Below are 112,936 nucleotides of genomic sequence, written 5' to 3' on the forward strand. Positions count from 1 at the left end.
AGCGTTTGAAGATCGCATTCCAATCGCCAAAGCCTTCCGGAAGATCACGCCAGGGGCTGTTCGTGCGCGCCTTCCACAGTACGGCTTCGACGAACAGCCGGTTATCCTTGCCGCTACGCCCTGCGTCCGTCACCTTGCCAAGGCAATGCGGAGCCATCTTCTCCCATTGCTCGTCCGTCAGAACCGTTCGAATCATCAAAGCCTCCAAAATGAGGCTTGAATCACTCAAAGGGCGAAAGTGGAATCCTGATTCTCAACAACCCCAAGACCGATTCACAAAAAACTTGGTCGATCCGCGACAGAAAATTACGTGAAAATAACAAAAAACGTAAGCTTCAGTCGCAGGGCGCGGCCCGCCAGCTTGGCTGGCGTTAATGGTTTTCCAGCACCTGGCTCTTGCGGCCGGCGCGCGAAATTGGTCAACTTTGTACCGATTTCCCTAAACATAGGCAGGTGCATGTTCTTTGCTTCCGACAATTGGGCAGGCGCCCATCCCAATATCGCCGCAGGCCTGTCGGCCGCGGCCGGCGGCTTTTCCACCGCCTATGGCGACAGTGCGCTCGACCAGGCCGTCTATCGGCGCTTCAGCGAGATTTTCGAACGCGAGGTCGCGGTGTTCTTCGTGGCGACCGGCACCGCCGCCAATTCGCTGTCGCTGACCACCTTCAACAAACCCGGCGGCATTTCCTTCGCCCACCGCGAATCGCATGTCATCGAGGACGAATGCGGTGCGCCGGAGTATTTTTCCGGCGGCTCGCGGCTGCATGCCGTCGACGGCGCGCTGGGCAAGATCGACCCGCACACTCTGGAAAGGACGATCGGCCGTTTCGCTGGCGAGGTGGTTCATTGGGGCCGCCCGATGGCCGTTTCGATCACACAGTCGACGGAGGTTGGCACCGTCTACGGCCTGAACGACATCGACGCGATCTCGGCCATCGCCAAACAGCATTCCGTGCCGCTGCATATGGACGGCGCCCGCTTTGCCAACGCTCTGGTCGCGCTCGATACGACGCCGGCGGAGATGACCTGGAAGCGCGGTGTCGACATCCTCTCTTTCGGCGGCACCAAGAATGGCTGCTGGTGCGCCGAGGCGATCGTGCTGTTCGATCTCGACCGCGCCAGGGAATTGTCCTTCCTGCGCAAGCGCGCCGCGCAGCTGTTTTCGAAATCGCGCTTCGTCGCCGCTCAGTTCGAAGCCTATTTCAAGGACGGGCTATGGCTCGACACGGCCAGGCAGGCCAACGCCATGGCCGCTCGCCTTGCGGCGGCAATCGAGGATTCGGAGACGGCCAAGCTGGCCTGGCTGCCGCAGGCCAACGAGGTTTTCGCGGTGATCAAGAAAGCCGAAGCCGAAAGGCTGCAGGCGGCGGGTGCCGCCTTCTACGACTGGCACAAGCCGCATGGCTTCGACGGCCATTTGGGCGAGGATGAGTTACTCTATCGCTTCGTCACCAGCTTTGCGACGACGGCCGAGGAGGTCGACCGCTTTGGCCAGTTGATCGCCGGATAGCCAGCATTCTCGATAATAAAAAAGCGGCGCCTCTCGGCGCCGCTTCCGTCTCGGGAGGAGACTTATGGGAGTTAGGCGGCGGTCTTGGCCTCGATCTGCTTGGTCTTGGCGGGAGCCGAGGTGATCGCGATCTTGCGCGGCTTCAGTTCCTCGGGAATGTTGCGCTTGAGGTCGACGAAGAGCAGGCCGTTCTTCAGCGCGGCGCCGACGACTTCGACATGGTCGGCAAGCTGGAAGCGGCGCTCGAAAGCCCTCGAGGCAATGCCGCGATAGAGCAGCTCGGAACCTTCACCGGTGTCCTCGTCCTTGCGCTCGCCTTTGACGGTCAGCACGTTGCGGTGGGCTTCGATCGAGATTTCCTCGTCCGAGAAGCCGGCAACCGCCATCGAGATCCGGTAGGAATCCTCGCCGGTGCGCTCGATGTTGTAGGGCGGGTAGGTCTGCGCGCCATCCGGCTGCGCAAGCGAATCGAGCATGGTGAACAGACGGTCGAAACCGACGGTCGAACGATAGAGCGGGGAAAAATCAACGTGACGCATGAGGTGTTCTCCTGTTGAGCAACATGGTTTGCGTGTGGTCGGTGCGAAACCCGTGATCGGCGTTTCGGATAGACCAGCGGCCCCGACATTGGCGGCCACGCCAGACATTTGGGGAGCGCCCGAATTGATTTCAAGATTTCGCCCGATGCCCAAAAGACGGGCGCCTCGTCCTTGATGAACGGCAGATGAACCGGGATTTCGGCGCGCGTTCAGACAGCCGCCGCTAAAGTGCTCCCCAGGATCAAGGACTGCGGCGCCGGATGGGATTGGAGGCGCCGCGACGAGGCCGAACCGGGTGTTAACGTCCCTTCCTCCCGGATCGACAGAGGCCGGAAGCCGCTTTCAAGCGGCTTCCGGCTTTCCCCGTCTTCCCTTGCAGGCCTTGCAGGCCTTGCAGATCTCTCGTCACCGGGAATTCCTTTGCTTTTGACGCCTTGGCGTCTATCACCTTGGCGAGGCCGGCCATGCCAGGCTGGCACACGAAGACGAAGCGCCGAATGACGGATACATTGCACGACACTCCCCTTTTTCACGAAATTGATGGCAATCCGCGACCGGAAAACGCCACCGGTGGCTTCTTCACCACGCGCGACGGCAAGAAGATCCGTTATGGTCTGTTCGGCGCGGTCGCACGTCCTTTGAAGGGCACCGTGGTCGTGCTCACCGGCCGCAACGAGTGCATCGAGAAATATTTCGAAACCATCCGCGACCTTGCCTCCCGGGGTCTTGGCGTCGCCACGCTCGACTGGCGCGGCCAAGGCGATTCCGACCGGCTGATCCGTGATCGCCAGCGCGGCTATGTCCGCTCCTTCCGCGACTATACGGCCGACCTCGAACAGTTCTTCGAGGAAATCGTGCTGCCCGACTGCCGCGGGCCGTATTACATCCTGGCGCATTCGGCCGGCGCCGTGATCGCGCTGCTGGCCGCGCCGTCGATGGTGAACCGCGTGCGGCGCATGGTGCTGATCGCGCCGTTCCTGACGCTGCCCGATCTGCCGGTCTCGATAGGGACGCTCCACCGGGTCTGTTCGCTGTTCTGTCTGTTCGGTCTTGGCCGGCTCTATGCCGCCTGGGGACCGCGGCCGAAAGTGACGCCGCCTTTCGACACCAACAAGGTGACGACGGACCCGCAACGCTACCGGCGCAACACGCGGATCTACGAGGAGTACCCGCAACTGGCGCTTGGCGGACCGACGATTCGCTGGCTGCTGGCCGCCGCGAAGGCATCGATAGCCATCAGCGACCCTGATTTCATGGCCAGGATCCAGGTCCCGTTGCTCGTGATCGCCGCCGGAGCCGACCAGGTCGTCTCGACCAAGGCGGTGGAAACCTACGCCCGGCATCTGCGGCTCGGCTCGGTGCTGATGATCGATGGCGCCCGCCACGAAATCCTGCAGGAGGCCGACATCTACCGAGAGCAATTTTTCGCCGCCTTCGACGCCTTCATTCCCGGCAGCGACGATCCGACGGCCTGAGCGCGCCGACAGCCGGCTCATGCCTGGCGGGCAAACTCCATGATCCAGTTGGTCTCCCAGCTCTCGCCGCCATCGCCTGAAAAGGCCTGCTCCCAGCGCGCCTTGTTTTGCGTCATTCCTGACCAGAGGAAGCGGACCCGGATCGGCCGGCCCTCGAAGACATCCTCGCAAACGAACGTGCCGACGCCACCGACGAAGGCGCCGCGCATCGGCACGTCGATGGTCAGCGGATTGCGGCCGTCGATCCACCAGATCGACCATTGCCGCGTTGCAGGATCGAAGGTCCGCAGCGTGGCGGCGCGGTAGGTGCCATCAGGCAGCTCGATCACATTGTCATCGACATTGCCGAGCCCGCCGAGCAGCGGCCGCACCGCGCACGTACCACCGAAAATATCCCAGTTGCCGTCGCCCGCCAGGCGTTTTTGCAATCTTCTATGGCTGACGTTCCATTCGCCGAAGAAGAAATCGAAATCGCTACGGCCGTCCTGCGCGACGTCGTCGGCATGGACGGCTGTTGATTGCGTCGGCATGTCTGGTCCTCCCTTTGACGACATCTCCATAGTCGACGGCAGCTGACACCCTCCTGTCAGGAGGGTCGCCCGGCAGCACCTACGGCAGACGGAATGCTAAAGATTCTGACAGCCGGTGCTGCCTCGGAAATGATCATCTGCCCGCGTCGAACTGAACGCCAAGGAGATGATATCATGATTGAGAAAACCTGCGCGGCCTGCGATTGCCAGTTGGATGCCAACCCGATCCGCGTCAAGGTCGACGGCAAGACCGTCGAGGTCTGCTGCGAAGAATGCGCACAGGCGTTGAACGAAGCCGGTGCCTCGGCAACCGGCGTCAGCGAGGACTGAGCGATGCGCCCCGATCAAGCGGCGGCGCAGTATCTGGCCGGCCACGTCCCGGCACAGGCACCACCGGTCCGCACCGCCACCACCCGGCAGTCCTTGCATGCCCAATTCCTTGCCGTCGCCGGCTGGATCGGCCGGCAATTGGAGAAGCGACGGAGCCGCCGCGCTCTGCTCGAAATGACCGACGAACAGCTCAAGGACATAGGCCTGTCGCGTGGCGAAGCCTACTGCGAATTCAGGCGCCGCTTGTGGGACTGAGAGGTCACTGCCGAGCAGTCTCCTGACAGGAATGGGCAGGCCGATCGCGTAGGGTGCCGTCTGCAATGCTGGAATCATTTTCCGGTGCGAGGGAAGAACGCAACGGCCATGTCGCAATTCACGGTCCAGCCGCTTCTGGATACAGGTACCGTCAGGGTGAGGGACGTCGTTTGCGGCGGCCAATGCCGGCACAGGAGCGACGAAGAATGCACCTCGGCCACGCATCTCGTGTTTCCCTATCGTGGCGTCTTTGTGCGCCACGTCGGGCGCAGCGACGCCGTCGCCGAAGCCAATCAGCTGCTGTTCTTCAATGAGGCGGAAGCCTATCAAATCAGTCACCCCGTAGCGGGTGGCGACGCCTGTCTCGATCTCGTCATCGAGGATGCGCCGGCGCCGCCGTGGCGTTCCGCCGCCTTCGCCGGCGCATCGATCCGCGCGCGCAGGCCTTGGTGGCGTTGCTGCGCCACAGCCTGAGCCGCAAGATCGCGGAGACACTTGAAGCCGAAACGCTGGCGCTGACGCTGGTGCGGCGCTCCCTCGGCGAACGGACCTCGCATGCCGCCGGCGCCACGCCCGGCCGCCAGAAGCTGGTCGACCGCGCCAAGCTGGTTCTATCCTCGGACCTGTCGCGGCGCTGGACGCTGGCCGACATCGCCGCCGAGGTCGGCGTCTCGCCGGTCTACCTGACGCAAATGTTCCATCAGGTCGAGGCCATGCCGCTCTATCGCTATCATCTGCGCCTGCGGCTGGCGCGTGCACTCGATCTGCTTGGCCGCTATGACAATCTGACCACGCTCGGCATGGACCTTGGCTTCTCCAGCCACAGCCATTTCAGTTCCGCGTTCAGGCAGCTCTACGGACGCACCCCGGCGGAATTCCAGCGCTCGATCAAGCCACGCTGAAGCACTTCCAGGAAAAGTGTGAAGCGGTTTTCCAAAACGCGGGAGATATCAGCCGCGCAAGGCTTCCATCGCGGCCGCGTGAAGCTCCGGCGTCGCCGCCGCCACAATGTCGCCGCCGTTTTCCGCCGGCCCGCCGTCGAAAGTGGTGACGACGCCGCCGGCCTTCTCGATGATCGGGATCAGCGCCACGATATCGTAGGGCTTCAATCCGGGATCGGCGACGATGTCGACGCTTCCCGACGCGATCATGGCGAAGGCGTAGCAATCGGCGCCGTAACGGGCGAGCCGGATCTGCTTCTCGAACAGATCGTAGCGATTGCGCGCCTCGTCCTTGAACAGCGCCGGGGTCGTGGTGAAAAGCGTCGCTTCGTCGAGCTTTGTCGTCTTGCGGGTGGTCAGTTTTCGTGGGCCTCCCGGCCCCTCATAGTAGGAGCCCGAGGCATTGGCGTAGAACAGCTCGCCCGTGAAGGGCTGCGCCATCATGCCGGCAACGGCGTCGCCGTCGACGGTCAGCCCGACCAGCGTTCCCCACACCGGCAGGCCGGAGATGAAGGCGCGCGTGCCGTCGATCGGATCGATCACCCAGACATGCCTGCTGGAGATGTTCTCGCTGCCATGCTCCTCTCCGAGAATACCGTGGTCGGGATACTCAGCCGAGATCAGCGCCCGGATGGCGCGCTCGGCCTCGCGGTCGGCCTCGGTGACCGGGTCGAAACTGCCCTTTTCCTTGTTGGCGACGGCACCTTGGCTGCGAAAGCGCGGCAAGGTTTCTGCCGCCGCTGCCTGCGCGATGCGGCGCATGAAATCGATGCTGATGTCCAACTGATTCTCCCGCGTTGCAGCATGCCCAAACCGTCGTTTGCTGCCAATTTCCCGCTAAAACAAGGGTATTCGACAACTTTTCGGTCGCGAGATCTGTTGCCCAAATGTCACGCCGGCATCGTCGAAACGCAATTTCCACATCACAATGAATTAAAAAGGCCTGAAGGTCGTTGACATTTGTGCAGCGCACCATACCCTCGACCTCGGACAGGGTTTCCTGTCCATGCCCTCCTTGGGCGTTTCCTCCCTAGACTTCGACCGTGTCGTGAAAACGATGCGGTCTTTTTTTACGCCGCAATCCCCAATTCCGCCTCGGATGCGCGGCGATTTTGGCCCGGCGGCGCGCAAAACAAGCGCGATTTCACTCCGCCGCCAGCGGCAGGTCGACGAAGTGATGGTCCGGCATCGCCATCAGGTCGGCCGAAAACCGCGTCAGATCGTCGGCCAATGCGTCGAAGCCGGCGGCTTTCTCGAATGTCCGCTCGTTCATGTAGAGTCCGCGATTGACCTCGATCTGCAGCGCATGCAGATGGCGCGCCGGACGGCCGTAATGTTCGGTGATGAAACCGCCGGCATAGGGTTTGTTGTGGGCGACGGTGTAGCCCATGGCGGTGAGCAGGCCGATGGCGGTCTCGGTCAAGGCCGCGGTGGCCGAGATGCCGAAACGGTCGCCAACGATGAAGTCGGGCCGCAAACCATTGTCACCGACACGGATGCTTGCCGGCATCGAATGACAATCGATCAGCACGGCAAAGCCGAAGCGCGCATGGGTTCTGGTCAAAAGCCGTTTCAGCGTCTCGTGATAGGGCTTGTAGACGGCTTCGATGCGGGCGACCGCCTCGGCCAGCGGCAGGCGCCCGGAATAGATGTCGAGCCCCTCGCCGACCAGCTTCGGCACGGTGCCGAGCCCGCCGGCCACCCGGGCCGAACGGATGTTGCAGAAGGATGGCACCGGCTCGGCGAACATACGCGGATCGAGTTCCCAGGGCTCGCGGTTGACGTCGAGATAGGCGCGCGGAAAATTCGCCGCCAGCATCGGCGCGCCAAGCGCGACGGCGCCGCCGAACAGTTCGTCCACGTAACAGTCTTCCGAGCGGCGGATGGCGTTGCGGTCCAGCCTGGCCATGGCGAGGAACCGCTCCGGGTAGTAGCGGCCGCTATGCGGAGAGTTGAAGAGAAAGGGAACGCGCTGCTCGGCGCCCGACCGGATTTCGAAGGGTGGAAAGACCGAAAAATCCTCGGCTGCCGTCTTCAATTTGAACGAACCCGAAAACACCAGTGCATCATGAAATGAAAGTGCCACCTTGGCGGCCGCGTGTCCAGCATTTCAGCGTCCATCGCGCTCGGCGAATATGGTTCATCATCGTGCGCGTTCACTTGATGTTTACCCTCGCCGTCTCATATACAGGATGGTTAACGGGGCCGCCCAACGGCGGTCTCGGGCGGGTGATTCGGACGGGATATCATGGCACGCATTCTTCTGGCGGAAGACGACGACGATATGCGTCGCTTCCTGGTCAAGGCGCTGGAGCGCGCCGGCTATCAGGTCAGCGATTTCGACAACGGTGCCAGTGCCTATGAACGGCTGCGCGAGGAACCGTTCTCGCTGCTCCTGACCGACATCGTGATGCCGGAGATGGACGGTATAGAGCTCGCACGCCGCGCCACCGAGATCGATCCTGACTTGAAGGTCATGTTCATCACAGGTTTCGCCGCCGTCGCGCTCAACCCCGACTCCAAGGCGCCGAAAGACGCCAAGGTGCTGTCGAAGCCATTCCATCTGCGCGATCTCGTCAACGAGGTCGAAAAGATGCTGCAGGCGGCCTGAGCCGCCTTCTGCGACGCACGGCCGCCCCTCCGCGGCTGCGGCGATTCTTTCCTTTTTCCTGCTATTGACGCGCTGGATCAAAAATGGTGTATGCGCGGCTTCGGATGGGCGTGTAGCTCAGCGGGAGAGCACTGCATTGACATTGCAGGGGTCACAGGTTCAATCCCTGTCACGCCCACCATCCAACAGATTGAAAACACAAAGAATTTCGATCTGTCCGCTTTCCTGATGTTTGTTCGAATTCGCTGCTGTCACAACTCTGTCACAGCGGGTGCGAAGCAATGGCCACAATTCGAAAGCGTGGAGACAAATGGCAAGTCCAGATTCGCCGCCAGGGCTTTCCCACTATTTCAAGATCATTCCTAAAGAAGGTGGACGCCACAGAATGGGGCAGATTTTGGGAGGGCAAGGCAGACCGGAATGAACTCCCGACAAACACAAAGGTTCTGCATTCGATTTCGCTTGGGGAACTCGTAGAGCGCTACCGCGATGAGGTCGTTCCTGCAAAACGGGGAGCTGCTGATGAGACCATCGTACTCAACGCGTTTCTCCGTGACCCTATATGCAGGAAGAAGCTGTCGGTTCTTACAACAGCAGATTTTGCGGCCTATCGAGATAGACGCCTAACGTGCGTTTCGGCCACCACTTTGGCGCGGCAATTGGCTCCTCTTTCCCACATGTTCAACATTGCCAAAAGAGAGTGGGAGCTTCCTTTAAGGAACAATCCACTTTCCGACCTGAGAACAGGCGCAGAAGGCAATCGAAGAGAGAGGCGCCTTCGAATCGGCGAGCTGGAACGACTTGTCTCAGAATCAAAGGCAACGAGGAATCGGCTGATCCTTCCCATCATGCTGTTTGCGTTAGAGACAGCCATGAGACGGGGGGAGCTTCTTTCCATGCTTTGGAACTCTGTAGACCTAACCTGCTGCTCAGTGGTCATCCCAAAGGCAAAGAATGGTGATTCAAGGTCGATCCCTTTGACCGTGAGCGCGAAGGAAATCCTAGCGAACCTTCAGAGGAGCGGATCCAATGTGTTCCCAATAACACCCATCGCACTGCGGTTGGCATGGGATCGTTTGGTTGCACGAGCTGGCCTTCTTGACCTTCATTTCCACGATTTAAGGCACGAAGCCATCAGCAGGCTTTTTGAGAAGGGTTTAACGATACCCGAAGTGGCGTCCATCAGCGGGCATCGGGATATTAGAATGCTGCTTCGGTATGCTCATGCTGACAAGACAAAGCTTGCGAAAAAGCTAGACGGCAATCCCTCGTGAACTAGGACCCACAGGACGGCTTCACGGAAGGTCAAGCTGCATCTTCACCATCAGGGCGAACAAGGTCAACGTGGCTGACGCCAATCGCCTGGGCCAATTCATAGAGGGTGATCACAGTTGGGTTGCGCTTACCGCGCTCAAGGTCGCTGAGATACTGCTGGCTGAAACCCGAACGTGCCTCCACGTCCTCTTGGGTTAGACCGCTTTCACGACGCAGCCGGGCGAAGTTCCGTCCAACCAATTTCCGCATATCCATGCACGGACGGATTGCAGCTTACGCACTTTGAGTTTATCTACTTTATTATGTATTCGACTGTTGGGGGATAGATTGATGAGCGACGACAAAACCAAACCGCGCCGATCATTTTTTCCCATTCGCATATACCTACGCGTTGGCAATGGACGTTCGAAGAAGGCCGAGGAAGAAGAGCTGTTCTATCCACCCGGATTGAATTTTCCATTGACTCGCGAAGAAATGTTGCAATGGCGGCTGGCCGGTTTTATCGCTTGGGTTGTGGGTATCGGCGCGTGCGTCGCTGCCACATTAGCTGCGGCGTATGGTGCGGCTGCACTAGTTGTATATCTCGTACCTTTCTTCCTGCCGCAACCGTAATAGAACGCTCATATCTCTCGTCTTAGAGCGGCCCCAGAGAGCGACAACCTACTCTTCGTATCCGATTAGCCGCGAATGCCCCAAGGCAACTGTGAGACCGGTCCACGACCGTGCAGGGACGTTTTGAATTTCGCCGGCAGACGCTTCCCGTTAGCCAACAAACTGGAACAACCGCTTACAGGGCACGGCTTAAAATTTTGTAGTTCTTACCTCTTGCGTAGAGCTATCTCCTTTCCCATCTCTCGATCGAATTCTGTAGCGACGAAGGCCAGAAAGCCAGAAGCGGGATGAACTACAGGATGCGGTGAAGCCGCTTTAGCTGAATTTTCTCAGCGTTTCCGTGCCGTCAGCACGTGATTTTTGCACTCAATTCAAGTTTAAGCAACGATGAGCGCCCAGCGTACGCTTGTCAATATTCCAATTTCACATCCAAAATAGAGTAATACCATGCTTCACTACGTCCTATACCAATTAATCGGGTTATCAAAACCTGCTCCTATCGCGGCAACGGCCAGGGATCCTGGCACAGTTCCAGAAGTGGCAAGCAAAGATGTCTTCAGTACGATAACACAAAAACACCGCGAATCTACAGGATCGACACTCGCCACAGACAACAGGGAGCGAAGCGATACATATGCCAAGTTCGTATTTCGAATAAATAATAATTGGAGAGTTATTGCTTGCAAGGACAACATACAATGGATTCTTCAGGTCCGAAAAGGTAATCTAGACGGAAGGCCAGCATGGAATGCCGAAAGCTTTTGCCGATCAAAGGCAGGACTAACTCGCGCGCTCAAGCAAAAATTAGGAGGCATCTCTGGCGACCTTGAGATCTTGCTAGCTCAACTACCTGATTGGATAGAGTCATGATCTACAATGGCAACTCCCCATGGCTCGATCGCTCCCAGAAGCTGTCTTCGCGGTTTGATCAATTCCTGACGCCTATTGCAGAGAATATTGTAAAAAAAGCGGGGAAGCGGCGAAAGGAGGATGCCGTCCAGAATGTCAAAACGGCTCTCAGTGTTATATTGGCCAATGTCCTTCGATCGCACGCTTTGCATCCGACTTATGGCGTTAGAATTGACCTTAGCAACGATGGCTATCCGGAAGGCCCATTCAATCCCCGCCGTCTAGGCATCCGATCTGTTCGGAAAGTGGTGAACTATCTTGCCAACTCCAATCCACAACTGATCCATAAAAAAGGAGGAAATCGCGACAAGGTAAGGGGCTTTCAATATCCAACAGAAATATGGATATCAGATTTTCTTAAGGATGCTATCTTAACCCACATGGCACAAGAGAAATCTACATCGATTAATCCTAGTAATTCATATTCACTACCCATTACTAGGAACACATTTGGAATAGACGATTATACATCTAGATACTATATGATTTTCGAGAGAATGGATTTACCATCAATACGCCTCAGGAAGGGTTCATCAAAGAGTGACGGTCGCTTCATGGACTTCGAACACAACGAAGAAACCCGATCTATGGAGACCCGCTTAGCTAGATACAATTCATTCATGTCATCCAACGCTAAAACGAATCTGTTTCTCGACGACAAAAGTATGGTCGAACTGCAAAAATCACGTGATCACAATTATGAGGAATTTGGCCGCTCAGACTCTGAACCCCCATCAGCCGATCTGGCTGCTCCGACGAGGCTCTATCGCGTCTTCAACCAAGGGAGATTCGATCATGGTGGCCGATTCTACGGTGGGTGGTGGCAGAGCATCCCCGGGAGGTACCGTCGATTTATAACCATCAATGGCACGCCCACTGTGGAGGTGGATTTTTCGGGCATTCAAGTGGCAATGCTCTATGCAATGATCGGCCAGCAGCTGGAAGGCGACGCTTACGCTATTGAGGGTTTTGGACCAGAGTTTCGTCGCGTTGTGAAAACCGCCACTCTTGCGATGATCAACGCCAAGGGACGGATTGAACCTCCTCATAAATCAGACCTGCCGCCAAGCGTAACATGGAACGACCTCCGAGAAGCGATCATGGCGAAACACAAACCGATTGCAAAATTCTTCGGCTCTGGAGAAGGCATCCGGCTTCAAAGGCTGGATTCTGACATTGCAGCGGACGTGATGATCAGGATGATCGAAAAAGGAATTCCTGTCCTCCCAATCCATGACAGCTTCATCGTGGCCGAGGGCCATGACAACGAACTGTCCGAAATAATGCTGAGCGCCTATCGGCAGAGAATGGCAGGAAGGACGATATCCCTAAAGCGCTCCCCTGCTCTCCTTGACGATCTGCTAACAGGCTATCCAAATCTCATTCCCTCCAAGCGCCACAGCCTGGGTATGAAGCTTTTCCTAGCGAGAAAGGAATCACCAGATTACATCGGGTATAGACGTCGAGAAGAGTTACTAGCAGAGTCTCTCGGGGATAGACTTCTAACGATAAAGGCGACTAGGCCACAGCGAGACGCGCCAAAAGGGCAGATTACAGGGACCGGTCCCATGGCAGCGTTCCTGCAATTTGCTAGCAAAGGTATACCCCAACCCCTAAGTCGTCTATGGGACTGGTGTCTGAGAACATGACAAGGCATATAACGGCTACGGAATTACCATGGAGTCTCGCAGATTGCGTTGAACACAAAAGCGAAGGCAACTTCTAAGTTTACAGCTTCCGACCCGAAAAATTGGTCGAGGCTATATACGCAATAGGTACCCCCCGGCCTGTCACCTGGTAGTCTCGTAGGCGGATCCGACGAAACAAGTTCGCCAAGCAAGACAACGAATATGTTCGACGAGCTTTAAAACCGGGCTCACAGTCGTCAGGCATGAACAAAAAGTTGCTATTACAACTTTCTTGGCTCTGAAGCTGCCATCACGATTAAATCCTCCGAACACTGCGCTCTATCCCATAGACAGCCGATTGACCGGCACAGATCATTCCGAACGCCTCAGTTTACGGAATCTCAGGGGACAAATCTCCCCACCTAGTGTGTATACAAATAGGAGCATCTCCGATGGAAACCTGCGTTCAAAAAACCCCATTGGAAAACGGCGTCAGAAGCCCTTGATTTCCATGGCCTTCAAAGAGTCAAAATCTGCGTTCACAAAAGGAGTGTTTTTTGAACAGACGGAGAGGTCGGTGAAGCGAGCAGCAGTGTATCTTCGAGTGAGCACCAAGGAGCAGACAACAGAAAACCAGATGCTTGAGCTGCAAAGAGTCGCTCAGTCGAAAGGATGGCCTATTTCAGCGGTCTATGAGGACGAAGGCATCAGTGGTACCAAGGGGCGAGACAAGCGCTCCGCATATGACCAAATGCTCAAGGATGCAGCCAGAGCGAAATTCGACGTTCTGATGTCCTGGGACGTGTCTCGCTTAGGTAGAAGCCTAGCTGGACTTGTGAGCGCCCTAGACGAACTCCACGCACATAAGGTGGACCTCTACCTCCATCAACAAGCGATCGATACGACGACACCGTCTGGGAAAGCCATGTTTCAAATGACCGGGGTCTTTGCCGAATTTGAACGAGCAATGATACGGGAACGGGTTATCGCTGGTCTCACTAGGGCTGTCTCAAATGGCAAAAGGCTTGGACGACCCCGAATCGTCACAGATGACGCAAAAGTCACAGCCGATCACAAGGCAGGCTTATCATTGCGACAAATTGCGACAAACCACAACATTTCACTTGGAACGGCCCATCGGATTGTGTCGACTAATATGAAGTTGCCGGCAGAGACAAATAAATAGCCTTCGCCTCGGTTGGCGTGATCGTTGCTGAATATCTTTCCTTAAAAATAGTCAATTTGTCATAACACTTACGATATCCAGTATTGTAGAACGACCTCAGGATAAAATCCATAAACAAGCTTGGTGATGTTGGAGCAGAGACGGGAATACGACAATTTTTATACTGACCAATTGTCAGGTGCGACATTGGATGAGCTAAATCAACAGCAGACCTTCTGTCGAAATCAAAGCGTATAGGGGCCGGATAGATACTTTTGAGCAAAATGTCGGCGTATAACTCGTCAGTTTCGTATACATCTGGATTATTTTGATACTCTTCAAGGTTTGGCGATGGGAAAAAAGCCAACCTATGCTTGTCTATCTCTCCACCCCGATAGTAATATTGCATCTGAACGATAGCACCGTCTATCAATAGCAAATTATATATCTCTTTCGACAACACCTCAATGTACATGTCTCCATATTCGATGTCCTTCAAAAATATGGTCATGTCATCGTATTTTTCGGTTGTTATCTCCGTTATGCCTCCTGAATAATCGCGCCTTATCGCGAAGTTTTGTCGGCTACACAACCCAACCTCAATAAGATCGCCAGTGAGAGCATCTATCTGCTTCTTGACTTGATCTGGAGACAGCATTCACTTTTTCGCCAATAAAATTTGTCTCAGCTTTTCAAGCTGCTCTGACGGCAAATCGTCCACCATTATCGCACCCGAACTGATATCCTCGATCAGTTTGTCAATGCCCTTAGAGACAGTCTTGACGCTCTTCTTCTCGGTCTCAGTCATATCTCTGTTCACTATGTTGATATGTCTCCGCGTCTCGTCGTCAGGAATTGTAAAGTCCAGCTCAAAGTGCTCATTTTTCACCTTGTTAAATTCTTGAATGAGCAGAGGCATTTTATCCCCAACCCCCAACACCCTCACCCACGCCTTACTCCGCGTTATCGCTGTAAATATTTGATTTCTCACTCGCGCCAAGCCCCCGAATGAGGAGTAGCAGTCTTGGGCGTTGATTATGTAAACCATCCCCGCCTCGTTTCCTTTCGCGCGAAAAATTCCCGTAAAAGCAACAGATTTGTTTTCTACATCAAAGAATACATCCGGAGACGTATCCACCCCGGCCAGATGCGAGTTGATGTTTCTATCAAAAAGCAATCTTCTAGTTTTCCCAACCGCAGTTTTTGTAGAAAGTGGATCGGGATTTATGACTACGATGTCATCGTAGCCCAACTCGTCGTGCTCAAGATTGCGTTGTATTTGATCGGCAAGCCATTCTGCCTGGCCATTCGGCGTGTCAAACGAATGGAACTGGATAAGCTCGTCGATTGGAGAGTGCTTTTCAAGGAAAATCGGACTTGTTTCTGGCGTACGAGCCAGGCGTACAGGGCTGTTGTCTTCAAGCGCTCCAGACACAACACGATACCCGACATCTTGCCAGAGTTGATTGTTTTGAAACATTTGAATCAGCCCGGTGCCGGTTTTTGGATCGGGAGTTCTATAAATGCCGAAACCTAAAGCATGGGCTGTCGCGAGAACAGGACGGGAGTTGCGATAGCATTTCTCAAGCGTGATGTCTTGTTGTGGCTGGCCTGGTTCGGGCTCTTGAAACACAACACGTGGCCGCCCATTCTCATCATTTCCGAAAATAAGGTCCGGGGCAGGCAGCGACCTGTCAGTCAGAGATTGAAGTTCGTCATAGGCGTAGACCAGCCGTTTTGCATCGGTAAGGGAAGCATAGCAGAGCTGAAGAAAGGAGATCTCAAAATCTTGCGCCTCATCAACTAGGATAACGTCGTACATTGCGATCTCAGAAGTCGCATTGGCCAAAGCGGTCTTACACACCCCGTCAAAAGCATCCCCCGACCCAAACATTCGACGCGCGGTCTGGAAGTCGTGAAAGGTAACGTTATGTGCCTTGCAGTAGCTATAATAAACTCCATTTTTTTCTGGGTGACCAGGCGCACCCCATGCATTGATTATTGATAAATTGTCCCAATCCGGCTCTTCTCCAGACTGCTCAATCACAAAGGTTGTGATCAGTCGCCTGAATTGCTCTTTTAGGGAGCGGGTATTGAAGGTTACTGCGATCTTCCATTCTGGATGCTGTGAGTGCAAGTACGCTGCCTTAAGCGCCAAAATGATTGTCTTGCCTGATCCGGCCAAACCACGAATCCGCTGCACGCCCTGCACAGTCTCAATCACGGCCCGACCTTGAAACACGTCGAGGTTGGCAATCGAGTCCTCCAGCCCCTTCAACCTCGCGCCCAGAGAGTCAGGGTTCACAGCTGAGCGACTGCGCTTGCCCCTTCGAATCGTTGAGATTGCCTGGATGACTGCAATCACAGAGTTATATGCAGTCGAAGGCTGCCACTGATATCCAATAAGTTGATCGAGAGTCTCTTGAAGATTCTCGTCGTTGCAAAGCGGAAAATTGTCAACTGCAAGATCGCTTATAGAAGCCGCAGGAGCATATGTGATCACCCTTGGCTCGACTATTAATCGTCGTCCTGCCATTAAAGGTTTGTGTGAGCGGAATTTCGTCTCAAGCGTGTTAACACAGTCATCTTGTCGGTTCGTATAGTCTCCAACCACTTTTCCTTCAACTAAATCAAAGATGACTACCCCGCGGGACGGGCTAATTAGGAGCGCGTCAATAGAAAATGCGCCTTCTGGTGTAGCGAGGACTGGATATCCGACAAACAAGTCTCCCTCATCATGGACGTATCCCTCAAAGAAGCGAGCAAGTTGCTGGCTAGATATGGGCTTCTTTGTTGCCCCCCATATAACATTGACCATATTCTACCACTGTGCTGGAAAATGACGTTTTGCAGTCGCACATGGGAGCCTATCGGAACCCGTGCCGTTGGTCTATCAGGCCGAGGACTCTTCTGTTAGCTGTCACACTCCTGTCACAGCTACGGCTCGAAAACCATCATTTCAGTTGAGGATTGCGTGTAGCCAGGAAAGATCGTAGACTGCGTTAAGCAGCTGAATTTATTCAGTCTTTCGATAGGAGCGAAAGCGACGCTCAGCGGGAGAGCACTGCATTGACATTGCAGGGGTCACAGGTTCAATCCCTGTCACGCCCACCATTCGAACCAAAATCCGGTTTCCCCCCACACGGTGCGGTCGTGGAAATAAGCGCACACCTTTTGCAATGTCTGTCGTGCTCGCGCCGGACCGATCTCGCCTGCTGACATCTCACCATCATATCCAGCGGCTCAGATGCCCGCGACAGCGCACAGGCTCTTCATTCTGGAGACGGCCAACTCCGGATCGGCCAGCAAACCTGCCTGGTCGGCAAGCCGAAAGACATCCGCATAGTGGCGGATGCCGCGCGCCGATTGCATGCCGCCGATCATCGCGAAATGATCCTGGTGGCCGTTCAGCCAGGCCATGAAGACGATGCCGGCCTTGTAGTACTCGGTCGGCGCCTCGAAGATTTTTCGCGACAACGGCACCGTCGGCGCCATCAGCACGTCATAGCCCGCGCGGTCGCCGTCCGCCAATCTCGCCAGCGCCGCGTTGGCAACCGGCGCGATGGCATCGAAAATGCCGAGCAGCGCATGCGAATGTTTCTGGCCGTCGCCGGCGATCAGTTCGGGATAGTTGAAGTCGTCGCCGGTGAACATGGCGACGCCATCCGGCAGGCGGTTCCTGAGCGCCACCTCCTTGCCAGCGTCGAGCAACGATATCTTTATCCCCTCGATCTTGATCGCATGGCGCTCGATGATCGCCACGACGGTATCCAGCGCCGCGTCGAAATCGTGGGCGCCCCAGTACCCTTTCAGCGCCGGGTCGAACATGTCGCCCAGCCAGTGCAGGATGACCTTGCCGGACGCCTGGCTCAGAATGCGGTCGTAGACGCTGGCATAGTCGTCCGGGCCCTTAGCAACCGCCGACAGCGCGCGACTGGCCATCATGATCGTCTTGCCGCCCTGCCCTTCAATGAAGGAGAACTGCTCCTCATAGGCCGCGATTACATCATGAAGCGTCCTGGCCGACGCCGGCGCCAGATGATCGGTGCCGGCGCCCGACGCCAGATCGGCGCCTTCGACGGTTTTCGCCTCGGCGATCGAGCGACGGATCAACTCCCGTGCGCTCGCCCAGTCGAAACCCATGCCCCGCTGCGAAGTGTCCATCGCTTCGGCGATGCGGAAGCCGAGCCGCCACAGATGGTGACGGAACGCCATCGTCTTCTCCCAGTCGACCACCGGTCGCGACCACGGGTCGGTCATGTTGAGGGGATCGGCAACGACGTGCGCGGCGGCATAGGCGATGCGCGAAAACCGCGCGCCAGGCACCGGCAGAACCGGCTGGCCGACAAGCGCGTAGCGGGTGCCGCGGCCACCCTCACCAGGCAAGCTAATGTCCATCGCTCTCTCCCTTCGCCGCGCCCTATAAATGGAACGTTCCAATAAATCAAGGAGCTTTAAAATTCTGGATCTACTCCTGGGAAATGCTGCATCGCAACACGACGACGCCGGCCAAACGGCGGTTTCCGACGCCAGACGATCAACTTTTTGGACGCGGAAAAATCTCGATTGACTCGGGATTGAAGCGGTGATTAGAACGTTCCAATAGATTGAGTTAAAAGTGGGGAGGATTATCAGGATGGCCAGCCGGGCCAAGGCGACGATATTCGACATTGCCCGCGAGGCGGGGGTGTCCAAGTCGACGGTATCGCTGGTTCTTCAGGGAAGCGGGCTGATCCGACCCGAGACCGCGGTCAAGGTGCGCAAGGCGATCGAGGATGTCGGCTACGTCTACAACCGCGGCGCCGCCAATCTGCGCAAGGCCCATTCCAACGTCATCGGCATGGTCATCAACGATCTCACCAATCCCTTCTTCGCCGAACTGGCGGTCGGGATGGAGCGCGTCTTCCAGTCTGCCGGCATCGTGCCTTTCATGGCCAACACGGCCGAGAATCCTGTGCGCCAGGAAGAGGTGCTGAAATCGCTGATGGAACAAGGCGTCGCCGGGCTCATCGTGTCGCCGGCGCGCGGCACTACGCCGGGCGCCTTCCGGCGGCTGGAAATGGCCGGCGTGCCGATCGTCTTCGCCATGCGCCGGTTGCCCGAAAGCCGCATCCCGGTGATCGCGCCGGACAATCACCGCGGCGCCTATTTTGCCACCGCTCATCTGATCGGCAAAGGACACCGCCGGCTGGCCTTCTTCGGCGGCTCATCCGACCTTGTGGTCTATCACGAGCGGGTGGGTGGTTTTCGCGAGGCCTGCGAAACGCTCGGCATCGACACGCGCGACATGCTGGTCATCGAGGGCGAGACCAGCCGTAAGGGCGGCATCGCTTGCCTGGAAACCGCTCTTGCCATGGCTGAACCGCCGACCGCCGCGCTCTGCTTCAACGATGCCGTCGCCTTTGGCGTCATGCTGGCGCTGCGCAAGCGAGGCCTCGAGCCGGGGCCGGACTTCGCCGTCGTCGGCTTCGATGACGTGATCGAAGCCGAGCACTACATGCCGGCGCTGACCAGTGTCGCGGTCGATAGCCCGGGTCTCGGCGAGCGCGCCGCCCATGTCATGCTCAAGATGATCCAGTCGGGCACCACCCGTGCTGAGGACCATATCGGGGCCGTCAATCTCGTGATCAGGGAAAGCTGCGGCCCGGACCGCCGCACCCGCAATAGGGCAGCGGTCGTCGGAGGCGCGGCATGAGCGTCAGATGGGGGCTGATCGGCGCCAGCACGATCGCCAGGCAATTCATGATCAATGCCATCCGCGCGCAAGATGGCGCCGAGATTTCGGTGGTGATGAGTTCCAGCCCGGAACGCGCCACGGCCTATGCCGGGGAAAATGGCATACCATCCGCTGTGTCGACGCTCGATGCGCTTCTCAAATCCGGTATCGACGCCGTCTACATCTCGACCACCAACGAGTTGCACCTCGAACAGGCGCTCGCCGCGATCAGGGCGGGAAAGCATGTGCTGTGCGAAAAGCCGCTGGCCCTGACCAGCGCGGATGCACGCACAATGGTCGCCGCCGCCAAGGCCGCCGGCGTCGTGCTCGGCACCAACCACCATCTGCGCAATGCCGGCGCGCACCGCGCCATGCGTGAGGCGATTGCCGCCGGCCGCATCGGCAGGCCGATCGCCGCGCGCGTTTTCCATTCCGTCTATCTGCCGGAGAATCTGCAGGGATGGCGCATCACCAGGCCCGAAGCGGGCGGCGGCGTGGTGCTCGACATCACCGTGCACGATGCAGACACGCTGCGCTTCGTGCTCGGCGACGATCCGGTGGAAGTTTCGGCCTTTACGCAGTCGGCCGGCATGGCCGGCGGCGGGCTGGAAGACGGCGCCATGTGCATCTGGCGCTTCCAGTCGGGTGTCATCGCCCAGTCGCATGAAGGCTTCACCACCAGATTCGCCGGCACCGGCTTCGAAGTGCACGGCTCGGAGGGTTCGCTGGTCGCCAGGGATGTGATGACGCAGCAGCCGGTCGGCTCGGTTCTGCTGCGCACCGCCAAGGGCGAAGAGGAATTGAGCTTCGACCGCGAGGACCTCTATGTCAGGTCGCTGCGCCAATTCCATGGCGCGATCCGCGGCGACGGCCAGCCCGCCGCCACCGGAGAGGACGGCATCTGGTCGCTTGCATCGGCCGAAGCCGCGCTTCAATCGGCCAGTGCTGGCAAGGCCATAAAGATCGACCCGAAACTCGGGAGCATGAATTGAGCAAGGTCGTTTCCGCCGGGCAGGCAGCGAGCCTGATCAGGGATGGCATGGTCGTCTCCGTGTCGTCGTCGAGCGGTCTTGGCTGCCCGGACGCCGTGCTGGCCGCCATCGGCGAGCGCTTCGACGCCGAGGGCCACCCAAAGAATATCACCACGCTGCATCCGATCGCCGCCGGCGACATGTACGGCATCAGGGGTATCGACCATCTGGCCAAGCCCGGCCTGCTGAAGCGCACTTTGTGCGGCTCCTATCCATCGGGCCCCTCTTCGTCCGAGCCGCCGCAGATCTGGAAGATGATCGGCGACAATTCGGTCGCCGCCTACAACGTGCCGTCCGGCATCCTGTTCGACATGCACCGCGAGGCCGCCGCCAAGCGGCCGGGCGTGCTGACCAAGGTCGGGCTCGACACCTTCGCCGACCCGCGCCACCAGGGCTGCGCCATGAACGACGCCGCCAGCGAGCCGATCGTTTCGGTGCAGCAATTCGACGGCGAGGAATGGCTCTATTTCCGCTCTATCGTGCCTGATGTCTCGATCATCCGCGCCACCACGGCCGACGAGCGCGGCAACCTCACCTATGAGCATGAGGGCGCCTATCTCGGCGGGCTCGAACAGGCGCTCGCCGCCCGCAACAATGGCGGCGTCGTCATCGCGCAGGTCAAGCGTGTGGTCGAGAACGGCACGCTGAAGCCGCACGACGTGCGCGTGCCAGGCGTACTGGTCGACCATATCGTGGTGGCCCCCGACCAGTTGCAGACGACGCTGACGCCTTATGATCCGGCCATCTCCGGCGAGATATTCCGGCCGCTGTCGAGCTTCCGCAACGCCGAGATGAATGTCCAGAAAGTCATCGCGCGGCGCGTTGCCATGGAGTTGCGTGATGGCATGGCGGTCAATATCGGCTTCGGCATCTCGGCCAATGTGCCGCGCATCCTGCTTGAGGAAGGCCAGCACGGCAAGGTCACCTGGGTGATCGAACAGGGCGCGGTCGGCGGTGTGCCCCTGCTCGACTTCAAGTTCGGCTGCGCCTCGAATGCCGAGGCGATCATGCCCTCGCCGCACCAGTTCATCTATTTCCAGGCCGGGGGTTTCGACGCCTCGCTGCTGTCCTTCCTGCAGATCGACCGCCACGGCTCGGTCAATGTCTCGAAGCTTTCGGCGCGGCCGCATGTCACCGCTGGCGCCGGCGGCTTCGTCGACATCACCGCGCGGGCGAAAAAGATCGTCTTCTCCGGCTTCTTCAATGCCGGAGCAAAACTCTCATTGGCCGACGGCGGCATCCGCATCGACCAGGAGGGCAAGGTCAAGAAGGTGGTCGCGGAGGTCGAGCATATCTCCTTCTCCGGCAAGCGCGCGGTCGCTCAAGGGCAGGACATTACTTACGTCACCGAACGCTGCGTGATGAAGCTGACGCCGGACGGGTTGATGGTGACGGAACTGGCGCCGGGCATCGATCTCAAGCGCGACGTGCTTGATCAGGCCGAGATTCCACTCGGCATCGCCAACGACCTCAAGGTGATGCCGACGGCCCTCTACCAGGACCGGCCGATCGGCCTGTCGCTCAACGACGGCGCTTCGCTGGGAGGCGCGCATGGCTGAGCCTCTCGTCAGCTTCGAGCAGGATGGCGCCATCGGCATCGTCACCTTGCGCCGGCCGGAAAAGTTCAACGCGCTTGATATTCCGATGCTGCGGGCACTGGAAAGCGCGCTCGACGCAGCGGAGGCGGCTGACGGCGTCCGCGTCGTGCTGCTCCGCGGCGAAGGCAAGGGCTTTTGCGCCGGTGGCGACGTCGAGGCATGGGCGCGATTAAGCGCCGCCGATTTCCAGGTGCAATGGGTGCGCTACGGCCACCGCGTCTTCGATCGGCTGGCGCGGCTCAGGCAGCCCACCATTGCCGTGCTGGCCGGCCACGCGCTGGGCGGCGGGCTGGAACTGGCGGTCGCCTGCGACTTCCGTGTCGCGGAAACACAGGTCAAGCTCGGCTTTCCCGAAACGTCGATCGGCGTCGTGCCCGGCTGGTCCGGCACGCAGCGCGCCGTGCGCCGGTTCGGCGCGCAGACGGTGCGCCGCATGGTTCTCGGCGGCGAGATCCTCCTCGCCCCCGAAGCGCTCGCCTTGGGCATGGTCGACAAGGTAGTCGAAACTGGCAAGTCGCTCGCCGAGGCACAAGCCTGGGCCGAAAAGATCGCCGGGCGCGGTCCGCTGGCCACTGAAGCCGCAAAACTGATGATCGCGGTGGCCGAAGGCGAGGAAAGTGCGGCCGCGACCGAAGCGCTGGCCAGCGGCTTCATCGCACTGACCAGCGACCTCAAGGCCGGCGTCGGTGCGTTCAAGGCCAAGCAAAAACCAGCATTTTCAAGATCCTGAGGATTCCGAACGCAGATGAACGCGCCTCTCAACATCGCAATGCCCGCCGAAGCGTCCACGGCGCCGAAAGCCTATCGGCTGCTGATCGACGGCAGACATGTCGATGCCCGCGACGGCCGCACGCTGGACCGCAAAAGCCCTGGCCACGGCTTCACCGTCTCGCGCTATGCACAGGCCGGCGAGGCAGACGTCGAGGCCGCTATGCTGGCCGCGCACAAGGCGTTCGAAACCGGCCCCTGGCCCCGCATGAAGGCTTCCGAGCGCGCCGCGATACTGCTCAAGGTGGCCGACCTGATCGAGGCGCGACTGGAGGGCATCGCCCGGCTCGATGCGCTGGAATCCGGCAAGCCGATCGCCCAGGCGCGCGGCGAGATCGGCGGCGCCGTCGACATCTGGCGCTATGCCGCTTCGCTTGCCCGGACGCTGCATGGCGAGAGCTACGCCAATCTCGGCGACGCCATGCTGGGCGTCGTGCTGCGCGAGCCGATCGGCGTCGTCTCGATCATCACGCCGTGGAATTTCCCCTTCCTGATCGTCAGCCAGAAACTGCCCTTCGCGCTCGCCGCCGGCTGCACGGCGGTGGTCAAGCCGAGCGAAATGACGTCCGCCTCCACCTTCGTCCTCGGCGACATCCTGATCGAGGCCGAGCTGCCCGCCGGTGTGGTCAATGTCCTCGCCGGCCTGGGCGCCGATGTCGGCGCGCCGATGGTCAGCCATCCGCTGGTCGAGATGGTCTCGTTCACCGGTTCCACCCGCGTCGGGAAGATGACGATGGCCTCCGCCGCGCAATCGCTGAAGAAAGTCTCGATGGAACTCGGCGGCAAGAACGGGCAGATCGTGTTCCCCGATGCCGACCTCGAGGCCGCCGCCGATGCGGCTGTCTTCGGCGGCTTCTTCAATGCCGGCGAATGCTGCAATGCCGGCAGCCGGCTGATCGTGCATGAGGCGATCGCCGACGATTTTCTGAGCGCGGTCAAGGCGCTCACCGCCAGGGTGACGGTCGGCGATCCGCTCGATAGCGGAACCAAGGTCGGCGCGATGATCTCGTCGGACCACCTGGCCAAGGTAACGGGTTACATCAAGGCAGCCGAGAACGAGGGCAGCAGCATCTATAGCGGGGGCACGCGGCTGGCCTCCAATGCTGGCCAGTATCTCGACCCGACGATCATCCGCGGCGTGGCCGGGGACATGGCCATCGCCCGCGAGGAAGTGTTCGGCCCAGTACTGTCAGTGCTGACTTTTGAATCGATTGAAAAGGCGTTGCACATCGCCAACGACACGCCCTATGGTTTGTCGGCGGGCGTGTGGAGCGCCAGCATCGACACCTGCATGTCGGTGGCGCGTGGAGTGCGTTCGGGGACCGTTTGGGTGAATACGTTCATGGAAGGTTATCCCGAACTGCCTTTCGGCGGCTACAAACAGTCCGGCCTCGGACGCGAACTCGGCAAACGCGCCGTAGAGGATTATACCGAGGAAAAGACAATCCAGTTTCATCGCGGCCAGCGCACCGGATGGTGGGTCGGCTGAGTTGGGAAGAACCCGGCGGGCTTTCGCCGGTCGTGTAATGCAACAAGGGAGGAAGTACATGTTGCGCAAACTGCTTATCGGAACGGCTCTCGCATCCGGCCTGGCTTTCGCGGCCCATGCCGAGGACGTCAAGGAAGTCCAGATGCTGCATTGGTGGACGTCGGGCGGCGAAGCGGCTGCTCTGAACGTCCTCAAGGGCGATCTCGCCAAGGAAGGCTATGCCTGGAAGGACGTGCCGGTGGCCGGTGGTGGCGGCGACGCCGCCATGACCGCGCTGAAGGCGATGGTCGCGGCCGGCAACTACCCGACCGCCTCGCAGATGCTCGGCTACACCGTGCTCGACTATGCCGCGGCCGGCGTCATGGGCGACCTGACCGAAACGGCCAAGAAGGAAGGTTGGGACAAATCCGTTCCGGCGGCCCTGCAGAAATTCTCCGTCTACGAAGGCAAATGGGTCGCGGCTCCGGTCAACGTCCACTCGGTCAACTGGCTGTGGATCAACAAGGCCGTCATGGACAAGATCGGCGGCATCGAGCCGAAGACCTTCGACGACTTCGTCGCCTTGCTCGACAAGGCCAAGGCGGCAGGCGTGACCCCGCTCGCCCTCGGCGGCCAGAACTGGCAGGAAGCCACCATGTTCGACTCGGTCGTGCTGTCGACCGGCGGACCCGAGTTCTACAAGAAGGCCTTCAACGACCTCGATGACGAGTCTCTCAAGTCGGACACGATGAAGAAGTCGTTCGACAACCTTGCCAAGCTGGTCACCTATGTCGACCCGAATTTCTCCGGCCGCGACTGGAATCTCGCCACCGCCATGGTCATCAAGGGCGATGCGCTGGTGCAGGTCATGGGCGACTGGGCAAAGGGTGAGTTTCACGCCGCCAAGAAGACCCCCGGCACCGACTTCCTGTGCTATCGCTTCCCGGGCACCGACGGCTCCGTGATCTACAACTCCGACATGTTCGGCATGTTCAACGTTCCGGACGACCGCAAGGCCGCCCAGATCGCGTTGGCCACCGCCACCCTGTCCAAGAGCTTCCAGTCGGCGTTCAATGTCGTCAAGGGATCGGTTCCGGCCCGCACCGACGTTCCGGACACTGATTTCGACGCTTGCGGCAAGAAGGGCATGGCCGACCTGAAGCACGCCAACGAAGGCGGCACGCTGTTCGGTTCGCTCGCCCAGGGCTATGGCGCGCCTCCGGCTGTCGCCAACGCCTACAAGGATGTCGTCTCGAAGTTCGTCCATGGCCAGATCAAGACCTCGGACGAGGCTGTGACCGAATTGGTCAAGGCAATCGACGACGCCAAGTAAGCGCCGCGCAGCAAAACACCTTCCCCGCTTCGGCGGGGAAGGTTTCGGTCCGCGAACCTGGTGGGCCGCGCGTCGACGGGAGGAGCCCTATGAGTACGGTTGCGACAAGCCAGATCAAGCTGACGCCGGAGCATGACGCCCATCCGCGCGCCTCGGTGCGTTCGCGCCTGCAGGATGCGCTGCCGAAGATCGTGCTGGCGCCGAGCTTCGCCATCACCATCGTCTTCGTCTACGGCTTCATCCTGTGGACGATCTATCTGTCCTTCACCAATTCCAAGACCTTCCCGTCCTACGCCATCACGGGCGCGCGCGCCTATCAGCGGCTATGGGGCTGGACCTTCGACACCGACCCGCCATCGAGCTGGTACACGTCGATCACCAATATGGGCATTTTCGGCTTTCTCTACATCCTGATCTGCCTGGCGCTCGGCCTGTTCCTGGCCATCCTGCTCGATCAGAAGATCCGCGGCGAAGGCGTGCTGCGTCCGATCTATCTCTACCCGATGGCGCTGTCCTTCATCGTCACCGGCGTTGCCTGGAAATGGTTTCTCGATCCCGGCCTCGGCCTCGAACAGACGCTGCATCAATGGGGTTGGACGAGCTTCCATTTCGACTGGATCAAGAACAAGGATTTCGTCATCTACACGGTGGTTATCGCCGGCGTCTGGCAGGCCTCCGGCTTCATCATGGCGATGTTCCTGGCCGGCCTGCGCGGCATCGACGGCGAGATCATGAAGGCGGCGCAGATCGATGGTGCCACCACCTTCCAGCTCTACCGCCGCATCGTCATTCCGCTGCTGCGGCCGATCTTCCTGTCGGCTTTCATCGTGCTCGCCCACCTCGCCATCAAATCCTATGACCTGGTCGTGGCGCTGACCAGCGGCGGCCCCGGCGGCTCGGCCTGGCTGCCGTCCAACTTCATGTACGAGTACACGTTCAAGCGCAACGAAATGGCCGTCGGTTCGGCCAGCGCCGTGATCATGCTCATGACCATCGTTGCCATCATCGTGCCCTATCTCTATTCGGAACTGAGGGAGAAGCCGCGATGAGTTCTGTCGCCACTCCCGCCCGCCAGGCCACCGGCGGCCTCAACGTCAAGGTCGTCAACCGCATCGTCATCTACGGGCTGCTGACGCTATTCGCGCTGTTCTACCTGATGCCGCTGTTCGTCATGCTGGTCACCTCGTTCAAGACCATGGACGAGATCCAGAACGGCAACATGCTGGCGCTACCCCAGGCGCCGACGTTCGATCCGTGGCTGAAGGCCTGGGGCGAGACCTGCGTCGGGCTCACCTGCGCCGGCATCAAGGGCTATTTCTGGAACTCCATCAAGATGGTGGTTCCGGCCGTGTTGATCTCGACCATGCTCGGCGCGCTCAACGGTTACGTGCTGACCAAATGGCGTTTTCGCGGCGCGACGCTGGTGTTCGGGCTGATGCTGTTCGCCTGCTTCATCCCGTTCCAGTCCGTGCTGCTGCCGATGGCGACGATCCTCGGCAGCCTTGGCCGTTTCGGCGTGTCGCTGCAGAACACGGTCGGAACCAGCTTTGGCCTCGGCAACCCGACCGTCAATCTCGTCTTCGTCCACGTCGTCTACGGCATCGGTTTCACCACGCTGTTCTTCCGCAACTATTACGAGGCGTTCCCGACGGAACTGGTCAAGGCGGCGCAGGTCGACGGCGCCTCCTTCTTCCAGATCTTTCGCCGCATCATGCTGCCGAACTCGATGCCGATCTTCGTCGTCACGGTCATTTATCAGTTCACCAATATCTGGAACGACTTCCTCTTCGCTTCCGCCTACGCCGGCACCGGTGACTCCATGCCGATGACGGTGGCGCTCAACAACGTCGTCAACACCTCGACCGGCGTCGTCGAATACAACGTCAACATGGCGGCCGCGATGATCGCTGCGTTGCCCACCCTTCTCGTTTATGTGCTCGCCGGCCGCTACTTCGTACGCGGTCTCATGGCTGGCGCCGTCAAAGGATAATCCGATGGCTTTTCTGGAAATTGATGGTTTGAGAAAGCGCTTCGGCCACGTCGAGATCCTCAAGGGGATCGACCTGGAGCTGGAAAAAGGCGGCTTCCTGGTGCTGGTCGGTCCCTCCGGCTGCGGCAAGTCCACGCTGCTCAACACCATTGCCGGGCTGGAGACGATCACGTCGGGCGAAATACGCGTCGACGGCCGCACCATCAACGATCTGCATCCGTCCAAGCGCGACATCGCCATGGTGTTCCAGAGCTATGCGCTCTACCCGAACATGACCGTGGCCGGCAACATCGCCTTCGGCATGGAGATGCGCGGCGTACCGGCGGCAGAGCGCCAAAAGGCGATCGACAAGGTGGCCAAGGTCTTGCAGATCGGCCATCTCCTGCAACGCAAGCCGAGCCAGTTGTCCGGAGGCCAGCGCCAGCGCGTCGCCATGGGCCGGGCACTGGTGCGCGACCCGAAACTGTTCCTGTTCGACGAGCCGCTGTCCAACCTCGACGCCAAGCTGCGCGTCGACATGCGTATCGAGATCAAGCGCCTGCATGCGACCACCGGCACGACGATCGTCTACGTCACCCACGACCAGATCGAAGCGATGACGCTGGCGACCAAGATCGCCGTCATGCGCGACGGCGAGGTGCAGCAGTTCGGCACGCCGGCCGAGATCTACAACAACCCGGCCAATATCTTCGTTGCCGATTTCATGGGCTCACCGGCGATGAACCTGATTCCAGCGACGATCGGCGACAATGGCGGCGGGCTGGCTGTCGTGCTCGACCGCGAGGCGCGGCAGCCGATATCGCTGCCGATGGCCAATGCGCCGGCCGGGCTGGCGGCGTTCAAGGGCAAGCCGATCATCTTCGGCGTCCGCCCGGAAGCATTGACCGATCCGGAAGGTGCCGAGCGCAACGCCTCGCACATCGCCACCGCCGATTGCCATATCGAGGTCGTCGAGCCGGCCGGCTCCGATACCTTTGCCGTCACCAATCTCGGCGGCAAAGGCGTGGTGGCGCGGTTGCGCGCCGACGCCAACATCCAGCCCGGCACCAGCACGCCGCTCGCCTTCAACCTGACCAAGGCGGTGTTCTTCGATCCGGCGACCGAGAACCGCATTCTCTAGGCCATGACCAGCCCCGACATCGTCATCATCGGCTCCGGCATTGGCGGCGCAACGATCGCTTCCGGCCTCGCCGGCAGCGGCGCCTCGATCCTGATGCTGGAACGCGGCGAGTCGTTGCCTGCAACGCCGCACGCACGCGACACGCGGTCAATCTTCGTCGACGGCCATTATCGACCGAAGGAGATGTGGCGCGAAGCCGGCGGGGCGGCCTTCAATCCCGGTAATTATTACTATGTCGGCGGCAATTCGAAATTCTACGGCGCGGTGCTGATCCGCTACCGCAAAGAAGACTTTTCCGCCATGGAGCACTTTGGCGGCGTCTCGCCGGCCTGGCCGTTTTCGTATGAGGAGTTCGAGCCCTGGTATTCCAGGGCCGAGCAGCTGTTTCGCGTGCGCGGCACGCTCGGCGAAGATCCGACCGAGCCGTTCCACTCTATCCCCTATGCCTTCGAGCCGGTGCCCGACGAGGCACCGATCGCGCGCGCCCGCGCCGAACTCAAGGGCCTCGGCCTGCATCCGGCCTCCCTGCCGCTCGGCGTCGACATCGACACTTGGCTGAAGGAGGGCAAGACCGGTTGGGATGCTTTCCCCAACACCGGCCACGGCAAGATCGACGCGCAATCGGGGCCGCTGACGGCAGCCCTGGCAGACGCCAACATCCGGCTCGACACCGGCGCCCATGTCGAGTACCTCGAAGCCTCGCCCGACGGCAAAACCATAGCGGCCATCCACTATCGGCAGAATGGCGCGCTGAAGAAAGTGTCGCCTAGGCTGGTCATCCTCGCCGCCGGCGCGGTCAATTCCGCCGTCATCCTGCTGCGCTCGCCCTCTGCTGACGGCAAAGGCCTTGCCAACCGCTCCGACCAGGTCGGCCGCAATTTCATGAATCACAATTCCAGCGCCATGCTGGCCATCGATCCGCGCCGCCGCAACGACGCCGTCTACCAGAAGACGCTGATGCTCAACGACTATTATCTGTCCGACGGCAAGGGCGGCAAGCCGCTCGGCAACGTCCAGCTGCTCGGCAAGATCGATGGCAACATGCTGAGGGCCAATATAAAGTTCGCGCCGAAATTCGCGCTCGATTTCATGGCCGGCCACGCCATCGATTGGTACCTGATGTGCGAGGACCTGCCTGATCCAGAGAGCCGCATCATGGTCGACGGCAAGGACACCGTCATGCAGTGGCGGCGCTCCAACATGCAGTCGCTCGACGGGCTGACCAAGGTGATGCGCGAAAACTTCCGTGCCTGCGGCTACCCGATCGTGCTGTCGCGCCCCTTCGACAAGCGCACGCCGTCGCACCAGTGCGGCACGGTGAGGATGGGCGATGACCCGGCCACCGCGCCGCTCGACCCGTTCTGCCGTGCCTTCGACCACCCGAACCTGTTCGTCGTCGACGGCAGTTTTTTGCCGAACTCGGCTGCGGTCAACCCGGCGCTGTCGATCGCCGCCCAGGCATTGAGGGTGGCCGAGCATATTCGCAAGAGCGCGCTATGACAGGCTTGCGCGGCCCCTCATCCGCCTACCGGCACCTTCTCCCCGTAAACGGGGAGAAGAAAGAAGGCATCCTTCTCCCCGTCACTATACGGGGAGAAGTGCCCGGCAGGGCGATGAGGGGCGGCGCCGACATCCGCAAGGCTGCGCTCCAATGACCCGCCCCGCTGCTATCGTCACCGGAGGCGCGCGCGGCATTGGGCTCGCCTGTGCCGAGGCGCTTGCCGATGCCGGCTTCGACATTCTGGTCGCCGACCTCGCTGAAAACCCCGATGACAAACTTGCTGCCGACATCGCCGCCCGCGACGCAAAATTCGCCTATGTCAGCTGCGACATCGCCGATCTCGCAAGCCACACTCCACTCGTCGAAGCCGCGATCAGCGCCTTCGGACGCATCGACTGCCTGGTCAACAATGCCGGCGTCGGCGCCGTGGTGCGTGGCGACCTGCTGGAGCTCAAGCCTGAAAATTTCGACCGCATACTGGGCATCAACCTGCGCGGCACGGTCTTCCTCAGCCAGGCCGTCGCCAAGGCGATGCTGGCTCTACCGGTCGATCATCCCCGGTCGATCATCACCATCACCTCCGTCAGCGCCGAAATGGCCTCGCCGGAGCGGCCGGATTACTGCATCTCGAAAGCCGGGCTTTCGATGTGGGTGAAAAACCTGGCGCTCAGGCTCGCCCCCGAAAATATCGGCGTGTTCGAGCTGCGGCCCGGCATCATCCGCACCGACATGACGGCGGGCGTGACCGCCAAATACGATGCGCTCATCGATGGTGGCCTGGTGCCGGCAAAACGCTGGGGCGAAGCGTCAGACATCGGCGCTGTGGTGGCGACGCTTGCCGCCGGCAGGCTCGGCTTTTCGACCGGATCGATCATCAATGTCGACGGCGCGCTCTCCGTGCCGCGGCTGTAAGTGGATAGTGTCATGACCGACTACGTCATCGTGGGCGCCGGCCCGGCCGGCTGCGTTCTGGCCAACCGGCTGAGCGAGGATCCGATGAATTCCGTGTTGCTGCTGGAAGCCGGCGGCAAGGACTGGCATCCTTATATCCATATGCCGGCGGGCTTCGCCAAGATGACCAAGGGCATTGCGTCCTGGGGCTGGTCGACGGTGCCGCAGAGGCACATGAGGGATCGTGTCTTCTGGTACACGCAGGCCAAGGTGGTCGGCGGCGGCTCCTCCATCAACGCCCAGATCTATACGCGCGGCAATGCCCGCGACTACGACGCCTGGGAGAAGGAAGAAGGCCTGACCGGCTGGGGCTATCGCGACGTGCTGCCCTATTTCAAGCGCGCCGAGAACAACCAGCGCTACGCCAACGACTTTCATGGCGACCAGGGGCCGCTCGGCGTGTCGAACCCGATTTCGCCGCTGCCGATCTGCGAGGCCTATTTCCGCGCCGGCCAGGAGATGGGCATTCCCTTCAACCCGGATTTCAACGGCGCTGCCCAAGAAGGCGTCGGCTATTACCAACTGACCCAGAAGGATGCCCGGCGTTCCTCCGCCTCGGTCGCCTACCTCAACCCGATCCGCGCCCGCAGGAATCTCACTGTCCGGACCGACGTGCTGGTGACCCGTATCGTCGTCGAGAAAGGCCGCGCCGTCGGCGTCGAAATCGTCGACAGACCGGGCGGCGAGAAGACAATCCTGCGCGCCGAACGCGAGGTGATCGTCTCGTCCGGCGCCATCGGCTCGCCGAAGCTGCTGATGCAGTCGGGCATCGGCCCGGCCGACCATCTGAAATCGGTCGGCGTTACGCCGGTTCACGACCTGCCCGGCGTCGGCTCCAACATGCAGGACCATCTCGATCTGTTCGTCATCGCCGAATGCACCGGCGACCACACCTATGACAACTACGCCAAGCTGCACCGCACGGCCTGGGCGGGGCTACAATATCTGCTTTTCAAGAACGGACCGGTCGCCTCGAGCCTGTTCGAGACCGGCGGCTTCTGGTACGCCGACCCCACAGCCGCCTCGCCCGACATCCAGTTCCATCTCGGCTTGGGATCCGGCATCGAGGCCGGCGTCGAGAAGCTGAAAAATCCCGGCGTCACCTTGAATTCAGCCTTCCTGCGGCCGCGCTCGCGCGGCACGGTGCGGCTGAAGAGCGGCGATCCGGCCGACCATCCGCTGATCGATCCGAACTACTGGTCCGATCCCTATGACCGCGCCATGTCGATCAAGGGACTGCGGCTGGCGCGCGAGATCATGCGACAGAAGGCGCTTGCCCCCTACGTGCTGCGCGAAGTGCTGCCCGGCCCGTCGCTCGCCAGCGACGACGAGCTGTTCGACTATGCCTGCCGAAGCTCCAAGACCGACCATCATCCCGTCGGCACCTGCCGCATGGGCCATGACGACATGGCGGTCGTGACACCGGACCTCAGGCTGCGCGGCATTGAGGGCCTGCGCGTCTGCGACGCCTCGGTGATGCCGCGCGTCCCCTCCTCCAACACCAATGCACCGACCATCATGGTCGGCGAAAAAGGCGCCGATTTGGTGCTCGGCCGCGACCCGCTGCCGCCGGCGGTGTTTTCCGGCAACCGCGCGGCTTGAAGGAACGAGAAGATGATCAGGCACTGTGTATTCGTCAAATTCCGCAATGATGCCAGCATCGCCGAGCGTGCGGCGATCCACGCCGATCTCGAGGCGCTGCGGCAGGTGATCGACGGCATGGACACAGTCGAGTTCAGCGTCAATGCTAGCCCGGAGCCGTTCGCGCGCGGCTTTACGCACGGCTTCACCATCGACTTCCGCGATGCCGCCGCTCGTGACGCCTATCTGGTGCATGAAGCGCACCAGCGCGCTGGCGCCAGGCTGGTTGCCGCACTCGAAGGCGGCACCGATGGACTGATGGTTTTCGATCTCGACCTTACGAAAAAGTGACCGCCGGTTTTTCGAAAGCCGGCTGATCGCTGTTCTCTTTTGCCAGCTGGGCGGCATATCGTCGTTTGGGGGTCGCAAGGGAGGACTGTCTTGACCCTCAATACCCAGCAAAAGAAAACTGTCCTCGCCTCATTTCTTGGCTGGACGCTCGACGCTTTTGATTTCTTCCTTCTGACATTCCTGCTCACGGACATTGCAACTGAATTCCAGACGGACGTCCCGGCAGTTTCCAAGGCGCTGTTCCTGACTTTGGCGATGCGGTTCATCGGCGCGTTCTTCTTCGGCATGCTCGCCGACAAATATGGGCGCAAGCCCATCCTCATGCTCAACATCGTCAGCTACTCGGTGATCGGGGCGCTGGCTGCGTTCTCACCCAATCTCGGGATCTTCCTGGCGCCTACGCGCCTTGTTCGGCATCGCCATGGGCGGCGAATGGGGGCTTGGCAGTTCGCTGGCCATGGAATCCATCCCGCCCAACGCGCGTGGCATGGTGTCTGGCATCCTGCAATGTGGCTATCCGGCCGGTTACCTCCTGGCGGCGGTGGTTTACGGCTTGCTCTACCAGCAGACGATCTACGGCTACACGATCGGCTGGCGCGCCATGTTCCTGCTCAGCTTCGTTCCGGCGCTGATCGTGCTGTTCATCCGCTCGCATGTGCCGGAATCGCCGGCCTTCGTCGAGGCGCGGAAGACGGCCAGACCGGGCCTGCTGGAGACACTGCAAAAACACTGGCGCGTCGCGCTCTACGCCGTCGTGCTGATGATGTTCTTCAATTTCTTCAGCCATGGCACGCAGGACCTCTACCCGACCTTCCTGAAGAAGCAGCATGGCTTCGATCCGCAGACGGTGAGCTGGATCACGATCGTCGCCAATATCGGTGCCATCGTCGGCGGCCTGGCGTTCGGCGTGTTGTCCGAGAAGATCGGCCGCGTCAACGCCATTACGCTCGCGTGTCTGATCGCGCTGCCTTCGATCCCGCTATGGGCCTACAGCTCGACGCCCTTCATGCTCGCCATCGGCGCCTTCGTCATGCAGGTGGCCGTCCAGGGTGCCTGGGGCGTTATCCCGGTGCACCTCAACGAGCTCTCACCCGGATCCGTGCGCGCGACCTTGCCCGGCTTTATCTACCAGGCCGGCAATCTCGCCGCGTCCTATGGCGGCCCATACCAGGCCGGCATCGCCGAAGCCGCTGGGGGCAGCTATGGCTACGCGCTGGCGCTTTTTGCCGGCGTGGTCGCAATCTGCATCATCGTCGTCATCCGCTTCAGTCCGGAACGGCGCGGCCAGGTGATGACGGTACTCGGGTGACGGCAGCTAACCCAGCCGGAGCGCCACGACACCGGCGACGATGCTGAGCGCGGCAGCGCCGCGCCAGCCTGTCATCTTCTCGCCGAGCGCGAAGACCGAGATCACCATGGCGAACAGGATCGAGGTTTCGCGCAGCGAGGCCACCGAGGCGATCGGTGCCTTGGTCATCGCCCACATCACGATCCAGTAGGCGGCACCGCTGAGCACGCCGGTGAACAGCCCGGCTTTCCAGTCCCGCGCCAGCACCGGCAGCGCTTTGGGCCCACGGAAGACGAGGCACACCGCCAGGGCCCCAAAAGCATCGCAGATGAACAGCCAGGCGGCATAGCTCTGCGCGGTTGCGGCCAGCCGCGCGCCGCTGCCGTCGGACAGCGTGTAGCTGGCAATGAAGATCGAGGTGCACAACGCGAAGCCGACAGCGCGCAGATTCAGCCTTTCCAGATGCGCACCGCCGCGAAACGACATCACCAGTGTTCCGGCCGACAACAGGAAAATACCCAGAATGGCAAGCGGCGCCGGAACCTCGGCGACGACGAACATGCCGCCAAGGGCTGCCAGCAGCGGCGCCGTGCCGCGCGCCAGCGGATAGGTCTGGGCGAAATCGCCGGCCCGGTAGGCGCCGATCAGGAACGTGCGGTAACCCATGTGAAAGAACACCGAGGCGATTATGTAGGGCCAGACCTCGGCCCGCGGCACCTCGACGAAGGGCAGCACCATGAGTGCGGCGGTGCCCATGCCGAGCGTCATCAGCGTGATCGACAGGAAGCGGTCGAGATGGACCTTGACCAGCGCGTTCCAGATCGCGTGCATAGCGGCGGCGGCAAGCACCGCGAAGAAGACGAAGAGCGTCATGTGCGGCTCATCGGCCTCCGGGAATGGTGCTGATGCCCGGCGTTTCCAGGTCGATATCGACCCGCAACGGGAAATGATCCGACGCGACCTCGCCGATGTCGGCGCTGATCGAGCGAACGCGCCCGGCGAACATGCCGCCGACGAAGCAATGGTCGAGCCGACGCTTTGCGAGCTGGCCGTCGATGGTCTTTACATGGGTATGGAAATCGCCGCTCGGCTCGCTGGCAACAGCAGCAGCATCGACGAAACCGTCGAGATAGGCCGCTCCGCGATGATAGGGCGTGTTGCCGACGATGCGGCGGTATTCGGCGCTGCCTGGCTCCATGTTGAAATCGCCCAGCCAGATCGCCGCCAGCGGATTTTCCGGTTCTGGCTCGCCGTGTGTCCAGTTGCGCGACGGCTCGTCATCGGCGCCGCTCCACGGCCCGCCATCGAACGGCGCCCGGCTGTGCTGCGCCAAGAGATAGTCTATCTGCTCCAGCCGTTCCTCGGCCGCGATATGGGCGAGATGCAGCGACAGCACCCGCACCGGGCCGGCCGGCGTGCGGATCATGCACTCGAGCGCCGCGTTGCGGGTATTGAGCGGCCGCAGCGTGCGGCGCATCGGCAGCGAATGCAGCCGCGACCAGACGATCGGCAGCTTCGACAGCACCATGGTGCCGAACTGCCGGCGACGGTTGACCAGGCGGCCGTCGCGCCACTCGCTGGCATCCATGTCGAAGGCTGGCCCGTAGACCCAGTGGTAGTCCGGCAAGAGCCGCGAAAGCAGTTCTGGCTGGTCGTCATGATTGCTGCGCTGCCAGTGCCGCTCGACTTCCTGCAGCGCAACGATGTCGGCGCCGTCAACGATGCGCGCGGCGCGCGAAAGATCGTAGCGGCCGTCGCTGCCGAACCCGTACTGGATGTTGTAGCTGACCAGCTTCATTGCTTATCCGGCTCAATTTCGACGAAGGCAGTAGCGGTTCGGCGGATCGGTTGCAATGTGCCGGGCGAATGGCGGAGCTAGGCCAGCGGCTAGGTCGTCAGCGGTTGGAACCGGCCGGCCGGCGAAGCCGCCAGTTCCGTCCAGTCGATCTCCTCCTCCAGGCGGTGATAGGCCTCGTCGCCGATCGTGCCGTTTCGGCGCAGCTCCTCCAGCTGATCGCGCTGGCTCTTGATGGCATAGAGGCGCAGCCTGTCATACTCGGTCGCTGCCTGGGCATCCTCGGGATTTTCGGCGATGGTGCGCTGGGCGGCATATTGCTCCCGCACCGCGGCCGCCGCATCCGACGTCTTGCGGCTCAACACATTGAGCGCGGCCTGCATGATGGCGACACGCGCCTGCGCAACCTCCCGGTCGACCGTCTCGTCCGGCTCAAGATCGAGGATGTGCAGCAGCGGCTTGAGGCTCACGCCTTGCAGCACCAGTGTGCCGAGGACGACGGTGAATGCGGCGAGCACGATCGGGTCGCGCCCGGGAAAGTCCTGCGGCAAGGCAAACGCCGCCGCCAGCGTCACCAGTCCGCGCATGCCGCACCAGCTGATCAGCACGCCGCCACGGACCGAGGGCGCATCCCTCTGCCGGTCCGCGTTCCCGGATCGGGCAAGCCGCCGGATGATCACGCCGCAGCCCATCACCCAGACGAAACGCGAAACGATGACGACGGCCAGAACCGCCGCGGCAAACAGGAATGCGCTGGTCTGCCCGGCGCCGGTCAGCCGCTCCACGATCGACCGCGCCTGCAGGCCCATCAGCACGAAAGCCAGCACGTTGAGCACGAAGACGGCGGTTTCCCAGACCGAGTAGGAGCTGATGCGCTTTCTTGCCGACATACGGCGCGGCGCCGTCTGCGCGATGGTCATGGCGTAGACGACTATGGTGATGATGGCGGAAAGTCCGAGCTTGTCGGCCAGGATCCAGACGCCGAAAGTGCCTGCGAACTGCACCACCGTCCCGCTCGCGGCGTCTTCGATGCGGCTGAGCGTGGCAAGCGACAAGCGGCCGAGCACGTAGCCCGCGACAAGGCTTCCAACCGTCGACAGCGCAATCATGGGCGCCGCACTGCTCAGCAGGACCGGGCCGAGTGCCGCGCCCACCGCGATGCGGTAGATCAGCAGCGCGGTCGCGTCGTTGAGCAGGCTTTCGCCTTGCAGGATAGCGGTGATGCGGTGCGGCACCTTGAACTGGCCGAGCACGGCCGAGGCTGCGACGGCGTCGGGTGGCGCAACGATGGCGCCGAGCGCAATGGCGGCCGCGACCGGCAGGCCTGCCATCTTCCACCCGACCAGCGCCACTGCCATCGTCGTGAAGAGGACGGCTCCGAGCGCCAGCAGCACGAGCGGTACGCGATAACGATTGAGGTCACGCAAGGATGTGTCATAGGCGGCATCGAGCAGAACCGGCGCGATGAACAATGCAAGCGCCAGTTCCGGGTCGATCTCTATAATCGGCACGCCAGGTACGAAGGCGATGCCCGCGCCCGCCAGTGCCAGCAAGGACGGATAGGGAACCTGCACGCGACGCGACAATGCCGTCAGCGCGACGGCGATCAACAGCAGAACCAGCGTCAGTTCGAACAGGGCCATGGCCTGTTATAGCCGTGAAGCGGCGCTGGCGGCAGTGGCAAGCCGGCTGTAAGCTGTTGATTTAGCCACTCCGCCCGACGGGCCTGTCAGCTCCGCCCCCGGACACTGCCGTATGCCCTTCGTCGCGCCGGGCTGATCCTTCATGTGCCAGTTGTGTTGAGATTCAGATCAGGCCGGCCTCATCTGAATATCGGCACGGCTCAGTGCAAAACCAGCATGTCGCCCGACGAGAACGAAATCTCCGCTTTTTCCCCAACCGCCGGCGGCGGCGTTGCCGGACTGTTGAACGTGTCGAGCGAAACCGTGTTGCCGCCGATGCCGACGCGAACCCGGATCACCGAGCCGAGGAAATGCACCTCTGATATTTCGCCTGAAAGACTGGAGTCACGGCCGGGCTGGCGGCCGAGCGAAATGGCTTCCGGCCGCAGCGCCAGCGACAGCGTGTCGCCGGCCTTCGAGCCGTTGAGCTTGCCCTTCAGCGAGACCTGTTCGGAATTGACGCGCACCGTGCCTGCCGCGGCATCGGTGACGGTGCCTTCGAGCACGTTCAGCGTGCCGACGAAATTGGCGACGAATTTGGTCGCCGGCCGGTTGTAGATCTCGAACGGCGTGCCGACCTGTTCGGCCTTGCCGCCATACATCACGGCAATGCGGTCCGAGATCGACAGCGCCTCTTCCTGGTCATGGGTGACGAAGATGGTGGTGATGCCGAGCTTCTTCTGGATCGAGCGGATTTCCTCGCGCAGCGACACGCGCACCTTGGCGTCGAGCGCCGACAGCGGCTCGTCCAGCAAGAGCAGTTTCGGCTTCGGCGCGATGGCGCGGGCCAGCGCGATGCGCTGCTGCTGTCCGCCGGAGAGCTGGTAAGGATAGCGGTCGCCCATCTGCGGCAGCTTGATGATATCGAGCATCTCGGCGACGCGTTTGTCGGCATCGGCCCTGGGCATGCCTGCCACCTTCAATCCGAAGGCGATATTCTGCGCCACCGTCAGGTTGGGGAACAGCGCGTAAGCCTGGAACACCATGCCAATATTGCGCTGGTTCGGCTTCAGCCTGGTGATGTCCTTGCCCGCGACGACGATCTTGCCTGCCGATGGCTCTTCGAAGCCGGCGACCATGCGCAGGACGGTGGTCTTGCCGCAACCCGACGGCCCCAGGAAAGAGACGAACTCGCCCGGTTCCACGTCGAGGTTGAAATCCTGCACCACGGTGGTGGCGCCGAAGGACTTTCGCACATGCTGGATGGAGAGGAATGGCTCGGCCATGTTCTTTCTTTCGATCAGTGCTTTGCGATCAGTTTGGGCGGTTAGCAGATTTCGGCGCGAACCGCGACAGCACCTGGATGAGCGACATGCAACCCCAGGTGATCACGAAGGCGATGATGGACAGCGCCGCCGGCTCGTAGGCTCGGTTGGCAACCAGATTCTGGAGATACGGCCCGAAGGCAGGCCGGTTGAGCAGGCTCGCCATGGTAAACTCGCCAATGACGATAGCGAAGGTGAGGAAGGCACCCGACAGCACCGCAATCAGCACGTTCGGCAGTATCACGCGGGTGACGATCGTGCCCCAGCCGGCGCCGAGGATCTGTGCCGCTTCGGTCAGCGTGCGCACGTCGATGGTGCGCAGCCCGGTATCGACGGCCCTGTACATGTAGGGCAGCGCCAGCGCCGCGTAGCCGATGACCAGCAGCGCGTTGGTGGCGGTATTGTTCGACAGGAACGGCAGCGGCGAATTAGAGCCGTACATCCTAATATAGCCGAAAACGATGACGATTGCCGGTATGACCAGCGGCAACAAGGTGATGAACTCGACCACCGGCCGAAGCTGAGGCAGACGCAGCCGGATCCAGTAAGCGGTAGGCACAACGATCAGCACGCCGAGCAGGATGGTGAAAACCGCCACTATCACCGAATACATGAAGGTCGTCTGGAACTGGCTGTCGCCGAGCACGACCTTGTAGGCATCGAAGGAATAGACGCCGCGGCGCATGCGCAGCGAAAATTCGATCGTCGCGATCAGCGGGATGAAGAAATAAGCCGCACCGAGGAGGAAGACGACCCACGCCCAGAATCTGCCGGCCTTCATTTGAGCCACCTCTCCGAACGTGTCCGGAACCAGATGTAGAAGATGTTGGCCAGCCCGGTGATGAAGATCATGCCGAAGGCGATGGCATAGCCGAGATGGGCGTTGTGCAGCACATCGCCGCGTATCTGCGCATAGAGCAGTATCGGCACGATGTTGAGCGAGGAGCCGGTCAGCGCATAGGCGGTGGCGATGGCGCCGAAGGCGTTGGCGAAAAGCAGGATGACGGTGCCGAGAAAACTCGGCCACAGCACGGGTATGACGACCATGCGCCAGTACTGCGCCTGGGTGGCGCCGAGCGTCGCCGCCGCCTCGCCCCATTCTCTCTTCAGCCCGTCGATCGCCGGCACGATGATGACCACCATGAGCGGGATCTGGAAATAGACATAGGTGAGCGTCAGTCCCCAGAATGACAGCAGGTTGAAGCCATGGGCATAGATGTTGAAGCTGACCAGCGTATTGAGCAGGACGGTAACCAGTCCGAGCCGGCCAAGCGTGGCGATGAAGGCGAAGGCCAGCGGCACGCCAGCGAAATTTGAAGCAACCCCCGAAAAGGTCAGCGTTCCCGAGCGTATCCATTCGGGCAAACCGCCGCGCACGATGGCGATCGCGATGGCCAGTCCCGCGAAGGCGCCGATCAGCGACGAAGCCAGACTGACCTTGATCGATATCCAATAGGCGGCGACGATATTTGCCTGCGACAGCGCGGCTATGTTTTCCAGCGTGAATTCGCCGGCATCGTTCTGGAATGCGCCCAGCATCAGGTAGAGCGTGGGCAGGATCAGGAACATGATGGCGAAGATGAAGAACGGCGCAACGCCGAGCCATTGCGTCGGCAGCCTGATACTGCGCGCTTCGGCGGGAGGCGCGGCTTTCCCCGCGATGGTCTGATTGGAAAGCGAGAGATCGGTCATGCGCCGGCTACCGTCTTCGAGGACATCCGGGCGACCTTGCGGCCGCCCGGATCGATTTCACAGCTTACTTGACGTTGGCGCCGACGACGGCGTCCCAGTTCTTGGTGATGGTTTCCTTGGCCTTGCCCTGCTCGTCGAGCGTCGGGAACACCGCGGCCGCATAGGACTCGGCTGGCGGCAGCTTGGCCAGCACGTCCGCCGGGACGTTGCCGTTCTTGGCGAGATCGTTGAAGCGGATCGGGTGGCAATAGCCCTTCAGCCAGCCGATCTGGCCCTCGTCGGAATAGAGATATTCCATCCACAGCTTGGCCGCGTTCGGATGCGGCGCGAAAGCACTGATCGCCTGCACATAGACGCCGGCGACGACACCGGTCTTCGGCACGATCACGTCGACCGGCGGGTTGCCCTTCAGCGTATCGCGGCCGGAGAGCGCGTTGTAGTCCCAGGTGACGAGGATCGGCGTCTGGCCCTGGGCAAGCGTTGCGGTCTTGCCGATGACCGGAACGAAATTGCCGGCGGCGTTGAGCTTCTTGAAGAAGTCGAGGCCGGCGGTGCCGGCGGCTTCGCCAGCGGCGGCACCACCGGAAAGGCCGGCGGCGTAGACCGCCTGGATTGCTTGGTTCGAGGCGCGCGGATCGCCGGCGAGAGCGACCGAGTTGGCGAATTCCGGCTTCAGCAGATCGGCCCAGTCGGTGGGTGCTTGCTTGACCAGATCCTTGTTAACCTCGAAGGCGAGCACGCCGTAATAGTCGCCGTACCAGGCGCCGTCGGCATCCTTGGCGCTGTCGGGGATCGAGTCCCAGGTCGACACCTTGTAAGGCATCAACAGGCCGTCGGCCTTGGCGGTCGGACCGAAGGACAGGCCGACGTCGATGACGTCGGGCGCCTGCGGGCCCTTATTGTCCTTGTTGGCCTTGATTGCCTCGACCTCGTCGCCGGAGCCGGCGTCGGGGTTGAGTTCGTTGACGGTGATTTCCGGATATTTCGCCTTGAAGCCGGCGATGACGTCGCCGTAGCCACACCAGTCATGCGGCAAAGCGATGGTGGTGAGCTGGCCTTCGGCCTTTGCGGCCTTGACGAGATCGTCCAGCGGTGCCGCGGACGAAATCACCGTCGACGCGAAAAGCGCCGCGGCCGAAAGGGAAAGCACTTTCCCCGTGAATTTGAACATGTGTTCTCTCCATTGAACTGACGCCGTTGGACGCCTGCGATGCGGTATCGTTTTCGTGTGACAGCCAGATGAAAGCTTTGTGAAACCGGCTGCTCGCAGTGCGAAAAGTAAACTCTTTTTAACCTGACGTAGCAATCGCTTCGCGATTGTTTTTCCGGCTAATTAGTTTGTGCCTTGCCCTTCATCCCCTCCCCTTGTTTTTGTACCCCTTTTTCAGATCAACTTTCAGCCCCGAAAATCGCCTCACACGGTGCCGGCGATGGCGTTTTCGAGCAGGCTGAGCGCCGCCTTCTTGGTCAGCTTGACCGGGTTGCCGCCGGCTGTCGGATCGACCACCGCCATGTCGGCGATCAGCGCCTTGCGCTTCTTGTCCATGTCGAGCCCCTTGATCAGGCCCGGCAGAGCATGCGGCACTTTCAATTCCTTGCGCAGCTTGATGATCGCCTTGGCGAAACCATCGAAACCGCCCTTGATGCCGCAATAGGCGGCGAGCCGCGCGATGCGGTCCTCGATTGCCTCGCGGTTGAAAGCCAGCACATAGGGCATGAACACCGCATTGGTCATGCCGTGATGGGTGTCGTAGAGCGCGCCGACCGGGTGCGACAGCGAATGGATGGCGCCGAGCCCTTTCTGGAATGCCGCAGCGCCCATCGCCGCCGCGCTCATCATGTGGGCGCGCGCGATAAGATCCCTGCCATTGGCATAGGCCTTCGGCAGGTTCTCGAAGACGAGCCGGATACCTTCCACCGCAATGCCGTCGGCCATCGGGTGATATCCCGGCGCACAATAGGCCTCGAGGCAGTGAGCGAGTGCGTCCATGCCGGTGCCGGCGGTGATGAAGCCCGGCATGCCGACCGACAGTTCCGGATCGGCAATGACGATCGCCGGCAGGAGCTTCGGATGGAAGATGACCTTCTTGGTGTGCGTCGCTTCATTGGTGATGACGCCGGCGCGGCCGACTTCGGATCCGGTTCCAGCCGTGGTCGGCACCGCGATGATAGGCGCGATCGCATCCGAATCGGCACGCGTCCACCAATCGCCGACATCCTCGAAATCCCACACCGGCCGCGTCTGTCCAGCCTGGAAGGCGATCAGCTTGCCGAGGTCGAGCGCCGAGCCGCCGCCGAAGGCGATGACGCCGTCATGCTTGCCTTTCTTGAACACCGCGATGCCGGCGGTAAGATTGGAGTCGACCGGGTTCGGCTTCACCTCGGAAAAAACGCCGTAGGACACTTTGGCATCGTCGAGGATCTTCAGCGTCGACGCGACGACCGGCAATTTCGCCAGTCCGGGATCGGTGACGAATAGCGGCCGCTTGATGCCGGTGGCATCAAGCACCTCGGGCAATTCCTTGATTCGTCCGGCGCCGAAGCGGACGGTGGTGGGGTAGTTCCATTTGGAGAACAGCTTGGACATTTCTTCTCGATTTCAGGACGTTGGGATGGAGACTATTGGGTGAAGGTATTTTGAACGCGCTGGGATTTCTTCATGTATAGAATCCAGATCACGGAATAAACGATAGCCCTTTGAACGCTCCTTGCCGTCTCTGCATCGAACAAAGCCACGCCTTGCGCCTCAGAGATATCGCCAATTTGGATTCTCGCGGCGGCAAGAGCGGCCAGGACAGAGACGGGACTGACGGCGGCCCAGACGATGTAAAGGCGTGGAAAGGCCCGCTTCTTGCCGAACAGCAAAACGAGCAAGCCCAGCGGGCAGGCGACCGCGATCGCCAGATATCCGAAAACCTCCGCCACGACGAAGACCTGCTGCGCGCCAGTTAGTAGGCTAAAATACTCGGACAGGCCGATATGGTGATCGAGCAGAACCAGACCACCCAGCGGCATGAAAATGAGGCCAAGCATTGGCACGATGAGGTAGCCGCCAATACCCTCTGGCCCCTGACGAGACGATGGTGTGGACGGCTGTATCTCGGACATTGCCCCTCCTCTGAGCGGCGTTCAGGCAGATCAGATCGCTTCGCGCAGATGGAATGATTTCGGCCTGGTCAGATTGTCATAGCCGATGGCGGACAAGCCCGCCCCCTTGCCGGTGTCCTTGACGCCGGTCCAGACAAGCGCCGGATCGAGATAGTCGCAGCGGTTCATGAACACCGTGCCGGTCTCGACGCGGTTGCCGATCGCCACCGCATGCTCGGTATCGCGCGTCCAGATCGAGGCTGTCAGCCCGTAGGGACTGTCGTTCATCAGCGTGATCGCCTCCTCGTCGTCGCGCACCTTCATGATGCCGACGATAGGGCCAAAACTTTCCTCGCGCATGACGCTCATCTGATGGTCGACTCCGGTCAGCACCTCCGGCGCCAGATAGGGCGAGCCGGCCTGATCGTTGGCCACCTTCATGTTGATGTGCGCGGCGGCGCCCTTGCGCAGCGCCTCGGCTTTCTGCTCGCGGATCAGGTCGGCGAAACGCGCCTGCGCCATCGGCCCCATCGTCGTCGCCTGGTCCAGCGGATTGCCGACGACATAGTTCCTGGTCTCCGCGATGAAGCCCTCGACGAACTCGTCATAGACCTTTTCATGCACATAGACGCGTTCGATGCCGCAGCAGCACTGGCCGGAATTGTAGAACGCGCCATCGACCAGATTGGCGACGGCGTGGTCCATTTTGGCGTCCGGCAGTACGTAGGCCGGATCCTTGCCGCCAAGCTCCAGGCCGAGCGTCATGAACGTGCCGGCCGCGGCCTTTTCTATGGCGCGGCCGCCGCCGACCGAACCGGTGAAGTTGACGTGATCGATCTTGCCGGAGCCAAGCAGCTTCTCGGTCTGGACATGGTTGAGCACGACGTTCTGGAACACGCCCTTAGGCAGTCCAGCCCTGTCGAAAGCCTGTTGAAAACGCTCGCCGACCAGCAGCGTCTGCGCCGCATGCTTGAGGATGACGGCATTGCCGGCCATCAGCGCCGGCACGATCGTGTTGACCGCGGTGAGATAGGGGTAATTCCACGGCGCGATCACCATGACCACGCCGAGTGGATCCTTCTTCACATAGCGTCGGAACCCGTCCTTCGGGTTGGAGGCCGGCACCGATCTGAGCGCCGCCTCGGCGATCTCGACCATGTAGTTGGTGCGCTCCTTGACGCCGCCGAACTCACCGCCGTAACGCACCGGACGCCCCATCTGCCAGGCGATTTCCGGCACGATCTCGTCGGTCATCGCGACCAGCGCTTCGAGCATCGCAAGCATGTACTTGCCGCGTTCGACGATCGGCGTCTGCGCCCACTTCTCTTGCGCCGCTTTGGCACGCTCTACCGCGGCATTGACCGCCTGGTCTGTCGCTATCGGCCGCTCGGCATAGATCGAGCCATCGACGGGGGATTTGAGTTTGACCGTTTCGGCCATCGTTTAAGTCCTCGCACTTCTGTACAATCGAAAAATCACATGGCTTGGCGCTGCCCCTCATCCGCCTGCCGGCACCTTCTTCCCGTATAGTGACGGGGAGAAGAGAAGCGCTCCAGCGCCGGCGAGCCCCTCTCCCCGTTCTTCACGGGGAGAGGGTAAGCGTGAGGGGCGGCGCCAACGCTCGCAAGTCAACTTAATACCGCTCGAACCCCCTGTGCAGTTCCCAATCCGTAATCCGGCGGTCGTATTCGAACTGCTCCCATTTTGCGGTGTGGACATAATGTTCGAGCACGTCTTCGCCGAGCGCCTGCTTCAGCATCTTCGACTTCGTCAGCGTCTCCGTCGCATCGCGCAACGTTTTTGGAATTTCCGGCAAACGGGAGGCCTGATAGGCATCGCCGACGAAGGGTTTCTGAAGCTCCAGCTTCTCGTCGATGCCGGCAAGACCGGCGGCGATCAGCGCCGCGAAAGCGAGATACGGATTCAAGTCGGCGCCGCCGATGCGGCATTCCATGCGGATGCCCTTGGTGCCCTCGCCGCACAGGCGGAAGCCGGCGGTGCGGTTATCCTCGCTCCACATGATCTTGGTCGGCGCGAAGGTGCCGGCCTGGAAACGCTTGTAGGAGTTGATGTACGGCGCCAGGAACCAGGTGAATTCCTTGGCGTATTTCAACTGTCCGGCCGCCCATTGCTGGCCGAGCGTCGACAGCGTCCATTCGGCATTCTTATCGAAGAACAGCGGCGTCTTGCCGTCGGCGCTCCACAGCGAATTATGGATGTGGCTGGAATTGCCGGCCAGCCCATAATTGTACTTGGACATGAAGGAAATCGACTTGCCTTCGGACTCGGCAATCTCCTTGGCGCCGTTCTTCAGGATGACGTGGCGGTCGGCCATATCGAGCGCCTCGGCATAGCGCACATTGATCTCTTCCTGGCCCGGGCCCCACTCGCCCTTGGAATTCTCGATCGGAATGCCTGCGGCTTCCATCTCGTTGCGAAGCCGGCGCATGACACCTTCTTCCTTGGTGGTGATCCCGATCTGATAGTCGCCAATATAGGGCGAGGCGGTGTCGAGGCCCTGCCAGTGCTTCTTGCGGGCGGAATCGTAGGTCTCGTTGAACAGGTAGAATTCGAGCTCGGACGCGAAATAGCCGATATAGCCGCGCTCGCTCAGCCGCTTGACCTGCTTCTTCAGGATGGCGCGCGGCGAGTGCGGCAGGTCGTCATGCGTGTGATGGTCGAGCACGTCGCAGATCACCAGCGCCGTCTTCTCCAGCCATGGAATGCGCCGCAGCGTCGCGAGATCCGGCTTCATGACGAAGTCGCCATAGCCTTTCGACCAGCTTGCCGCCTTGTAGCCCGGCACCGGCTCCATATCGATGTCGGCGGCCAGCAGGTAGTTGCAGCCATGCGTCTCGTCATGCGCGGAATCGACGAAGTACTGCGCCAGGAACCGTTTTCCCGCCAGCCGGCCCTGCATATCGACGATGCAAGCCAGCACCGTGTCGATCTCGCTGCTGGAGACCGCTTTCTTCAACTGATCGAACGAGAAATTCCCGGCCATTCCTTTGGCACTCCAGCGCTTGTCGATTGATAAGGGGGCAAACGAACCATGGCCGGCACAATGCCGGCCATGGTCATGAAGGTCGATGTCAGTGACCGGTCTCGCCGACCGCCAATTCGGCAGCCGCGATGGCAGCCTGGCGCTTGGCGATCTGATCGCCGATTGGCGGGCCACGGAAACGGCGGTTTTCGAAACCGAACCAGAGCACGGCTGTCAGCAGGATGAAGCCTAAGGTGATGTAAAGCACCTTATCGTTCGGCGGCTGGATGGCGATGTAGAAGATGATCACCATGCCGACGACCGAAAGGGCGCAGAACAGCTTGAACAGGCCCGCGCCGAGGTTCCATGGACCCGGCTTCGGCCATTTCGCCGTTCCGAAGGTCATCATGCCGAGGACGATCGGAATGATGAACGAAAGGAACAGGAAGACCAGCGTCGAGTTGACCACGATGGTATAGATGTTGGTGCCGCCGATGGAGACGAACTGGGCGAGAAAGACGTAGATGACCTCCAGGATCGCGGCGGTCCAGATTGCGTTGACTGGCGTGCGCCAGGTTGGGTTGACCTTGGCGAGCCCGGCCGATCCGACCGGCATGCCGCCGTCGCGGGAGAAGGCAAACAACATACGCGATGCCGATGTCACCGTGGCGAGACCACAGAGGAACTGCGAGAGCAGGATTGCCAGGTAAAGCAGCTCTTTCAGCCAGACCGGCAGGATTGCATCCATGGTCAAGAAGAAGACGCTCCAGCCCTGCTTGGCGCCGGCCGCCAGGTCCGGAATGGCCAGTACGATCGCGCACAGCATTACCCAGCCGATCAGCGAGGACCAGAGCACCGACGAAACGATCGCCCGCGGAACGGAATGCGCTGCCTTGACCGTTTCTTCCGACGTGTGCGCCGACGCGTCGTAGCCGGTGATGGTGTAGACCGGCAGAAGCAGGCAGAGCAGGAAGAGGTAGCTCATGGAATCGGTCTGCGGAAAAACGCCGCCGCCCGCATCGCCCGAATAGTTGGTGAACGTCCATAGCCGCGTGATGTCGATCGCGGGCGCGAACACCAGGCAAGCTACGATCAGAACCGCCGTGGCGCCCAGGATGAGGAAGCCCGAAGCGTCCGTCAGCATGGCCGTGAGCTTGATGCCGAAGTGATTGAGCAGTGCCTGGAGGACGGTGACGAAGGTGACGAAACCGACGATTTCACCCGGCGTCCCGGTGATTCCGAAAGCCGCGCCGAAAGTCCCGACGAAGAAGAAGGCGGTTCCGATGTTGATCGCGCCAAGCACGGTGATCAGACCGAGCAGATTGAGCCAGGCGGTAAGCCAGCCGGTGAAGCGGTTTCCGAGGATCGACGACCAGTGATAGAGACCACCGGCGGTTGGGAACGCCGAGGCGATCTGCGCCATGGCGAGAGCGAAAAATCCCGAAACGGCGCAGCCGACGATCCAGCCGATACCCGCGCCCGCGCCGCCGATCGACGACGTCGCCTGCGCGAAGGAATTGATGCCGCCCGATAGAATGCAGATGATCGAGAATGAGATCGCGAAATTCGAGAAGCGGCTCATGCTTCGCGACAGTTCCTGGGCATAGCCCATTCCGTGGAGAACCTTGAGGTCCTCCTTCTTGTCAACGTCTGTATAACCCGGTGCTGCCATTTTGGTGTCCCCTGTTGATTTTCAGCTGGCCGATTGGACTGACTTCCTGACCGAATGCGATCTGGGCCGCGTGGCCTCCTCTGGTTCCAGATCCGAAAAAATGCCCGTGAGCAGATCCGCCCATTTCCGCTGCCCGGCCTCGCCGGAGATTTCGTCGTTGCGGATTTCGATCATCGCACAGGGAAGCCCGCGCAAGCGCGCATGGCGTTCCAGCGTGAAATAGACGCGGTCGGCAGGCGAATAGGGCTCGTTGACGCCGACGGTGACGCCGGCAAGCCGCCTGAGCGCCGCTATCAGAGGCAATGCCAATCGGCGATCGTCGTCATGGATGATGCCGATGTGCCAGGGCCGGTTGCGGCCCTTGTAGACGGGCGTGAAGGAATGCACGGAAACCAGACGGGTCTCCTGTCCGCGCGCCAGCCTGTCGTCGACGATGCGCTCGACGGTGGCATGAAACGGCTGCCACGACAGCGCGACGCGCGCCGCCCGCTGCTCGTCCGACAGGCCGGTATTGCCCGGTATGACAGTGGTTTCGCTAACCGGCGGCACAAGGTCGGGTGCGTCGAGCGGCCGGTTGCAGTCGACGACGAGGCGCGAAATGCGGGTTTCGATCAGCGTCGCATCGAGCGCTTGCGCCATGCGCCGCGCGACCGGCAGCGCGCCGGGATCCCAGGCGATGTGGCGGGATAGGTCCTCGGCGGCAAGGCCGAGCGTGCCGAATTCGGCTGGCAGGAAATTGGAAGCGTGATCGCAAGTCAGCACGAACGGGCTCGATCCAACCGGGTTCGTTACCCCGACGGTATCCGACGCTGCATGGCTGGCGGGCCGCGCTGTCTCCATAGTCCTGTCGTCCCCTGGGAGCGCTGTATCGTATGTTACGTATTTTGTTTCATTGCGTCCCTGTGGATGATTTCATACAGTTTGTCAGGCTTTGTCAAATGCGATTTCGGAAAAGACCGTGGGCCAGGCCAGGGTGGGGATAAGATGATTTCCAGCATTGCGGAATTGATTGCCGACCGCATCGGCACGATGCCGGCCGGCGAGCGGCGCGCGGCCCAGACGCTCATCGCCTTCTATCCGATGATCGGCCTGAAGACGGTTGCCGAATTCTCGGCCGCGGCCGGCGTCTCCTCGCCGACCATCCTGCGCTTCGTTGCCCGGCTCGGCTTCCAGAACTATCCGGAATTCCAGTCGAGCCTGCAGGACGAACTGGCGGCGCAGTTGCAGTCGCCGGCGATAAGGACGCTGAACCCGCCCTCGCCCGGCGGCGGCACGGTGTCGCCGATGCTGGAAGCGACGCTCGCCAATATGCGCGAGACGTTCAGACACCTGTCCGACAAGCAGCTCGCCGACATCGCGGCCAGGCTCGCCGACCGGCGCGGCAAGACCTTCCTGATCGGCGGCCGTTTCACCGATCCGCTGGCGCGCTACATGGCCGCTCACCTCGCCGTCATCCAGCCCGATGTGTTTCACCTCGCCGGGCAGGAAAGCATGTGGCGCGACAGGCTGATCGACATGGGCAAGCGCGACGTGCTGGTGATCTTCGACATCAGGCGCTACCAGGACAGCCTCGTACGCTTTGCCGAGAAGGCGCATCAGCGCGGCGTCCAGATCGTGCTGTTCACGGACCAGTGGCTGTCGCCGATCGCCCGCTTTGCCCGCCATGTGATCGCCGGCCGGACCGCGGTGCCGTCGGCGTGGGATTCCTCGGCCGCGCTTTTCGTCGTCGCCGAAACGCTGATCGGCGCCGTGACCAGGCAACTGGAAGCAGAGGGCGCCCGCCGTATCCGCGAAATGGAAGACCTGCGCTAGGGGTCGAAAAATCGGTCGACGCGCTGCCGCCAAGAGCTGAGATGGGCGGAAAGTGGACCTCCTTGTTTCAAGAATGAAGGTTTGTTCAGGCGAGTTTAGTATCCGGACTCTAGCTGGGCTGGGTGTCAGGCCGCCGCGAAGGGCGAAGCTTCAACCTCGGCCATGCCTTAGGCTTTTTCGCCTTTGTGAACATCTTGTGCTAAGTTCAAAGCGGGTTGCATTGGACCTGCCCGAGAATGCCGAGCATCAGCCTACACCATCGATTGGCGACACGTGCCGATATGCCGGCGCTGGTTGTACTGATGAATGCAGCCATTGGCGACCTTCAAAAGCCGTTCCTCACGGAGGAGCAGATCGCTTCGAGCCGAGCAATCATGGGGCTCGATACGCAACTCGTTGATGATGGAACATATTTCATTGTGGAGCAAAATGGCATCTTGGCCGGTTGCGGCGGATGGAGTCGGCGCGCAACCCTCTACGGCGGCGACCGTTCCCCCGGGCGCGATGCAGCGCTGCTTGACCCGACGAAAGACGCTGCGCGCGTGCGTGCCATGTATACGCATCCCAGTTTCACCCGCCGAGGCGTGGGGCGTCTGATCCTCAGTCTGTGCGAGGACGCCGCCCGCGGCGAGGGCTTCACGAGTGTCGAGCTTATGGCGACCATGGCCGGCGAACCGCTCTATCGGGCCTGCGGCTTTGAAGCGGTTGAAGAAGTCGTCGACAACAGAGGCGGAGCGGGCGTGCCACTGTTGCGGATGAGGAAGGCGTTGTGAATGATCGGCGGGCTCGCACTCATGGCCGTCAGCTGGGATAGCAACACACAGGAACAAGCCGCGCCAAATCTCGAATGTTACGCAGATTTAATGTGCGCGGACACCTGAGACTCGTCATAAAGACGCGATATCGGCGCGGCTTCTTGCCTTACAATAGCCTCGCTTGCGTCTGCTTCATTTCGGGAAACCGGTGGACGGAAGGATCGTTTTAGCCAACCGGAGTGCCGATGGCCGCCTGGAAACAGATAGTTTTTGCGACTGTGGTGCTGGTGATGGCGGCAGCCGCCTGGCTGCGTTTTTTCCCCGGCGCTCCCGAAGTGCTGGCGCGCTGGGGCATAGACTGGGCTTATGCCGCGACGCCCCCGGTTGAAACCGGTGCCTCCAGCGCGAGGCAGGCCGGTAGCCGCAACGGCGCCCAGCGGGTGAATGTGGTCGCCCTCGCTGCCACTTCGGCGACCATCAACGACCGTCTCCAGGCGATCGGCACCGGCCGCGCCAACGCCTCTGTGACCGTCAATCCTTACAGTTCCGGCCGCCTTGCCGAACTGCTGGTCGAATCCGGCAGCCATGTCGACAAGGGGCAGATCATCGCGACACTCGATTCCGAGACCGAAATGATCGCCCAGGAACGGGCCAAGCTCGCCCTGGAGGATGCGCAAGCCAAGCTCGACCGCGTCAGGTCGCTGCGCGCTTCCAACGCCGCGACGCCGGTCGCCGTGGCCGACGCCGAAGTGGTGCTGGCAGGCGCCAGGCTGGCGCTCCAGGATGCAGAACTTGCGCTGCGGCGCCGGTCTATCCCGGCGCTGATCGCCGGCACCGTCGGCATCCTGCCGATCTCGGCCGGCAACTACGTGACCAATCAGTCCGCGGTCGCCACGCTCGACGACCGGTCCTCGATCCTGGTCGATTTCCTGGTGCCCGAGCGTTTCGCCGCCGCCGTCAAGATCGGTGCGCAGCTGACGGCGACGCCGATCGCCAATCCGAGCAACGCCTATACCGGCACCGTTTCGGCCATCGACAACCATATCGACGAGAAGAGCCGCACCTTGCTGGTCAAGGCCAAGATCGCCAACCCGGCCGATTCGCTGCGCGCCGGCATGTCGTTCGGCATTATGATGAAATTCCCCGGCGAGACCTATCCGGCCGTCAGCCCGCTGGCGATCCTGTGGGGTTCGGACGGCGCCTATGTCTGGGCCGTGGAAGACGGCAAGGCCAAACGGGTGCCGGTGCGCATCATCCAACGCAACACCGAGACCGTGCTGATCGACGCCGATCTCGACAGCGGCGACATGGTGGTCACCGAAGGCACACAGAGCGTCAGCGAAGGCGGCGACGTTCGCATCGCCGGCCAGGAGCAGCGCGCCGCGGACGCCGCCGCGGGCTCATGACCGGAACCGTCAATTCCGCCAGCGATACGGGTTTCACGGCGCTGTTCATCCGCAGGCCGGTAATGGCCTTCGTTCTGAATACGCTGATCGCCGTCGCCGGCCTCGCCGCCTTCTATGGCGTGGAAGTCCGCGAACTGCCCGACGTCGACCGTGCTGTCGTCACCGTCTCCACTACCTTCGAGGGGGCGGCCTCCGAAACCGTCGACCGCGAGCTGACCGACACAATCGAGGGCGCGGTCGCCCGCGTCTCCGGGGTCAAGTCGATTTCCTCTTCCTCGTCCTTCGGTTCGAGCCGCGTCACCATCGAGTTCAACGACGGCGTCGATCTCAACGTCGCCGCATCCGACGTGCGCGACGCCGTCGGCCGCGTCGCCAACCAGATGCCTGACACCGCCGATCCGCCGCGCATCGTCAAGGCCGACGCCAATTCCGATCCGGTGATGCGGCTTGCGGTGACGTCGGACAACATGTCGATCCAGGACATGACCGTGGTGGTCCAGGACCAGATCGAGGACGAACTGGCCGCCGTGCCCGGCGTCGCCGACGTCCAGGTCTATGGCGACCGCGACAAGATCTTCCGCATCGATGTCGATCAGAACAAGCTCGCCAGCCTCGGCTTCACGGTTGCAGACCTCCGTGCCGCCCTTGGCTCCGTCGCCTTCGATTCCCCGGCCGGCTCGATCACCACCACGAATCAAGACCTGATCGTCCGCACGACAGCCGATGTGACGACGCCCGCGGAATTCGAGAACATCATCATCGGCGGCGCCACGCGCATCCGCGACGTCGCCACAGTCACGCTTGGCCCCGATGTCGGCCAGACCACGCTGCGCTCCGATGGCAAGACCGGCATCGGCATCGGCATCATCCGCCAGGCGGAATCGAACACGCTCGACATTTCGACCGGCGTCCAGGCTGCCGTCGCCAAGCTGCAGGAGAACCTGCCCAAGGGCATGTCGATCAAGATCACCAGCGACGACGCCGTCTTCGTCAATGGCGCCGTTCACGAGGTCGAGATCGCGCTCGGCCTGTCGGTGACCATGGTGCTGATCGTCATCTACGTCTTCCTGCTCGACTGGCGCGCGACACTGATCCCGGGCCTGTCGATGCCGGTCGCCATGATCGGCACCATCGCCGCGATCTACCTCGCCGGTTTCTCCGTCAACACCCTGACGCTGCTTGCCCTGGTGCTGGCGACGGGACTCGTCGTCGACGACGCCATCGTCGTCCTGGAAAATATCGTGCGGCGACGCAATGAAGGCATGGGCCCCCGCGCGGCGGCCGTGCTCGGCGCGCAGGAAGTGTTCTTCGCCGTCGTTGCCACGACGCTGACGCTGGTCGCCGTCTTCGTGCCGATCTCGTTCCTGCCCGGCCAGACCGGCGGCCTGTTCCGCGAATTCGGCTTCGTGCTTGCCATGTCGGTGCTCTTGTCCTGCGTGGTGGCGCTGACGCTTTGTCCCATGCTCGCCTCGCGCATGCTGACCAGCGCATCGCTGCATCACGAAGGGGGCCATGGCATCGGCGGTCGCATCGGCGGCGCATTGAACGCCGGCTACAGGCGCGGCCTGCTCGCCTGCCTCGACGCTCCGTGGATCGTGGTTCTGGTCGCGGTGCTGTTTGCCGGCACGGCCTTTTCCCTGTTCGGCGCCATCCGCCAGGAACTGACGCCGACCGAGGACCGCGCGGCCGTGCTGTTGCGCATCAACGCGCCGCAAGGCGTCAGTCTCGACTACACGACGCAGCAGATGCAGAAGATCGAGAGACTGATCCAGCCGATGCGCGATTCCGGCGAGATCCGCAGCACTTTCGAGAATGCCGGCCAGAACGGCTCCTACAATTCGGGATTCATGGTGATGACGCTGGCGCCGTGGAATGAGCGCAGCCGTAGCCAGCAGGAGATCATGGCCGAGATCAGCCAGCTGACCCGGCAGGTGCCGAGCGTGCGCATTTTCCCGGTGCAGCCCAACAGTCTCGGCATCCGTGGCGCCGGCAACGGCCTGCAGTTCGCGCTGGTCGGCAACGACCGAAAGGCGCTCGGCGACGCGGCGGTGAAGATCATCGCCGAGATGCAGAAGGACCCACGCTTCCAGGCGCCGCGCCTGTCGATCGACCCGACGCAGCCGCAGCTGGCGGTGGCCATCGACCGCGAGCGCGCCTCCGACCTCGGCATCGACATCACCGGACTGGCAAACACATTGCAGGCCATGCTCGACGGCAACGACGTCGTCGACGTCTACATAGCCGATCGCAGCTATGGCGTGAAACTGGTCTCGACCACCAATCCGATCAACGATCCGACCGATCTGGAAAACATTTTCCTGAAGACGGCTGACGGCCGCTTCGTGCCCATGTCGACCATCGCCACGCTGACCGAGCGTGCCGTGCCGCCGTCGCTGTCGCGCGAACAGCAGCAGCCGTCGGTGGCGATCACCTCCAACCTCGGCGGCAATTTCGCGCTTGGCGATGCGCTGACCCGTGCCGAGGAAATCGCCACGCCGCTGCTGCCTCCAGGCAGCCGCATCCTGCCCTTGGCCGAGGCCGCGACGCTGGGCGAAACCAACAGCGCCATGGTCACCATCTTTGGCTTCGCGCTGGTCATCATCCTCCTGGTGCTGGCTGCCCAGTTCGAAAGTTTCGTCAGCGCCGTCATCATCATGGCGACGGTGCCGCTCGGCCTCGCCTGCGCCATCTTCGCACTGCTGCTCTCCGGCACCAGCTTAAACGCCTACAGCCAGATCGGCCTGGTGCTGCTGGTCGGCGTCATGGCCAAGAACGGCATCCTCATCGTCGAATTCGCCAACCAGCTGCGCGATCGCGGGCTTGGCGTGCGCGAGGCGATCGAGCAGGCCTCGACCATCCGCTTGCGGCCGGTGATGATGACGATGATCTGCACCATACTTGGCGGCGTGCCGCTGGTGCTGGCGGCGGGCGCCGGCGCCGAGGCGCGCGTGGCGCTCGGCTGGGTGATCGTCGGCGGATTGGGGCTCGCGACCATCTCGACGCTGTTCCTGACGCCGGTCGCCTATCTCCTGCTCGGCCGCTTCGTCACGCCGAAGACGCATGAGGAAGCACGGCTGAAGCGCGAACTCAAGCAAGCCGCCTACACCAATGTGGAACCGGCCGAGTAGGGAATTCCAGGAAAAATGTGTTGCGGTTTCCGTCCGGAAAATTCGTAGATAAAGATCGCCGCCCTATTTCAACAACCTGCCTTCGATCGACCAGCGCGCGGCGAGGAAATTCAGCACCGCCGCCACCACGACACCGCCGATCTTTGCCGGCCACACACCGGCTATGCCGGCGAATAGCGCGATCGACAGGCTGGAGACGCCGAGCGAAATCAGCGCCCCAAGCGAGGCGAAGCGAAGGAAGGCATCGCGCAGCCGGATGGCTGGGTCGCGCTCGAACGACCAGAAGCCGTTCGCCACGAAGGAGAAGATGACGGCGATGAACCAGGAGGTGACGTTGGCGGGCAGCGGCGGGACATGCAGCTTGAGCAGCACGTAAAAGCCGGCAAGGTCGATGGCCGTGTTCACCAGCCCGACAATGGCAAAGCGGACGATCTTGGTGCCGGTCGAACGCCGGGGGCGGCCGGTGCTGCTCATCCCTTGCCCTCCATGACCTCGGCACCGGCTTGGGCCAGGCTCGCGCCGAACGCGTCCGATGCGAGGACCGCGAATTCGGTCTCGCGCACGCTCTGCATCGGGTCGCGTGCACGCAGCGTCTCGTCGACATGGCCGGGGTGGCACATGAACAGCCCCTGTTCCGGCAGCGCCTCGATGGCGGCCTTGAGAGCCGGAGCAAATCGCTCGGGCTGCCGCCAGTCATAGATGCCGGCGAGCGGCTTGAAAACGCTGAAGCCGGCCCGCTGCATCGAGCGGTCGAAACCGGCCGCCAGGGCGGCGATCGCCGCAACTTTCGGCACCGCGGCGGCATTGCCGAACGCCGGAGCGCCGCGCAGTGCCGGCCTGCCCGCAGCTTCGGAAAAACGCATGCGCAGCCATGCCCGCACGACGGGCAGAAAATGCACGTGCTGGTGCCCGTCGATGAAGTCAGGTTGTTGACCGAGCGCCTCGACGAAGCGGCTGTACTGGGCGTCGAGCTCGGCATGGATATCGCCATCGCCGATGCGGTTGCGCAGGACAGGCAATGCCAGCGAGCGAAGCGGCGGCAACCGGCCTTCGGGCGCCAGGCTCGACCGGCCGGTGATCGCTGGCTGGTCCGTCAAGGTGAGGTGCAGCCCGACCGCGGCGCGGCCGCACAGCGGCTTTATGCGCGGAGCCTCCCCGGCCCATTCTGGAAAGCCGGTCATGCAGCTGGTGCCCGTCAGGCGGCCACGATGGAGCAGGTCCAGGATCGCGGCGGAGACGCCGGGCGCCAGGCCATAATCGTCGGCGATCAGGCGGATGCGCCGCGTCATCCGCGGGAGGCGCCTGGCCGCGGCCCGTCTGGACCGTCGCTGCGCACGACATCGCGCACGATATAGACCGGTCGGTCCTTGCTCTCGCTGAGCGACACCCAGACATATTCGCCGATCAGGCCAAGCAGGGTCAGGTTGAGGCCGCCGAGCAGCACGATGGCGACCAGGAGGCTGGGATAGCCGGGAACGGCAACGCCGTAGAACAGCACCTCGAAGAATACCTTGGCGCCGTAGGCGGCACCCGCCAATGCCGCAAGCAGTCCGCTGAGGCTGATGAGACGCAGCGGGATGACCGAGAAGGACGTAAACCCTTCCAGCGAAAAAGCGATCAGGTTGAGCCGGCTCCATTTCGACGTGCCGCTGGCGCGGCTCTCCGGCGAATAGGGTATGGCCTTCTGGCGAAACCCGGCCCAGGCGAACAGGCCCTTGTTGAAGCGCCGCTTGTCGCGCAAGCTGGTCAGCGCGCGCGCGACCGCGCCGCGCATGACGCGAAAATCGCCGGCATTTTCGGGAATGTCGAAACGCTGGCTGCTGTTGATCAGGCCGTAGAAAAGCCGCGCCAGCTGGCTGCGCCGCCAGCTCGCCTCGCGCCGGTCGTTCTGCGCGTAGACGACGTCGATATCAGGACTTTCCACCAGCTCTGCGACCATCTTCAGGCTGATATCCATCGAATGCTGGAGGTCGGCGTCCATGATCAGCACCATGTCGCCGCGCGACTGGTCGAGGCCGGCAAGCACTGCGACCTCCTTGCCGAAATTGCGGCTGAGGCGGACGATCTCCCAGGACCCGGACAGCGCCTGCGAAAACCGTTCGGCACCGTCGTCGCGGCTACCGTCATCGACCAGGATCTTGTGAACGGCCATGCCGAAGCGCTGCGCCACGGTCGCCTCGAGTTCGTCCAGCAGCCCGGCGAATGCCGATGCTAGTTGCGCCTCGTTGAGAAACGGCGCGACGATGTCGAGGGTGGGCCGCGATTCAGCCATTTGTGACAGATCCGGCATTCGCCACCTTTTCCCGTGCCTTGGCCCAGAACCACCATATCAGGGAACAGGCGATGAAAATGACCGCGATCGGCCGGAACCAGGGATAGAAGAAATCATGCATGTGGCGGTCGATGCCGGTCAGGCCGGTCAGGAACAGCGAAATGGACAGCACCGAGGCCAGGATGCCGCCTTGCTCCTCGCGCCACAACAGGGCGATGGCGAGGCCGGCGGGCACGGCGATCATGGCGTAGGTGTTGGGCTCGACGCGTGGGTTGAAGACGCACATGTAGAATGAAGCCGCCAGGAAGATGGCCAGCCCCGCCGTCCCGCTTTCGAGCTTGCGGTCGAACCAGATGACCGCGGAAAGCGTGAACATGGCGATGATGACGCGTATCGCCGTGGCGCCGGACTCCGGAATCGCCAATCCTATTCTGGTGAAGGGCGCGGTGAAATCGGTGGGGACAAAGTGGCTGGTGTTGTCGACCGCCATCGAAGTCAGCATGTGGGCGAAATCACGATATTGGTTGTCGAGATAGTCGGCGGGAGCGAACGCGTAAGGCAGCGCGAGAACGAACAGTATCGCCAGCACCAGCACTGGTATCAGCCGGGGCCGCAGTGCCCCCGCCAGGAGCAGCATGATGATCGCGGTGGGCTTGGCGATGACGGCGAGCGAGGCCCAGAAAAACGTCTCGGCGCGCCGCCCCTCGAGCGCCGATAAGGTGAGCAGCCAGCAGGCGCCGGTCAAGAGGATCGTCGCCTGGCCATTGCGGATCGCGCCGAGCGCCATCGGCAATGCGAGGAAAAGGCCGAAGGAGAGCAGCCAGGTCAATTCCCCGCCGCCGAGCTTGCGCACCTGCCGTATCGCGGCGAAGGTCAGCACCGCGAAGCCGAGGATATGCCATATCAGCCCGCCCAGATGAGGTCCCAGTTTCAACAGCGGGATATAGAGCGCGGCAAAGGCCGGCGCATAGAGATAACCCATCTCGGCCTGGACGTCGTAGAGCGGCCGGCCGGCCAGAAAATCCATGCTGCCATTTCGGTAGGCCTGCAACACGGTGCGCGTGTCGGGCGACCAGAGGACCAGCGCAAGAACGACCAGGAACGCTCCGACCCACAGGCTGAACCCCAAACGGTCGAAAACCGGCTTGGAAATCGTCATCAAGGCACCCCATACCACTCGGACCAGACCCTTGCCTGCGCCGTCCCGCATTTCGATGGCGGCGGCATATCACGGAAAGCGGCGTGGCATAGAGGCTGAAAACCGCGGATATCGTTCACACGGCCCAGGCGGGCCGCGTGGCACTCGCCTTTTTACCGACCATCAAGAGTTCTTGAAAGCCCCACGTTTCGAGCTTTTTCAAACGATGCTAGGGCCGAATGAACACCTTGCCGTTAGGCTTGGCCAGTTCCGCCGGCACCCGCGCCATCGCCTCGGCGAGCGGCACGACCGCCGTCACTTCGGTCGACCAGCGCCCATCGGAAAACCGCTTCTGCGCCTCCAGGATCGCCGGTCCGCGGCGGTCGCGGAACTGGCGCATCCACTCGCTCAGCCAGAACCCTTCGATAAGCTTGTGCTGAAAGATCAGCTGGCCCGGTTCGCGGATGATTGTCGTCCCGGGATCAAGCCGCCCGTAGATGATCCAGCGCGAACGCTTCGGCATGACGTCGAAGATCGCGGAGGCCAGCGGTCCGGTCACCGCGTCGAGGAAGATGCGCGGCTGTTCGGCCTTTATCACCTGGCGCAGCGCCGCCTTGAAATCCGGCGCCTTTTCATTGAGCACATGCGTCGCTCCAAGCGCCTTCAACGATGCGATCTGGTCGTCGCGGCGCACGGTGACGATCGGCCGAAAGCCAGCTTCGTTGGCGAGGCCGATAGTCAGCTTGCTGAGCTGGCTGGCGCCGGCAGTCATGATGAAGGCCTTCTGCCCCTCTTGCCTGACGATGTCGAACATGGCGATCGCGGTGAGCGGATTGACGATCATCGCCGCGCCGTCCTCGTCGCGCACGGTATCGAGCAGCGGGATACAGGCCGCGGCTTCGGCGACGGCATATTGCGCCCAAGAACCCCAGTTGGTGAGGCCGGTGGCGAAGGCGACGCGCTTGCCGGGCAGGCTTTTTGGAGAGGGCTCGTCGCCGCCGGCCACGACGGTGCCGACGCCCTCGAAGCCGGCCGGCTGGCCCTTGATCCGCGGCTGGCCGTAGTGGCCCTTGATGAAGGCGACGTCGGACGGATTGATCGAAGCCAGGCTGACCTTGATCAGCACCTGTGTCGGTCCAGGCGTCGGCACCGCGATGCTGCCCGGCTCGACATAGGGCTCCATCGCCTCCAGCACGCTGTCGCTCGGGGTCCTGGCATAGCCGTCGCCGACAACAAGCAGCGCCTTCATTTGGGAGGGGATCTTCATCAGGGGCTCCTTGCTTGCGGTCGGCAAGCCCGCAACGCGGCCGGCCAGCCGCTCAGACCTTTTCTTGCGTGTATTTCTTCAATTCCGTCCGTGCCACCTGCCGCCGGTGCACGGCATCCGGCCCGTCGGCAAGACGCAGCGTGCGAAGATGCGTCCATGAGCGGGCGAGCGGCGTGTCCTGGCTGATCCCCTGGGCGCCGAACATCTGCACCGCTTCGTCGGTCACCTTGAGGGCAACACGCGGCGCGATGACCTTGATCTGGCTGATCCATGGGGCAGCGGCGCGCGCATCGCCCTGGTCTATCATCCACGCCGCCTTAAGGCAGAGCAGCCGGGCCATCTCGATCTCCATGCGGCACTCGGCGATGATGTCGAAATTGGCGCCGAGCTTTGCCAGCTTCTGGCCGAAGGCCTCGCGGCGCAAGGAACGCTGGCACAGCATCTCCAGCGCGATCTCGGCCTGGCCGATGGCGCGCATGCAGTGATGAATGCGGCCGGGCCCGAGCCGCCCTTGCGCGATCTCGAACCCCCTGCCCTCGCCGAGAATCAGGTTCGATGCTGGGACACGTACATTGTCGAAGCGAAGGTGCATGTGGCCGTGCGGCGCGTCGTCGTCGCCATAGACCTGCATGGCCCGCAGCTTGGTCACGCCTGCTGTGTCCGACGGCACAAGGATCATCGAGTGGCGGCGATGCGGCGGCTCCTCGTCGCCGCCGGTCCGCACCATGACGATGTAGATTGCACAGCGCGGATCACCGGCACCGGACGCCCACCATTTCTCACCATTGAGCACATAGTCGCCACCCCGCTGCTCGCAGCGCATGGCAATATTGGTGGCGTCGGAGGAGGCGACATCCGGCTCGGTCATCAGATAGGCCGAGCGGATTTTTCCGTCGAGCAGCGGCTCCAGCCAGGCCTTCTTGTGCTCGGCCGAGCCGTAGCGCTCCAGCACCTCCATATTGCCGGTGTCGGGCGCCGAACAGTTGAAGGTTTCGGCGCCGAGATACGCCTTGCCCATCTCCTCGGCCAGATACGCGTATTCGACGGTGGACAGGCCGTAGCCGCGCTCCGAGCCGGTCAGCCAGAAATTCCACAGGCCGCGCTCCCGTGCGGTCTTTTTCAGCCCTTCGAGGATTTCGCTCTGGCGCGCCGTATGGACCCAGCGGTCGCCTTCTCTCCCCACCTCGCCCAAAAATTCCTTGTCGAGCGGCATGACCTCGTCGCGTACCATGGCGGCGACGCGCGCATGGATCGGCTTCAGCCGCTCGGTCATGCCGAGATTCAATTCCGTCATCGATCGCTAACCCTTCATGCAGGCCCGGCACTTTACCCGTGGCAAGGATGACCGTACTTCGGATAGCCTTGTCAACGCGAACCGTTTGCTGGCACGCCGGGGCAGACACGGAGGATTGCGATGGCCTATCTGGACGAGCTGTTTTCGGTGGCCGGCAAGACCGCGCTGGTGACGGGTGCGGCGACCGGCATCGGCCGCATGGCGGCAACCGCGCTGGTCAGGGCCGGCGCCGGCGTGATGATCGCCTCGCGCAAGGGCGACGACTGCACCAAGGTTGCCGGCGAACTGAACGCGCTTGGCGCCTCGGGCCGCGCCGAGGGCTTCGCCGGCGATGTCTCCAGCGAGGCCGGCATCGCCGCACTCGTCGCCGAAGTCACGGCCCGGACCGACAGACTGCATATCCTGATCAACAATGCCGGCGTGTCCTGGGGCGCGCCCCTGGAGAGCTTCCCCTACCATGCCTGGGCCAAGGTGTTCGGCGTCAACGTCACCGCGGTCTTCCATCTGACACGCGAATTGCTGCCGCTGCTCGAGGCCGCCGCCACCGATGCCGACCCGGCCCGGGTGATCAATCTGGGTTCGGTGATGGGGACGCAGCCGCTGGCCGACGACGCATATTCCTACACCGCCTCGAAGGCCGCGGTTCACCACCTGACCCGCACCTTGGCGCTGGAGTTCGCCGCCCGCCGCATCACCGTCAACGCCTTCGCGCCGGGTCCCTTCCAGAGCAGGATGACGGCGTTCGCCACCGGTACGGATGAGCAGGCCAGGCATGTCGGCGGCCATGTTCCGATCGGCCGTATCGGCGCGCCGGATGACATTGCCGGCGCAACGCTCTATTTGTGCAGCCGTGCGGGCAGCTATGTCACCGGCGCCATCCTGCCGATCGACGGCGGGCAGTCGGTGCAGCATGGATTGACCTTGTTCAAGGAATGACATTTTCCGGCCGCAGAAGCCCGGGTGAACTGGAGGACATGAGCGTGGAACCGATCAGTCTCGATGTGCTTCTGGCCAATGTCGGCAAGGAGGTTGGCGTGTCGCCGTGGCGTGTGGTCACGCAGCGCATGATCGATCAGTTCGCCGACGCCACCGACGACCACCAGTTCATCCACTGCGATCCCGAGCGGGCCAAGCGCGAAACCCCGTTCGGCGGCACCATCGCGCATGGCTTCCTGTCGTTGTCGCTGCTGTCGGCGATGACCTTCGAGACCATGCCGCCATTGGAAAACGGCAAGATGGGCGTCAATCACGGCTTCGATTCTCTACGCTTCCTGGCCCCGGTGAAGACCGGCGCGCGCATCCGCACCCGTTTCGTGCTGGCCGACGTCAAGGTCAGGCCGTCGGGTTGGGTACAGACCGCGCATGACGTGACGATCGAGATCGAGGGCTCGAAGAAGCCGGCGCTGACCGCACGCTGGCTCACCCTGACCCTGATCGAGCGCCAGCCCGAGACCGCATGAACGGCCCGAACGTTCTCGACCAGGCGGCACTCGCGCCTTACCTCGAGGCGAACATTCCCGGTTTCTCCGGACTTCTCTCCGTCGAAAAATTCAAGTCCGGTCAATCGAACCCGACCTATCTCATCCTGGCGGCGAGCGGCCGCTACGTGCTTCGCGCCAAGCCGCCCGGCCAGTTGCTGAAATCGGCGCATCAGGTCGACCGGGAGTTCAGGGTGATGAGCGCGCTTGCCGGCACCGCCGTGCCGGTGCCCGACATGCTGCATCTGTCGGCGGAGGCTTCGCCGATCGGCCGCATGTTCTATATCATGCGTTTCGTCGACGGCCGCATCTTCTGGGATCCGGCGCTGCCGGAAGCTTCCGGCAAGGATGAACGCGCCGCGATCTACGATGCCATGAATGCGACGCTCGCCGCCCTGCACGATGTCGATTTCGAGGCTATCGGTCTCGGCGATTTCGGCAGGACGGGCAATTATTTCGAGCGGCAGCTGGCGCGCTGGACCGGCCAGTATCGCGCCTCGGAAACCGGCACTGTCGCCGACATGGACCGGCTGATCGCCTGGCTGGAAACGCACATGCCCGCCGATGATATCAGCGTCTCGCTGGTGCATGGCGACTACCGGCTCGACAATCTGATCTTCGCACCGGACCGGCCAGAGGTGCTGGCGGTGCTCGACTGGGAGCTGTCGACGTCAGGCCATCCCTTCGCCGACATCGCCTATCAGTGCATGCAATGGCGCCTGCCGCACGCCTCACCTTTTCGCGGCCTGGGCGGCATCGACCGTTCCGCCCTCGGTCTCCCCTCCGAGGAGGCCTATGTCGCCGCCTATTGCCGTCGGCGCGGTCTGACCGGCATCGGCAACTGGACCTTCTTCCTCGCCTTCTCCTTCTTCCGGCTGGCGGCGATCTGCCAAGGCGTCTACAGGCGGGCGCTGGACGGCAATGCCTCCAATCCCGAAAAGGCCAGGACCTACGGCGAGGCGGTGAAGCTGCTTTCGCATCTCGGCGCGAAACTGATCGACCGAAACTGATTGACTCAAAGCGGATCGATAAGGAGACGGATTGTCGCTTTGACGGAGCAACGGTGCTGATCACGGATGCTGCCGGCGACCTCGGCGTCGCGCCGACCCAACCAGCTCCTTCATGCCGGCCACACGGTCACCTTGGATGGCAGCGTCGGCGTCATCCGGTGCCTGCCGCTTGGGAACCTGCCACGCTCTTGTCCGTTTCCGTACAGCGTATATAATTTAGCCAGGCACCAACCCGACGAAAGCACCAGATCTTGCCGCAGAGCGTCCAGAAACGCCGCGAAAAACAAAAGGCCGAACTGCGCTCCGAACTGGTCGAGGCCGCGCACAAGCTTGTCCAGGAAGAAGGCTATGAAGGCCTGACCATCCGCAAGCTGGCCAAGCGGGTCGGCTATGCGCCGATGTCGGTCTATTCCTACTTCGCCGACAAGCAGGACATTCTGTTCGCGCTGGCCGAGGATGCGTTCGAGACGCTTGCCCGCCGTATCGAGGAGCACCCGTCCGACGACCCAATCGAGGCGTTGCAGGCCGTCATGACCGAATATGCTGCCTTCGGGCTGGGCAATCCCAACGAATACCGCACCGTCTTCATGACTGAAAAGACCAAGCTGCCGGAAGGCCGGAGCTACGAGGACATGGAGGAGAGCAATCCGGCGATGAAAGTGCTGATCAGCAGGGTCGAGGCCTGCGTTGCCGCCGGCAAATTGCAGGGCGACCCGCGCGCCATCGCCACCATGCTGTGGGCTGTCGGCCACGGCACGATCTCGCTGCTGATCACCTTCCCATTCTACCCCTTCGGCGACCCGCAGGCGTTCGTGAAGCGCATGTGCGATTTCACGCTTGCCACGCTCAGCACGCAAAACGTGCCGCCGCTTACCGAGAATCCGGTCGACTGCTGAACGGTATTCGAGGACGCCGGCGGGACGGTGCAATGGTTGCGGCCCCTAGCACTACACGGGAGTGGAGCATCATGACCATTCAGGGTTGGCTGAAGCCTCCGCAACTTCGTCATCACTGGGTCAGGCAGGAGCGAAGCTCCGTACCTAGGACGATGGGAAGGGATGCTTCGGGTAATCTCGAAGGTACCGGATTGCCATTGATGCCAAAACTCCTCCGATGCCGAACTCCAACGCCTGCGATTGGCCTCGGGCCTTCCACACCGTCGTCATCCTAGGGCAAAGCAAGGAGCGCAGCGACGCGGCGCAGACCCTAGGATCCATGCCGCGACATTCGCGACGATCACGGCGATCCGGAACGGCGCACTACCACCCAGTCCCGCGAAAGAGTTCGAACCATTCCGGGTTGGTCTTCTCGATCAGTTCGATCTTCCACTGACGGGCCAACGCTTCAGCGATTTCTCGCGCTAAATAGCGTCGGTGATGTCAAAAATATTCCTCGTACCAGACCAATCGCTGCACGCCGTAGCGGCTGGTGAATGGGAGCCTTAGCCGGACTTGTGCTCAGGCATGCGGCGCCCGAGATCGTTGGTGACGCCGATATAGAGGGTGCCGCGTTTCTGACTCGCACTTATGTAGACATAGCCGATCATGCCTCAGCCATGGCGGGCAATCGGAGCGCCGACTATCCCTCATCCGCTGCATTTCTCGGCAGGCGTCGCGGCATGGATCCTAGGGTCTGCGCCGCGTCGCTTCGCTCCTTGCTCCGCCCAAGGATGACGAAGCGATGAACAGGCGCTAGTTGCTGAGGCATGCGGCCCATCAGCCATGCGATCCATAACCGCAAACGCCACTCACCGCCCGGCCCTCCACCTGTGTCAGTTCGCCGCAAAGTTAAATGTTCAATAAAATTTATCGTACATGTACGTTTTCTCACTTGAACGCCAGCATCTCCGGACGTATATGTACGGTGTATCGTACATGTACGAAGAAAAATTCACCCGTCGAAAACGGAGACTGACAATGAAAAAGACACTCCTCGCCCTTACCGCCGTGCTGGCACTTTCGGGCTCGGCCTTCGCCGCCAACACCGCCCATCCGGTCAAGCATGTGCCCGCTGCAACCTGTATCGACACCAGGACCAACGCGAAGCTCGATTGCGCTTCGACCGGCTCGGTCGAGAAGAAGGGCTCCACGGAAAACACCGCTGAAGGCAAGGGCCCGCGCCTCGGCATCAGCATCAATCCCTGGATCGTGCCGGGCGCATTCTGAGATTGCGGGAAATCACTTCCGGCAGGCACGGACCGGCCCGAGTTTCTGAGAGTCTTTCGTCCGGAATTGCGTAAAAACAAAGAGATAGAGCGGTTTGGCGCTTCCGCGAAACGGTGAACCGCGCTAGCCGATCGAGACCGGCAGCTTGGCCGCTGAACTCTCGAACGCCGCGTCGATCAGTTTCTGCATGTCGGCGGCGCGCCGAAAGGACGGATCGCCGTTTAGCCCAGCATCGAGCGCGTCGGCGAAACGCCGGGCGTTGCGCTTGACTTCCGGCGGCACCAGCGTGCGCCAGCGCTGCTGGTCGATGTCGGCGCCGACACAGGCGGAGAGGCTCGATGCCTTGCCGTCGGTTTCCACTTTGATGGCGCCCCCGGTGCCGTGCAGGGCGAGCGACAGATCGTTGGCATGACCGGTCGCGTAGCGGCTCGCCACGATCGTGGCGAGCGCGCCGGACCTTAGCCGCCCCGTCATCGCCACGCTGTCATTGGCGTCCAGAAAATAGTCGCCTATGCGTTCGCCCTCGGCCTTCGAAAACGTCACTAGATCGGCATTCAGGCTGACGACATCCTGGCCTGCGCCATAGGTAGCGAAGTCGAGGATGTGGATGCCCACGTCACCCAGCACGCCTGTCGAGCCATGCCGGCTAGAAAGGCGCCACAGCCATTTGTCCTCGACCCGCCAGTCTCCCCAGGATTTGCTGACCAGCCAGCTCTGCCGGTAGCTCGCCTCGACATGGCGCAGTTCGCCGATCTCGCCGGCCTGCACCATGCGCCGCGCTTCCTGGATCGCCGGCGAGTTGCGATAGGTCAGGTTGACCATGTTGACGACCCCGGCCGCCTCGGCGGCTTCGGTCATGTCGAGTGCATCGGCGTGGTTCGGCGCCAGCGGCTTTTCGCAGAAGACGTGCTTTCCCTGGGCAAGCAGCGCCAGCGTCGTTGCCTTGTGCACGCCGTCCGGCGTCGCGTTGATGGCGGCGTCGAACTGGCCCCAGGCGATCGCCGCCTCCAGGCTCTCGAAGAAATAGCCGATCCTGTTGGCGGCGGCGAATGTGGCCGCTCGGCCCGGCACCTGATCGACGCAGGCGACGATGCTACAGCCGGGGACCTCAGCGAATTCTTCCACGTGATGCCCGGCAATGCCACCCGTGCCGAGCAGAAGCAGGCGATGCGGCATCAACTAAGGCCCTTGTCGCCATCGGCATGCAGGCGCAGGCCTTTCTGCACGATCTTTTCCTTGGCCTTGTCCGTCGGCACGTTCGGCGCGTTGGTGATGCCGGACCAGGCAGGCGCCGGGTTGTGCGCCCAGTGGACGGCGTTGCGCAGCACCTGCTGCACGCCCTCATTGTGATAGATCGGGTAGGTCTCGTGGCCGGGCGAGAAGTAGAAGATCCTGCCGGCGCCGCGCTGATAAGTCAGCCCGGACCGGAACACTTCGCCGCCCTCGTACCAGGAGACGAACACCGTCTCCAGCGGCTCCGGCACCGCGAATGGCTCGCCATACATTTCGGTCTCGCCGATCTCAAGGCATTCGCCGATGCCTTGCGCGATGGGATGGCCGCGGTTGATCGCCCAGACCCGCTCGCGCTCGCCCGCCTCGCGCCATTTCAGCGAACAGGGCGTGCCCATCAGCCGCTTGAATATCTTCGAATAGTGGCCGGAGTGGAGCACGATCAGCCCCATGCCTTCCCAGACCCGCTTCTGCACGCGCTCGACGATCTCGTCCTTGACCTCGCCATGGGCAGCGTGCCCCCACCACAGAAGGACATCGGTCTCGGCCAGGCGCTTTTCGCTCAAGCCGTGCTCGGCCTCCTGCAAGGTGGCGGTGGTCGCCTCAATGCCCTTGTCCTGGTTCAGCGCGGCGGCAATGGTGCCGTGCATGCCCTTGGGATAGAGGTCGCGCACGGCGGCATTGGTCTGTTCATGAACGTTCTCGCCCCAGACGATGGCTTTTGTCGGCATTTTTCATCTCCCAAAGCGCTTTAAATAGCGCATCCCAGGCATCCTTGAGAAGATGCGGCTCAGCCGAAGCTTGGGGAAATCAGGGCTTTCGGCTCTTCCGGCCGGCGACGGACTTGGCCTTGCCGGGCCTGGCGGGCGCGCCGGGAATGGCCGTTCCGGTGATCGACACTGGATCGCTGGCCGGGAACGTATCCTCGAGACCTTCCTCGAGTTCCTCCTCGGCGTCGGCCTCGGGATGCCGCTCATGCTCGAACGAGCGGACAGCCGCGGTTTTCGCTGCCGTCTTCCGAGGCGGCTTCGGCGCTGACTTTGACGGCATCGAACATTCTCCCTCGACGTGCTGCCGCACAACGGACGCGGGCGGCAAACGTTCCGGGTTCAGACCGCCGCGTCGCGTGCCCCTTCGGACAGGAAAGTAAAAACATAGTCCGAGAAGGAACGCCAGCACTCGACCCGGAAGGCATCGGCGGCGGTGCGCAGCAGCACGATCTCGGCCTTGCCGAGGATGGTGCGCGAAGCGGCCCCGACCGGAAAGACTTCGAGCGACAGGTCCTGCGGGCAGCCTGAAGCGATCGCGGCTTCGGCCGCCGGACCGGTGACCGAGATCGCGATATTGCGATGCGAGACGCCGACGGCCGAATGCAGGGCCGGAACCTCCGCGCAATTAGTGAGCGGGTCGTTTCCGGCCTCGTCGATGACAAGCCATTCGTCGGGGCCGAGCCACAGCGCAGTGCGCCCTGCCTTTGATGCCGAAGTTTTGGGCTTTTTCAGCAAGGTCAGGCCGAGCGCCTTAGACAATGCCGCAACCGAAGCTTCCGGCGCGCGCAGCGAGATGCGCTCCGCCGGTGGCAACACCTCGACCTTGACGCTGGTGGCGGAGGTCGCGCGTCCGGCCAGCGCCGGACGGCGCTCGACCGAAGGCGATGCGGCCGAAGCCACTTTCTTTGCGGCAGCCTTAGCCATTGAGGCGCCCTCCCGTCTCGTCGAAGAACACCATGCCGGTAACCTCCACTTCGATCACCCCGTCCGGCATCGGCACGTAGAGCGTGTCACCCATCCGGTCGCGGCCGCCGGCGACCAGCGCCAGTGCAATCGAGCGGCCGCAATTCTGCGACCAATAGCTCGAGGTGACATGGCCGATCATCTTCATGGGGATCGCTTGTTTGGGATCCTCGACGATCTGCGCGCCTTCCTCCAGCACCACCTTCGGGTCCTTGGTCTTGAGGCCGACCAGCTGCTTGCGGCCACTGGCGACCAGGTCCGGCCGCGTCAGGCCCCTGATGCCGACGAAGTCGGTCTTCTTCTTGCCGACCGCCCAGTCGAGGCCGGCATCGTTCGGCGTCACCGTGCCATCCGTGTCCTGGCCGACGATGATGTAGCCTTTTTCGGCGCGCAGCACGTGCATGGCCTCGGTGCCGTATGCGGCCGCACCATGCTTCTGGCCTTCGGCCCACAGCGCTTCCCAGACGGCCTGGCCGTAGTCGGCCGGCACGTTGACCTCGAAGCCGCGCTCGCCGGTGAACGACATGCGGAATAGTCTGGTCGGCACGCCGCAAATCTTGCCTTCGCGCACCGACATATGCGGCAGCGCCTCGTCGGACATGTCGATGCCTTCGACCAGCGGCGCTATGATGTCGCGGGACTTCGGCCCCTGTACGGCGATGACCGCCCATTGCTCGGTGATCGAGGTCAGCCAAACATTGAGGTGCGGGAACTCGGTCTGGAGATAATCCTCCATGTGGTTCATAACGCGCGGCGCGCCGCCCGTCGTCGTCGTCACATGGAAGCGGTCCGGCGCCAGCCTGCCGACGACGCCGTCATCGTAGATGAAGCCATCCTCGCGCAGCATGATGCCATAGCGGCAGCGGCCGGGCTCCAGCTTCTCCCACGGATTGGTGTAGAGCAATTCCATGAATTTGGCCGCATCCGGCCCGACCACTTCGATCTTGCCCAGTGTCGAGGCATCGAACAGGCCGGCCGTGTTGCGCACCGCGACGCATTCCCGGTCCACCGCCGCGTGCATGTCCTCGCCCGCCTTCGGGAAATACCACGCGCGCTTCCATTGGCCGACATCCTCGAACACGGCACCTTGCGCCTCGGCCCACGGATGGATCGCCGTCTTGCGGGTCGGGTCGAACAATGGACCGCGCGCATGGCTGACGATCGCGCCGAAGGTGACCGGCGTATAGGGCGCCCGGAACGTGGTCAGGCCGACCTCCGGGATCGGCTTGCCCAGCGTCTCGGCAGCAATCGCCAGGCCGTGCATATTGGAGGTCTTGCCCTGGTCGGTCGCCATGCCGTTGGTGGTGAAGCGCTTGACGTGCTCGATCGAGCGCATGCCTTCATGCACCGCCTGGCGGATATCCTTGGCGGTGACGTCGTTCTGGAAATCGACGAAGGCCTTGACCGTAGTGTCCGCCCCGGCGCCGGGAGCCGCACCCAGCATGCCGCGAGACCAGCTCTCCGAGGCATCGACCTTCGGCTTGGCGCCCTTGGCGGCTTTCGCGCCGGCCTCCTTGGCCGCCTTGGCGCCCGCCGCATAGGCCTCGTCGATTGTTGCCGAGAGACCATCGGTGCCATTGCAGGCGCCGACCGAGACGCAGTCCTGCGCATAGGTGCCCGGCACGAAGCGCTTGGTCTCGTCGTTGAAGGCGACCTTGCCGCGCGATTGCGAGAACAGATGCACCGACGGCGTCCAGCCAGCCGACATCAGGATCGCATCGACAGGAATGGTACGCTCGCCGCCGCCGTTCTTCGGCTGCACGGTCATCGACGACACCCGCAACTTGCCACCGGCACGGATCACCGCGCGGCCGAAATTGATCTCGATGCCGAGCGCCCTCGCTTCGTCGATCACCGGTCCGGTCGGATTGTCGCGCAGATCGACGATCGCCGCGACGTTGACGCCGGCCTTCTTCAGGTCGATCGCCGCCGCGTAGGCGGAATCATTGGCGGTGTAGACGCCGACATTCCTGCCGACCGCGACGCCGTAATGGTTGAGATAGGTGCGCGCCGCCCCTGCGAGCATGACGCCCGGCCGGTCATTGTCGGCGAACACCATGTGGCGCTCGATGGCGCCGGAGGCCAGCACCACGCGCTTGGCCCTGACCTGCCACAGCCGCTCGCGCGGCAATTCGTGGCCGGGGGTCGAGAGATGGTCGCTGACACGCTCGACAAGCCCGACGAAATTCTGTGCGTAATAACCGAAAGCCGTCGTGCGCGGCAGCACGCGGACATTGTCCATGGCGGCGAGCTTCGCCACCGCCGCCTGCGCCCAGGCAAAACCGCCCTGGCCGTCGATCCGAGCGCCGCTTTCGAAACGCAGGCTGCCGCCGAAGTCGGCCTGCTCGTCGGCGAGGATGACGCGCGCGCCGGTTTCAGCCGCCGCCAACGCCGCTGCGATGCCGGCCGCGCCACCACCCAGCACCAGCACGTCGCAATGCGCGTAGCGCGAGGAATAATGGTCGGGATCGGGCTTGTCGGGGGAAACGCCGAGGCCGGCCGCGGCGCGGATCTTCGGCTCGTAGAGGCTTTTCCAGGCTGCCTTCGGCCACATGAAGGTCTTGTAGTAGAAGCCTGCCGAAAATAGCGGCGAGGCGATGTCGTTGACGGCGCTGACATCGAAGGACAGCGACGGCCAGCGGTTCTGCGACTGTGCGGCAAGCCCGTCATAAAGCTCCTGCACTGTCGCCCGAACATTCGGCGTCTTGCGGGCCGCGTCACGCTTGATCTCGACCAGCGCGTTCGGTTCCTCGGCGCCCGCCGACAGTATGCCGCGCGGCCGGTGGTACTTGAACGAGCGGCCGACAAGGTGGACGCCGTTGGCGAGCAGCGCCGAAGCCAGCGTGTCACCCTCGATGCCGACGTAGGACTGGCCATCGAAGCTGAACCGAGCGGTCTTGGCCTGTCTGAGGCGGCCGGCGCTGGGGATGCGGAACGCGCCGCTCATTTGGCAACCACTTCGCTGGAGTTTCTGGGCAGCTTCGACGGCTTCGGCTCGCCGGCCTTGTAGGTCATGATGAACTTGTCGGTGACGGTGTCGCGCACGGCGTTGAAAAAACGGGCGCAGCCATGCATGTGCCGCCAGCGCTCATAGATGATGCCCTTGGGGTTGGAGCGGATGAAGAAGAACTTTTCGAAATCATCGTCGCTCTCGCCAGCGATATTGGCCGAGCGCGCGATATGCGCCTCGCCGGCGTTGCGGAACTCGAGCTCCGGGCGCTCTTCCTCGCAATAGGGGCAGCGGATGAGAAGCATCGTGTCGTTCCTACAATTCGCCGTGGCCGACGCGGGCGCCGGCGGGTTGGTCGCAAAGCTTCTGGCCCATGGTCACGAACGGGGCGACGAGCCGCATGCGCTCCTCGACGCTCGCGGCATCGCGAAACAGGTCCCGGTCGGCCATGTTGCCGAGTGTCAGTTGCAGCGGGTCCGTCGTGACGATGACCGCACGCGGTTCGAAGTCCTCCTCCGCGTCCAGCCCATCCGGCCGGTCTTCGAAGAACATCACCACCTTCTGGCCAGCGCTCCAGACGCCCGCCAGCATTCCCTCGTCGACCGAAAACGGCCAGCCGGCCTCGTTGCCGGCGCGCTCGATCGGCTGCATCCGCACCTCTTGCGGCGACGGCATATGGAACATGCCCTGTTCCCCCGCCATGATCAGCGGCATCGCGACAGCCATCTCAGCCATCATCAGTGCGCCACCGCCGCCGCCGCCGCCTCGTCGATGAGGCGGCCGGTGCGGAAGCGTTCGATGGTGAAGGGTGCGTTGATCGGATGCGGATCGTCCCTGGCGATGGTGTGGGCAAAGACATGGCCCGAACCAGGCGTCGCCTTGAAGCCGCCCGTACCCCAACCGCAATTGACGTAGAGGCCGGGCACCGGCGTCTTGGCCAGGATCGGCGAGCGGTCGGGCGTGACGTCGACGATGCCGCCCCAGGAGCGCAGCATCTTCATGCGCGTGAAGATCGGGAACATCTCGCAGATGGCGTCCAGCGTATGCTGCAATATGTGCAGGCCGCCGGTCTGCGAATAGGAGACATACTGGTCGGTGCCGGCGCCGATCACCAGTTCGCCCTTGTCCGACTGCGAGATATAGGCATGCACCGTGTTCGACATCACCACGCAGGGAACGACAGGCTTGACCGGCTCCGACACCAGCGCCTGCAGCGGATAGCTCTCCAGCGGCATTCGCACGCCGGCCATGTTCATGATCACCGAGGAATGGCCGGCAGCGACGACGCCGACCTTCCTGGCGCCGATGAACCCGCGCGTCGTGTCGACGCCGATCACCGCGCCGTTCGGCGCCCGCTTGACCCCGGTCACCTCGCAGTTCTGGATGATGTGGACGCCGCGCGCCGAGGCGCCGCGCGCGTAGCCCCAGGCCACCGCATCATGGCGCGCCGTGCCGCCGCGGCGCTGCAAGGCGGCACCGACGACTGGATAGCGTGCGTCTTTGGAGGTGTTGAGCGGCGGGCAGAATTCCTTGGCCTGCTCCGGCGACAGCCATTCATTGTCGATGCCGTTCAGCCGGTTGGCGTGGACATGGCGCTTCAGCACCTGGATGTCGTGCACATTGTGGGCGAGCATCATGACGCCGCGCGCCGAGTACATGACGTTGTAGTTGAGTTCCTGGGAGAGCCCATCCCACAGCTTCAGCGCATGGTCGTAAATGCCGGCGCTTTCATCATAGAGATAGTTGGAGCGGATAATGGTGGTGTTGCGGCCGGTATTGCCGCCGCCGAGCCAACCCTTTTCCAGCACCGCGACATTGGTGATGCCGTGCACCGTGGCGAGATAATAGGCCGTGGCCAGGCCGTGGCCGCCGGCGCCGACGATGATGACGTCGTATTCCTTCTTCGGCTCAGGCGAGGACCATTGCTCTTCCCAGCCCTTGTGGCCACGCATGGCCTCGCGGGCGATGGCGAATACCGAATATTTCTTCAACGTCCCAGCCTCTCGCCAAAAGGTCTCGCGAATACCGGCCGGGCATTGGTTCTGGCCCCGGCGCGCGAGGTGTATCACTAGCGAAACCGCGCTTCCACCCTTGCGCTGTTTGCGACGGCGCTTGCCGTTTTGCGCCGTGTTGAAAAAGAGGCGTCCCGTCTGGCGCCCATGGCCACTTCCGGTCACATTGCCTTTGTGCGAAACCGGAGGACGATTGTGGGCAACGCCTGGTGGAACCTGACATTACGCTTCCTGCTGGAGCTTGCCGCCTTGCTCGGCCTCGGCATCTGGGGCTGGAGCCTCGTCGGCGGGTTGTGGCGCTGGATTCCGGCTCTGGCCCTGCCATTCATCGCGGCTGCCTTGTGGGGCACCTTCGCGGTGCTCGACGATCCAAGCCGGTCGGGCCGCGCACCGGTGCCGGTTCCGGGTGCGGTGCGGCTGGTGCTGGAACTCGCCATTCTGTTCGGCGGCGCGGCTGGATTTTATCTGACCGGCCATACGACCACTGGCATCCTCGCCGCCATGCTCGTCGCCGTCAGCTACGCCTTCTCGCTCGACCGCCTAGGATGGCTGCTGCGGCAATAGTTCGGCACGATCCGGCCATCGCTTCAGCTCGCGATTGCCATCTCTTCCGGGCGCCGGCTGTTCATGGTCTCCGTCAGACGGTTGGAGATTGACCCGGAGGCGATTGCGCCGGCGGCGCAGCCTCCGCAGGTTTCGGGTGGTTCCGCCCCGCTCCATTTGCGACCAAGCATCCGATCGCCGGCAGAGCTGGCGCGAAGCAAAGGACGCAAAAAGATGCTCGCACTCGCCAACAAGATCGCCATCGTCACCGGTGCCAGTTCCGGCATCGGCCGCGCCACTGCAAAGCTCTTCGCCAAGCAAGGCGCCAAGCTCATCGTCGCCGCCCGCCGTCAGGCGGAGCTCGATGCGCTTGTCGCCGAGATCGCCGACGCCGACGGCACGGCGGTCGCGCTTGCTGGCGATGTCCGGGACGAATCCTACGCCAAGGCCCTTGTCGATCTTGCCATCGAAAAATTCGGCGGTCTCGACATCGCCTTCAACAATGCCGGCGCGGTCGGCCAGATGGGGCCGATATCGGATCTGCTCCTGGAGGGATGGCGCGAAACGCTGGACACCAACCTGACCAGCGCGTTTCTCGGCGCGAAATATCAGGTGCCGGCGATGATCGAGCGCGGCGGTGGCTCGTTGATCTTCACCTCCACCTTCGTCGGCCACACGGTCGGTATGCCCGGGATGACCAGCTATGCCGCAAGCAAAGCCGGCCTGATTGGATTGACGCAGGTACTCGCCGCCGAATACGGCCCGCGAGGCATACGGGTCAACGCACTGCTACCCGGTGGTACCGACACTCCGGCGGCAACCTTCAAGACCCCCGAGTCCCGCGCCTTCGTGGAAGGACTGCATGCGCTGAAGCGTGTTGCCGAACCCGAGGAGATCGCCCGCTCGGCGCTCTACCTCGCCTCCGACGCCTCGAGCTTCACCACCGGAACCGCGCTGTTTGCCGACGGCGGCGTCTCGATCAACCGGACGTGAAGGGGTTTGGCGGCCGGTAGACATGTTCGCCGCCGCAGGGAGGGACAGCCGCTCTTGCTTTTTGCGCGGGATTTGGCGATTGCGTTTCCTGTCAAACGCAGGTCTTGGAAACATGATGCTGATCCGAACCTATGTCGCTGCGAGCGCTATCGAGGGCGTCGGCGTGTTTGCCGCCGAGCCGATCGGGAAGGGCGCCTCGATCTGGCGGCTCGACCCCGATTTCGACCGGCTGATCCCGATGGACGAATACCAGGCGGCGCCCCCGCATCTCAGGGAATTGCTCGACCGCTATGCCTATCCAAGCCCGGACCGTCCAGGCTTCATGGTCTATGAGGTCGACAATGGCCGCTTCATGAACCATGCCGCGACGCCGAACACCGATTTTTCGCATTATGGTGGCGCGATCGCGACCCGCGACATCGCCGTGGGCGAGGAGATCACCTGCGACTATGGCGAGTTCTTCGAGGATTTCGAGCGGCTGCATCTGGCAACCGCATAGGATTTGGCCAAGGGAGCAAGGCAAGCCGGCCCCAGGCCACCGCCCGGATCATTCGCCCCGGATTTCGCTCGACAAGTAAGGGCCGCTATGCTATTATTTTGGGGATGGTGCTGTTTTGCGCCTGGGGCCCGCCGCCAAGGCGGGTTTTTTATTTCGGTTCGATGCCCTTCTCCATTCGGCCATTCTTCATTTCCACTGTGGACAGCGCGGCCTGATTCTGCTATCAGCCGCCCCAATTCGTGGTGTAGAGCGCCGCGGGGGCAAGCGTCTATGGTCCGCTTGCCTGTTGATATCAAACCCGAAAGACAGGATTGCCCGTGCAGGTACTCGTCCGCGACAACAACGTTGATCAGGCGCTTCGCGCGCTCAAGAAGAAGATGCAGCGCGAAGGCATTTTCCGCGAAATGAAGATGCGCGGCCACTACGAGAAGCCTTCCGAGAAGCGCGCCCGCGAAAAGGCGGAAGCCGTGCGCCGCGCCCGCAAGCTGGCCCGCAAGCGCGCCCAGCGCGAAGGCCTGCTGCCGATGACGCCGCGTCCGGTGGCTGCCGGCGGTGCCGCCGGTGCAGCGCGTCCGCCGCGCTGATTTACGCCAATATTTCGTCCTTTTCGAAGGATAGCTAAGGTGGCGCGATGCGGAATCGCCGCCACCTTTTTGTTTTGACTTTGACCCGGCCCGGAGGGGGATCCGGGCCTGAATGACGCGGCGCAAGTGAGGACAGGGCAGACATGAACGCAATCAGCGTGGAGCGCGGAGCCGCATTGCGTGGTTTTGCCCTTACAGCCGCCCTGCTTTCCGGACTGCTGCTTGCCGGCTGCCAGACATCAGGCCCTACCGGCGAGTTCAACAACATCGACAAGGCGCAAGGGTCGAGCGAGAACATCGCCTCGCTGTCGGCGGTCATCCAGCGCAGCCCCCAGGATCCCGAAGCCTACAATGTGCGCGGCTCGGCCTATGGCCGCGGCGGCCAGTACCAGGCGGCGCTCAAGGACTTCAACCAGGCCATCCAGCTCAACCCGAATTTCTACCAGGCCTACTCGAACCGCGCCCTCATCCAACGCTTCCTCGGCAACCAGGAAGCCGCTCTCGCGGACTATAATCGTTCGATCCAGATCAACGGCAATTACGATGCCGCCTATATCGGCCGCGGCAATCTCTACCGCAAGGCGGGCCGCACCCAGGATGCCTTCAACGATTTCCAGAAGGCGATCCAGCTCGACACCACTGACGCCCGCGCCTACCACAATCGCGGCCTGATCTATCAGAGCCAGGGCCAGCACAAGTTCGCCATCGAGGATTTCTCGACCGCCATCTCGCTGGCGCCCGATGCCGCCGAGCCCTACAACGGCCGCGGCCTCTCCTACCTGGCGACGGGCGACGAGGACAACGCCTTCTCCGACTTCAATATGGCCATCAAGCTCGACGGCAGGAATGCCGAGGCCTGGGCCAACCAGGCGCTGATCTACGAGCGCCGCGGCGACAAGGCCAAGGCGGCGAAAGCCTATCACGAAGCCGTGCGCCTGAATCCCACCTACCAGCCGGCCAAGGACGGCCTCGCCCGCGTCAGCTGACATCGGCATTCGTTCGGCCAGGGAATCCCGGGAAAGCCACGGGACGGTTTTCCGTCCGGAATTTGCGTCGAACAAGAGATAGGGCGCGTCGGCGTTTCATGGAACCGCGGACGCGCTCCAAGCGCCGCGGCGTCCTCTGCGTGTCCAAGGCGACCCGCGCTGTTGCAGACCGGCATCCCCGCGGCAACCGCGCGTTAACCCCGGCGGCAGGCTCTCGACACTTGCCTTGTTCGCGCCAAGTTTTCAGCGGAACGGTCTGGCCACCCAAGCCGTTACTTTGAAGCAATTCGCGAAAGGACCCTCCCATGATCAAGAAACTCGCCTGCGCCGCTGCCCTCATCACGACGGCATTCGTCGCCGCTCCGGCCAGCGCCGGCAAGCTGCAGCTGGGCACCCTCGACTGCACCATCGATGGCGGCACCGCCTATATCGTGACCTCCAACAAGGGCGTGTCCTGCGTCTTCCGCCCCTCTCATCATGGACCGTCCGAGGTTTACACCGGCGTCATCTCCAAGCTTGGCGTCGATGTCGGCAAGACCCATCAGGGCCAGTTGGTCTGGGCCGTGCTGGCGGCAACCCGCGATCGCGATGCGGGCGATCTCGCCGGCAGCTATTACGGCGTCAATGCCGAGGCGAGCATCGTGACCGGCGGCGGCGCCAACCTGCTGGTCGGCGGCTTTGACAGCGCCTTCATGCTGGAGCCGCTCAGCGTCCAGGCGCAGACCGGCGTCAACCTCGCGGTCGCCGTGACCTCGCTCGAACTGATCCACTCGCTCAAGTAGATCCATGGAGCCTTGCGCTCCACGACCCCTCTCCCTGCGGCGCGGAAGCCGGACAGATACCCATTGTCGAGGAGTGCAGCGAAACGGATTCCGCACCGTAGCAGCGCTCTGAAGCGACGCGGCGCAGACCCTAGGATCCATGCCGCGACGCCTGCCGAGAAATGCAGCGGATGAGGGATAGTCGGCGCTCCGATTGCCCGTTATGGTTGAGGCGTGACCGGCTATGTCTACATAAGTGCGAGTCAGAAGCGCGGCACCCTCTATATCGGCGTCACCAACGATCTCGGCCGCCGCATGCCTGAGCACACGTCCGGCCAAGGCTCCCGTTTCACCAGCCGCTACGGCGTGCAGCGGCTGGTCTGGTACGAGGAATATTTTGACATCACTGATGCGATCCAACGCGAGAAATCGCTGAAGCGTTAGCCCCGTCAGTGGAAGATCGAACTGATCGAGAAAACCAACCCGGAATGGTTCGAACTCTTTCGCGAGACTGGGTGGTAGTGCGCCGTTCCGGATCGCCGTGATCGTCGCGAAAGTCGCGGCAGGATCCTCGAGTCGGCGCCGCGTCGCTGCGCTCCTTGCTCCGCCCTAGGATGACGAAGGCCTTAGGCCAACTCGAACAGTAAAAATCGCTTGAGCTCAAGCCTGGTTGAGGTTCTACAAACCCGTCCCGGCCGAGCAGCAAGCCCGGTCGGGCGCAAAAGGCGCTCTGGCGCTCTTGATCGCGCATGGTCCTGCCGGAAGCCCAAACTGGCTCCTGGCGCAATGCGCTTGCATCAGGATATGAAATTCGAGGGATCGAAATGACCGGCATCAGGACAAACAGGGTCGACTGGCGCGCATTGTGGGCAAGCGGCGATCTGGCCCGCTTCTGCTTTGTCAGCCTTGGCATCCTGCTGCACGCCACCAACGAAACGATGGTTGCGACGGTGATGCCCGCCATGGTCGGCGAACTGGCCGGCGTCCAGCTCGTCGGCTGGTCGCTGGCGATCTACGAGCTCGGCGCCATCGTCGCTGGCGCTGCCGCCGGACGGCTGGTTAGCTACGTCGCGCTGCGCACCAACATGATGGTCGCCGCCCTGCTTTACGCGGCCGGCGCGCTGATCTGCGCCACTTCGCCTTCCATGCAATTGTTCCTCGCCGGCCGCCTGATCGAGGGGCTTGGCGGCGGCGCGCTGGTGTCGCTGGCCTTCGTCTCGGTCGAACGGCTGTTTGCGCGCGCCATCTGGCCGCAGCTTTTCGGCATCATGTCGGCGATCTGGGGCGTCGCCGCGTTCAGCGGCCCGATGCTGGGCGCGATCATGACCGAGCTCCTGTCGTGGCGCTGGGCCTTCGGCATCTTCACTTTCGGGGGCACCGTCATGGCGCTGGCAAGCTTCATCGTGCTCGACACGCCGGAGGCGACGAGGCCCAGCACGAACGCCGGCAAGGCTCCGCCCTTCCCGTTCATCGCGCTTGGCTGCCTTGCCGTCGCCGTGGTGCTGATCGCCTCGGCCGGCGTCGACATCGCCTTGCTGCGTTCCTCGCTGCTGATGGTGTTCGGTCTGGTCGGCCTGGTGCTGTTCTTCCACATCGACGCGCTGAAACCGCGCTCCCGGCTTTTCCCGGCGCGGCTGTTCTCGTGGCGCACGCCGGTCGGCGCCGGGATGACCATGGTCGCCGCCTTTTCGGTGGCGACCTGTTCCTTCGGTCTCTACGGACCGCTGCTGCTGACCAGCCTGCACGACATTCCGCTCATGACCACCGGCTACATCATCGCCGCCGAATCGATCGCCTGGTCGATCCTGTCCATTCTTGTCGCCAACGCCCCGCCGCAACGCGAGCGGCTGATCATTGTCTGTGGCGCGCTGATGATCGCTGCCGGTATCGCCGGCTTCGCTTATACGATACCACTGGGTTCCATTCCGCTGATCCTGGTATGCGCCCTGTTGCAGGGAGGCGGCTTCGGCATCGCCTGGCCGTTCCTGACGCGCGTCATCGTCGCCTCCGCGCCTGAAGGCGAGCAGACCATCGCCTCGGCCGCGGTGCCGACCATGCAGCGCATCGGCTATGCGGTGGGTGCCGCACTCGCCGGCATCGTCGCCAATGCCAGCGGCTTTTCGCAAGGCTTGGACCACGACGCCGCCGCCAATGTCGCGAGCTGGCTGTTCCTCGCCTTCGTCCCGCTCGGGCTTCTCGGCTGCCTGGCCGCCCTGCGTGCCTCGGCAGCCGTAAACCGGCCATTGCAAGCGATCGGCTAGAGCAATTCCAGGAAGGTTCGGGCGAGTGAGCGTTTCACTCGACGCGCAGGCGATAGCCGACACCTGTCTCGGTGGTGATGTAGCGCGGCTGGTCGGGGGTGTTCTCGATCTTCTGCCTAAGCTGCCGGACATAGACCCTGAGATACTGCACGTCCGTCGTATCGTCCCAGATCTGCTTCAGCATAAAATGGTGGGTCAGCACCTTGCCGGCGTGCTGCACGAGGATGCGCAGAATGTCGTATTCCTTCGGCGAGAGCTTTATCTCCCTGCCCTCGACCTTGACGATGCGCTTGACCAGGTCGACCGAAAGCTCGCCGGTCTGGAAAACAGGCTTCTCGCCCTGTTGCTGGAACTTGTGCCGCAGCGCCACGCGAATGCGCGCCACCAGCTCGTTCATGCCGAACGGCTTGGTGACGTAATCGTCGGCGCCGAGTTCGAGCGCGTTGACGATACCGGCCTCGTCGGTGCGGCTGGAAAGGATCACCACCGGGACGTCGAGGCCGTCGTCGCGCCATTTGCGCAGCAATTCATGGCCGCTCATGCCGGGCAGGCCGAGATCGAGCAGCACGAGATCCGGCCCTTCCGCTTCCATCAGCTCGATCGCCACTTTGGCGTTCGGCGCCTCGCTGACCGCGTAGCCCTGGCTGCCGAGGCCGACCCGCAGCAGCTTGCGGATCGGCGGCTCGTCGTCGACGACCAATATCCTGACGTTCGAGTTGGTCATCAAGGCTGATCCGCACTGGGCTCGCGATTGCCGACTTCAGGTAATTCTCCTGGCACCGGCATCCGGATGGTGAATGTGGCACCGGAGCGGTCAGTCCGGTTGGCGGCCGAGATCGTGCCGCCCATCGCCTCGATGAAGCCGCGGCAGATCGACAGGCCGAGCCCTGTGCCGGCGCGCACCTGATCGCCCTTGCGGACCCGGTAAAAGGTGTCGAACACGCGTTCCAGGTCCTGCGCCGGGATGCCCGGCCCCTCATCCATGACTTGCAGGAAGACGGACCCGTTGTCGGTCCACCCCTGTATGCGGATCGTCGAGCCCGGCGGCGAATATTTCGACGCGTTGTCCAGAAGGTTGAACAGCACCTGCTCGAACAATACGGGATCAAGCCTCACCATCGGCAGGTCGGGCGCAATATCGATCTCGGTCTTGTGCTCGCTGGTAATCTTGCGGGCACGGGCGAGCGCGGTGCCGACGATATCGCCGACATAGTGGAAGGCGTGGTTCGGCTCCATTGCGCCGGATTCGATCTTGGTCATGTCGAGCAGATTGGCGATGAAGCGGTTCAGCCGTTCCGATTCGTCGACCACCGTAGACAAAAGCTCCGCCCTGTCCTGTTCGGGGAGCGCCGGTGCGAATTCCCTGAGCGTGCCGGCTGCCCCCATGATGGCCGAGAGCGGGGTTTTCAGGTCGTGCGAAATGGACGTCAGCAACGCCGAGCGCAGCCGGTCGGCTTCGGCGGCGAGCTTGGCGCGGTCGACATCGGCGACGAGCTGGATGCGTTCGATCGCCACCGCGGCCTGGTCGGCCAGCGCATCGAGAAGACGCTGCTGCTCGGGTGTCAGCAGCGGACCTTGCTTGTCATTGTCGAGGCCGATCACGCCGACCGCCGTGCGCCCGGTCCGTAGGGGAAGATAGAGCCGTTTTGCTCCGGGCAGCGTATCGGCGCCACGGCCGGCGGCGCGGTCGTGCTCCCAGGCCCAGCGGGCGGCGGCGATGTCGGCCTCGGCCAGCGTGTCGTCGGGCGGATAGCCGGCCTTGACGGTGATCGTGCCGTCTTCGGGCAGGAGCAGCACCACGCGCAGCTTCAGCATCGAGGCTATCTGGAAGGCGGTGGCCCACAGAATATCGTCGAGCGTGCCGGCGCCGGCTAGCTTCTTGGAAAACAGATAGATGTCTTCCGTGGCCTTTGCCCGCGAGCGCGCGGCCGCGGCCTGGCGCTGCACGCGCGCCGTCAGATTGCTGGCGATGATGGCGACGACCAGGAAGACCGCGAATGCGACGATGCTCTCGGGGTCCCTGATCGTCAGCGTATAGCGCGGTTCGAGGAAGAAATAGTTGAAGACAAGTGCGCTCAGGAAACACGCATACAGCGCTGGCCAGAGCCCGAAGGTCACCGCCGATGTCAGCACCGCCAGCAAGAGAACGATCGCGAGATTGCGGACGTCGAGAAACTGGTCGAGAACCGTGCCGACCGCCAATGAGCCCGCTACATAGGCCGTGGCGAACAGATAGGGCCAGATCTGAAACTGCCCCTGTTCTGCCGCCGCGCTGACCCTCCTCGAGGACGCCTCGGCATTGCGCGCGGTTCCCGAAATGACATGGACGCTGATGTCGCCGGCATTGCGGATCAGATCATAGGTGAGCGAACCCTCGATCAATTCCCGCCAGCGCGACCGGGTCGGCCTGCCGACCACGATGTGGGTAAAGTTGTTCGCGGTCGCGTGGCGTACGATGTCCTGCGCCACGCTTTGGCCCGGAATGGTCGTCACCTCGGCGCCGAGCTGTTCGGCGAGGCGCAGATTTGTCGCCAGCCGGTCCTTGTCCGCCTCGGACATCGCGGCCGCGCGCGGCGTATCGACGTGAAGCGCCGTCCACGGCGCCCGCAGCCGGTCGGCCAGCCGGCGCGCATAGCGCACGCGGGCCGCCCCGCCCGGACGCGCATCGAGGCAGACGAGCACCCTTTCCCCGGCCGCCCAGGGGCCCTGGATGGCATGGGATCGCATGTGGTTGAGCAACTGCTCGTCGACACGCTGCGCGGTACGGCGCAGCGCCAACTCCCTCAGCGCCGTCAGATTGCCGGGCGAGAAATAATTCTCAATCGCGCGCTGTGCGGTGTTGGGAAAATAGACCTTGCCTTCCTCGAGCCGCTTGATCAGGTCGTCGGGCGTCAGGTCGATGATTTCGACATCGTCGGCCTGGTCGATGAGGGAATCGGGAACGGTCTCGCGGACCCTGACGCGCGTGATCTGGGCGACGACGTCGTTGAGGCTCTCGACGTGCTGGATGTTGAGCGTCGTGTAGACGTCGATCCCTTGCGCCATAATCTCCTGGACGTCGAGGTAGCGCTTGGGATGGCGGCTACCGGGCGCATTGGTGTGGGCGAGTTCGTCGACGAGGACCAGCGCAGGACGCCGCGCGAGGATGGCGTCGATATCCATCTCCTCGAGCACGCGGCCCCTGTATTCGACCTGGCGGCGGGGAATGACCTCATAGCCCTCGACCAGCGCCAGCGTCTCCTTGCGGCCGTGTGTCTCGACGACGCCGATCACGACGTCGATGCCGTCGGCCAGGCGGGCACGGCCCGACATCAGCATCTCGTATGTCTTGCCGACGCCGGGCGCGGCACCGAGGAATATCCGCAGACGGCCGCGCCCTTCCCGCCCGGCATGCTCGAGCAGCGCGTCGGGGGAAGGTCTGTTTTCGGTGCTTCTGTCGTCCGGCATCGGGTTCGATCATGAATGGCGCCGGGGACACTGTCGATCCCCGGTTCCCGCCATTCGCTATTTGGCGGTGTCCAGGGCAAGGTTGAGGGCGAGCACATTGACCACCGGTTCTCCCATGAAGCCCAACTCCCTGTCTTCGACCTGGCCGTCGACAAGCGCCTTGATGCGGGCTTCGTCGATGCCCCTCGCCCTGGCCACCCGGGCGATCTGGAAATAGGCCGCGTCGGGGCTGATATCGGGATCGAGGCCGCTGCCCGATGTCGTCACGAGGTCCATCGGCACAGGCTGGTTCGGATTCTCCGCCTTCAGCCTTTCGGCGTCGCCCTTGATGCGATCGATGAGTTTCGGGTTGGTCGGACCGAGATTGGAACCGCCGGAGGCACCGGCGTCATAGCCGTTTCCGGCGGCCGAAGGCCTGCCATGGAAATACTTGTCGCTGGCGAAGACCTGGCCGATCAGTTCGGAGCCGATCACCTTGCCGTCCTTCTCGACGAGGCTGCCATTGGCTTGCCGGGGGAACAAGGCCTGGGCGATGCCGGTCATGCCCAGGGGATAGACGAGGCCGGTCAGTATGGTGAAGAAGACAATCATGACGATCGCGGGTCTGATTTGCTTGAGCATCGGAACGATCCTTATGCGAGGCCGAGGGCCGTGACGGCCATGTCGATTATCTTGATGCCGACGAAGGGCACGACGATGCCGCCGAGGCCGTAAACGAGGAGGTTGCGGCTGAGCAGCGCGCCGGCGCCGATCGCCCGGTATTTGACGCCGCGCAGCGACAGCGGGATCAGCGCGATGATGATCAGCGCGTTGAAGATGATGGCCGACAGGATGGCGCTCTGCGGCGTTGCCAGATGCATGATGTTGAGCGCCTGCAGCGGACCGGTGGTCTGGCCGGGCGCGACATAGAAGACGGCGAACATGGCCGGGATGATGGCGAAATACTTGGCCACGTCGTTGGCGATGGAGAAGGTGGTCAGCGAACCGCGCGTCATCAGCAGCGCCTTGCCGATCTCGACGATCTCGATCAGCTTGGTCGGATCGCTGTCGAGGTCGACCATGTTGCCGGCCTCGCGGGCGGCGACCGTGCCGGTGTTCATGGCGACGCCGACATCGGCCTGCGCAAGGGCGGGGGCATCATTGGTGCCGTCGCCGCACATGGCGACCAGCTTGCCCTTGGCCTGCTCGTCGCGGATCAGCTTCAGCTTGTCCTCGGGCGTCGCCTGGGCGAGGAAATCGTCGACGCCGGCTTCGGCGGCGATGGCTGCCGCCGTCATAGGGTTGTCGCCGGTGATCATCACGGTGCGGATCCCCATGCCGCGCAGTTCGGCGAAGCGCTCCCTGATGCCGCCCTTGACGATGTCCTTGAGGTGGACGATGCCGAGCAGGCGTCCGTCCCTCTCGACCGCCAGCGGCGTGCCGCCCGACTTGGCGACCTCGTCGGCGATCGCCTGCAAATCGCGCACGGTGTCGCTGCCGGGCCGCGCGCCATGGGCGGCAACGGTCGACTGGTTGACATGGGAAAGGATCGAATCGACCGCGCCCTTGCGTACCGAGGAGCCGTCCATGTCGACGCCGCTCATGCGGGTCTGCGCGGTGAAAGGCACGAAGGTCGCGTGCAACGTCGCCATGTCGCGGGCGCGGATGGCATACTTCTCCTTGGCCAGCACCACGATGGAGCGGCCTTCCGGGGTCTCGTCGGCGAGCGAGGCAAGCTGGGCCGCATCGGCCAGTTCCTGCTCGCTGACGCCCTTGACCGGGCGGAACTCGGTCGCCTGGCGATTGCCGAGCGTGATCGTGCCGGTCTTGTCGAGCAGCAGCGTGTCGACGTCGCCGGCGGCCTCGACCGCGCGGCCCGACATGGCCAGCACGTTGAAGCGCACCAAGCGGTCCATGCCGGCGATGCCGATGGCCGACAGCAGCGCACCGATCGTGGTCGGGATCAGGGTCACGAACAGGGCGACGAGCACCGTCACCGGGATGTAGCCGCCGGAATAGGAAGCAAAGCTCGGGATCGTCGCGGTGGCCAGGACGAAGATCAGCGTCATGCCTACCAGCAGGATGTTGAGCGCGATCTCGTTCGGCGTCTTCTGGCGCTCGGCTCCTTCGACCAGCGAGATCATGCGGTCGAGGAACGTATGGCCGGCGGCGGCGGTGATGCGCACGCGGATCCAGTCGGACAGCACCTGCGTACCGCCGGTGACCGCCGAGCGGTCGCCGCCCGATTCGCGGATGACGGGTGCGGATTCGCCCGTGATCGCGGCCTCGTTGACCGAAGCGACGCCCTCGATCACCTCGCCGTCGGACGGGATGATGTCGCCGGCCTCGACCAGCACGACATCGCCGACCTTCAGGCTTGTGCCGGGCACCAGCTTGAACTTGCCGCGGCCCTCGCCGGTCAGGAGCTTGGCCTGGGTTTCGGTGCGTGCCTTGCGCAAGGAGTCCGCCTGCGCCTTGCCGCGCCCCTCGGCGACGGCTTCGGCGAAATTGGCGAACAGCACGGTGAACCACAGCCAGATGATGATCTGCAAGGTGAAGCGCAGATTGCCGCCGCCGGTGACGAGGTCCCTGACGAAAAGCACTGATGTCAGCGCCGAGACGGCGGCGACGACGAACATCACCGGGTTCCGGGCCAGCGTGCGCGGATCGAGTTTGCGGAAGGCGCCGCCGATGGCTGGCCACAGGATGCGGCGATCCATGATGACGGCTGATTTCGACTGGCTCATTTTGAAGCTCCGGCTTCGGTGTTGTTGGACGGCGCCGATCGATCGGATGCCGAAAGGAAATGCGGGCCATAGGCGAGCAGCCAGATCACGATCATGACCGCCGCGATGGCCAGGAATGTCGACGGGCCTGGGAAGGGAGGAGGCGTTGCCTCGCCCTCGTTCCCGGCCTTGGGCCGGACCTTGCGACGCATGCTGCCGAACCAGGACGGCCGTTCAGAAGGTCTGCCCGTGGATCGCGGCCAGATGCTCGACGATCGGCCCGACCGCCAGCGCCGGGAAGAAGGTCAGGCCGCCGACGATGACGATGACGCCGACCAGCAGGCCGACGAACAGCGGACCGTCGGTCGGGAAGGTGCCGGCCGAGGCGGGCACGGTCTTCTTCGCCGCCAGCGAACCGGCGATGGCAAGTGCCGGGATGATGACCAGGAAGCGGCCCATGAGCATGCCGAGACCCAGCGTGATGTTGTACCAGGGCGTGTTGCCGCTGAGGCCGCCGAAGGCCGAGCCGTTGTTCGCCGCCGCGGAAGTGTAGGCGTAGAGGATCTCGGAGAAGCCATGCGGCCCGCCATTGGCGATCGACGCCACGGCACTTGGCAGGACCACCGCGATGGCCGTGAAGATCAGCATCGCCAGCGGCAGGCACAGGATCGCCAGCATCGCCATCTTGACCTCCTTGGCCTCGATCTTCTTGCCCAGATATTCGGGCGTGCGGCCGACCATGAGGCCGGCGACGAAGACGGCGATCAGGATGAACATCAGGATGCCGTAGAACCCGGCGCCGACGCCGCCGACGATGACCTCGCCGAGTTGCATGTTGATGAGCGGGATCATGCCGCCGAGCGCGGTGAAGCTGTCATGCATGGCGTTGACCGCGCCGCAGGAGGCCGCAGTGGTGATCACCGCGAACAGCGCCGAGAGCGCTATGCCGAAGCGGGTCTCCTTGCCTTCCATGTTGCCGCCGCCGATGCCCAGCGCATGGACCAGCGGATTGCCCGCGGCTTCCGCCCAGTAGCAGACGGCGACGCCGGCGACGAACAGCACGCCCATCGAGGCAAGGATCGCCCAGCCCTGCCGCTGGTTGCCGACCATGCGGCCGAAGACGTTGGTCAGCGCCGCGCCCAGGGCGAAGATCGTCACCATCTGGATCAGGTTGGAGATGGCGTCGGGGTTCTCGAACGGATGCGCGGCATTGGCATTGAAGAACCCGCCGCCATTGGTGCCGAGCATCTTGACGGCGACCTGCGAGGCGACCGGCCCGACGGCGATGGTCTGCCGCGCGCCTTCGAGCGTCGTGGCATCGACATAGGCGCCGAGCGTCTGCGGCATGCCGAGCCAGACATAGACGAGGGTGAGCACGATGCAGAGCGGCAAAAGCACGTAGAGCACGCAGCGTGTCATATCGACCCAGAAATTGCCGATCGACTTGCCGGAGGCGCGGGCAAAACCGCGGATCAGCGCCATGGCGATGGCGACCCCGGTGGCCGCCGACAGGAAGTTCTGCACGGTCAGCCCGGCCATCTGCACGAGGTAGGACATCGTGCTTTCGCCGCCGTAGTTCTGCCAGTTGGTGTTGGTCATGAAGCTGGCGGCGGTGTTGAAGGCGAGCCCCGGTTCGACAGCGCCCATGCCGGCCGGATTATAGGGCAGGCTGCCTTGCAGGCGCTGCAGCACATAGAGCATGAGGAACCCGGCAAGGTTGAACAGCAGCAAGGCCGCCGCATAGGCTGTCCAGTGCTGCTCCTCGCGCTCGCTGGTTCCGCAAATGCGATAGAGCCCGCGCTCGAGCGGGCCGAGAACAGGCGAAAGCGATGTGCGATCGCCGTTGAAGACGCGGTACATGTAGCCGCCAAGCGGCTTCACCAGCAAAACGACGATCCCGCAAAAGACCAGGATCTGTATCCAACCGTTCAATGTCATGGCCGTGGCTTTCCGTGCCTTCAGAAGCGTTCTGGACGAATGAGCGCGTAGGTCAGGTAGGCGAGCAGGAACAACGTCACGCCACCACCGAGGATGTAATCGAAAAGCATAGTCCGATCCTTCAGATCAAATTCTGTCGCAGGTTTTGACGTAGGCGAAGGACAAGGCGAAAAACAAAGTGCCTATTCCCAGAACAATGACGTCCATTGGTGTTGTTCCTTATGTGGGTTTGTACTTGGCACCTTGACCGAAAGGTCCGCGATACCTCGAAACGATCCATCGCGTTCTCATCGCAAGGCGCCAAAACGTTCGTCCGGGACGTTATATGGACCCGATCGCCATAAAGTTTCGAGACGGCGCGAGCGGCAAAGAAATAGGAATCTTATAAGGATTTCGGCGGAATGGATTTGAAATGATGAACGCGCCCCGGCGCTCCAGCGCCTGCAATTTAGCCGCCGCTTGACAAAGAGCGCACAAGCGATGACTCTGCTGGGATCTGAGCAAAAAGGGGGATTTCAGATGAGAAAGACTTACGAAAAGCCGATTTTGGTGAAGCGCGAGAAATTGTCCGCCGTCACGGCTCTCTGCGCGCCATCCACCTGCGTTCCATAAGTCGGCTATCGCGCCGTGATCATCCGCCGCTGAGAGGCGGCGCGGTTTTTTATTAGCGCCGCGTGCGATTGCTGGTGTTTGCCCTCCGGACGATGTTCGTCCTGGGGGTGTTTGTTGTTGCCCGCGAGCAGGGTCGGCGTAAAGACCAGCGCACTGGTTTCAGCGGCTTTGTGAAACCGATGGTGGGCAGTGCGGCATTGAAGTGAAGCGCGCGGTCTTGATCGTTTTCGTTCGCTGCTGCCTGGTCAAGCCCTGACGCGGGCAAGAAACGCTTCCGTGATCATCGCGAATCGGTCCGGATCGTCGAATGCACGGGCCGCCAACATGGCGCCGTACACACCCGCCATGTGCAGCAGCGCCATGAAGACTGCTTGCCGCCATCAACGTCACGCCTTCTTCACGAACTCGGTTTTGAGCACCAGGCCCTTCACTTGCTTGGTGTTGCATTCGATCTCGCCGGCATTGCCGTTGAGGCGAATGTTCTTCACCAACGTGCCCCGCTTGATCGTCTCCGAAGTACCTTTGACTTTAAGGTCTTTGATCAGCGTGACGGAATCGCCGTCGTTCAATTGAGCGCCATTGCTGTCGCGCACGATTACATTGTCTGGCATGCCATCTCTCGTTTTCGATTCCGGACGACGGATATTGTGGGCAAAACAGGAGAAAGTTCGAACCTGCCCTCCTGCGCTGAAGCTTCGGAGGACATCCTGTATCGTTCGAACGATCGCGGCAATCCTGCGAAGCTCGAAGAGCGAAGCAGGACTGGCGGAGAGAGCGGGATTCGAACCCGCGTTACGGTTTCCCGTAAACACACTTTCCAGGCGTGCGCCTTCAACCACTCGGCCACCTCTCCGTCCATGCATGTCGCGCCGGCCGGCTTCGCCGCGCGGGTTGGGGAGATGCATCTCCCTTGGGATGCGGAGCTTCCGCGCCATCGGCGTCGCCAACCAGCGAACACCCTTCCCCGCACCCGAGCCGTCGAAGCAACAGGCGCGGGGCTCATCTAGTCGATCCAGCGCGGAATGCCAAGCCATAATGGCGGTCCATAATGGCGGTCTATTCGCTTTGCCGGCCACACAGGCTTTCGCAAGGCCGCCGCGGCGCCCGTCCTCAGAGCGTTGCCGCCAAATGGTGTGCACAGGCAAATCCCTACGGCCGGCGCGCTTGACTTCGCACCCGGCCATCTGTCGAGTGGTGCGGAGGCTTTGCGGGGGCATCGTCCATGACATCGAACAGCGGAACGCCGGGCAATGGACAGGCACCGGCCGGGCGCGGGGATAGCGGGCTGTCCTACGTGCCGGTGGGCTGGCTGATCTTCGTCATGGCGTGGTCGGTCTATGGCCTGGCATCGGCCTGGTGGCTGGTCGGCGATTCCAGCCTGCCGGACAGTGTCTTCTATTTCCTCTCTGGCGGGCTCGTCGCCAACGTCATCACCATCCTGTGGGGCCTTTACCTGCTCGGCCTCGCCTTCGGCCGCTCGGCGCGTTTCCCGCGCCATTTCACCATGTGGCAGGTAGCCACCATCGTCTGGGTGCTGGCGAGGCAGGCCTATGTGCTCGCCGCGCCCGATTTCGTCGTCTCCGCCAGGGGCCTTGCCATCGCTGGCGCCGAGATCGCCGTCGGCGTGCTTTGCATCTACCTGCTGCGTCGCGGCTCGAGTGCTGAAACCGTCTACGCCAAGCCGCGAACCGAAGCGCCGCCGGTCTTCGTTTCGATCGTCGCCGCCTTGCTCGGCATCATTCTTGGCGCCGCCATCAGCGCCGTCGCCGGCTTCTTCGCCGGCTCGGTGATAGCCGATGTCAGCGACATGGGCTGCTTCGAAGGCGCCTGCGGTTACTTCGCCGCCTTCATCGGCCTGGCAGGGCTGGTGGCCGGCGCAATCGGCGGCGGAATTGTCGCCGTCTGGCTCGTCCACCGGCGAAAAAGCCAGCCGGTGGCATAGGCCTGGCCTCAAATTCGCGTGTCGCGATTGCGAACCAGGCACACCCATTCTATCTCTCGTCTTGAAACCGGAAGGCCCTCGGGAGGAGGACTGGCCCGGAGGAAGGTTCCTGATGTTTCGCTTCGTCTTTCGTCTGGCGGCCATGGTCGCGCTGTCGGTCTCCGTCATCATGGCGGTGCTCGACACGACGCGCACGGTCGCGGCCTCGGCACTTGTGCTGACACCGCTCAACGCCAGTTGGCTCGCCGTCTCACCGGACACGCGGGCGGCGTTCGAGACCTTTGTCCGCGCCAAGGCCGGTTCGCTTGTTTGGGACGGCATCGTCGCCTGGGTGCTCAACCAGCCCGGCTTCGCCGTCTTCGCGGTTCTCGCCTTCCTGCTCTATGCGGTCGGCTACCGGCGGCAGCGGCGCACCGGGCAATTCGCCGGAACCTGATCCGCCTCTTGAATCCATCGGGAAGGAAGGCCGCGCACCTCCGCCTGGAGCCATTCGCGCAACGATCGAGTCGTGGCGAGGTTTGCCCGCGCCATGCTTTTCCAAAAGGTCAAAATTCCGCGTGAATTTTGTTTCGGCCCGTGCCAGATTGCCCGGGAGCGGGAGGGGAATACACTCCATGCTGACGTCGCGTGCCTGCCGGTGAACCGGGCAGGCAGGCGGTGCGTAACGGAAAAAATAACCGACAGGGTGTGGATCACATGAAACGTATCGTTCTCGGCCTCCTGGCCGCAACCGCAATGGTTCTCCCGGCTTTCGCCGCGGATGTCCAGCCGGCCGTCCTCTATGATCTCGGCGGCAAGTTCGACAAATCCTTCAACGAAGCGGCCTATAACGGCGCCGAAAAGTTCAAGACCGAGACCGGCGTCCCCTATGTCGAGTTCGAGGTGTCCAACGCTTCGCAGCGCGAGCAGGCGCTGCGCCGCTTCGCCGAGGACGGCCACAACCCGATCGTCATGGCCGGCTTCGCCTGGGAGGACGCGCTGAAGAAGGTCGCGGCCGAATATACCGATCTCAACTTCGCCATCATCGACGATGCCGTCGACCTGCCCAATGTCCGCTCGCTGGTATTCAAGGAGAACGAAGGCTCTTACCTCGTCGGCATCATGGCCGCGATGGCATCGAAGTCGAAGAAGGTCTCCTTCGTCGGCGGCATGGACATCCCGCTGATCCGCAAGTTCGAATGCGGCTATGTCGGCGGTGCCAAGTCGGCTGGCGCGACCGAAGTCATCCAGAACATGACCGGCGACACGCCGGCCGCGTGGAACGATCCGGCCAAGGGCGGCGAGATCGCCAAGACGCAGATCGACCAGGGCTCCGACGTGGTTTACGCCGCGGCCGGCGGCACCGGCGTCGGTGTGCTGCAGGCGGCGGCTGATGCGGGCAAGCTCGGCATCGGCGTCGATTCCAACCAGAACGGCCTCCAGCCCGGCAAGGTGCTGACCTCGATGCTGAAGCGCGTCGACGTCGCCGTCTACACCGCCTTCATGGATGGCAAGAACGGCACCTTCAAGGGCGGCCTGCAAAATCTCGGCCTCAAGGAGGGCGGCGTCGACTACGCCATGGACGACAACAACAAGGCGCTGGTGACCGACGAGATGAAGGCCGCGGTCGAAAAGGCCAAGGCCGACATCATCGCCGGCAAGATCGAGGTGCACGACTACACCACCGACAACGCCTGCCCCTATTGATCGGCACGGACATATAGGCAAACCTGCGAACCGCCGGACGCAAGCCCGGCGGTTTTGCTTTTACGGAACCGGCGATATGCGCGCCTGCTCCGGGGAAGTTTCGGGAAGTATGCGGCCCAAAATAGAACCAATGCAGGAGCGCGATGTAGCAGCGGTCGCCCGGCTGCGCCTCGCCACCTTTTTCGAGGGGACCGGGAGGAGCTTTGAGGACGATGCGGCAGGGCTTCGTGAACTGGTCGCCGGTGACGGCTTCGAGGCGGCATTCGTGGCTCGGATCGCCGGCGCGCCGGTTGGCTCGTGCCTGCTGGTCCGCCGCGAATTGGAGCCTGCCCACAATCTGACGCCATGGCTGGCCGGGTTGGTCGTCGAGGCCGGGCATCGGGGCCAGGGGATCGGCAGCGCATTGGTCAGAGCCATCGAAACCCATGCGGCGTCGAATGGCGTGGAGACGCTCTACCTCTACACGTGGGAGGCGCGTGATTTCTACGCGGCGCTTGGCTGGAACACGGTTGAAATGGTCGGGCAGGACAGCGAAACAATGATGCTGATGTCGCGCCGGCCTCGCCTATAGCTTGCCCGCCAGATAGCCCAGCGCGAAAGCCGCGATCAGCCCGACAGCCACCACCAGGTCGCGACGGCCGCCGAGCGCATGCAGGCCGATGCCGTGCGGCTTCAAGGACAGACTGCGGATCATCGCTGGTGACGCCGTATTCTCCAGGCCAGAGGCGCGCATCTGCGGCAATTCGGCGAGGCGCTGCGTCACCAGTTCCCAATGATTGTCGCCGCCTGGTTTTTCGCCGCGATCGAAGACATGCATGCGTTCGGCGAGCTGCACCACCGCGTCGCGGAAGGCAGGATCGATCTCAAGATCGCGCTCGGCCCGTTCGCGTTCCGCGTCGTTCATCAGCCCGAGCACATAGTCGCCGGCCCGCGCGATGCGATCCCTTTCACCGGCCATGACGGACGCCCTTCCCCGTTTTTCCTCACCAGTGCGGCGGCTTGGTCACGGGAACGTCGGGGCCGGCCTGCTCCTCCAGCGCCAAGAATCGGTCGGCCAGCGCGTCGAGCTTGCGCTGCATGCGCTCGATCACCTTCCACTGTTCGGCGATCTGGCCTGACAGTTCCTCGATCGTCTTTTCCTGTTCGGCGGCGCGGATTTCCAGCGTCGTCAGCCGGTCGTCGGGCATGCTCATTCAGATCCCTGATGTTGCATCGTGATGCGAATTTCGATTTTTCCATATTAGCGAATGTGAAGGCTCCAGCCACCTTCGAATTTGACAAGCGCACCGGGATTTGTCGACAGTGAACGCTGCTCCGGCCAATTGGCACGGGCGGAGCGTCATGCTAGGCGTTTTGACCAAGCGATAAAAAATAAGAGTGGGACCAGGCTGCATGGCGCAAGCCGCAATCGAGCTGATCGGCATCAACAAGAGTTTTGGCGCGGTGCGCGCCAACCGGGACATCAATCTGGAGATCGCGCGCGGCACGATCCACGGCATCGTCGGCGAGAACGGTGCCGGCAAGTCGACGCTGATGTCGATCCTCTACGGCTTCTATCAGGCCGACAGCGGCGAGATTCGCGTCGGCGGCAAGCCGGCATCGATCAACACGCCCAACGACGCAATCGCGCTCGGTATCGGCATGGTGCACCAGCATTTCATGCTGGTCGATAATTTCTCGGTGCTGGAGAACATCATCCTTGGCGCCGAAAGCGATGCGCTGCTGAAGAAGAGCATCGCCAAGGCGCGCTCCGAACTGGAGCGACTGGAGCGCGAATACGGGCTCGAGGTCGATCCCGATGCGATCGTCGAGGAACTGCCTGTCGGCCTCCAGCAGCGCGTCGAAATCCTCAAGGCCCTCTATCGCGGCGCCGAGATCCTGATCCTCGACGAGCCGACGGGCGTGCTCACGCCCGCCGAGGCCGACCATCTCTTCCGTATCCTCAAGCAGTTGAAGGAGCAGGGAAAGACAGTGGTGCTGATCACCCACAAGCTGCGCGAGATCATGGCCATCACCGACACGGTGTCGGTCATGCGCCAGGGCACGATGGTGGCGACCCGCGAGACCAGGAAGACAACCGTCGAGGAACTCGCCGAACTGATGGTCGGCCGGCGTGTGCTCCTGAGGGTCGAGAAGGGCGAGGCGGAAGCCGGCGCCGTCAAGCTCGCGGTCAAGAACCTGACGGTCAGGGATTCGCGCGGCGTCACCATGGTCGACGACATCTCCTTCGACCTGCGCGCCGGCGAGATCGTCGGCATCGCCGGCGTTGCCGGCAATGGGCAATCCGAACTGCTCGAGGCGATTTCCGGTATCAGGCATGCCGTCTCCGGCTCCGTGATGCTGGACGGCAAGCCGATCGACCTCACCGGCAAGGCCGACCCCGGCGAATTGCGCGACCGCGGGCTCGCCCATGTGCCGGAGGATCGCCACCATGTCGGGCTGGTCCTGGCCTTCGAGGAGAACGAGAATTCGATCCTCGGCTATCACGACGATCCCCGCTATTTGAAAGGGCCGTTCCTCAACATCGAGGCAATCATGGCCGATGCAAAGGACAAGATCGTCAAATACGACATCCGTCCCGGCAATCCGCGCCTGAAGACCGCCAATTTCTCCGGCGGCAACCAGCAGAAGATCGTGCTCGCACGCGAAATGGAACAAGACCCCGGCGTGCTGATCGTCGGCCAGCCGACGCGCGGCGTCGATGTCGGCGCCATCGAATTCATCCACAAGCGCCTGATCGCCATGCGCGACCAGGGCAAGGCCGTGCTGGTGGTCTCGGTCGAGCTCGACGAGATCCGTTCGCTCTCCGACCGCATCCTGGTGATGTTTGCCGGGCGCATCGTCGGCGAACGCGGCCCGGAGGCGACCGAGGGCGAGCTCGGCCTGCTGATGGCCGGCGTCGAGCACCAGGAGGCAGCACTTTGAGCACGCCCTACGCCAAACTGCCGGCCTGGGCCGATTACGGCCTGATCCCGCTGATCAACCTGTTCGTTGCCTTTGTCGTCGCCGGCTTCGTCGTTCTGCTGGTCGGCGAGAACCCGTTTCGCGCCGCCGTCATCCTGGTCCAAGGCGCCTTCGGCAAGGGAACCGGCATCGCCTTCACCCTCTTCTATGCCACCACATTCATATTCACCGGGCTTTCCGTGGCGGTGGCGGCGCATTGCGGCCTGTTTAACATCGGCACCGAAGGTCAGGCCTACATCGCCGGCCTCGGCATCGCCATCGTCTGCCTTGCCTTCGACAGCGTGCTGCCGTGGTGGCTGACATTTCCGCTGGCCATCGTCGCATCGGCGATCGTCGGCGCCTTCTGGGCGCTGATCCCCGCTTACCTGCAGGCCAGGCGCGGCTCGCACATCGTCATCACCACCATCATGTTCAACTTCATCGCCGCCTCGATCATGGTTTACCTGCTGGTAGGTCCATTGAAGCCGGCGGCATCGCAAGCCCCGCAGACGCGCAACTTCCTCGCCGGCGCGGAATTGCCGAAGCTCAACTGGATCATCGAGCTGTTCGGCGCCAAGATCCGTTCGGCGCCGCTCAACATCTCCTTCCTGCTCGCGCTGCTCATGGCCTACCTGGTCTGGCTGCTGATCTGGCGCACCAAGCTCGGCTACGAGATGCGCACCTATGGTCACAGCCCGAAGGCGGCGCGCTATGCCGGCATTTCTGAAACCCGCATCATCGTCACCGCCATGATGATCTCGGGCGCTCTGGCCGGCATGATGGCGCTCAATCCGGTGATGGGCGACCAGCACAATGTCGCGATCGACTTCGTCAGCGGCGCCGGCTTCGTCGGCATCGCCGTGGCGCTGATGGGCCGCCTGCACCCTGTCGGCATCGTGCTGGCGGCCATCCTGTTCGGCATGCTCTACCAGGGCGGCGCCGAACTCGCCTTCGAGATGCCGGCGATCAGCCGCGACATGATCGTCATCATCCAGGGGTTGGTGATCCTGTTCGCCGGGGCGCTCGAGCACATGTTCCGGCCTTACATCCAGGCGCTGTTCGCCTCGTTCAGTCCGCGATCGGTCGGCATGGAAGCGGTCAAGGGAAAAGGCGCCTGAGATGGACACTTTCAACGCCATCGTCCAGACACTGGACTCGACCATCCGCCTCTCGGTGCCACTGCTGCTCGCCTGTCTCGCCGGCCTCTATTCGGAGCGCGCCGGCATCTTCGACATCGGTCTCGAAGGCAAGATGCTGGTCGGTGCCTTCGCCGGTGCCGCGGCTGCGTCGGTCTTCCATTCGGCCTTTCTCGGATTGGGCATGGCCGTCCTGATTTCGGTCGCGTTTGCGATGATCCACGGCTTTGCCTCGATCACCCATCGCGGCAACCAGATCGTCTCCGGCGTCGCGATCAATTTCATCGCCGCCGGATCGACCATCATCCTCGGCCAGGCCTGGTTCCAGCAAGGCGGGCGCACGCCGGCGCTGCAACCGGGCGAACGGTTCGAGGCGATTGTCTGGCCCGCCGCCGACGCGGTCCGTGACGTGCCTTTTTTCGGGCCGATCTACTCGGAGCTTCTGTCGGGCCACTCGATACTGGTCTATCTCGCCTTCGCGATGGTGCCGTTTACCTGGTGGGTGCTGTTTCGCACGCGCTTCGGCCTCAGGCTGCGCGCCGTCGGCGAGAATCCGGCGGCCGTCGACACCGCCGGCATCTCGGTCGCCTGGCTGCGCTATCGCGCGCTGATCTGCACCGGCATCCTGACGGGCGTCGCCGGCGCCTATCTGTCGATGGTGCAGAATGGCGGCTTCGTGAAGGACATGACCGCCGGCAAGGGCTACATCGCGCTGGCGGCGCTGATCTTCGCCAAATGGAAACCGGTCAACGCCATGTTCGCTTGCCTGTTGTTCGGCTTCCTCGACGCGCTGTCGATCCGCCTGCAAGGCTCGCCGCTGCCCATCATCGGCAAAGTGCCGGTGCAGTTCATGCAGGCGCTGCCCTATATCCTCACCGTCATCCTGCTCGCCGGCTTCATCGGCAAGGCAATCCCGCCGCGCGCCGGCGGCGTGCCTTATGTCAAGGAACGCTAAACCGATCGCGCGAGCGACGATCCGCGGAAGCGAGCACCGGCTTTTGGACACGATCATCGGAGAGAACAACTGAATGTCGCATGATCTGTTCGAAGCCGCCAAGGCAGCGATGGCCAAGGCCTATGCGCCCTATTCGAAATTTCCGGTGGGCGCCGCATTGCGCACCGAGGACGGTCGCGTCTTCACCGGCGCCAACATCGAGGTGGCCTCCTATCCGGAAGGCTGGTGCGCCGAGACCACGGCACTCGGCCATTACATCATGGGCGGCGGCGGCAAGATCGTCGAAATCGCCGTCATCGCCGAGCGCATGGCCAAATGCTCGCCTTGCGGCGGCTGCCGCCAGCGGCTCGCCGAATTCTGCCGGCCGGAAACAAGGCTCTATCTCTGCGACAATGCCGGCGTGGCCGAAACCGTGACCATGGGCGACATGCTGCCCTACGGCTTTCGCGGCGACATTTTGAAATGACGAGTTGGTTGAAAATGAAGAGTTGGCCGCAATGACGGAAAAGGCGCTGGACCATCTTATCGAGAGGCTGGACGGTCTCGCGCCGTCGACCGCGCTGGTGCTGGGTTCGGGCCTCGGCGGTCTTGTCGACCGGATCGAGGACCCGATCCGCGTCTCCTATGCCGACCTGCCCGGTTTTCCCAGGAGCGGCGTCAGCGGCCATGCCGGCGAAGTGGTGGCCGGACTGTTTGCCGGCACGCCGGTGCTGATGCTCTCCGGTCGCGCCCATTACTATGAACATGGCAACGCGGCCGCGATGCGGCCGGTGCTGGAAGTGCTTGCCGGCATCGGCATCACGAAACTGATCCTCACCAATGCCGCCGGCTCCGTCGATCCGGAAATGGGCCCGGGCTCGGTGATGCTGATATCGGACCACATCAATTTCTCGGGGACCAACCCGCTGATCGGCGAGCCGAGCGACAGCCGCTTCGTCGGCTTGACCGAAGCCTATGATGCCGGCATCCGCAAAGCGATCGAACGCGCGGCGACGGCGACCGGCACTACATTGCACCAGGGCGTCTACATGTGGTTTTCCGGCCCCTGCTTCGAGACGCCGGCCGAGATCCGCATGGCGCGCATCATGGGCGCCAATGCCGTCGGCATGTCGACCGTGCCGGAGGTCATCCTTGCCCGCTTCCTTGGCCTGCGCGTCGCCGCCTGCTCGGTCATCACCAATCTGGCGGCAGGGATGACCGGAGCGGAGCTTTCGCACCAGGAGACCAAGGATATGGCGCCGGTCGGCGGAGCGCGCCTGGCAACGGTGCTGCAGCGCGTGTTCCGCGACGGGCTGCTGGAGAGCTGATGCTTCCGCAGGAGATCATCCGCCACAAGCGCGACGGCCAGAGGCTGCCGGCTCATGAAATCGCCGCCTTCATCGACGGCGTGACGTCGGGCGCCGTCACCGACGGCCAGGTCGCGGCTTTCGCCATGGCGGTGTTCTTCAACGGCATGAGCCGCGACGAAGCGGTGGCGCTGACGCTGGCCATGCGCGATTCCGGCGACGTGCTCGACTGGTCGGACCTGCCGGGCCCGGTCACCGATAAGCATTCGACGGGCGGCGTCGGGGACAATGTCTCACTGATGCTGGCGCCGATCGTCGCCGCCTGCGGCGCCTATGTGCCGATGATATCGGGCCGCGGCCTCGGCCACACCGGCGGCACGCTGGACAAGATGGACGCGATCCCCGGCTATGCCAGCCAGCCCGACATCGCGCTGTTCCGCAAGGCGGTGCTGGAGACCGGTTGCGCGATCATCGGCCAGACCGCCGACCTCGCGCCGGCCGACCGCAGGCTCTACGCCATCCGCGACGTCACCGGCACGGTCGAATCGGTGCCGCTGATCACCGCGTCGATCCTGTCGAAGAAGCTGGCCGCCGGCCTGCATTCACTGGTACTCGACGTCAAGGTCGGCAATGGCGCGTTCATGGAGAAATCGCGTGACGCGACCGCGCTTGCCAACAGCCTGGTCGAAATCGCCAATGGCGCCGGCCTGAAGGCCTCGGCGTTGATCACCGGCATGAACGAGCCGCTGGCGTCGGCCGCCGGCAACGCCGTCGAGGTGCGCAACGCCGTCGATTTCCTCACCGGCCGTCTTCGCGACCGGCGGCTGGAGGACGTGACCCTGGCGCTTGCCGCCGAAATGCTGCAGGCGGCCGGGCTGGTATCGTCCAACCAGGACGGCATGCGCCGCGCCACGGAGACGCTTGCCAGCGGCCGCGCCGCCGCCACTTTCGCGCGCATGGTGGCCGTGCTCGGCGGGCCAGCCGATTTCGTCGAGAAGCCGGAAAAATACCTGCCGAAGGCGCCAACGGAATTCGCGGTCGAGGCGACGGCAAACGGCTTCGTCACCGGCATCGCGACCCGCGACATCGGCTTGGCGGTGGTTGGCCTGGGCGGCGGGCGCACCCGGCCGGAGGACAAGATCGACCTCGCTGTCGGCATCACCGACTTGCAGCCCATCGGTGCCGAGACAAGGGCTGGCGAGCCGCTGGCACTGATCCACGCCCGCACCCAGTCCGATGCCGAGGCGGCGGCCGCCGCCGTGCGTTCGGCCTATGCGATCGGCGCTTCGAAGCCGGCCGCCGATAAAAGCGTCATCCGGCGGATCCTGCCGCGCGGCTGAACAAGCTCACTGGACGAGCAGCAACGTGCCGCTTTCGGCCTGGTATTTGTCCAGCCGCTTGAGAAAGCTCATGCCGATCAGGTTGGTGCGCAGCGCCTTGTCGTTGAGCACCATGGCCTGCACGTCATCGACCGTGATGCTGCCGATCTGCAACCGGTCGATCATCACCACGGCGGCCTTGATCGTGCCGTTGGCCGTGCTGACCTCGTGGTTGAAATCGGAGGGGTTCAGCGACAGACCGGCCCTGCGTGCCGTCGACATGTTGATGGCAACCAGAGTGGCGCCGGTGTCGATCATGCCGTCGATCTGGCGGCCGTTCAGCTTGAAGGCCGACGTGAAGTGCCCGCGCGCGTCCGCCGCGACGATGACCTTGCGGCCGGCCGCCAGCGGCGCCACCGGTCTGTCGGGAGCCGCGGCCAGGGCGACCTCCGCTTGGGTCCCCGCCTCGGGCCTGGCCGCCACCGCCGATTTCAGCAGGCGTTCGACCAATTGCGGATTCGACTGGTAGACAACCGGGATCGCGGCCGATGTTCCGGCAAAGACGCCGAGGATGAGAAGCTTGCGCAGCATGAATCGGCCTTCGTGAAAGCCGATGCTTAACGCCGGGATGGTGTGTGCCGCTTTAACGCGCGCCGAAACCGCGCCATTGCGTAAACATTCGGTAAATCACTTCGTCCCGTACATGCGGTCGCCGGCGTCGCCAAGACCGGGCATGATGTAGCCCTTCTCGTTGAGCTGGCGGTCGATCGACGCCGTGAAGACGGGAACGTCCGGATGCGCCTTGGTGAAGCGCTCTATGCCTTCGGGCGCCGCCAGCAGGCACAGGAAACGGATGTTGGTGGCGCCGCGCTCTTTCAATTTGTCGATCGCCGCGATCGCCGAATTGGCGGTCGCCAGCATCGGATCGACGACGATCACCAATCGGTCGGCGAGGTCGCTCGGCGCCTTGAAGAAATACTCGATCGCCTCCAGCGTTTCATGATCGCGGTAGAGACCGACATGGGCGACGCGCGCCGCCGGCACCAGGTCGAGCAGGCCTTCCAGCAAGCCGTTGCCGGCACGCAGCACCGAGGCGAAGACCAGTTTCTTGCCCTCCAGCGTCGGCGCTTCCATGGTCTCCATCGGCGTTTCGATGGTCGTCGTCGTCAATTCGAGGTTGCGGGTGACCTCGTATCCAAGCAGCAGCGATATCTCGCGCAGCAGCCGCCGGAAGCCGGCAGTCGAGGTCTCCTTCTTGCGCATGATGGTCAGCTTGTGCTGGACAAGCGGATGGTCGACGACGGTGACGCCCTTCATGGTGTTCTCCTGATGCGTGTCGCCCGATACGCGCAAGCGCGACAGGCAGCTCGAAGGACCCTAGCGACTATGCGCCGGCCAAGGAACCGCTTGGCTTCACCGGACCACAGAAATCAGCGAGAGGCACCGCTCAGGCGGGCAAGAAGGGCCGTCTTGGTCTTCTTGTCGACGAAAGCGGCCTCGATAGCCGTTCGGGTGATGGCCGCTAACGCCTTTTCGCTCATCGAGAAATGCTCGGCGGCGATGTCGTATTCGCGCTTCAGCGAGGTCCAGAAATAGGGCGGGTCGTCGGAATTGAGCGTCACCTTGCAGCCTGCCGCTTGCAAGGCCGGAAACGGATGGTCGGCAAAACTGTCGAACACCTTGAGCGCGATGTTGGAGCCGGGGCAGCATTCCAGCACGACGCCCTCGTCGGCGATGCGACGGACAAGGTCGGGATTTTCGATGGCGCGCACGCCGTGGCCGATGCGCGAGGGACGGATGTGGTCGAGCGCCGCCTGGACGGTTTCCCAGCCGGTCAGCTCGCCGGCATGGACGGTGATGCCGAGCCCAGCCTCGCGGGCGATCTCGAAAGCCCTGACATAGTCCTCCATATCGCCTACGCGCTCGTCGCCGGCGACGCCGAAACCGGTGACCAGCGGATGGCCGCAACGCGCCGCGAAGCGGGCGGCCTGCTCGATCGACTCGACGCCGGCATGGCGTACGCCGGTGACGATCATGCGGCCCTCGATGCCGGTCTTGGCCTTGGCGCGCGCCATGCCTTCGCCGAGCGCGTCCGTATACGACTTGGGCGACAGGCCGGCCTTCTTGGCATGATCGGGCGAGGTGAAGATTTCGGAGTAGATGGCGCCGTCGCGGGCAAGGCTGGTCAGATAGTGGTCCGCCAGCCGCGCATAGTCCTCCTCCGTCCGGAACAGGTCGGAGGAAAAATCGTAAGCCGCTAGGAAGGAGGTGAAATCGTGCCAGACGAACGAGCCGTTCTGGATATAGGGCGAAGTGTCCTTGCCGTATTTCTGCGCCTGGCGGATGACGAGTTCGGGCGCCGCTGCCCCTTCGATGTGGCAGTGCAGTTCCGCTTTCAGTGGCATTCAAACATCCCGTCGGTCAGCCCAGGTCTTGAAAACCCACCACCTGGAAGCGCGGCCGAACACCGCGCCTTAAACAATAGCGCCCGCATCATCGATCGGCTATGGTCCCGCCGGTTTTATGACGGATCAAAAAAATGTCAGTTGAGAGAACCACGGCCGCTGGCGGCATGGAAACCTCCTATGGTTTCAAGCGTGTAGGGGAAGGCCGCAAGCAGTCCCTGGTCAACGACGTTTTCCACAAGGTCGCCAACCGCTACGACCTGATGAACGACCTGATGTCGGGCGGCCTGCACCGGCTGTGGAAGGATGCCATGGTCACCTGGCTCAATCCTCCCAAGCGGGCGGGCTGGCGCGTGCTCGACGTCGCGGGCGGCACTGGCGACATCGCCTTTCGCATCGTCGATGCGAGCCACGGCCAGGCCCATGCGACGGTGCTCGATATCAACGGTTCGATGCTCGCCGTCGGCCGCGATAGGGCGCAAAAGAAAGGCATGTCCGGCAACACCGATTTCGTCGAGGCCAATGCCGAGGAACTGCCTTTCGCGGATGCCACGTTCGACGCCTACACCATCGCTTTCGGCATCCGCAACGTGCCGCGCATCGATGTCGCGCTCAGCGAAGCGTACCGCGTGCTGAAACCGGGTGGACGGTTCCTGTGCCTGGAGTTTTCCGAAGTCGAGATGCCGTTGCTCGACAAGGTCTACGAAGCCTGGTCGTTCAAGGCCATTCCTAAGATCGGCAAGGCCGTCACCGGCGACGGCGAGCCCTATTCCTATCTGGTCGAATCGATCGCCAAATTCCCCAATCAGGCGAACTTTGCTTCCATGATCACCCGCGCGGGCTTCGACCGCGTTTCCTTCCGCAACTATTCCGGCGGCATCGCGGCACTGCATTCGGGCTGGAAGCTTTGAGGCCGGATCGCATTTCTCACAATCGATTTGCTCCGTGCCGGTTGAACAAACCGGCGGGATGGGCGCTGCCATGAGCACCGTCAGCGCTGGATTTCGGCTCATGCGTGCCGGCTGGGTGCTGGTCCGCGAAGGCGTCGTCGCCGCCTTGCCGGGCGAGGAATTGTCGGGCCTGCCAAGGCTTGGCTGGCGCTTGGCGCGGCTGTTCACCCGGCGCCGGGCGCTTGCCTACCAGCGCAGCGACCGGCTCGCCAAGGCGGTGGTCCGGCTCGGCCCGTCCTATGTCAAGCTCGGCCAGTTCCTGGCGACACGGCCCGACGTCGTCGGCAACGACATGGCGCTCGATCTCGCCATGCTGCAGGACAAGATGCACACCTTCCCCAAGGCCGAAGCCGTCATGGCGATCGAGGCTTCGCTTGGGCGCAGGGTAGGCGATCTCTACGTGCAGTTCGGCGATCCGGTCGCCGCGGCTTCGATCGCCCAGGTTCATGCCGCCGAAACCATCGATGGCGACGTTGCCCGCAAAGTAGCGGTCAAGGTCATCCGGCCGGGCGTGCGCCGCCGCTTCTTTCAGGACCTCGACAGCTACTTCCTTGCCGCCCGCCTGCAGGAGAAATACATCCCATCGTCGCGCCGGCTGCGACCGGTGGAGGTGACCGAGACGCTGGCGCAGACCACCAAGATCGAGATGGATCTGCGCCTCGAGGCGGCCGCGCTTTCGGAACTTGGCCAAAGCACCAGGGATGACCCCGGTTTCCGCGTTCCTTCCGTCGACTGGGAACGCACCGGCCGTGACGTGTTGACCATGGAATGGGTCGACGGCGTGAAGATGAACGATATTGCCGGGCTAGAAGCCGCCGGCCACGATTTGAAGGCGATCGCCGCCAATCTCATCCAGTCGTTCCTGCGCCATACGCTGCGCGACGGCTTCTTCCATGCCGACATGCATCCGGGAAACCTGTTCGTCGAGGCCAACGGCACCATCGTCGCCGTCGATCTCGGTATTGCCGGCAGGCTCGGCAAGAAGGAGCGTCGTTTCCTCGCCGAAATCCTTTACGGCTTCATCATCCGCGATTATCTGCGCGTCGCCGAGGTGCATTTCGAGGCCGGCTACGTGCCGCGCCAGCACAATGTCGCGGCTTTCGCGCAGGCGATCCGCGCCATCGGCGAGCCGATCCACGGCCAGCCGGCCGAGACCATTTCGATGGCCAAGCTTCTGACGCTGCTGTTCGAGGTGACGGAACTGTTCGACATGGCGACGCGGCCCGAACTGATCCTGCTGCAGAAGACCATGGTGGTGGTCGAGGGCGTGGCGCGCACGCTCGATCCGGCCTTCAACATGTGGAAGACCGCCGAACCGGTGGTCAGTGGCTGGATTGCCGGAAATCTTGGGCCGAGCGGCTTGCTGGCCGACGCGCGCGACGGCGGCAAGGCGATGCTGGCACTGATCCGCCAGGTGCCCGAGCTTGCGGTCCGCACCGAGCGGCTGTCCCGAGAGATCGACCTGATGGCCGAGCATGGCCTGCGCTTCGATGAGGCGACCGCGCGGGCCATCGGCATGGCCGAAGCGCGCTATAGCCGCTCCGGCCGCGTGGCGCTATGGGTGATCGCGCTGACGCTGATCTACATCGCCTGGAAGATCCTCTAGGCCCAAAGGCATCGCCGCGCGGTCCCGTGACTTGCGGCGGTTTGATTGCATTGCTATCATTGTCATCGGATTAGGTCGGCAGAGTGCAATCACATGGCAAGCATCACGATCCGTAACCTCGACGATGAGGTCAAGGAGTTGCTGCGCCGACTGGCGGCGGAAAACGACCGCTCCATGGAAGAGCAGGCAAGAGTGATGATCCGGGCCGCCGTCGATGGCCAGGTCGGCCCGGCCGGCCGCCTCGATCAGATCGAGAAGACCCTGAGCGAACTGGCCAAATCGCAAGGTGCGGCAGTCTCGACCGCCGTTCCGACAGGTAAGATATTTCTGCGAGGCACGCTTTCGGGCAAGCGCATCCTGCTCGTCATCGGCGGCGGCATCGCCGCCTACAAGGCCCTTGACCTCATTCGCCGGCTGCGTGAGCGCGGTGCTGCCGTGCGGGTGGTGATGACGGCGGCCGCACGGGAATTCGTCACCACGCTGTCGGTGGGCGCGCTTTCCGCCGATCATGTCTTCACCGAACTGTTCGATCGCCAGGACGAGCACGATGTCGGCCACATCAGGCTGTCGCGCGAGGCCGATCTTCTGGTCGTGGCTCCCGCCACCGCCGATCTGATGGCCAAGCTCGCCAACGGCTATGCGAACGATCTTGCCTCCACCGTGCTCCTCGCCACCGACAAGCCCGTGCTGATGGCGCCGGCCATGAACCCCCGGATGTGGGCGCATCCGGCGACGCGCCGCAACCGGGCGACGCTGGGCAAGGACGGTATCAGCTTCGTCGGCCCGGCCCGCGGCGAGATGGCTGAGAGCAATGAGACGGGCGAAGGCCGCATGGCCGAACCGCTGGAGATCGTCGCCGCCGTCGAGGCACTGCTCGATGCCGGCCCCAGGCCATTATCCGGGCGCAAGATCATCGTCACCTCCGGCCCGACGCACGAACCGATCGATCCCGTGCGCTACATCGCCAACCGCTCGTCCGGCAAGCAGGGCCATGCCATTGCGGCGGCCCTAGCCCGGCTCGGCGCCGATGTGCGCCTCGTCTCCGGCCCGGTCGGCATCGCCGATCCCGCCGGCGTAAAGACAATCCATGTCGAACGGGCGCAGGAGATGCGCGACGCGGTCGAACAGCTCCTGCCGGCCGACGCGGCGGTGTTCGTCGCCGCCGTCGCCGATTGGCGAACCGAAAATTCGGCCGGCGAGAAGATCAAGAAAATGGCGGGCGAAGGACCGCCGGTGCTGCGCATGGTCGAAAATCCCGATATTCTCGCCGGGGTCGGCCATCACAGCCAGCGGCCCGGCCTGGTCGTCGGCTTCGCCGCCGAGACGCAGGACCTTTTGCGCAACGCCGAGGCCAAGCTCAGCAAGAAGGGCGCCGATCTGATCGTCGCCAACGACGTGTCGCGGACCAGCGGCATCGGCCACTCGGGCGTGATGGGCGGCGACCGCAACCGGGTACGGATCGTCTCCAAGGCCGGCGTCGAGGAATGGCCCGAGATGACCAAGGACGAGGTGGCGGCGCGGCTCGCCGCCGTGATCGCAGAACGGCTGAAGACGGTTGTCGTCTGAGACCCGCCGCCAGCGATCTCCTGCTGCTTGCAACACGTGCAATGCTTGACGCTTCAAGGCAGTCAGGCGATGCGTTTGAGACCCTCAGGCCCCGGACGACCTCAACGCGTCAATCGGCCAACAGCTCGGCCGTGCGGGCAAGCGCGCCGCCGAAGCCGTTGAGCGGAATGGAAAAGCTCACCTGCTGTCCCGTATCGGCCGCGAAGGCGTCGATCTTGAGCGTGGTGCCTGCCTTGAGCACGGGGGTGACATTGGCATCGAACGCCACCGGCACCAGGCAGCCGACCACCTGACAGGTGTTGAACGGCAGGTTGCCATCGAGCTTCTGGTCGTCGATGGTCAGGCTGACGCCCCTGGCGAGCGCCAGGCCGAACGGCAAAGCGAGCGTGCCGGTCGCGTCCTCGCCGGTCTTGCTCGACAGCTCGATCGCCAGCAGGCGCTGGTTGTTTTGCTTGTTGAACTGCTGATGCGACAGGCTGCATGCCTTGGTCGTGCCCGATATCTGGCAGTTGACCGTCCAGTCACCATGGGTTTCCGACAAGGCCGATGCGCCACCGGGCAACTGCGGGGCGTTGGCCGCGGGCGGCGCCGCCACCTTGTCGCTCTTGGTTTGCGCCGCTGCTGCCGGCAGGCCGGCGATGCAGGCAATGCCCAACATCGCCACGAAATGCGCGTAGTTCCTCATAAAGACCTCTCCCGCCCGGCTCCGCCTTGAGTCAGCTTGGAAGCTGGCGATGAAAGACGCGCTGATCGCATTCAGTTTGACCGTTTCCCCGAGGGCGCCACTAATATCCGGCGAATATGCCGGCGCCATCGACGCCATTGGGCTCAAGGCCGGCGCCGACCCGATAGAGCGGCGAATCGATCGCCTCCGTCAAGTGCAATGCCGGGTTGCCGGGCAAATTCTCCGCCGCCGCGAGGCCGTCGTCGATCTCGATCAAGGCTTCCGCCATGGCATGGCCGCGCAAACGCCCTATATATCGGGATAGTATTTTTGGCGGGAATGACCGAATGGCTGCGCGTCGACCATTGATGATTTTTGCACCGGCAGTGCTGGCTGCGGCGGTGCTGACGGGTTTGGGCCTTTCCGCTTCCGCGCAGGTGCTCAATCCATCCGCCAACGGCAACGCGCTTATTCAGCAGAACGACTTGCAGGCGCTGCAAAATCGCGTGCAGCGGCAGCAATTCCAGCAACAGCAACAGCAGTACCGTGCCCAGGACCGCGTAATCGTCCAGCAGCCGCCGCCGGTCGTGCCGCGGGTCAAGCCAAGCTGCCAGACGCAGATAATCGGCACCACCGCCGTTACCAATTGCCGCTGACAAACCTGCACTTTCCATTTATTAGCCGACTTATATGATCCGCACCCATGGGTGCCCTTGCGGCAGTTTTGGTTTTGCAACACTGCGCCGTCACGCTATGGGCAGTGCTTCGACTGGATTTCAGCTATGGCAGCGACCAAGAAAAAAGCTGTACGCAAGGCAAAGAAGGGGGAGAGGATCCGCCAGGTGGCGGCGATACCCTTTCGGCTGGACACCCACGGCGACATCGAGGTCATGCTGGTCACGTCGCGGACGACCAGGCGTTTCATCGTACCCAAGGGATGGCCGATGAAGGGCAAGAGCGGACGCAAGGCAGCCACGATCGAGGCGCGGGAGGAAGCCGGTGTGCTCGGCAAGACTCTGACGCAGCCGGCTGGCACCTATTCCTACTGGAAACGCCTGGCCAACCGCTTTGTCCGTGTCGATGTCATCGTTTATCTGCTTGAGGTGACCGAGGAACTGGCCGACTGGCAGGAAGCCAAACGGCGGCAGCGGGCCTGGTTGACGCCGGCCGACGCAGCGATGCTCATCGATGAACCCGATCTCTCGACCTTGGTGAAGACCTTGAAGTTTCCCGAACCCGCGCCGGTCGGCTGATTTAAGCTTAAGACCTCACCCGCCGCTATTTTCGCCTTCGGGAAGTGGCCGCGCCGGCGTGCCGCTATAGGCCCACAGCCATTCGCGGGGCAATGGGCCCTTGTTCCGATCGCTCTGCTGCGACTGTTCCCAGGCATGCGCCAGGATGCCGACGGAGCGCGACAGCACGAAAAGCCCGCGCGTCAGCGGCGGCGGAAAACCGAGCTCGCCATAGATGACGGCGGTGGCGCCATCGATGTTGAGCGGTATCTTCTTCCCCTTGCGCCGCGCGGCGTCCGCCTCGATCGCCTCGGCGATGTCGGCGAAACGTCCATTGACGACGCTGCGCGCGGCGAATTCGCGGGTCAGTTCCAGCAGGCGCGGCGCGCGCGGATCGACCGGATGGAAGCGGTGGCCGAGCCCCGGCACATAACCCTTCTCCTGCGCGAAGAACCGGTCGAGCCGCGCCGTGACCGCTTCATCCAGCCTCATACCGCCATCGAGCGCCACGGCGATGTCGCCGTAGAAAGAAAGCGCCTGTTCGCCGGCGCCCCCATGCACGTCGCCAAGCACGTTGATGGCCGACGCCATGGCGCTGTTGATGCCGACGCCGCAGGTGGCTGCCATGCGCGCGATGGCGATCGACGGCGCTTGCGGCCCATGGTCGACGGCGGCACCCAGCGCGATGCCGAGCAGCGCCGCCTGGTCCTCGGTCGGCAGTTCGCCACGCAGCATCAGCCAGATGACAGCCGGAAAGCTGACACGGCCGATCAGATCCTGGATTTCGTAGCCGCGCAGCCTGATGACGCCAGGGTGCATCTCGATGATATCGGTCCGCCACCATTCCTCGCCGCGCTCGCGGCCGGTTTTCTCGTCCGTCCTGCTCATGCTTTTGCCTTTGCCCTGGCGCGCGGCGGCAGGCCGGCGAACACCTCGTCCATATGCTCGCCCAGCGTCGGCGGCGGCAGCGTCGGCAAGGGCGCGGCACCATCGACCATGAAGCCGCCGCGCAAAACCGTCAGCGGCCTGTCCATGCCGGGCATATCCTCGAAACGTGCCGTTACTTGGCGTTCGAGCACTTGCGGTTCGGCCAACACTTGCGGGATCGTCAGCACCCTGCCCGCCGGCACGCCGGCACGATTGAACATGTCTTCCCAGACCGCCGCCGGGGCGCTCGCCAGGGCGTCCTCGATCTCGACCTTAAGCGCCGCTCGGTTGCGCTTGCGCGTCTCGCGCTCGGCAAACCGGGCATCTCCCGCCAGTTCCGGCCGCCCGATCAGCCGGCATAGCGTCACGAACTGTTCCTGCTTGTTGGCGGCGATGTTGAGCAAGCCGTCGCCGGTGCGAAAAGCGCCGGAAGGAGCCGCTGTCATGTTCTCATTGCCCATCGGCTGCGGATCGATACCCGCCGTCAGATAGTTGGAAACCGGCCAGCCAAGTGCGGACAGCGTGCATTCGAGCATCGAGACATCGAGGAAGGCACCCTCGCCGCTGGTCTTCTGCCGGACCAATGCCGCGGCGATGGCGAACGCCCCCACCAGTCCGCCCAGCGTGTCGGCGACGGGATAGCCGACGCGCAGCGGCGCCGTCTCCGGCGTGCCGGTGATGCTCATGACTCCCGAAAGACCCTGGATGATCTGGTCATAGGCGGGATTGCCGCGCATCGGCCCGGTCTGGCCGAAACCCGATATCGCGCAATAGACCAGGCCGGGACGGACCGCTTTCAGCGCCTCGTGGCCGAGGCCGAGCCGATCCATCACGCCGGGGCGGAAATTCTCCACCAGTGCATCGGCGCTGGCGACCAGATCGAGGAAGCGCTCGCGATCGGCTTCTTTCTTGAGGTCGAGCACGACAGATCGTTTTCCGGCGTTCTGCGCCAGGAACGAGGCGCCCATGCCGGCGCTGTTGAGCGTAGGCGAGCCGCCGAGCTGGCGCGCCAGGTCTCCGCCCTGCGGCGACTCGACCTTGATCACGTCGGCGCCGAGCAGCGCAAGCTGATAGGAGCAATAAGGTCCGGCCAGGACATTGGTCAGGTCGAGCACGCGGATACCGGAAAGCAATTCAGTCATGACATCTCAAATCGGTCAGGCATCGCCCGGCACATGCTCCGGTCCCCGCCGCCGGCGGTGCTCGATGAAGGCCCAGATATGCGGCCCGACCAGGCCGATGAAAGCGAGCGTCAGCAGCGTCAGCGACAGCGGATGCTTGTAGAACACCGACCAGTCGCCGTTCGAGATGGTCATCGCCCGGCGGAACTGGGTTTCGGCGAGCGGCCCCAGGATCATGCCGATGATGACGGGCGCGGTCGGGAAATCGAAGCGCCGCATCAGGAACCCTGCCGCACCCAGCAGATAGAGGATGACGAGATCGACCGGCGATTGCGAGATGCCGTAGGTGCCGACGGTGGCGAACACCAGGATGCCGGCATAGAGCTGCGGCGCCGGGATCTTCAACAGCCGCACCCACAGCCCGATCAGCGGCAGGTTGAGGATGACGAGGATGACATTGGCGATGAACAGGCTGGCGATCAGGCCCCAGACGAGATCGCCCTGCGTCGTCAGGAGCAGCGGCCCGGGGTTGATGCCGTAGCTCTGGAAGGCCGATAGCATGATCGCCGCCGTCGCCGAGGTCGGCAGGCCGAGCGTCAGCATCGGCACCAGCACGCCGGCGGCGGATGCGTTGTTGGCGGCCTCGGGGCCGGCGACGCCCTCGATGGCGCCGACCGTGCCGAACTCCTGCTTGTGCTTCGACAGCTTCTTTTCGATCGCATAGGATAGGAAGGTCGGGATCTCGGCACCGCCGGCCGGCATCGCGCCGATCGGAAAGCCGATCGCCGCACCTCGCAGCCAGGGTTTCCATGAGCGCCCCCACTCGGCCGCGGTCATGTAGAGCGAGCCCTTCAGCGGCACGATCTCGTCCTTGCCGGCGTAGCGGCGCGAAGCCATGTAGAGCGTTTCGCCGACGGCGAACAGGCCGACCGCGGCGATGATGACGTCGACGCCGTCGAGCAGTTCGGTCATGCCGAAGGTGAAGCGCGGCTGGCCGGTCTGCAGGTCGACCCCGATCATGCCGATGACGAAGCCGGCGAACAGGCTTGTGAGGCCGCGCACCGAGGACGAACCGAGCACCGCCGAAACGGTGATGAAGGCCAGCACCATCAGCGAGAAGTACTCGGCCGGGCCGAAGGCCAGCGCGAACTTGACCACGATAGGCGCCAGGAAGGCGACGCCCATCGTGCCGATGGTGCCGGCCACGAAGGAGCCGATCGCCGAAGTGGCCAGGGCCGCACCGCCCCGGCCCGACCGCGCCATCTTGTTGCCTTCCAGCGCGGTGACGATGGTGGCACTTTCGCCGGGTGTGTTGAGCAGGATCGACGTCGTCGAGCCGCCATACATGGCGCCGTAATAGATGCCGGCAAACAGGATGAAGGAAGCCTCCGGCGCAACCTGGTAGGTGATCGGCAGAAGCAGCGCGATGGTCAGCGCCGGCCCGAGCCCGGGCAGCACGCCGATGGCGGTGCCGAGCGTGGTGCCGAGCAGGCACCACAGGAGATTGACCGGCGTGAAGGCGACAGAGAACCCGTGCGCGAGATGACCAAGCGTTTCCATGCCGTCA

The 112,936-nt window shown here is 62.8% G+C and carries 108 protein-coding genes, 2 tRNA genes and 4 pseudogenes (1 of these 114 cut by a window edge); 57 read left to right on the top strand and 57 right to left on the bottom strand.

Going from position 1 to position 112,936, the window contains the following annotated elements; translation table 11 throughout:
- A partial coding sequence (locus tag NKI49_RS14165; RefSeq protein ID WP_352695661.1) for a transposase occupies nt 1-196 on the bottom strand: 196 nt, incomplete at its 3' end.
- Between the two features lie 261 nt (nt 197-457).
- Between NKI49_RS14165 and NKI49_RS14170 the strand changes: the two genes are divergently transcribed.
- A complete protein-coding gene (locus NKI49_RS14170; protein ID WP_352608405.1) occupies nt 458-1,510 on the top strand; it encodes a threonine aldolase family protein in 1,053 nt (350 codons plus the stop codon).
- Between the two features lie 71 nt (nt 1,511-1,581).
- Here NKI49_RS14170 and NKI49_RS14175 read toward each other — a convergent pair whose 3' ends face one another.
- Nucleotides 1,582-2,049, bottom strand: a complete 468-nt coding sequence (locus NKI49_RS14175) for an Hsp20 family protein (RefSeq protein WP_352602044.1) — start codon at nt 2,047-2,049, stop codon at nt 1,582-1,584.
- 497 nt (nt 2,050-2,546) lie between these two features.
- Here NKI49_RS14175 and NKI49_RS14180 point away from each other — a divergent pair, with 497 nt between their 5' ends.
- Nucleotides 2,547-3,524, top strand: coding sequence for an alpha/beta fold hydrolase (locus NKI49_RS14180; protein ID WP_352602046.1), 978 nt, complete (start codon nt 2,547-2,549; stop codon nt 3,522-3,524).
- Between the two features lie 17 nt (nt 3,525-3,541).
- On the opposite strand, the gene NKI49_RS14185 is transcribed toward NKI49_RS14180, so the two are convergent.
- Entirely contained in the window at nt 3,542-4,054 is a 513-nt protein-coding gene (locus NKI49_RS14185; RefSeq protein ID WP_352602048.1) for a DUF1579 domain-containing protein, read from the bottom strand.
- A gap of 174 nt (nt 4,055-4,228) precedes the next feature.
- Here NKI49_RS14185 and NKI49_RS14190 point away from each other — a divergent pair, with 174 nt between their 5' ends.
- The 3 genes and pseudogenes from NKI49_RS14190 to NKI49_RS14200 all read left to right on the top strand — a co-directional run bounded on the left by NKI49_RS14190 (nt 4,229) and on the right by NKI49_RS14200 (nt 5,541).
- A complete protein-coding gene (locus NKI49_RS14190; RefSeq protein WP_352602050.1) occupies nt 4,229-4,384 on the top strand; it encodes a hypothetical protein in 156 nt (51 codons plus the stop codon).
- A gap of 3 nt (nt 4,385-4,387) precedes the next feature.
- Nucleotides 4,388-4,639 carry a DUF1127 domain-containing protein gene (locus NKI49_RS14195; RefSeq protein WP_352602052.1) on the top strand — a complete coding sequence of 84 codons (252 nt, stop codon included), beginning with the start codon at nt 4,388-4,390 and terminating at the stop codon, nt 4,637-4,639.
- Nucleotides 4,640-4,747: 108 nt separating this feature from the next.
- A pseudogene (locus tag NKI49_RS14200) lies at nt 4,748-5,541 on the top strand (helix-turn-helix domain-containing protein).
- A 48-nt stretch (nt 5,542-5,589) separates the two neighbouring features.
- Here the strand turns inward: NKI49_RS14200 and hisN are convergent.
- Both hisN and NKI49_RS14210 read right to left on the bottom strand, forming a co-directional pair.
- Entirely contained in the window at nt 5,590-6,363 is a 774-nt protein-coding gene (gene hisN, locus NKI49_RS14205; RefSeq protein WP_352602054.1) for a histidinol-phosphatase, read from the bottom strand.
- 361 nt (nt 6,364-6,724) lie between these two features.
- The gene (locus NKI49_RS14210) at nt 6,725-7,666 is read right to left on the bottom strand and encodes an N-formylglutamate amidohydrolase (RefSeq protein WP_352602056.1); all 942 of its coding nucleotides are present in this window, start codon (nt 7,664-7,666) and stop codon (nt 6,725-6,727) included.
- A 162-nt stretch (nt 7,667-7,828) separates the two neighbouring features.
- On the opposite strand from NKI49_RS14210, the gene cpdR reads away from it, so the two are divergent.
- The 3 genes from cpdR to NKI49_RS14225 all read left to right on the top strand — a co-directional run bounded on the left by cpdR (nt 7,829) and on the right by NKI49_RS14225 (nt 9,465).
- Nucleotides 7,829-8,191, top strand: a complete 363-nt coding sequence (cpdR, locus tag NKI49_RS14215; protein ID WP_006199474.1) for a cell cycle two-component system response regulator CpdR — start codon at nt 7,829-7,831, stop codon at nt 8,189-8,191.
- Between the two features lie 106 nt (nt 8,192-8,297).
- Nucleotides 8,298-8,372: transfer RNA gene (locus tag NKI49_RS14220), tRNA-Val, on the top strand.
- A 100-nt stretch (nt 8,373-8,472) separates the two neighbouring features.
- On the top strand, nt 8,473-9,465 hold the full coding sequence (locus tag NKI49_RS14225; RefSeq protein WP_352602058.1) for a tyrosine-type recombinase/integrase: 993 nt from the start codon (nt 8,473-8,475) through the stop codon (nt 9,463-9,465).
- A 31-nt stretch (nt 9,466-9,496) separates the two neighbouring features.
- Here the strand turns inward: NKI49_RS14225 and NKI49_RS14230 are convergent, their stop codons facing one another.
- On the bottom strand, nt 9,497-9,721 hold the full coding sequence (locus NKI49_RS14230; protein ID WP_352602060.1) for a helix-turn-helix domain-containing protein: 225 nt from the start codon (nt 9,719-9,721) through the stop codon (nt 9,497-9,499).
- Nucleotides 9,722-9,796: 75 nt separating this feature from the next.
- Here NKI49_RS14230 and NKI49_RS14235 point away from each other — a divergent pair, with 75 nt between their 5' ends.
- The 3 genes from NKI49_RS14235 to NKI49_RS14245 all read left to right on the top strand — a co-directional run bounded on the left by NKI49_RS14235 (nt 9,797) and on the right by NKI49_RS14245 (nt 13,801).
- The gene (locus NKI49_RS14235) at nt 9,797-10,078 is read left to right on the top strand and encodes a hypothetical protein (protein ID WP_352602062.1); all 282 of its coding nucleotides are present in this window, start codon (nt 9,797-9,799) and stop codon (nt 10,076-10,078) included.
- An 866-nt stretch (nt 10,079-10,944) separates the two neighbouring features.
- On the top strand, nt 10,945-12,636 hold the full coding sequence (locus NKI49_RS14240) for a hypothetical protein (protein WP_352602064.1): 1,692 nt from the start codon (nt 10,945-10,947) through the stop codon (nt 12,634-12,636).
- 490 nt (nt 12,637-13,126) lie between these two features.
- Nucleotides 13,127-13,801: a recombinase family protein gene (locus tag NKI49_RS14245; protein ID WP_352602066.1), complete on the top strand. Its 675-nt coding sequence runs from the start codon at nt 13,127-13,129 to the stop codon at nt 13,799-13,801.
- Here the strand turns inward: NKI49_RS14245 and NKI49_RS14250 are convergent.
- From NKI49_RS14250 to NKI49_RS14260, 3 genes are all read right to left on the bottom strand, one after another.
- Nucleotides 13,767-14,438, bottom strand: coding sequence for a DUF2290 domain-containing protein (locus tag NKI49_RS14250; protein WP_352602068.1), 672 nt, complete (start codon nt 14,436-14,438; stop codon nt 13,767-13,769). The two genes, NKI49_RS14245 and NKI49_RS14250, sit on opposite strands and share 35 nt — an antisense overlap.
- On the bottom strand, nt 14,439-16,598 hold the full coding sequence (locus tag NKI49_RS14255) for a DEAD/DEAH box helicase (RefSeq protein ID WP_352602070.1): 2,160 nt from the start codon (nt 16,596-16,598) through the stop codon (nt 14,439-14,441).
- A 425-nt stretch (nt 16,599-17,023) separates the two neighbouring features.
- Nucleotides 17,024-18,178, bottom strand: a complete 1,155-nt coding sequence (locus NKI49_RS14260) for a dihydrodipicolinate synthase family protein (RefSeq protein ID WP_352602072.1) — start codon at nt 18,176-18,178, stop codon at nt 17,024-17,026.
- Between the two features lie 238 nt (nt 18,179-18,416).
- On the opposite strand from NKI49_RS14260, the gene NKI49_RS14265 reads away from it, so the two are divergent.
- From NKI49_RS14265 to NKI49_RS14330, 14 genes and pseudogenes are all read left to right on the top strand, one after another.
- Nucleotides 18,417-19,475 (top strand): LacI family DNA-binding transcriptional regulator, encoded by a 1,059-nt coding sequence (locus NKI49_RS14265; protein ID WP_352602074.1) that lies wholly within the window; start codon nt 18,417-18,419, stop codon nt 19,473-19,475.
- Nucleotides 19,472-20,488 (top strand): Gfo/Idh/MocA family protein, encoded by a 1,017-nt coding sequence (locus NKI49_RS14270; protein WP_352602076.1) that lies wholly within the window; start codon nt 19,472-19,474, stop codon nt 20,486-20,488. Before NKI49_RS14265 ends, NKI49_RS14270 begins: the two co-directional genes overlap by 4 nt.
- Nucleotides 20,485-22,086, top strand: a complete 1,602-nt coding sequence (locus tag NKI49_RS14275; protein ID WP_352602078.1) for an acyl CoA:acetate/3-ketoacid CoA transferase — start codon at nt 20,485-20,487, stop codon at nt 22,084-22,086. Before NKI49_RS14270 ends, NKI49_RS14275 begins: the two co-directional genes overlap by 4 nt.
- Nucleotides 22,079-22,855 carry an enoyl-CoA hydratase/isomerase family protein gene (locus NKI49_RS14280; RefSeq protein WP_352602080.1) on the top strand — a complete coding sequence of 259 codons (777 nt, stop codon included), beginning with the start codon at nt 22,079-22,081 and terminating at the stop codon, nt 22,853-22,855. The genes NKI49_RS14275 and NKI49_RS14280 overlap by 8 nt, the downstream gene beginning before the upstream one ends.
- A 15-nt stretch (nt 22,856-22,870) precedes the next feature.
- On the top strand, nt 22,871-24,382 hold the full coding sequence (locus NKI49_RS14285) for an aldehyde dehydrogenase family protein (RefSeq protein WP_352602083.1): 1,512 nt from the start codon (nt 22,871-22,873) through the stop codon (nt 24,380-24,382).
- 58 nt (nt 24,383-24,440) lie between these two features.
- Nucleotides 24,441-25,694: an ABC transporter substrate-binding protein gene (locus tag NKI49_RS14290; RefSeq protein WP_352602085.1), complete on the top strand. Its 1,254-nt coding sequence runs from the start codon at nt 24,441-24,443 to the stop codon at nt 25,692-25,694.
- 89 nt (nt 25,695-25,783) lie between these two features.
- Nucleotides 25,784-26,743, top strand: a complete 960-nt coding sequence (locus NKI49_RS14295) for a carbohydrate ABC transporter permease (RefSeq protein ID WP_352602087.1) — start codon at nt 25,784-25,786, stop codon at nt 26,741-26,743.
- Nucleotides 26,740-27,684, top strand: a complete 945-nt coding sequence (locus tag NKI49_RS14300) for a carbohydrate ABC transporter permease (RefSeq protein ID WP_352602089.1) — start codon at nt 26,740-26,742, stop codon at nt 27,682-27,684. The genes NKI49_RS14295 and NKI49_RS14300 overlap by 4 nt, the downstream gene beginning before the upstream one ends.
- A gap of 4 nt (nt 27,685-27,688) precedes the next feature.
- Entirely contained in the window at nt 27,689-28,804 is a 1,116-nt protein-coding gene (locus tag NKI49_RS14305) for an ABC transporter ATP-binding protein (protein ID WP_352602091.1), read from the top strand.
- A gap of 3 nt (nt 28,805-28,807) precedes the next feature.
- Nucleotides 28,808-30,304, top strand: coding sequence for a GMC oxidoreductase (locus tag NKI49_RS14310; protein WP_352602093.1), 1,497 nt, complete (start codon nt 28,808-28,810; stop codon nt 30,302-30,304).
- A 151-nt stretch (nt 30,305-30,455) separates the two neighbouring features.
- Complete coding sequence (locus NKI49_RS14315) at nt 30,456-31,217, top strand: 3-ketoacyl-ACP reductase (protein WP_352602095.1); 762 nt, start codon at nt 30,456-30,458, stop codon at nt 31,215-31,217.
- Between the two features lie 12 nt (nt 31,218-31,229).
- Nucleotides 31,230-32,858: a GMC family oxidoreductase gene (locus tag NKI49_RS14320; RefSeq protein ID WP_352602097.1), complete on the top strand. Its 1,629-nt coding sequence runs from the start codon at nt 31,230-31,232 to the stop codon at nt 32,856-32,858.
- Between the two features lie 12 nt (nt 32,859-32,870).
- Entirely contained in the window at nt 32,871-33,188 is a 318-nt protein-coding gene (locus NKI49_RS14325; protein ID WP_352602100.1) for a Dabb family protein, read from the top strand.
- A 90-nt stretch (nt 33,189-33,278) separates the two neighbouring features.
- Nucleotides 33,279-34,497, top strand: a pseudogene (locus NKI49_RS14330) (MFS transporter).
- Nucleotides 34,498-34,503: 6 nt separating this feature from the next.
- Here NKI49_RS14330 and NKI49_RS14335 read toward each other — a convergent pair.
- The 13 genes from NKI49_RS14335 to NKI49_RS14395 form a co-directional block, all read right to left on the bottom strand.
- A complete protein-coding gene (locus NKI49_RS14335) occupies nt 34,504-35,349 on the bottom strand; it encodes an EamA family transporter (RefSeq protein ID WP_027024131.1) in 846 nt (281 codons plus the stop codon).
- 7 nt (nt 35,350-35,356) lie between these two features.
- Nucleotides 35,357-36,274, bottom strand: a complete 918-nt coding sequence (locus NKI49_RS14340) for an endonuclease/exonuclease/phosphatase family protein (RefSeq protein ID WP_352602103.1) — start codon at nt 36,272-36,274, stop codon at nt 35,357-35,359.
- A gap of 89 nt (nt 36,275-36,363) precedes the next feature.
- Nucleotides 36,364-37,914, bottom strand: coding sequence for a cation:proton antiporter (locus NKI49_RS14345; RefSeq protein ID WP_352602105.1), 1,551 nt, complete (start codon nt 37,912-37,914; stop codon nt 36,364-36,366).
- 200 nt (nt 37,915-38,114) lie between these two features.
- The gene (locus tag NKI49_RS14350; RefSeq protein WP_027024128.1) at nt 38,115-39,179 is read right to left on the bottom strand and encodes an ABC transporter ATP-binding protein; all 1,065 of its coding nucleotides are present in this window, start codon (nt 39,177-39,179) and stop codon (nt 38,115-38,117) included.
- A gap of 28 nt (nt 39,180-39,207) precedes the next feature.
- On the bottom strand, nt 39,208-39,999 hold the full coding sequence (locus NKI49_RS14355; protein WP_352602108.1) for an ABC transporter permease: 792 nt from the start codon (nt 39,997-39,999) through the stop codon (nt 39,208-39,210).
- On the bottom strand, nt 39,996-40,910 hold the full coding sequence (locus NKI49_RS14360; RefSeq protein WP_502899519.1) for an ABC transporter permease: 915 nt from the start codon (nt 40,908-40,910) through the stop codon (nt 39,996-39,998). Before NKI49_RS14360 ends, NKI49_RS14355 begins: the two co-directional genes overlap by 4 nt.
- A gap of 64 nt (nt 40,911-40,974) precedes the next feature.
- Nucleotides 40,975-42,081, bottom strand: coding sequence for an ABC transporter substrate-binding protein (locus NKI49_RS14365; RefSeq protein WP_352602110.1), 1,107 nt, complete (start codon nt 42,079-42,081; stop codon nt 40,975-40,977).
- 243 nt (nt 42,082-42,324) lie between these two features.
- Complete coding sequence (locus NKI49_RS14370; RefSeq protein ID WP_352602112.1) at nt 42,325-43,497, bottom strand: iron-containing alcohol dehydrogenase; 1,173 nt, start codon at nt 43,495-43,497, stop codon at nt 42,325-42,327.
- A 32-nt stretch (nt 43,498-43,529) separates the two neighbouring features.
- On the bottom strand, nt 43,530-44,018 hold the full coding sequence (locus tag NKI49_RS14375) for a DUF2569 domain-containing protein (RefSeq protein ID WP_352602114.1): 489 nt from the start codon (nt 44,016-44,018) through the stop codon (nt 43,530-43,532).
- A gap of 30 nt (nt 44,019-44,048) precedes the next feature.
- Nucleotides 44,049-45,437 (bottom strand): aldehyde dehydrogenase family protein, encoded by a 1,389-nt coding sequence (locus NKI49_RS14380; RefSeq protein ID WP_352602116.1) that lies wholly within the window; start codon nt 45,435-45,437, stop codon nt 44,049-44,051.
- A 193-nt stretch (nt 45,438-45,630) separates the two neighbouring features.
- A complete protein-coding gene (locus tag NKI49_RS14385; protein WP_352602118.1) occupies nt 45,631-47,001 on the bottom strand; it encodes a glutamine synthetase family protein in 1,371 nt (456 codons plus the stop codon).
- A gap of 88 nt (nt 47,002-47,089) precedes the next feature.
- On the bottom strand, nt 47,090-48,652 hold the full coding sequence (locus NKI49_RS14390) for an amino acid permease (RefSeq protein ID WP_352602120.1): 1,563 nt from the start codon (nt 48,650-48,652) through the stop codon (nt 47,090-47,092).
- Between the two features lie 21 nt (nt 48,653-48,673).
- Nucleotides 48,674-49,492, bottom strand: coding sequence for an N-formylglutamate amidohydrolase (locus tag NKI49_RS14395; protein WP_352602123.1), 819 nt, complete (start codon nt 49,490-49,492; stop codon nt 48,674-48,676).
- 144 nt (nt 49,493-49,636) lie between these two features.
- Between NKI49_RS14395 and NKI49_RS14400 the strand changes: the two genes are divergently transcribed.
- From NKI49_RS14400 to NKI49_RS14415, 4 genes are all read left to right on the top strand, one after another.
- A complete protein-coding gene (locus tag NKI49_RS14400; protein ID WP_352602126.1) occupies nt 49,637-50,464 on the top strand; it encodes a MurR/RpiR family transcriptional regulator in 828 nt (275 codons plus the stop codon).
- Nucleotides 50,465-50,700: 236 nt separating this feature from the next.
- Nucleotides 50,701-51,237 carry a GNAT family N-acetyltransferase gene (locus NKI49_RS14405; protein ID WP_352602129.1) on the top strand — a complete coding sequence of 179 codons (537 nt, stop codon included), beginning with the start codon at nt 50,701-50,703 and terminating at the stop codon, nt 51,235-51,237.
- Between the two features lie 227 nt (nt 51,238-51,464).
- Nucleotides 51,465-52,625 (top strand): efflux RND transporter periplasmic adaptor subunit, encoded by a 1,161-nt coding sequence (locus tag NKI49_RS14410; protein WP_352602131.1) that lies wholly within the window; start codon nt 51,465-51,467, stop codon nt 52,623-52,625.
- Nucleotides 52,622-55,753 carry an efflux RND transporter permease subunit gene (locus tag NKI49_RS14415; protein WP_352602133.1) on the top strand — a complete coding sequence of 1,044 codons (3,132 nt, stop codon included), beginning with the start codon at nt 52,622-52,624 and terminating at the stop codon, nt 55,751-55,753. Before NKI49_RS14410 ends, NKI49_RS14415 begins: the two co-directional genes overlap by 4 nt.
- A gap of 63 nt (nt 55,754-55,816) precedes the next feature.
- Here the strand turns inward: NKI49_RS14415 and NKI49_RS14420 are convergent, their stop codons facing one another.
- The 6 genes from NKI49_RS14420 to NKI49_RS14445 all read right to left on the bottom strand — a co-directional run bounded on the left by NKI49_RS14420 (nt 55,817) and on the right by NKI49_RS14445 (nt 61,724).
- A complete protein-coding gene (locus NKI49_RS14420) occupies nt 55,817-56,227 on the bottom strand; it encodes a GtrA family protein (protein ID WP_352602137.1) in 411 nt (136 codons plus the stop codon).
- Nucleotides 56,224-57,042 (bottom strand): ChbG/HpnK family deacetylase, encoded by an 819-nt coding sequence (locus NKI49_RS14425; protein WP_352602139.1) that lies wholly within the window; start codon nt 57,040-57,042, stop codon nt 56,224-56,226. The genes NKI49_RS14420 and NKI49_RS14425 overlap by 4 nt, the downstream gene beginning before the upstream one ends.
- On the bottom strand, nt 57,039-58,025 hold the full coding sequence (locus NKI49_RS14430) for a glycosyltransferase family 2 protein (protein WP_352602141.1): 987 nt from the start codon (nt 58,023-58,025) through the stop codon (nt 57,039-57,041). Before NKI49_RS14430 ends, NKI49_RS14425 begins: the two co-directional genes overlap by 4 nt.
- A complete protein-coding gene (locus NKI49_RS14435) occupies nt 58,018-59,184 on the bottom strand; it encodes a glycosyltransferase family 87 protein (protein WP_352602143.1) in 1,167 nt (388 codons plus the stop codon). Before NKI49_RS14435 ends, NKI49_RS14430 begins: the two co-directional genes overlap by 8 nt.
- A gap of 208 nt (nt 59,185-59,392) precedes the next feature.
- Nucleotides 59,393-60,430: a zinc-binding dehydrogenase gene (locus NKI49_RS14440; RefSeq protein ID WP_352602145.1), complete on the bottom strand. Its 1,038-nt coding sequence runs from the start codon at nt 60,428-60,430 to the stop codon at nt 59,393-59,395.
- Nucleotides 60,431-60,482: 52 nt separating this feature from the next.
- The gene (locus NKI49_RS14445) at nt 60,483-61,724 is read right to left on the bottom strand and encodes an acyl-CoA dehydrogenase family protein (RefSeq protein WP_352602147.1); all 1,242 of its coding nucleotides are present in this window, start codon (nt 61,722-61,724) and stop codon (nt 60,483-60,485) included.
- A gap of 120 nt (nt 61,725-61,844) precedes the next feature.
- On the opposite strand from NKI49_RS14445, the gene NKI49_RS14450 reads away from it, so the two are divergent.
- From NKI49_RS14450 to NKI49_RS14465, 4 genes are all read left to right on the top strand, one after another.
- On the top strand, nt 61,845-62,660 hold the full coding sequence (locus NKI49_RS14450; protein WP_352602149.1) for an SDR family oxidoreductase: 816 nt from the start codon (nt 61,845-61,847) through the stop codon (nt 62,658-62,660).
- 38 nt (nt 62,661-62,698) lie between these two features.
- Nucleotides 62,699-63,184: a MaoC family dehydratase gene (locus tag NKI49_RS14455; protein ID WP_250888778.1), complete on the top strand. Its 486-nt coding sequence runs from the start codon at nt 62,699-62,701 to the stop codon at nt 63,182-63,184.
- Complete coding sequence (locus NKI49_RS14460) at nt 63,181-64,212, top strand: phosphotransferase (protein WP_352602151.1); 1,032 nt, start codon at nt 63,181-63,183, stop codon at nt 64,210-64,212. Before NKI49_RS14455 ends, NKI49_RS14460 begins: the two co-directional genes overlap by 4 nt.
- Nucleotides 64,213-64,463: 251 nt before the next feature.
- The gene (locus tag NKI49_RS14465) at nt 64,464-65,108 is read left to right on the top strand and encodes a TetR/AcrR family transcriptional regulator (RefSeq protein WP_027024107.1); all 645 of its coding nucleotides are present in this window, start codon (nt 64,464-64,466) and stop codon (nt 65,106-65,108) included.
- Nucleotides 65,109-65,471: 363 nt separating this feature from the next.
- Here NKI49_RS14465 and NKI49_RS14470 read toward each other — a convergent pair.
- Nucleotides 65,472-65,758, bottom strand: a pseudogene (locus tag NKI49_RS14470) (GIY-YIG nuclease family protein).
- A 370-nt stretch (nt 65,759-66,128) separates the two neighbouring features.
- On the opposite strand from NKI49_RS14470, the gene NKI49_RS14475 reads away from it, so the two are divergent.
- Nucleotides 66,129-66,377 (top strand): DUF680 domain-containing protein, encoded by a 249-nt coding sequence (locus NKI49_RS14475; protein ID WP_352602153.1) that lies wholly within the window; start codon nt 66,129-66,131, stop codon nt 66,375-66,377.
- 123 nt (nt 66,378-66,500) lie between these two features.
- On the opposite strand, the gene NKI49_RS14480 is transcribed toward NKI49_RS14475, so the two are convergent.
- The 8 genes from NKI49_RS14480 to NKI49_RS14515 all read right to left on the bottom strand — a co-directional run bounded on the left by NKI49_RS14480 (nt 66,501) and on the right by NKI49_RS14515 (nt 74,281).
- Nucleotides 66,501-67,553, bottom strand: coding sequence for a Gfo/Idh/MocA family protein (locus tag NKI49_RS14480; protein ID WP_352602155.1), 1,053 nt, complete (start codon nt 67,551-67,553; stop codon nt 66,501-66,503).
- Nucleotides 67,553-68,338, bottom strand: coding sequence for a ThuA domain-containing protein (locus NKI49_RS14485; RefSeq protein WP_352602157.1), 786 nt, complete (start codon nt 68,336-68,338; stop codon nt 67,553-67,555). Before NKI49_RS14485 ends, NKI49_RS14480 begins: the two co-directional genes overlap by 1 nt.
- 79 nt (nt 68,339-68,417) lie before the next feature.
- Nucleotides 68,418-68,657 (bottom strand): hypothetical protein, encoded by a 240-nt coding sequence (locus NKI49_RS14490; RefSeq protein WP_352602159.1) that lies wholly within the window; start codon nt 68,655-68,657, stop codon nt 68,418-68,420.
- 59 nt (nt 68,658-68,716) lie between these two features.
- On the bottom strand, nt 68,717-69,301 hold the full coding sequence (locus NKI49_RS14495; protein WP_352602161.1) for a sarcosine oxidase subunit gamma: 585 nt from the start codon (nt 69,299-69,301) through the stop codon (nt 68,717-68,719).
- A complete protein-coding gene (locus NKI49_RS14500) occupies nt 69,294-72,287 on the bottom strand; it encodes a sarcosine oxidase subunit alpha (RefSeq protein ID WP_352602163.1) in 2,994 nt (997 codons plus the stop codon). Before NKI49_RS14500 ends, NKI49_RS14495 begins: the two co-directional genes overlap by 8 nt.
- Entirely contained in the window at nt 72,284-72,595 is a 312-nt protein-coding gene (locus NKI49_RS14505; RefSeq protein ID WP_352602165.1) for a sarcosine oxidase subunit delta, read from the bottom strand. Before NKI49_RS14505 ends, NKI49_RS14500 begins: the two co-directional genes overlap by 4 nt.
- A 10-nt stretch (nt 72,596-72,605) precedes the next feature.
- The gene (locus tag NKI49_RS14510) at nt 72,606-73,028 is read right to left on the bottom strand and encodes a hypothetical protein (RefSeq protein ID WP_352602167.1); all 423 of its coding nucleotides are present in this window, start codon (nt 73,026-73,028) and stop codon (nt 72,606-72,608) included.
- Nucleotides 73,028-74,281 carry a sarcosine oxidase subunit beta gene (locus tag NKI49_RS14515; RefSeq protein ID WP_352602169.1) on the bottom strand — a complete coding sequence of 418 codons (1,254 nt, stop codon included), beginning with the start codon at nt 74,279-74,281 and terminating at the stop codon, nt 73,028-73,030. Before NKI49_RS14515 ends, NKI49_RS14510 begins: the two co-directional genes overlap by 1 nt.
- Nucleotides 74,282-74,497: 216 nt before the next feature.
- On the opposite strand from NKI49_RS14515, the gene NKI49_RS14520 reads away from it, so the two are divergent.
- The 8 genes and pseudogenes from NKI49_RS14520 (at nt 74,498) to NKI49_RS14555 (ending at nt 80,929) form a co-directional block, all read left to right on the top strand.
- Nucleotides 74,498-74,866 carry a YrdB family protein gene (locus NKI49_RS14520; protein WP_352602171.1) on the top strand — a complete coding sequence of 123 codons (369 nt, stop codon included), beginning with the start codon at nt 74,498-74,500 and terminating at the stop codon, nt 74,864-74,866.
- A gap of 213 nt (nt 74,867-75,079) precedes the next feature.
- Nucleotides 75,080-75,838, top strand: a complete 759-nt coding sequence (locus NKI49_RS14525) for an SDR family oxidoreductase (RefSeq protein WP_352602173.1) — start codon at nt 75,080-75,082, stop codon at nt 75,836-75,838.
- Nucleotides 75,839-75,950: 112 nt separating this feature from the next.
- On the top strand, nt 75,951-76,337 hold the full coding sequence (locus tag NKI49_RS14530) for an SET domain-containing protein (RefSeq protein WP_502899520.1): 387 nt from the start codon (nt 75,951-75,953) through the stop codon (nt 76,335-76,337).
- Nucleotides 76,338-76,654: 317 nt separating this feature from the next.
- On the top strand, nt 76,655-76,921 hold the full coding sequence (rpsU, locus tag NKI49_RS14535) for a 30S ribosomal protein S21 (RefSeq protein ID WP_010911429.1): 267 nt from the start codon (nt 76,655-76,657) through the stop codon (nt 76,919-76,921).
- Between the two features lie 143 nt (nt 76,922-77,064).
- Nucleotides 77,065-77,907, top strand: coding sequence for a tetratricopeptide repeat protein (locus tag NKI49_RS14540; protein ID WP_352602178.1), 843 nt, complete (start codon nt 77,065-77,067; stop codon nt 77,905-77,907).
- A 305-nt stretch (nt 77,908-78,212) separates the two neighbouring features.
- Nucleotides 78,213-78,689, top strand: coding sequence for a DUF992 domain-containing protein (locus NKI49_RS14545; protein WP_352602180.1), 477 nt, complete (start codon nt 78,213-78,215; stop codon nt 78,687-78,689).
- Between the two features lie 213 nt (nt 78,690-78,902).
- Nucleotides 78,903-79,190: pseudogene (locus NKI49_RS14550) on the top strand (GIY-YIG nuclease family protein).
- Nucleotides 79,191-79,492: 302 nt separating this feature from the next.
- Entirely contained in the window at nt 79,493-80,929 is a 1,437-nt protein-coding gene (locus NKI49_RS14555) for an MFS transporter (RefSeq protein ID WP_352602182.1), read from the top strand.
- Between the two features lie 34 nt (nt 80,930-80,963).
- Here NKI49_RS14555 and NKI49_RS14560 read toward each other — a convergent pair whose 3' ends face one another.
- From NKI49_RS14560 to NKI49_RS14600, 9 genes are all read right to left on the bottom strand, one after another.
- Entirely contained in the window at nt 80,964-81,653 is a 690-nt protein-coding gene (locus tag NKI49_RS14560) for a response regulator transcription factor (RefSeq protein ID WP_352602184.1), read from the bottom strand.
- Entirely contained in the window at nt 81,653-84,376 is a 2,724-nt protein-coding gene (locus NKI49_RS14565; protein ID WP_352602186.1) for a DUF4118 domain-containing protein, read from the bottom strand. Before NKI49_RS14565 ends, NKI49_RS14560 begins: the two co-directional genes overlap by 1 nt.
- Before the next feature lie 57 nt (nt 84,377-84,433).
- Nucleotides 84,434-84,997 carry a potassium-transporting ATPase subunit KdpC gene (gene kdpC / locus NKI49_RS14570; RefSeq protein ID WP_352602188.1) on the bottom strand — a complete coding sequence of 188 codons (564 nt, stop codon included), beginning with the start codon at nt 84,995-84,997 and terminating at the stop codon, nt 84,434-84,436.
- Nucleotides 84,998-85,008: 11 nt separating this feature from the next.
- Complete coding sequence (kdpB, locus tag NKI49_RS14575) at nt 85,009-87,102, bottom strand: potassium-transporting ATPase subunit KdpB (RefSeq protein WP_352602190.1); 2,094 nt, start codon at nt 87,100-87,102, stop codon at nt 85,009-85,011.
- Complete coding sequence (locus NKI49_RS14580) at nt 87,099-87,293, bottom strand: hypothetical protein (RefSeq protein ID WP_352602192.1); 195 nt, start codon at nt 87,291-87,293, stop codon at nt 87,099-87,101. Before NKI49_RS14580 ends, kdpB begins: the two co-directional genes overlap by 4 nt.
- A gap of 22 nt (nt 87,294-87,315) precedes the next feature.
- Nucleotides 87,316-89,019 carry a potassium-transporting ATPase subunit KdpA gene (gene kdpA, locus NKI49_RS14585; protein WP_352602194.1) on the bottom strand — a complete coding sequence of 568 codons (1,704 nt, stop codon included), beginning with the start codon at nt 89,017-89,019 and terminating at the stop codon, nt 87,316-87,318.
- 20 nt (nt 89,020-89,039) lie between these two features.
- Nucleotides 89,040-89,129 carry a K(+)-transporting ATPase subunit F gene (gene kdpF / locus NKI49_RS14590; protein ID WP_032919213.1) on the bottom strand — a complete coding sequence of 30 codons (90 nt, stop codon included), beginning with the start codon at nt 89,127-89,129 and terminating at the stop codon, nt 89,040-89,042.
- 888 nt (nt 89,130-90,017) lie between these two features.
- Nucleotides 90,018-90,242 (bottom strand): alkylphosphonate utilization protein, encoded by a 225-nt coding sequence (locus NKI49_RS14595; RefSeq protein ID WP_027024084.1) that lies wholly within the window; start codon nt 90,240-90,242, stop codon nt 90,018-90,020.
- A 152-nt stretch (nt 90,243-90,394) separates the two neighbouring features.
- Nucleotides 90,395-90,484: transfer RNA gene (locus NKI49_RS14600), tRNA-Ser, on the bottom strand.
- A 369-nt stretch (nt 90,485-90,853) separates the two neighbouring features.
- Here NKI49_RS14600 and NKI49_RS14605 point away from each other — a divergent pair.
- The 4 genes from NKI49_RS14605 (at nt 90,854) to NKI49_RS14620 (ending at nt 93,830) form a co-directional block, all read left to right on the top strand.
- Entirely contained in the window at nt 90,854-91,573 is a 720-nt protein-coding gene (locus NKI49_RS14605; protein ID WP_352602197.1) for a hypothetical protein, read from the top strand.
- A gap of 112 nt (nt 91,574-91,685) precedes the next feature.
- Nucleotides 91,686-92,009 (top strand): hypothetical protein, encoded by a 324-nt coding sequence (locus tag NKI49_RS14610; RefSeq protein WP_352602199.1) that lies wholly within the window; start codon nt 91,686-91,688, stop codon nt 92,007-92,009.
- A gap of 260 nt (nt 92,010-92,269) precedes the next feature.
- Complete coding sequence (locus tag NKI49_RS14615; RefSeq protein WP_352602201.1) at nt 92,270-93,259, top strand: BMP family lipoprotein; 990 nt, start codon at nt 92,270-92,272, stop codon at nt 93,257-93,259.
- Nucleotides 93,260-93,389: 130 nt separating this feature from the next.
- The gene (locus NKI49_RS14620; RefSeq protein WP_352602203.1) at nt 93,390-93,830 is read left to right on the top strand and encodes a GNAT family N-acetyltransferase; all 441 of its coding nucleotides are present in this window, start codon (nt 93,390-93,392) and stop codon (nt 93,828-93,830) included.
- On the opposite strand, the gene NKI49_RS14625 is transcribed toward NKI49_RS14620, so the two are convergent.
- Both NKI49_RS14625 and NKI49_RS14630 read right to left on the bottom strand, forming a co-directional pair.
- Entirely contained in the window at nt 93,825-94,217 is a 393-nt protein-coding gene (locus tag NKI49_RS14625; RefSeq protein WP_352602205.1) for a hypothetical protein, read from the bottom strand. The genes NKI49_RS14620 and NKI49_RS14625 overlap by 6 nt on opposite strands.
- 25 nt (nt 94,218-94,242) lie before the next feature.
- Nucleotides 94,243-94,452 carry a SlyX family protein gene (locus tag NKI49_RS14630; protein ID WP_352602207.1) on the bottom strand — a complete coding sequence of 70 codons (210 nt, stop codon included), beginning with the start codon at nt 94,450-94,452 and terminating at the stop codon, nt 94,243-94,245.
- A 199-nt stretch (nt 94,453-94,651) separates the two neighbouring features.
- Here NKI49_RS14630 and NKI49_RS14635 point away from each other — a divergent pair, with 199 nt between their 5' ends.
- The 6 genes from NKI49_RS14635 to deoA all read left to right on the top strand — a co-directional run bounded on the left by NKI49_RS14635 (nt 94,652) and on the right by deoA (nt 100,919).
- Nucleotides 94,652-96,184, top strand: coding sequence for an ABC transporter ATP-binding protein (locus NKI49_RS14635; RefSeq protein WP_352602209.1), 1,533 nt, complete (start codon nt 94,652-94,654; stop codon nt 96,182-96,184).
- Nucleotides 96,181-97,320 (top strand): ABC transporter permease, encoded by a 1,140-nt coding sequence (locus NKI49_RS14640; RefSeq protein ID WP_352602211.1) that lies wholly within the window; start codon nt 96,181-96,183, stop codon nt 97,318-97,320. Before NKI49_RS14635 ends, NKI49_RS14640 begins: the two co-directional genes overlap by 4 nt.
- 1 nt (nt 97,321) lies before the next feature.
- Nucleotides 97,322-98,293, top strand: a complete 972-nt coding sequence (locus NKI49_RS14645; RefSeq protein WP_352602213.1) for an ABC transporter permease — start codon at nt 97,322-97,324, stop codon at nt 98,291-98,293.
- A 73-nt stretch (nt 98,294-98,366) separates the two neighbouring features.
- Nucleotides 98,367-98,759 carry a cytidine deaminase gene (gene cdd / locus NKI49_RS14650; RefSeq protein ID WP_352602215.1) on the top strand — a complete coding sequence of 131 codons (393 nt, stop codon included), beginning with the start codon at nt 98,367-98,369 and terminating at the stop codon, nt 98,757-98,759.
- 31 nt (nt 98,760-98,790) lie between these two features.
- Nucleotides 98,791-99,600, top strand: a complete 810-nt coding sequence (locus tag NKI49_RS14655) for a purine-nucleoside phosphorylase (RefSeq protein ID WP_352602217.1) — start codon at nt 98,791-98,793, stop codon at nt 99,598-99,600.
- Nucleotides 99,600-100,919, top strand: coding sequence for a thymidine phosphorylase (gene deoA, locus NKI49_RS14660; protein WP_352602219.1), 1,320 nt, complete (start codon nt 99,600-99,602; stop codon nt 100,917-100,919). The genes NKI49_RS14655 and deoA overlap by 1 nt, the downstream gene beginning before the upstream one ends.
- Nucleotides 100,920-100,925: 6 nt before the next feature.
- Here deoA and NKI49_RS14665 read toward each other — a convergent pair whose 3' ends face one another.
- From NKI49_RS14665 to NKI49_RS14675, 3 genes are all read right to left on the bottom strand, one after another.
- Complete coding sequence (locus NKI49_RS14665; RefSeq protein WP_352602220.1) at nt 100,926-101,489, bottom strand: TIGR02281 family clan AA aspartic protease; 564 nt, start codon at nt 101,487-101,489, stop codon at nt 100,926-100,928.
- A gap of 96 nt (nt 101,490-101,585) precedes the next feature.
- A complete protein-coding gene (gene upp, locus NKI49_RS14670) occupies nt 101,586-102,215 on the bottom strand; it encodes a uracil phosphoribosyltransferase (RefSeq protein ID WP_352602221.1) in 630 nt (209 codons plus the stop codon).
- Between the two features lie 113 nt (nt 102,216-102,328).
- Nucleotides 102,329-103,303, bottom strand: coding sequence for an adenosine deaminase (locus tag NKI49_RS14675; RefSeq protein WP_352602224.1), 975 nt, complete (start codon nt 103,301-103,303; stop codon nt 102,329-102,331).
- Between the two features lie 134 nt (nt 103,304-103,437).
- On the opposite strand from NKI49_RS14675, the gene ubiE reads away from it, so the two are divergent.
- From ubiE to coaBC, 3 genes are all read left to right on the top strand, one after another.
- Nucleotides 103,438-104,214, top strand: coding sequence for a bifunctional demethylmenaquinone methyltransferase/2-methoxy-6-polyprenyl-1,4-benzoquinol methylase UbiE (gene ubiE, locus NKI49_RS14680; protein ID WP_352602226.1), 777 nt, complete (start codon nt 103,438-103,440; stop codon nt 104,212-104,214).
- Nucleotides 104,215-104,284: 70 nt separating this feature from the next.
- Complete coding sequence (gene ubiB / locus NKI49_RS14685) at nt 104,285-105,859, top strand: 2-polyprenylphenol 6-hydroxylase (RefSeq protein ID WP_352602228.1); 1,575 nt, start codon at nt 104,285-104,287, stop codon at nt 105,857-105,859.
- Between the two features lie 93 nt (nt 105,860-105,952).
- Nucleotides 105,953-107,425 carry a bifunctional phosphopantothenoylcysteine decarboxylase/phosphopantothenate--cysteine ligase CoaBC gene (coaBC, locus tag NKI49_RS14690; protein WP_352602230.1) on the top strand — a complete coding sequence of 491 codons (1,473 nt, stop codon included), beginning with the start codon at nt 105,953-105,955 and terminating at the stop codon, nt 107,423-107,425.
- A 109-nt stretch (nt 107,426-107,534) separates the two neighbouring features.
- On the opposite strand, the gene NKI49_RS14695 is transcribed toward coaBC, so the two are convergent.
- Both NKI49_RS14695 and NKI49_RS14700 read right to left on the bottom strand, forming a co-directional pair.
- Nucleotides 107,535-108,110 (bottom strand): invasion associated locus B family protein, encoded by a 576-nt coding sequence (locus NKI49_RS14695; RefSeq protein ID WP_352602232.1) that lies wholly within the window; start codon nt 108,108-108,110, stop codon nt 107,535-107,537.
- Between the two features lie 100 nt (nt 108,111-108,210).
- Nucleotides 108,211-108,378 carry a hypothetical protein gene (locus NKI49_RS14700; protein ID WP_352602234.1) on the bottom strand — a complete coding sequence of 56 codons (168 nt, stop codon included), beginning with the start codon at nt 108,376-108,378 and terminating at the stop codon, nt 108,211-108,213.
- Nucleotides 108,379-108,436: 58 nt separating this feature from the next.
- Here NKI49_RS14700 and NKI49_RS14705 point away from each other — a divergent pair, with 58 nt between their 5' ends.
- Both NKI49_RS14705 and NKI49_RS14710 read left to right on the top strand, forming a co-directional pair.
- The gene (locus tag NKI49_RS14705) at nt 108,437-108,745 is read left to right on the top strand and encodes a hypothetical protein (protein WP_352602236.1); all 309 of its coding nucleotides are present in this window, start codon (nt 108,437-108,439) and stop codon (nt 108,743-108,745) included.
- 126 nt (nt 108,746-108,871) lie between these two features.
- The gene (locus tag NKI49_RS14710) at nt 108,872-109,342 is read left to right on the top strand and encodes an NUDIX hydrolase (RefSeq protein WP_352602237.1); all 471 of its coding nucleotides are present in this window, start codon (nt 108,872-108,874) and stop codon (nt 109,340-109,342) included.
- 15 nt (nt 109,343-109,357) lie between these two features.
- On the opposite strand, the gene NKI49_RS14715 is transcribed toward NKI49_RS14710, so the two are convergent.
- The 4 genes in view from NKI49_RS14715 to NKI49_RS14730 are tightly spaced (at most 15 nt apart) and all read right to left on the bottom strand, a layout consistent with a single transcriptional unit that may run on beyond the window.
- The gene (locus NKI49_RS14715; protein ID WP_352602238.1) at nt 109,358-110,209 is read right to left on the bottom strand and encodes a citryl-CoA lyase; all 852 of its coding nucleotides are present in this window, start codon (nt 110,207-110,209) and stop codon (nt 109,358-109,360) included.
- Nucleotides 110,206-111,390, bottom strand: coding sequence for a CaiB/BaiF CoA transferase family protein (locus NKI49_RS14720; RefSeq protein ID WP_352602240.1), 1,185 nt, complete (start codon nt 111,388-111,390; stop codon nt 110,206-110,208). Before NKI49_RS14720 ends, NKI49_RS14715 begins: the two co-directional genes overlap by 4 nt.
- Before the next feature lie 15 nt (nt 111,391-111,405).
- Entirely contained in the window at nt 111,406-112,929 is a 1,524-nt protein-coding gene (locus tag NKI49_RS14725; protein WP_352602242.1) for a tripartite tricarboxylate transporter permease, read from the bottom strand.
- A gap of 4 nt (nt 112,930-112,933) precedes the next feature.
- Nucleotides 112,934-112,936: the final stretch of a tripartite tricarboxylate transporter TctB family protein gene (locus tag NKI49_RS14730; RefSeq protein WP_352602244.1), read on the bottom strand. The gene runs 534 nt beyond the window's last position; the window shows 3 of its 537 coding nt (coding positions 535-537); the start codon falls outside the window, past its right edge — the gene reads right to left on this strand; it ends in the stop codon at nt 112,934-112,936.

It is taken from the genome of Mesorhizobium sp. M0587 (genome assembly GCF_040320945.1).
GTDB lineage: Bacteria > Pseudomonadota > Alphaproteobacteria > Rhizobiales > Rhizobiaceae > Mesorhizobium.

Bases quoted from the DNA above. Each gene is read 5' to 3' on its own strand.
- NKI49_RS14170 (WP_352608405.1), top strand. From the start codon at position 458: ATGTTCTTTGCTTCCGACAATTGGGCAGGCGCCCATCCCAATATCGCC.
- NKI49_RS14175 (WP_352602044.1), bottom strand. From the start codon at position 2,049: ATGCGTCACGTTGATTTTTCCCCGCTCTATCGTTCGACCGTCGGTTTC.
- NKI49_RS14180 (WP_352602046.1), top strand. From the start codon at position 2,547: ATGACGGATACATTGCACGACACTCCCCTTTTTCACGAAATTGATGGC.
- NKI49_RS14185 (WP_352602048.1), bottom strand. From the start codon at position 4,054: ATGCCGACGCAATCAACAGCCGTCCATGCCGACGACGTCGCGCAGGAC.
- NKI49_RS14190 (WP_352602050.1), top strand. From the start codon at position 4,229: ATGATTGAGAAAACCTGCGCGGCCTGCGATTGCCAGTTGGATGCCAAC.
- NKI49_RS14195 (WP_352602052.1), top strand. From the start codon at position 4,388: ATGCGCCCCGATCAAGCGGCGGCGCAGTATCTGGCCGGCCACGTCCCG.
- cpdR (WP_006199474.1), top strand. From the start codon at position 7,829: ATGGCACGCATTCTTCTGGCGGAAGACGACGACGATATGCGTCGCTTC.
- NKI49_RS14225 (WP_352602058.1), top strand. From the start codon at position 8,473: ATGGCCACAATTCGAAAGCGTGGAGACAAATGGCAAGTCCAGATTCGC.
- NKI49_RS14230 (WP_352602060.1), bottom strand. From the start codon at position 9,721: ATGGATATGCGGAAATTGGTTGGACGGAACTTCGCCCGGCTGCGTCGT.
- NKI49_RS14235 (WP_352602062.1), top strand. From the start codon at position 9,797: ATGAGCGACGACAAAACCAAACCGCGCCGATCATTTTTTCCCATTCGC.
- NKI49_RS14240 (WP_352602064.1), top strand. From the start codon at position 10,945: ATGATCTACAATGGCAACTCCCCATGGCTCGATCGCTCCCAGAAGCTG.
- NKI49_RS14245 (WP_352602066.1), top strand. From the start codon at position 13,127: ATGGCCTTCAAAGAGTCAAAATCTGCGTTCACAAAAGGAGTGTTTTTT.
- NKI49_RS14250 (WP_352602068.1), bottom strand. From the start codon at position 14,438: ATGCTGTCTCCAGATCAAGTCAAGAAGCAGATAGATGCTCTCACTGGC.
- NKI49_RS14255 (WP_352602070.1), bottom strand. From the start codon at position 16,598: ATGGTCAATGTTATATGGGGGGCAACAAAGAAGCCCATATCTAGCCAG.
- NKI49_RS14260 (WP_352602072.1), bottom strand. From the start codon at position 18,178: ATGGACATTAGCTTGCCTGGTGAGGGTGGCCGCGGCACCCGCTACGCG.
- NKI49_RS14265 (WP_352602074.1), top strand. From the start codon at position 18,417: ATGGCCAGCCGGGCCAAGGCGACGATATTCGACATTGCCCGCGAGGCG.
- NKI49_RS14270 (WP_352602076.1), top strand. From the start codon at position 19,472: ATGAGCGTCAGATGGGGGCTGATCGGCGCCAGCACGATCGCCAGGCAA.
- NKI49_RS14280 (WP_352602080.1), top strand. From the start codon at position 22,079: ATGGCTGAGCCTCTCGTCAGCTTCGAGCAGGATGGCGCCATCGGCATC.
- NKI49_RS14285 (WP_352602083.1), top strand. From the start codon at position 22,871: ATGAACGCGCCTCTCAACATCGCAATGCCCGCCGAAGCGTCCACGGCG.
- NKI49_RS14290 (WP_352602085.1), top strand. From the start codon at position 24,441: ATGTTGCGCAAACTGCTTATCGGAACGGCTCTCGCATCCGGCCTGGCT.
- NKI49_RS14295 (WP_352602087.1), top strand. From the start codon at position 25,784: ATGAGTACGGTTGCGACAAGCCAGATCAAGCTGACGCCGGAGCATGAC.
- NKI49_RS14300 (WP_352602089.1), top strand. From the start codon at position 26,740: ATGAGTTCTGTCGCCACTCCCGCCCGCCAGGCCACCGGCGGCCTCAAC.
- NKI49_RS14305 (WP_352602091.1), top strand. From the start codon at position 27,689: ATGGCTTTTCTGGAAATTGATGGTTTGAGAAAGCGCTTCGGCCACGTC.
- NKI49_RS14310 (WP_352602093.1), top strand. From the start codon at position 28,808: ATGACCAGCCCCGACATCGTCATCATCGGCTCCGGCATTGGCGGCGCA.
- NKI49_RS14315 (WP_352602095.1), top strand. From the start codon at position 30,456: ATGACCCGCCCCGCTGCTATCGTCACCGGAGGCGCGCGCGGCATTGGG.
- NKI49_RS14320 (WP_352602097.1), top strand. From the start codon at position 31,230: ATGACCGACTACGTCATCGTGGGCGCCGGCCCGGCCGGCTGCGTTCTG.
- NKI49_RS14325 (WP_352602100.1), top strand. From the start codon at position 32,871: ATGATCAGGCACTGTGTATTCGTCAAATTCCGCAATGATGCCAGCATC.
- NKI49_RS14335 (WP_027024131.1), bottom strand. From the start codon at position 35,349: ATGACGCTCTTCGTCTTCTTCGCGGTGCTTGCCGCCGCCGCTATGCAC.
- NKI49_RS14340 (WP_352602103.1), bottom strand. From the start codon at position 36,274: ATGAAGCTGGTCAGCTACAACATCCAGTACGGGTTCGGCAGCGACGGC.
- NKI49_RS14345 (WP_352602105.1), bottom strand. From the start codon at position 37,914: ATGGCCCTGTTCGAACTGACGCTGGTTCTGCTGTTGATCGCCGTCGCG.
- NKI49_RS14350 (WP_027024128.1), bottom strand. From the start codon at position 39,179: ATGGCCGAGCCATTCCTCTCCATCCAGCATGTGCGAAAGTCCTTCGGC.
- NKI49_RS14355 (WP_352602108.1), bottom strand. From the start codon at position 39,999: ATGAAGGCCGGCAGATTCTGGGCGTGGGTCGTCTTCCTCCTCGGTGCG.
- NKI49_RS14360 (WP_502899519.1), bottom strand. From the start codon at position 40,910: ATGACCGATCTCTCGCTTTCCAATCAGACCATCGCGGGGAAAGCCGCG.
- NKI49_RS14365 (WP_352602110.1), bottom strand. From the start codon at position 42,081: ATGTTCAAATTCACGGGGAAAGTGCTTTCCCTTTCGGCCGCGGCGCTT.
- NKI49_RS14370 (WP_352602112.1), bottom strand. From the start codon at position 43,497: ATGTCCAAGCTGTTCTCCAAATGGAACTACCCCACCACCGTCCGCTTC.
- NKI49_RS14375 (WP_352602114.1), bottom strand. From the start codon at position 44,018: ATGTCCGAGATACAGCCGTCCACACCATCGTCTCGTCAGGGGCCAGAG.
- NKI49_RS14380 (WP_352602116.1), bottom strand. From the start codon at position 45,437: ATGGCCGAAACGGTCAAACTCAAATCCCCCGTCGATGGCTCGATCTAT.
- NKI49_RS14385 (WP_352602118.1), bottom strand. From the start codon at position 47,001: ATGGCCGGGAATTTCTCGTTCGATCAGTTGAAGAAAGCGGTCTCCAGC.
- NKI49_RS14390 (WP_352602120.1), bottom strand. From the start codon at position 48,652: ATGGCAGCACCGGGTTATACAGACGTTGACAAGAAGGAGGACCTCAAG.
- NKI49_RS14395 (WP_352602123.1), bottom strand. From the start codon at position 49,492: ATGGAGACAGCGCGGCCCGCCAGCCATGCAGCGTCGGATACCGTCGGG.
- NKI49_RS14400 (WP_352602126.1), top strand. From the start codon at position 49,637: ATGATTTCCAGCATTGCGGAATTGATTGCCGACCGCATCGGCACGATG.
- NKI49_RS14405 (WP_352602129.1), top strand. From the start codon at position 50,701: ATGCCGAGCATCAGCCTACACCATCGATTGGCGACACGTGCCGATATG.
- NKI49_RS14410 (WP_352602131.1), top strand. From the start codon at position 51,465: ATGGCCGCCTGGAAACAGATAGTTTTTGCGACTGTGGTGCTGGTGATG.
- NKI49_RS14415 (WP_352602133.1), top strand. From the start codon at position 52,622: ATGACCGGAACCGTCAATTCCGCCAGCGATACGGGTTTCACGGCGCTG.
- NKI49_RS14420 (WP_352602137.1), bottom strand. From the start codon at position 56,227: ATGAGCAGCACCGGCCGCCCCCGGCGTTCGACCGGCACCAAGATCGTC.
- NKI49_RS14425 (WP_352602139.1), bottom strand. From the start codon at position 57,042: ATGACGCGGCGCATCCGCCTGATCGCCGACGATTATGGCCTGGCGCCC.
- NKI49_RS14430 (WP_352602141.1), bottom strand. From the start codon at position 58,025: ATGGCTGAATCGCGGCCCACCCTCGACATCGTCGCGCCGTTTCTCAAC.
- NKI49_RS14435 (WP_352602143.1), bottom strand. From the start codon at position 59,184: ATGACGATTTCCAAGCCGGTTTTCGACCGTTTGGGGTTCAGCCTGTGG.
- NKI49_RS14440 (WP_352602145.1), bottom strand. From the start codon at position 60,430: ATGAAGATCCCCTCCCAAATGAAGGCGCTGCTTGTTGTCGGCGACGGC.
- NKI49_RS14445 (WP_352602147.1), bottom strand. From the start codon at position 61,724: ATGACGGAATTGAATCTCGGCATGACCGAGCGGCTGAAGCCGATCCAT.
- NKI49_RS14450 (WP_352602149.1), top strand. From the start codon at position 61,845: ATGGCCTATCTGGACGAGCTGTTTTCGGTGGCCGGCAAGACCGCGCTG.
- NKI49_RS14455 (WP_250888778.1), top strand. From the start codon at position 62,699: ATGAGCGTGGAACCGATCAGTCTCGATGTGCTTCTGGCCAATGTCGGC.
- NKI49_RS14460 (WP_352602151.1), top strand. From the start codon at position 63,181: ATGAACGGCCCGAACGTTCTCGACCAGGCGGCACTCGCGCCTTACCTC.
- NKI49_RS14475 (WP_352602153.1), top strand. From the start codon at position 66,129: ATGAAAAAGACACTCCTCGCCCTTACCGCCGTGCTGGCACTTTCGGGC.
- NKI49_RS14480 (WP_352602155.1), bottom strand. From the start codon at position 67,553: ATGCCGCATCGCCTGCTTCTGCTCGGCACGGGTGGCATTGCCGGGCAT.
- NKI49_RS14485 (WP_352602157.1), bottom strand. From the start codon at position 68,338: ATGCCGACAAAAGCCATCGTCTGGGGCGAGAACGTTCATGAACAGACC.
- NKI49_RS14490 (WP_352602159.1), bottom strand. From the start codon at position 68,657: ATGCCGTCAAAGTCAGCGCCGAAGCCGCCTCGGAAGACGGCAGCGAAA.
- NKI49_RS14495 (WP_352602161.1), bottom strand. From the start codon at position 69,301: ATGGCTAAGGCTGCCGCAAAGAAAGTGGCTTCGGCCGCATCGCCTTCG.
- NKI49_RS14500 (WP_352602163.1), bottom strand. From the start codon at position 72,287: ATGAGCGGCGCGTTCCGCATCCCCAGCGCCGGCCGCCTCAGACAGGCC.
- NKI49_RS14505 (WP_352602165.1), bottom strand. From the start codon at position 72,595: ATGCTTCTCATCCGCTGCCCCTATTGCGAGGAAGAGCGCCCGGAGCTC.
- NKI49_RS14510 (WP_352602167.1), bottom strand. From the start codon at position 73,028: ATGATGGCTGAGATGGCTGTCGCGATGCCGCTGATCATGGCGGGGGAA.
- NKI49_RS14525 (WP_352602173.1), top strand. From the start codon at position 75,080: ATGCTCGCACTCGCCAACAAGATCGCCATCGTCACCGGTGCCAGTTCC.
- NKI49_RS14530 (WP_502899520.1), top strand. From the start codon at position 75,951: ATGATGCTGATCCGAACCTATGTCGCTGCGAGCGCTATCGAGGGCGTC.
- NKI49_RS14540 (WP_352602178.1), top strand. From the start codon at position 77,065: ATGAACGCAATCAGCGTGGAGCGCGGAGCCGCATTGCGTGGTTTTGCC.
- NKI49_RS14545 (WP_352602180.1), top strand. From the start codon at position 78,213: ATGATCAAGAAACTCGCCTGCGCCGCTGCCCTCATCACGACGGCATTC.
- NKI49_RS14555 (WP_352602182.1), top strand. From the start codon at position 79,493: ATGACCGGCATCAGGACAAACAGGGTCGACTGGCGCGCATTGTGGGCA.
- NKI49_RS14560 (WP_352602184.1), bottom strand. From the start codon at position 81,653: ATGACCAACTCGAACGTCAGGATATTGGTCGTCGACGACGAGCCGCCG.
- NKI49_RS14565 (WP_352602186.1), bottom strand. From the start codon at position 84,376: ATGCCGGACGACAGAAGCACCGAAAACAGACCTTCCCCCGACGCGCTG.
- kdpC (WP_352602188.1), bottom strand. From the start codon at position 84,997: ATGCTCAAGCAAATCAGACCCGCGATCGTCATGATTGTCTTCTTCACC.
- kdpB (WP_352602190.1), bottom strand. From the start codon at position 87,102: ATGAGCCAGTCGAAATCAGCCGTCATCATGGATCGCCGCATCCTGTGG.
- NKI49_RS14580 (WP_352602192.1), bottom strand. From the start codon at position 87,293: ATGCGTCGCAAGGTCCGGCCCAAGGCCGGGAACGAGGGCGAGGCAACG.
- kdpA (WP_352602194.1), bottom strand. From the start codon at position 89,019: ATGACATTGAACGGTTGGATACAGATCCTGGTCTTTTGCGGGATCGTC.
- kdpF (WP_032919213.1), bottom strand. From the start codon at position 89,129: ATGCTTTTCGATTACATCCTCGGTGGTGGCGTGACGTTGTTCCTGCTC.
- NKI49_RS14595 (WP_027024084.1), bottom strand. From the start codon at position 90,242: ATGCCAGACAATGTAATCGTGCGCGACAGCAATGGCGCTCAATTGAAC.
- NKI49_RS14605 (WP_352602197.1), top strand. From the start codon at position 90,854: ATGACATCGAACAGCGGAACGCCGGGCAATGGACAGGCACCGGCCGGG.
- NKI49_RS14610 (WP_352602199.1), top strand. From the start codon at position 91,686: ATGTTTCGCTTCGTCTTTCGTCTGGCGGCCATGGTCGCGCTGTCGGTC.
- NKI49_RS14615 (WP_352602201.1), top strand. From the start codon at position 92,270: ATGAAACGTATCGTTCTCGGCCTCCTGGCCGCAACCGCAATGGTTCTC.
- NKI49_RS14620 (WP_352602203.1), top strand. From the start codon at position 93,390: ATGCAGGAGCGCGATGTAGCAGCGGTCGCCCGGCTGCGCCTCGCCACC.
- NKI49_RS14625 (WP_352602205.1), bottom strand. From the start codon at position 94,217: ATGGCCGGTGAAAGGGATCGCATCGCGCGGGCCGGCGACTATGTGCTC.
- NKI49_RS14630 (WP_352602207.1), bottom strand. From the start codon at position 94,452: ATGAGCATGCCCGACGACCGGCTGACGACGCTGGAAATCCGCGCCGCC.
- NKI49_RS14635 (WP_352602209.1), top strand. From the start codon at position 94,652: ATGGCGCAAGCCGCAATCGAGCTGATCGGCATCAACAAGAGTTTTGGC.
- NKI49_RS14645 (WP_352602213.1), top strand. From the start codon at position 97,322: ATGGACACTTTCAACGCCATCGTCCAGACACTGGACTCGACCATCCGC.
- cdd (WP_352602215.1), top strand. From the start codon at position 98,367: ATGTCGCATGATCTGTTCGAAGCCGCCAAGGCAGCGATGGCCAAGGCC.
- NKI49_RS14655 (WP_352602217.1), top strand. From the start codon at position 98,791: ATGACGGAAAAGGCGCTGGACCATCTTATCGAGAGGCTGGACGGTCTC.
- deoA (WP_352602219.1), top strand. From the start codon at position 99,600: ATGCTTCCGCAGGAGATCATCCGCCACAAGCGCGACGGCCAGAGGCTG.
- NKI49_RS14665 (WP_352602220.1), bottom strand. From the start codon at position 101,489: ATGCTGCGCAAGCTTCTCATCCTCGGCGTCTTTGCCGGAACATCGGCC.
- upp (WP_352602221.1), bottom strand. From the start codon at position 102,215: ATGAAGGGCGTCACCGTCGTCGACCATCCGCTTGTCCAGCACAAGCTG.
- NKI49_RS14675 (WP_352602224.1), bottom strand. From the start codon at position 103,303: ATGCCACTGAAAGCGGAACTGCACTGCCACATCGAAGGGGCAGCGGCG.
- ubiE (WP_352602226.1), top strand. From the start codon at position 103,438: ATGTCAGTTGAGAGAACCACGGCCGCTGGCGGCATGGAAACCTCCTAT.
- ubiB (WP_352602228.1), top strand. From the start codon at position 104,285: ATGAGCACCGTCAGCGCTGGATTTCGGCTCATGCGTGCCGGCTGGGTG.
- coaBC (WP_352602230.1), top strand. From the start codon at position 105,953: ATGGCAAGCATCACGATCCGTAACCTCGACGATGAGGTCAAGGAGTTG.
- NKI49_RS14695 (WP_352602232.1), bottom strand. From the start codon at position 108,110: ATGAGGAACTACGCGCATTTCGTGGCGATGTTGGGCATTGCCTGCATC.
- NKI49_RS14700 (WP_352602234.1), bottom strand. From the start codon at position 108,378: ATGGCGGAAGCCTTGATCGAGATCGACGACGGCCTCGCGGCGGCGGAG.
- NKI49_RS14705 (WP_352602236.1), top strand. From the start codon at position 108,437: ATGGCTGCGCGTCGACCATTGATGATTTTTGCACCGGCAGTGCTGGCT.
- NKI49_RS14710 (WP_352602237.1), top strand. From the start codon at position 108,872: ATGGCAGCGACCAAGAAAAAAGCTGTACGCAAGGCAAAGAAGGGGGAG.
- NKI49_RS14715 (WP_352602238.1), bottom strand. From the start codon at position 110,209: ATGAGCAGGACGGACGAGAAAACCGGCCGCGAGCGCGGCGAGGAATGG.
- NKI49_RS14720 (WP_352602240.1), bottom strand. From the start codon at position 111,390: ATGACTGAATTGCTTTCCGGTATCCGCGTGCTCGACCTGACCAATGTC.
- NKI49_RS14725 (WP_352602242.1), bottom strand. From the start codon at position 112,929: ATGGAAACGCTTGGTCATCTCGCGCACGGGTTCTCTGTCGCCTTCACG.